The organism is Nocardia sp. CA-129566 (assembly GCF_050956075.1).
Lineage (GTDB): Bacteria > Actinomycetota > Actinomycetes > Mycobacteriales > Mycobacteriaceae > Nocardia.
In genome coordinates this window covers 6371279-6486621 of sequence record NZ_CP192085.1, presented here as the reverse complement: position 1 = coordinate 6486621, position 115343 = coordinate 6371279, and the positions used below count along the sequence as shown (strand labels likewise).

Annotated in this window: 104 protein-coding genes, 3 rRNA genes and 4 pseudogenes (2 of these 111 running past the window's edge); 66 read left to right on the top strand and 45 right to left on the bottom strand. The window is 65.7% G+C overall.

Features of this window, described 5'->3' with window-relative positions; translation table 11 throughout:
* From ACQP0C_RS28455 to ACQP0C_RS28435, 5 genes are all read left to right on the top strand, one after another.
* On the top strand, position 1 holds a 1-nt sliver of the coding sequence (locus ACQP0C_RS28455; protein WP_433724831.1) for a hypothetical protein. The gene continues 404 nt to the left of window position 1, outside the view; only 1 of the gene's 405 nt is visible here; its start codon lies beyond the left edge, outside the window; only part of the stop codon is in view: it crosses the left edge, with 1 base visible at position 1.
* Positions 2 to 159: 158 nt separating this feature from the next.
* Positions 160 to 1218, top strand: coding sequence for a phenylalanine--tRNA ligase subunit alpha (gene pheS, locus ACQP0C_RS28450; RefSeq protein WP_433724829.1), 1059 nt, complete (start codon positions 160 to 162; stop codon positions 1216 to 1218).
* A gap of 31 nt (positions 1219 to 1249) precedes the next feature.
* Positions 1250 to 3754: a phenylalanine--tRNA ligase subunit beta gene (gene pheT / locus ACQP0C_RS28445; RefSeq protein ID WP_433724827.1), complete on the top strand. Its 2505-nt coding sequence runs from the start codon at positions 1250 to 1252 to the stop codon at positions 3752 to 3754.
* A gap of 737 nt (positions 3755 to 4491) precedes the next feature.
* Positions 4492 to 5757, top strand: coding sequence for a hypothetical protein (locus tag ACQP0C_RS28440; RefSeq protein ID WP_433724825.1), 1266 nt, complete (start codon positions 4492 to 4494; stop codon positions 5755 to 5757).
* Positions 5758 to 5772: 15 nt separating this feature from the next.
* Positions 5773 to 6546 carry an ESX secretion-associated protein EspG gene (locus ACQP0C_RS28435; protein WP_433724823.1) on the top strand — a complete coding sequence of 258 codons (774 nt, stop codon included), beginning with the start codon at positions 5773 to 5775 and terminating at the stop codon, positions 6544 to 6546.
* Positions 6547 to 6584: 38 nt separating this feature from the next.
* Here the strand turns inward: ACQP0C_RS28435 and ACQP0C_RS28430 are convergent, their stop codons facing one another.
* From ACQP0C_RS28430 to ACQP0C_RS28390, 9 genes and pseudogenes are all read right to left on the bottom strand, one after another.
* Complete coding sequence (locus tag ACQP0C_RS28430) at positions 6585 to 7613, bottom strand: hypothetical protein (RefSeq protein ID WP_433724821.1); 1029 nt, start codon at positions 7611 to 7613, stop codon at positions 6585 to 6587.
* Positions 7614 to 7656: 43 nt separating this feature from the next.
* Positions 7657 to 8175, bottom strand: coding sequence for a hypothetical protein (locus ACQP0C_RS28425; RefSeq protein WP_433724819.1), 519 nt, complete (start codon positions 8173 to 8175; stop codon positions 7657 to 7659).
* Positions 8176 to 8200: 25 nt separating this feature from the next.
* Entirely contained in the window at positions 8201 to 8968 is a 768-nt protein-coding gene (locus ACQP0C_RS28420; protein WP_433724817.1) for an alpha/beta hydrolase, read from the bottom strand.
* A gap of 50 nt (positions 8969 to 9018) precedes the next feature.
* Positions 9019 to 9309: a DUF427 domain-containing protein gene (locus ACQP0C_RS28415; protein WP_433724815.1), complete on the bottom strand. Its 291-nt coding sequence runs from the start codon at positions 9307 to 9309 to the stop codon at positions 9019 to 9021.
* A gap of 95 nt (positions 9310 to 9404) precedes the next feature.
* Positions 9405 to 10187, bottom strand: a complete 783-nt coding sequence (locus ACQP0C_RS28410) for an SDR family NAD(P)-dependent oxidoreductase (protein WP_433724813.1) — start codon at positions 10185 to 10187, stop codon at positions 9405 to 9407.
* A 130-nt stretch (positions 10188 to 10317) separates the two neighbouring features.
* The gene (locus tag ACQP0C_RS28405) at positions 10318 to 11286 is read right to left on the bottom strand and encodes an alpha/beta hydrolase (RefSeq protein ID WP_433724811.1); all 969 of its coding nucleotides are present in this window, start codon (positions 11284 to 11286) and stop codon (positions 10318 to 10320) included.
* Between the two features lie 526 nt (positions 11287 to 11812).
* Positions 11813 to 13048 carry an erythromycin esterase family protein gene (locus ACQP0C_RS28400; RefSeq protein WP_433724809.1) on the bottom strand — a complete coding sequence of 412 codons (1236 nt, stop codon included), beginning with the start codon at positions 13046 to 13048 and terminating at the stop codon, positions 11813 to 11815.
* Between the two features lie 372 nt (positions 13049 to 13420).
* A pseudogene (locus ACQP0C_RS28395) lies at positions 13421 to 13624 on the bottom strand (DUF397 domain-containing protein); the annotation flags it as partial.
* Positions 13625 to 13731: 107 nt separating this feature from the next.
* On the bottom strand, positions 13732 to 14598 hold the full coding sequence (locus ACQP0C_RS28390; RefSeq protein WP_433724807.1) for an alpha/beta fold hydrolase: 867 nt from the start codon (positions 14596 to 14598) through the stop codon (positions 13732 to 13734).
* Between the two features lie 75 nt (positions 14599 to 14673).
* Here ACQP0C_RS28390 and ACQP0C_RS28385 point away from each other — a divergent pair, with 75 nt between their 5' ends.
* Both ACQP0C_RS28385 and ACQP0C_RS28380 read left to right on the top strand, forming a co-directional pair.
* Positions 14674 to 15039, top strand: a complete 366-nt coding sequence (locus ACQP0C_RS28385) for a winged helix-turn-helix transcriptional regulator (protein WP_433724805.1) — start codon at positions 14674 to 14676, stop codon at positions 15037 to 15039.
* A gap of 155 nt (positions 15040 to 15194) precedes the next feature.
* Complete coding sequence (locus ACQP0C_RS28380) at positions 15195 to 15404, top strand: hypothetical protein (protein ID WP_433724803.1); 210 nt, start codon at positions 15195 to 15197, stop codon at positions 15402 to 15404.
* A gap of 79 nt (positions 15405 to 15483) precedes the next feature.
* Here ACQP0C_RS28380 and ACQP0C_RS28375 read toward each other — a convergent pair whose 3' ends face one another.
* The 4 genes and pseudogenes from ACQP0C_RS28375 to ACQP0C_RS28360 form a co-directional block, all read right to left on the bottom strand.
* Positions 15484 to 15609 carry a DUF397 domain-containing protein gene (locus ACQP0C_RS28375; protein WP_433724801.1) on the bottom strand — a complete coding sequence of 42 codons (126 nt, stop codon included), beginning with the start codon at positions 15607 to 15609 and terminating at the stop codon, positions 15484 to 15486.
* A 31-nt stretch (positions 15610 to 15640) separates the two neighbouring features.
* Positions 15641 to 15817, bottom strand: a pseudogene (locus ACQP0C_RS28370) (DUF397 domain-containing protein); the annotation flags it as partial.
* A gap of 59 nt (positions 15818 to 15876) precedes the next feature.
* Positions 15877 to 16089: a DUF397 domain-containing protein gene (locus tag ACQP0C_RS28365; RefSeq protein ID WP_433724799.1), complete on the bottom strand. Its 213-nt coding sequence runs from the start codon at positions 16087 to 16089 to the stop codon at positions 15877 to 15879.
* Entirely contained in the window at positions 16086 to 17003 is a 918-nt protein-coding gene (locus ACQP0C_RS28360) for a helix-turn-helix domain-containing protein (RefSeq protein ID WP_433724797.1), read from the bottom strand. Before ACQP0C_RS28360 ends, ACQP0C_RS28365 begins: the two co-directional genes overlap by 4 nt.
* Positions 17004 to 17236: 233 nt before the next feature.
* Here ACQP0C_RS28360 and ACQP0C_RS28355 point away from each other — a divergent pair, with 233 nt between their 5' ends.
* From ACQP0C_RS28355 to ACQP0C_RS28345, 3 genes are read left to right on the top strand one after another with little or no spacing between them, the layout of a single operon-like run.
* Positions 17237 to 17671, top strand: a complete 435-nt coding sequence (locus ACQP0C_RS28355) for a hypothetical protein (protein ID WP_433724795.1) — start codon at positions 17237 to 17239, stop codon at positions 17669 to 17671.
* Complete coding sequence (locus ACQP0C_RS28350) at positions 17668 to 18009, top strand: hypothetical protein (protein WP_433724793.1); 342 nt, start codon at positions 17668 to 17670, stop codon at positions 18007 to 18009. The genes ACQP0C_RS28355 and ACQP0C_RS28350 overlap by 4 nt, the downstream gene beginning before the upstream one ends.
* 7 nt (positions 18010 to 18016) lie before the next feature.
* Complete coding sequence (locus tag ACQP0C_RS28345) at positions 18017 to 18274, top strand: hypothetical protein (protein WP_433724791.1); 258 nt, start codon at positions 18017 to 18019, stop codon at positions 18272 to 18274.
* Positions 18275 to 18298: 24 nt separating this feature from the next.
* Here ACQP0C_RS28345 and ACQP0C_RS28340 read toward each other — a convergent pair whose 3' ends face one another.
* Positions 18299 to 18682, bottom strand: a complete 384-nt coding sequence (locus ACQP0C_RS28340; protein ID WP_433724789.1) for a hypothetical protein — start codon at positions 18680 to 18682, stop codon at positions 18299 to 18301.
* Between the two features lie 21 nt (positions 18683 to 18703).
* Positions 18704 to 19234 (bottom strand): DUF3558 domain-containing protein, encoded by a 531-nt coding sequence (locus tag ACQP0C_RS28335; RefSeq protein WP_433724787.1) that lies wholly within the window; start codon positions 19232 to 19234, stop codon positions 18704 to 18706.
* A gap of 474 nt (positions 19235 to 19708) precedes the next feature.
* Here ACQP0C_RS28335 and ACQP0C_RS28330 point away from each other — a divergent pair, with 474 nt between their 5' ends.
* From ACQP0C_RS28330 to ppc, 8 genes and pseudogenes are all read left to right on the top strand, one after another.
* Positions 19709 to 22867: a nitrate- and nitrite sensing domain-containing protein gene (locus ACQP0C_RS28330; RefSeq protein ID WP_433724785.1), complete on the top strand. Its 3159-nt coding sequence runs from the start codon at positions 19709 to 19711 to the stop codon at positions 22865 to 22867.
* Complete coding sequence (locus tag ACQP0C_RS28325) at positions 22864 to 23292, top strand: roadblock/LC7 domain-containing protein (protein WP_433724783.1); 429 nt, start codon at positions 22864 to 22866, stop codon at positions 23290 to 23292. Before ACQP0C_RS28330 ends, ACQP0C_RS28325 begins: the two co-directional genes overlap by 4 nt.
* A gap of 35 nt (positions 23293 to 23327) precedes the next feature.
* Positions 23328 to 23726: a DUF742 domain-containing protein gene (locus ACQP0C_RS28320; protein ID WP_433734680.1), complete on the top strand. Its 399-nt coding sequence runs from the start codon at positions 23328 to 23330 to the stop codon at positions 23724 to 23726.
* A gap of 28 nt (positions 23727 to 23754) precedes the next feature.
* Positions 23755 to 24330: a GTP-binding protein gene (locus tag ACQP0C_RS28315; protein ID WP_433724781.1), complete on the top strand. Its 576-nt coding sequence runs from the start codon at positions 23755 to 23757 to the stop codon at positions 24328 to 24330.
* 37 nt (positions 24331 to 24367) lie between these two features.
* Positions 24368 to 24903, top strand: a pseudogene (locus ACQP0C_RS28310) (sugar O-acetyltransferase).
* 215 nt (positions 24904 to 25118) lie between these two features.
* On the top strand, positions 25119 to 25313 hold the full coding sequence (locus tag ACQP0C_RS28305) for a hypothetical protein (protein WP_433724779.1): 195 nt from the start codon (positions 25119 to 25121) through the stop codon (positions 25311 to 25313).
* A gap of 56 nt (positions 25314 to 25369) precedes the next feature.
* Positions 25370 to 25789, top strand: coding sequence for a VOC family protein (locus tag ACQP0C_RS28300; protein WP_433724777.1), 420 nt, complete (start codon positions 25370 to 25372; stop codon positions 25787 to 25789).
* 284 nt (positions 25790 to 26073) lie between these two features.
* Positions 26074 to 28905, top strand: a complete 2832-nt coding sequence (gene ppc, locus ACQP0C_RS28295) for a phosphoenolpyruvate carboxylase (RefSeq protein WP_433724775.1) — start codon at positions 26074 to 26076, stop codon at positions 28903 to 28905.
* A 167-nt stretch (positions 28906 to 29072) separates the two neighbouring features.
* On the opposite strand, the gene ACQP0C_RS28290 is transcribed toward ppc, so the two are convergent.
* Positions 29073 to 30230 carry an FAD-dependent monooxygenase gene (locus ACQP0C_RS28290; protein WP_433724773.1) on the bottom strand — a complete coding sequence of 386 codons (1158 nt, stop codon included), beginning with the start codon at positions 30228 to 30230 and terminating at the stop codon, positions 29073 to 29075.
* Positions 30231 to 30301: 71 nt separating this feature from the next.
* Between ACQP0C_RS28290 and ACQP0C_RS28285 the strand changes: the two genes are divergently transcribed.
* Complete coding sequence (locus ACQP0C_RS28285; RefSeq protein WP_433724771.1) at positions 30302 to 30859, top strand: TetR/AcrR family transcriptional regulator; 558 nt, start codon at positions 30302 to 30304, stop codon at positions 30857 to 30859.
* A gap of 89 nt (positions 30860 to 30948) precedes the next feature.
* Here ACQP0C_RS28285 and ACQP0C_RS28280 read toward each other — a convergent pair whose 3' ends face one another.
* The 3 genes from ACQP0C_RS28280 to ACQP0C_RS28270 form a co-directional block, all read right to left on the bottom strand.
* The gene (locus ACQP0C_RS28280; protein ID WP_433679305.1) at positions 30949 to 31356 is read right to left on the bottom strand and encodes a RidA family protein; all 408 of its coding nucleotides are present in this window, start codon (positions 31354 to 31356) and stop codon (positions 30949 to 30951) included.
* Positions 31353 to 32135, bottom strand: coding sequence for an IclR family transcriptional regulator (locus tag ACQP0C_RS28275; RefSeq protein WP_433724769.1), 783 nt, complete (start codon positions 32133 to 32135; stop codon positions 31353 to 31355). Before ACQP0C_RS28275 ends, ACQP0C_RS28280 begins: the two co-directional genes overlap by 4 nt.
* 147 nt (positions 32136 to 32282) lie before the next feature.
* A complete protein-coding gene (locus ACQP0C_RS28270; RefSeq protein WP_433724767.1) occupies positions 32283 to 33386 on the bottom strand; it encodes a sugar kinase in 1104 nt (367 codons plus the stop codon).
* Positions 33387 to 33474: 88 nt separating this feature from the next.
* Here ACQP0C_RS28270 and ACQP0C_RS28265 point away from each other — a divergent pair, with 88 nt between their 5' ends.
* The 4 genes from ACQP0C_RS28265 to ACQP0C_RS28250 are packed head-to-tail and all read left to right on the top strand — an operon-like array spanning position 33475 to position 38485.
* A complete protein-coding gene (locus ACQP0C_RS28265) occupies positions 33475 to 34767 on the top strand; it encodes an amino acid deaminase (protein ID WP_433724765.1) in 1293 nt (430 codons plus the stop codon).
* A gap of 9 nt (positions 34768 to 34776) precedes the next feature.
* On the top strand, positions 34777 to 36390 hold the full coding sequence (locus tag ACQP0C_RS28260; RefSeq protein ID WP_433724763.1) for an N-acyl-D-amino-acid deacylase family protein: 1614 nt from the start codon (positions 34777 to 34779) through the stop codon (positions 36388 to 36390).
* A 23-nt stretch (positions 36391 to 36413) separates the two neighbouring features.
* Positions 36414 to 37022 (top strand): bifunctional 4-hydroxy-2-oxoglutarate aldolase/2-dehydro-3-deoxy-phosphogluconate aldolase, encoded by a 609-nt coding sequence (locus tag ACQP0C_RS28255; RefSeq protein WP_433734679.1) that lies wholly within the window; start codon positions 36414 to 36416, stop codon positions 37020 to 37022.
* Between the two features lie 11 nt (positions 37023 to 37033).
* On the top strand, positions 37034 to 38485 hold the full coding sequence (locus ACQP0C_RS28250) for a GntP family permease (RefSeq protein ID WP_433724761.1): 1452 nt from the start codon (positions 37034 to 37036) through the stop codon (positions 38483 to 38485).
* Positions 38486 to 38879: 394 nt separating this feature from the next.
* Here ACQP0C_RS28250 and ACQP0C_RS28245 read toward each other — a convergent pair whose 3' ends face one another.
* Positions 38880 to 39842: a helix-turn-helix transcriptional regulator gene (locus ACQP0C_RS28245; RefSeq protein ID WP_433734678.1), complete on the bottom strand. Its 963-nt coding sequence runs from the start codon at positions 39840 to 39842 to the stop codon at positions 38880 to 38882.
* 63 nt (positions 39843 to 39905) lie between these two features.
* Between ACQP0C_RS28245 and ACQP0C_RS28240 the strand changes: the two genes are divergently transcribed.
* Positions 39906 to 41072, top strand: coding sequence for an epoxide hydrolase family protein (locus tag ACQP0C_RS28240; protein WP_433724759.1), 1167 nt, complete (start codon positions 39906 to 39908; stop codon positions 41070 to 41072).
* A 1-nt stretch (position 41073) separates the two neighbouring features.
* Here the strand turns inward: ACQP0C_RS28240 and ACQP0C_RS28235 are convergent, their stop codons facing one another.
* Complete coding sequence (locus ACQP0C_RS28235) at positions 41074 to 42057, bottom strand: helix-turn-helix transcriptional regulator (RefSeq protein ID WP_433724757.1); 984 nt, start codon at positions 42055 to 42057, stop codon at positions 41074 to 41076.
* Positions 42058 to 42120: 63 nt separating this feature from the next.
* On the opposite strand from ACQP0C_RS28235, the gene ACQP0C_RS28230 reads away from it, so the two are divergent.
* Both ACQP0C_RS28230 and ACQP0C_RS28225 read left to right on the top strand, forming a co-directional pair.
* Positions 42121 to 42612, top strand: coding sequence for a pyridoxamine 5'-phosphate oxidase family protein (locus ACQP0C_RS28230; protein ID WP_433724755.1), 492 nt, complete (start codon positions 42121 to 42123; stop codon positions 42610 to 42612).
* A gap of 410 nt (positions 42613 to 43022) precedes the next feature.
* Positions 43023 to 46421 carry a phosphotransferase family protein gene (locus tag ACQP0C_RS28225; RefSeq protein ID WP_433724753.1) on the top strand — a complete coding sequence of 1133 codons (3399 nt, stop codon included), beginning with the start codon at positions 43023 to 43025 and terminating at the stop codon, positions 46419 to 46421.
* 36 nt (positions 46422 to 46457) lie between these two features.
* Here ACQP0C_RS28225 and ACQP0C_RS28220 read toward each other — a convergent pair whose 3' ends face one another.
* From ACQP0C_RS28220 to ACQP0C_RS28200, 5 genes are all read right to left on the bottom strand, one after another.
* Positions 46458 to 47678: an RNA polymerase sigma factor gene (locus tag ACQP0C_RS28220; protein ID WP_433724751.1), complete on the bottom strand. Its 1221-nt coding sequence runs from the start codon at positions 47676 to 47678 to the stop codon at positions 46458 to 46460.
* 1 nt (position 47679) lies between these two features.
* Positions 47680 to 48021: a YciI family protein gene (locus tag ACQP0C_RS28215; RefSeq protein ID WP_433724749.1), complete on the bottom strand. Its 342-nt coding sequence runs from the start codon at positions 48019 to 48021 to the stop codon at positions 47680 to 47682.
* Positions 48022 to 48030: 9 nt separating this feature from the next.
* Positions 48031 to 48600, bottom strand: coding sequence for a dihydrofolate reductase family protein (locus tag ACQP0C_RS28210; RefSeq protein WP_433724747.1), 570 nt, complete (start codon positions 48598 to 48600; stop codon positions 48031 to 48033).
* A 98-nt stretch (positions 48601 to 48698) separates the two neighbouring features.
* Positions 48699 to 49478, bottom strand: a complete 780-nt coding sequence (locus ACQP0C_RS28205; protein WP_433724745.1) for an isocitrate lyase/PEP mutase family protein — start codon at positions 49476 to 49478, stop codon at positions 48699 to 48701.
* Positions 49478 to 50140, bottom strand: coding sequence for a hypothetical protein (locus ACQP0C_RS28200; protein WP_433724743.1), 663 nt, complete (start codon positions 50138 to 50140; stop codon positions 49478 to 49480). Before ACQP0C_RS28200 ends, ACQP0C_RS28205 begins: the two co-directional genes overlap by 1 nt.
* Positions 50141 to 50204: 64 nt before the next feature.
* Between ACQP0C_RS28200 and ACQP0C_RS28195 the strand changes: the two genes are divergently transcribed.
* The 7 genes from ACQP0C_RS28195 to ACQP0C_RS28165 all read left to right on the top strand — a co-directional run bounded on the left by ACQP0C_RS28195 (position 50205) and on the right by ACQP0C_RS28165 (position 57278).
* Positions 50205 to 50912: an ArsR/SmtB family transcription factor gene (locus tag ACQP0C_RS28195; RefSeq protein WP_433724742.1), complete on the top strand. Its 708-nt coding sequence runs from the start codon at positions 50205 to 50207 to the stop codon at positions 50910 to 50912.
* A gap of 318 nt (positions 50913 to 51230) precedes the next feature.
* Entirely contained in the window at positions 51231 to 52289 is a 1059-nt protein-coding gene (gene argC / locus ACQP0C_RS28190; RefSeq protein ID WP_433724740.1) for an N-acetyl-gamma-glutamyl-phosphate reductase, read from the top strand.
* Entirely contained in the window at positions 52286 to 53503 is a 1218-nt protein-coding gene (gene argJ / locus ACQP0C_RS28185; RefSeq protein ID WP_433724738.1) for a bifunctional glutamate N-acetyltransferase/amino-acid acetyltransferase ArgJ, read from the top strand. Before argC ends, argJ begins: the two co-directional genes overlap by 4 nt.
* Before the next feature lie 77 nt (positions 53504 to 53580).
* Positions 53581 to 54513: an acetylglutamate kinase gene (argB, locus tag ACQP0C_RS28180; protein WP_433724736.1), complete on the top strand. Its 933-nt coding sequence runs from the start codon at positions 53581 to 53583 to the stop codon at positions 54511 to 54513.
* Positions 54513 to 55727 carry an acetylornithine transaminase gene (locus ACQP0C_RS28175; RefSeq protein WP_433724734.1) on the top strand — a complete coding sequence of 405 codons (1215 nt, stop codon included), beginning with the start codon at positions 54513 to 54515 and terminating at the stop codon, positions 55725 to 55727. The genes argB and ACQP0C_RS28175 overlap by 1 nt, the downstream gene beginning before the upstream one ends.
* Positions 55724 to 56737, top strand: a complete 1014-nt coding sequence (gene argF, locus ACQP0C_RS28170; RefSeq protein WP_433724732.1) for an ornithine carbamoyltransferase — start codon at positions 55724 to 55726, stop codon at positions 56735 to 56737. The genes ACQP0C_RS28175 and argF overlap by 4 nt, the downstream gene beginning before the upstream one ends.
* A 28-nt stretch (positions 56738 to 56765) precedes the next feature.
* Positions 56766 to 57278, top strand: coding sequence for an arginine repressor (locus tag ACQP0C_RS28165; RefSeq protein ID WP_354953026.1), 513 nt, complete (start codon positions 56766 to 56768; stop codon positions 57276 to 57278).
* 385 nt (positions 57279 to 57663) lie between these two features.
* Here ACQP0C_RS28165 and ACQP0C_RS28160 read toward each other — a convergent pair whose 3' ends face one another.
* Positions 57664 to 58749, bottom strand: coding sequence for a hypothetical protein (locus ACQP0C_RS28160; RefSeq protein WP_433724730.1), 1086 nt, complete (start codon positions 58747 to 58749; stop codon positions 57664 to 57666).
* A gap of 637 nt (positions 58750 to 59386) precedes the next feature.
* Positions 59387 to 59539, bottom strand: coding sequence for a hypothetical protein (locus ACQP0C_RS28155; RefSeq protein ID WP_433724728.1), 153 nt, complete (start codon positions 59537 to 59539; stop codon positions 59387 to 59389).
* A gap of 515 nt (positions 59540 to 60054) precedes the next feature.
* Here ACQP0C_RS28155 and ACQP0C_RS28150 point away from each other — a divergent pair.
* From ACQP0C_RS28150 to argH, 3 genes are all read left to right on the top strand, one after another.
* Positions 60055 to 61257, top strand: coding sequence for an argininosuccinate synthase (locus ACQP0C_RS28150; RefSeq protein WP_433724727.1), 1203 nt, complete (start codon positions 60055 to 60057; stop codon positions 61255 to 61257).
* 88 nt (positions 61258 to 61345) lie between these two features.
* Positions 61346 to 62251, top strand: a complete 906-nt coding sequence (locus ACQP0C_RS28145) for a class I SAM-dependent methyltransferase (RefSeq protein WP_433724725.1) — start codon at positions 61346 to 61348, stop codon at positions 62249 to 62251.
* Positions 62248 to 63660, top strand: coding sequence for an argininosuccinate lyase (gene argH, locus ACQP0C_RS28140; RefSeq protein WP_433724723.1), 1413 nt, complete (start codon positions 62248 to 62250; stop codon positions 63658 to 63660). Before ACQP0C_RS28145 ends, argH begins: the two co-directional genes overlap by 4 nt.
* 559 nt (positions 63661 to 64219) lie before the next feature.
* Here argH and ACQP0C_RS28135 read toward each other — a convergent pair.
* Positions 64220 to 64669, bottom strand: a complete 450-nt coding sequence (locus tag ACQP0C_RS28135) for a hypothetical protein (RefSeq protein WP_433724721.1) — start codon at positions 64667 to 64669, stop codon at positions 64220 to 64222.
* 474 nt (positions 64670 to 65143) lie between these two features.
* On the opposite strand from ACQP0C_RS28135, the gene ACQP0C_RS28130 reads away from it, so the two are divergent.
* The 5 genes from ACQP0C_RS28130 (at position 65144) to ACQP0C_RS28110 (ending at position 68786) form a co-directional block, all read left to right on the top strand.
* A complete protein-coding gene (locus tag ACQP0C_RS28130) occupies positions 65144 to 65467 on the top strand; it encodes a DMT family transporter (RefSeq protein WP_433724719.1) in 324 nt (107 codons plus the stop codon).
* Positions 65468 to 65512: 45 nt separating this feature from the next.
* Positions 65513 to 65791, top strand: coding sequence for a hypothetical protein (locus ACQP0C_RS28125; protein WP_433724718.1), 279 nt, complete (start codon positions 65513 to 65515; stop codon positions 65789 to 65791).
* Between the two features lie 71 nt (positions 65792 to 65862).
* On the top strand, positions 65863 to 66639 hold the full coding sequence (locus ACQP0C_RS28120) for an ATP-binding cassette domain-containing protein (protein ID WP_433724716.1): 777 nt from the start codon (positions 65863 to 65865) through the stop codon (positions 66637 to 66639).
* A complete protein-coding gene (locus tag ACQP0C_RS28115) occupies positions 66636 to 67757 on the top strand; it encodes an ABC transporter permease (protein ID WP_433724714.1) in 1122 nt (373 codons plus the stop codon). The genes ACQP0C_RS28120 and ACQP0C_RS28115 overlap by 4 nt, the downstream gene beginning before the upstream one ends.
* 54 nt (positions 67758 to 67811) lie before the next feature.
* Positions 67812 to 68786, top strand: a complete 975-nt coding sequence (locus tag ACQP0C_RS28110; protein ID WP_433724712.1) for an ABC transporter substrate-binding protein — start codon at positions 67812 to 67814, stop codon at positions 68784 to 68786.
* 103 nt (positions 68787 to 68889) lie between these two features.
* Here ACQP0C_RS28110 and ilvA read toward each other — a convergent pair whose 3' ends face one another.
* A complete protein-coding gene (gene ilvA, locus ACQP0C_RS28105) occupies positions 68890 to 70110 on the bottom strand; it encodes a threonine ammonia-lyase (RefSeq protein ID WP_433724710.1) in 1221 nt (406 codons plus the stop codon).
* A gap of 79 nt (positions 70111 to 70189) precedes the next feature.
* Positions 70190 to 71359, bottom strand: coding sequence for a serine hydrolase domain-containing protein (locus ACQP0C_RS28100; RefSeq protein ID WP_433724708.1), 1170 nt, complete (start codon positions 71357 to 71359; stop codon positions 70190 to 70192).
* Positions 71360 to 71520: 161 nt separating this feature from the next.
* On the opposite strand from ACQP0C_RS28100, the gene ACQP0C_RS28095 reads away from it, so the two are divergent.
* From ACQP0C_RS28095 to ACQP0C_RS28085, 3 genes are all read left to right on the top strand, one after another.
* The gene (locus ACQP0C_RS28095) at positions 71521 to 72243 is read left to right on the top strand and encodes a GntR family transcriptional regulator (RefSeq protein ID WP_433724706.1); all 723 of its coding nucleotides are present in this window, start codon (positions 71521 to 71523) and stop codon (positions 72241 to 72243) included.
* A gap of 85 nt (positions 72244 to 72328) precedes the next feature.
* Positions 72329 to 73816 carry an NCS1 family nucleobase:cation symporter-1 gene (locus tag ACQP0C_RS28090; protein ID WP_433724704.1) on the top strand — a complete coding sequence of 496 codons (1488 nt, stop codon included), beginning with the start codon at positions 72329 to 72331 and terminating at the stop codon, positions 73814 to 73816.
* The gene (locus tag ACQP0C_RS28085; RefSeq protein ID WP_433724702.1) at positions 73816 to 74550 is read left to right on the top strand and encodes an aspartate/glutamate racemase family protein; all 735 of its coding nucleotides are present in this window, start codon (positions 73816 to 73818) and stop codon (positions 74548 to 74550) included. The genes ACQP0C_RS28090 and ACQP0C_RS28085 overlap by 1 nt, the downstream gene beginning before the upstream one ends.
* 18 nt (positions 74551 to 74568) lie before the next feature.
* Here ACQP0C_RS28085 and ACQP0C_RS28080 read toward each other — a convergent pair whose 3' ends face one another.
* From ACQP0C_RS28080 to ACQP0C_RS28060, 5 genes are all read right to left on the bottom strand, one after another.
* Entirely contained in the window at positions 74569 to 74919 is a 351-nt protein-coding gene (locus ACQP0C_RS28080) for a hypothetical protein (RefSeq protein WP_433724700.1), read from the bottom strand.
* Between the two features lie 552 nt (positions 74920 to 75471).
* Positions 75472 to 76050, bottom strand: a complete 579-nt coding sequence (gene idi, locus ACQP0C_RS28075) for an isopentenyl-diphosphate Delta-isomerase (protein WP_433724698.1) — start codon at positions 76048 to 76050, stop codon at positions 75472 to 75474.
* The gene (locus ACQP0C_RS28070) at positions 76047 to 76919 is read right to left on the bottom strand and encodes a geranyl diphosphate 2-C-methyltransferase (protein ID WP_433724696.1); all 873 of its coding nucleotides are present in this window, start codon (positions 76917 to 76919) and stop codon (positions 76047 to 76049) included. Before ACQP0C_RS28070 ends, idi begins: the two co-directional genes overlap by 4 nt.
* A gap of 27 nt (positions 76920 to 76946) precedes the next feature.
* The gene (locus ACQP0C_RS28065) at positions 76947 to 78527 is read right to left on the bottom strand and encodes a family 2 encapsulin nanocompartment cargo protein terpene cyclase (protein WP_433724694.1); all 1581 of its coding nucleotides are present in this window, start codon (positions 78525 to 78527) and stop codon (positions 76947 to 76949) included.
* A 15-nt stretch (positions 78528 to 78542) separates the two neighbouring features.
* Positions 78543 to 79949, bottom strand: a complete 1407-nt coding sequence (locus ACQP0C_RS28060) for a family 2B encapsulin nanocompartment shell protein (RefSeq protein WP_433724692.1) — start codon at positions 79947 to 79949, stop codon at positions 78543 to 78545.
* 562 nt (positions 79950 to 80511) lie between these two features.
* On the opposite strand from ACQP0C_RS28060, the gene ACQP0C_RS28055 reads away from it, so the two are divergent.
* Together ACQP0C_RS28055 and ACQP0C_RS28050 are read left to right on the top strand one after the other, a co-directional pair.
* Complete coding sequence (locus ACQP0C_RS28055; protein ID WP_433724690.1) at positions 80512 to 83505, top strand: acyl-CoA synthetase; 2994 nt, start codon at positions 80512 to 80514, stop codon at positions 83503 to 83505.
* Between the two features lie 146 nt (positions 83506 to 83651).
* Complete coding sequence (locus ACQP0C_RS28050; protein WP_433724689.1) at positions 83652 to 83942, top strand: hypothetical protein; 291 nt, start codon at positions 83652 to 83654, stop codon at positions 83940 to 83942.
* A 6-nt stretch (positions 83943 to 83948) separates the two neighbouring features.
* On the opposite strand, the gene rffA is transcribed toward ACQP0C_RS28050, so the two are convergent.
* Together rffA and ACQP0C_RS28040 are read right to left on the bottom strand one after the other, a co-directional pair.
* Positions 83949 to 85085, bottom strand: coding sequence for a dTDP-4-amino-4,6-dideoxygalactose transaminase (gene rffA / locus ACQP0C_RS28045; RefSeq protein ID WP_433724687.1), 1137 nt, complete (start codon positions 85083 to 85085; stop codon positions 83949 to 83951).
* Positions 85082 to 86206, bottom strand: coding sequence for a glycosyltransferase (locus ACQP0C_RS28040; protein ID WP_433724685.1), 1125 nt, complete (start codon positions 86204 to 86206; stop codon positions 85082 to 85084). The genes rffA and ACQP0C_RS28040 overlap by 4 nt, the downstream gene beginning before the upstream one ends.
* Positions 86207 to 86398: 192 nt before the next feature.
* On the opposite strand from ACQP0C_RS28040, the gene ACQP0C_RS28035 reads away from it, so the two are divergent.
* From ACQP0C_RS28035 to ACQP0C_RS28025, 3 genes are read left to right on the top strand one after another with little or no spacing between them, the layout of a single operon-like run.
* Complete coding sequence (locus tag ACQP0C_RS28035) at positions 86399 to 88654, top strand: hypothetical protein (RefSeq protein ID WP_433724683.1); 2256 nt, start codon at positions 86399 to 86401, stop codon at positions 88652 to 88654.
* Positions 88651 to 89196: a GtrA family protein gene (locus ACQP0C_RS28030; protein WP_433724681.1), complete on the top strand. Its 546-nt coding sequence runs from the start codon at positions 88651 to 88653 to the stop codon at positions 89194 to 89196. The genes ACQP0C_RS28035 and ACQP0C_RS28030 overlap by 4 nt, the downstream gene beginning before the upstream one ends.
* A 21-nt stretch (positions 89197 to 89217) precedes the next feature.
* Positions 89218 to 89451 carry a Trm112 family protein gene (locus ACQP0C_RS28025; protein WP_433679252.1) on the top strand — a complete coding sequence of 78 codons (234 nt, stop codon included), beginning with the start codon at positions 89218 to 89220 and terminating at the stop codon, positions 89449 to 89451.
* A gap of 134 nt (positions 89452 to 89585) precedes the next feature.
* Here the strand turns inward: ACQP0C_RS28025 and ACQP0C_RS28020 are convergent, their stop codons facing one another.
* The 5 genes from ACQP0C_RS28020 to ACQP0C_RS28000 form a co-directional block, all read right to left on the bottom strand.
* Entirely contained in the window at positions 89586 to 90212 is a 627-nt protein-coding gene (locus tag ACQP0C_RS28020) for a TetR family transcriptional regulator (protein ID WP_433724679.1), read from the bottom strand.
* Entirely contained in the window at positions 90209 to 91000 is a 792-nt protein-coding gene (locus tag ACQP0C_RS28015; RefSeq protein WP_433724677.1) for an ABC transporter permease, read from the bottom strand. The genes ACQP0C_RS28020 and ACQP0C_RS28015 overlap by 4 nt, the downstream gene beginning before the upstream one ends.
* Complete coding sequence (locus ACQP0C_RS28010; RefSeq protein WP_433724675.1) at positions 90997 to 91728, bottom strand: ABC transporter ATP-binding protein; 732 nt, start codon at positions 91726 to 91728, stop codon at positions 90997 to 90999. The genes ACQP0C_RS28015 and ACQP0C_RS28010 overlap by 4 nt, the downstream gene beginning before the upstream one ends.
* 68 nt (positions 91729 to 91796) lie before the next feature.
* On the bottom strand, positions 91797 to 93323 hold the full coding sequence (locus tag ACQP0C_RS28005; protein WP_433724673.1) for a multicopper oxidase family protein: 1527 nt from the start codon (positions 93321 to 93323) through the stop codon (positions 91797 to 91799).
* A 71-nt stretch (positions 93324 to 93394) separates the two neighbouring features.
* Positions 93395 to 93736, bottom strand: coding sequence for a MarR family transcriptional regulator (locus ACQP0C_RS28000; RefSeq protein WP_433724671.1), 342 nt, complete (start codon positions 93734 to 93736; stop codon positions 93395 to 93397).
* Positions 93737 to 93895: 159 nt separating this feature from the next.
* Here ACQP0C_RS28000 and ACQP0C_RS27995 point away from each other — a divergent pair, with 159 nt between their 5' ends.
* From ACQP0C_RS27995 to recN, 15 genes and pseudogenes are all read left to right on the top strand, one after another.
* Positions 93896 to 95125 (top strand): NAD(P)/FAD-dependent oxidoreductase, encoded by a 1230-nt coding sequence (locus ACQP0C_RS27995; RefSeq protein WP_433724669.1) that lies wholly within the window; start codon positions 93896 to 93898, stop codon positions 95123 to 95125.
* A 114-nt stretch (positions 95126 to 95239) separates the two neighbouring features.
* Positions 95240 to 96130, top strand: coding sequence for an RNA polymerase sigma-70 factor (locus tag ACQP0C_RS27990; RefSeq protein ID WP_433724667.1), 891 nt, complete (start codon positions 95240 to 95242; stop codon positions 96128 to 96130).
* A gap of 87 nt (positions 96131 to 96217) precedes the next feature.
* Positions 96218 to 97366, top strand: a complete 1149-nt coding sequence (locus tag ACQP0C_RS27985) for a low temperature requirement protein A (protein WP_433724665.1) — start codon at positions 96218 to 96220, stop codon at positions 97364 to 97366.
* A 21-nt stretch (positions 97367 to 97387) separates the two neighbouring features.
* Positions 97388 to 97999 carry a DNA-3-methyladenine glycosylase gene (locus ACQP0C_RS27980; RefSeq protein WP_433724663.1) on the top strand — a complete coding sequence of 204 codons (612 nt, stop codon included), beginning with the start codon at positions 97388 to 97390 and terminating at the stop codon, positions 97997 to 97999.
* A gap of 108 nt (positions 98000 to 98107) precedes the next feature.
* Positions 98108 to 98539, top strand: a complete 432-nt coding sequence (locus ACQP0C_RS27975) for a DoxX family protein (RefSeq protein WP_433724661.1) — start codon at positions 98108 to 98110, stop codon at positions 98537 to 98539.
* A gap of 362 nt (positions 98540 to 98901) precedes the next feature.
* Positions 98902 to 100191 (top strand): tyrosine--tRNA ligase, encoded by a 1290-nt coding sequence (tyrS, locus tag ACQP0C_RS27970; RefSeq protein ID WP_433724659.1) that lies wholly within the window; start codon positions 98902 to 98904, stop codon positions 100189 to 100191.
* 515 nt (positions 100192 to 100706) lie between these two features.
* Positions 100707 to 102223: ribosomal RNA gene (locus ACQP0C_RS27965) — 16S ribosomal RNA — on the top strand.
* Positions 102224 to 102550: 327 nt separating this feature from the next.
* Positions 102551 to 105682 (top strand): 23S ribosomal RNA (locus ACQP0C_RS27960).
* Positions 105683 to 105814: 132 nt separating this feature from the next.
* A 5S ribosomal RNA gene (gene rrf / locus ACQP0C_RS27955) occupies positions 105815 to 105931 on the top strand.
* The 16S, 23S and 5S rRNA genes sit together here, the layout of an rRNA operon.
* A gap of 772 nt (positions 105932 to 106703) precedes the next feature.
* Positions 106704 to 107810: pseudogene (locus tag ACQP0C_RS27950) on the top strand (tetratricopeptide repeat protein); the annotation flags it as partial.
* A gap of 669 nt (positions 107811 to 108479) precedes the next feature.
* On the top strand, positions 108480 to 109376 hold the full coding sequence (locus ACQP0C_RS27945; protein ID WP_433724657.1) for an HAD-IIA family hydrolase: 897 nt from the start codon (positions 108480 to 108482) through the stop codon (positions 109374 to 109376).
* Between the two features lie 13 nt (positions 109377 to 109389).
* Complete coding sequence (locus ACQP0C_RS27940; RefSeq protein WP_433724653.1) at positions 109390 to 109734, top strand: hypothetical protein; 345 nt, start codon at positions 109390 to 109392, stop codon at positions 109732 to 109734.
* A 1-nt stretch (position 109735) separates the two neighbouring features.
* The gene (locus ACQP0C_RS27935; protein WP_433724651.1) at positions 109736 to 110557 is read left to right on the top strand and encodes a TlyA family RNA methyltransferase; all 822 of its coding nucleotides are present in this window, start codon (positions 109736 to 109738) and stop codon (positions 110555 to 110557) included.
* A complete protein-coding gene (locus tag ACQP0C_RS27930; RefSeq protein ID WP_433724649.1) occupies positions 110554 to 111573 on the top strand; it encodes an NAD kinase in 1020 nt (339 codons plus the stop codon). The genes ACQP0C_RS27935 and ACQP0C_RS27930 overlap by 4 nt, the downstream gene beginning before the upstream one ends.
* Complete coding sequence (recN, locus tag ACQP0C_RS27925) at positions 111573 to 113342, top strand: DNA repair protein RecN (protein WP_433724647.1); 1770 nt, start codon at positions 111573 to 111575, stop codon at positions 113340 to 113342. Before ACQP0C_RS27930 ends, recN begins: the two co-directional genes overlap by 1 nt.
* A gap of 7 nt (positions 113343 to 113349) precedes the next feature.
* Here recN and ACQP0C_RS27920 read toward each other — a convergent pair whose 3' ends face one another.
* Positions 113350 to 113769 (bottom strand): SRPBCC family protein, encoded by a 420-nt coding sequence (locus ACQP0C_RS27920; RefSeq protein WP_433724645.1) that lies wholly within the window; start codon positions 113767 to 113769, stop codon positions 113350 to 113352.
* A 110-nt stretch (positions 113770 to 113879) separates the two neighbouring features.
* Positions 113880 to 114083 carry a hypothetical protein gene (locus ACQP0C_RS27915; protein ID WP_433724643.1) on the bottom strand — a complete coding sequence of 68 codons (204 nt, stop codon included), beginning with the start codon at positions 114081 to 114083 and terminating at the stop codon, positions 113880 to 113882.
* Positions 114084 to 114094: 11 nt separating this feature from the next.
* Between ACQP0C_RS27915 and steA the strand changes: the two genes are divergently transcribed.
* Together steA and ACQP0C_RS27905 are read left to right on the top strand one after the other, a co-directional pair.
* A complete protein-coding gene (steA, locus tag ACQP0C_RS27910) occupies positions 114095 to 115309 on the top strand; it encodes a putative cytokinetic ring protein SteA (protein WP_433724641.1) in 1215 nt (404 codons plus the stop codon).
* On the top strand, positions 115306 to 115343 hold the beginning of the coding sequence (locus ACQP0C_RS27905; protein WP_433724639.1) for a copper transporter. The gene runs 910 nt beyond the window's last position; 38 of the gene's 948 nt are visible here — the first part of the coding sequence; its start codon is at positions 115306 to 115308; its stop codon lies beyond the right edge, outside the window. The genes steA and ACQP0C_RS27905 overlap by 4 nt, the downstream gene beginning before the upstream one ends.

Here is a 115343-nt window from a genome sequence, read left to right as displayed (position 1 = left end):
AACTCTGCGCGGGCTCGTGGCGGTACCCGCTCGGCACGCGACGCGGCGGTAATCCGGATGAATTGCCTGCGGCGCATCGAATACGATTCGACCAGCAGCAATGTGGGTAGGCAATCACGCGGACCCGCGAACCGATCCCCAGGGGAGAGACGAACGATCGTGGCCGACGACAACGATGGAGTCGAGAACGCAGCGCTGACCGAGGAGGCTTTGGCCGCTGCCGCGGCGGAGGCCGAGAAGGCGTTTGCGGCGGCCGCCGATCTCGATGCGCTCGCGGTCGCGAAGACCGAGCATCTCGGCGGTAAGGCGCCGCTGGCCTTGGCACAGCGCGCACTGGGTGGCCTGCCGAAGTCGGAGAAGGCGGATGCGGGCAAGCGCGTGAATGTCGCGCGGGCCCGAGTGTCGGAGGCCTTCGAATCGCGCCGCACGGTGCTGCTCGCCGAGCGCGACGCCGCCGTCCTGGTCGCCGAGACGATCGATGTGACACTGCCCGCGGGCCGGGCCGCTGTCGGGGCCAGACATCCGATCACCGTTATCTCCGAGCAGATCGCCGATGTCTTCGTCGCGATGGGCTGGGAGGTCGCCGAGGGGCCCGAGGTCGAAACCGAGCACTTCAACTTCGACGCGCTGAATTTCCTGCCCGACCATCCGGCCCGGACCATGCAGGACACCTTCCACATCGCGCCGGAGGGTTCGCGCCAGGTGCTGCGCACGCACACCTCCCCGGTCCAGGTGCGTTCGCTGCTCGAGCGCGAACTGCCCATCTATGTGGTGTGCCCCGGCCGCACATTCCGCACCGATGAGCTCGACGCCACCCACACCCCGGTCTTCTCCCAGGTGGAGGGGCTCGCGGTGGACAAGGGCCTGACCATGGCGCATCTGCGCGGCACCCTGGACGCGTTCGCCCGCGCCCTGTTCGGGCCGGATACGCGGACTCGTATGCGCCCCAACTACTTTCCATTCACCGAGCCATCGGCGGAGGTCGATGTGTGGTTCCCGGACAAGAAGGGCGGCGCTGGCTGGGTCGAATGGGGCGGCTGCGGCATGGTGAACCCGAAAGTGCTGATCGCCAGCGGGATCGATCCCGAGGTGTACAGCGGGTTCGCGTTCGGCATGGGGCTGGAGCGGACGCTGCAGTTCCGCAATGGCATCTCGGACATGCGCGACATCGTCGAGGGCGACGTGCGGTTCACGCTGCCCTTCGGTATCCGGTCCTGACCCTCCATCCATCGAGAGAGCGAAACGTCAAGTGCGAGTAGCGCAGTCCTGGCTGACGGACATCATCCGCCGGACCACCCCCGAGTGGTCGGTGACGCCGGAGGAGCTCGACGCCGGGTTCGTCCGTGTCGGTTTGGAGGTCGAAGAGGTCGACAAGCTCCAACGGGTGACCGGTGATGTCGACAAGCCGCTGGTGGTCGGCCGCGTCGCCGAGATCACCGAGCTGACCGAGTTCAAGAAGCCGATCCGGTTCTGCAAGGTCGATGTCGGCAACCCGGACCTGCAGGAGATCGTCTGCGGCGCAACCAATTTCGCCGTCGGCGATCTGGTGGTCGTGGTTCTGCCCGGTGGCGTGCTGCCCGGTGGTTTCCAGATCTCCTCGCGTAAGACCTACGGGCATACCTCCAACGGCATGATCTGCTCGGTCGCCGAACTCGGTATCGGCAAGGATCATTCGGGCATCCTGGTGCTCGAGCCGGGTACCGCCGAACCCGGTACCGACGCCAACGAGCTGCTCGGGCTCGACGATACGGTCATCGAGCTGAACATCACGCCGGACCGCGGCTATTGCTTCTCGGCCCGCGGTCTGGCGCGCGAATTGGCGTGCGGATTCGATCTGGAATACGCCGATCCCGCGGTGCGGATCCTGCCCGATGACGAGCAGCAGGCGTGGTCGGTCCGGCTCGAACCGGAGTCCAAGTGCACCCGCTTCGCGGTCCGCCGGGTCACCGGCATCGATCCGAATGCGGTGAGCCCCTGGTGGTTGCAGCGCCGACTGCTGCTGTCGGGTGTGCGCCCGATCTCGCCCGCGGTCGACGTCACCAACTACGTGATGCTCGAGCTCGGCCAGCCGCTGCACGCCTTCGACGCGGACAAGGTCAAGGGCGGTCTGGTCGTGCGGACCGCCCACAAGGGTGAGACGCTGCGCACCCTCGACGAGGTCGAGCGGGTGCTCGACGCCGAGGACGTGGTGATCGCCGACGATTCCGGCGTCATTTCGCTTGCGGGTGTCATGGGTGGTGCGACAACGGAAGTCGGCGTCGGGTCGACCGATATTGTGCTCGAGGCGGCCACCTGGAACCCGCTGCTGGTCTACCGCACCGCGCGCAGGCACAAGCTGGTCTCCGAGGCCGGTAAGCGCTACGAGCGGGTCGTGGATCCGGAGATCAATGTCGCCGCACTCGATCGCGCCGCCCACCTGCTGGCCGAAATCGCCGGTGGCACTGTGGAATCCGCGCTTACCGACGTGCGGGTGCCGGTGCCGGCCGTACCGCCGATCCGGATCGATATCGATCTCGCCGATCGGGTGGCGGGCGTGGTCTACCCGACCGGTACCTCGGCGCGCCGCCTCGCGCAGATCGGGTGCACGGTCGAGGTGGGTGTCGACGAGGCCAGCGGACACGGGCAGTTGGTGGTCACGCCGCCGAGCTGGCGGCCCGACCTGGCGCAGCCCGCGGATCTCGTCGAAGAGGTGCTGCGCCTGGAAGGGCTCGAGCAGATCCCGTCGGTCATTCCGACCGCGCCGGCCGGACGTGGTCTGACCGCCGGGCAGCGGCGTCGTCGTGCGGTGAGCCGGGCGCTGGCCTTCGCCGGATGTGTCGAGGTGCCGCCGCCGGTGTTCCTCCCGGCCGGGGTGTTCGATACCTGGGGCCTGGATGCCGACGACTCGCGCCGCAACACCACGCGGGTGCTGAATCCACTCGATACCGAGCGCCCGGAACTGGCGACCACACTGCTGCCCGGTCTGCTGGAAGTGGCCTCGCGCAATATCTCTCGCGGTGCGCGTGATCTCGCGATCTTCGGCATCGCACAGGTGGTGCAGCCCGGCCCGAACGTGCGCGCGGTCGACGTGCTGCCGGTGGATCGCCGCCCCACCGACGAACAGATCACCGAACTGCTCGACTCGCTGCCCGCGCAGCCGGTGCATATCGGCGCTGTCCTCACCGGTCGCCGGGAACCGCGCGGGCCGTGGGGTGCGGGACGTCCGGCCGAGGCCGCCGATGCCTTCGCGCTCGCCGACACGATCGGTGATGCGGCGGGTGTGACGATCGAGCGGCGCACGGCTTCGTATCTGCCGTGGCATCCGGGACGGTGCGCCGAACTGGTGGTCGATGGCCAGATCATCGGGCACGCGGGCGAATTGCATCCGGCGGTCTTGGAACGTGCCGGACTGCCGCCGCGCACCTGCGCCCTCGAACTCGATCTCGATGCGCTGCCGCTGCGCGAATCTCGGCCTGTCCCAGTGGTTTCCCCGTTCCCGGCGGTGCTGCAGGACGTTTCGGTGAGTGTGGCCAAGACCGTTCCCGCCGCCTCGGTGGAATCGGCGCTGCGCACCGGCGGCGGTGCGCTGCTCGAGGATATTGCCCTGTTCGATGTGTACGAGGGCGCGCAGGCGGGCGAGGGACGCAAGTCGCTCACCTACGCCTTGCGCTTCCGCGCCTCCGACCGCACGCTCACCGAGGATGAGGCGAGTGCGGCCCGCGACTCGGCGGTCGCCGCGGCCGCCGACGCGGTCGGCGCGGTGCTGCGCGGGTAATCGGCTGATATCGGCCCCGGACGGTATGGCCGTCCGGGGCCGATTTGCGTTGTGGCTCAGGGCATTACCGTGCGGGCGGGGTCCGCTGGCCGCCTGAGTCGGACCTTGCGGGGTGTCCGGGACGAATGCCCACGTCAGGTCGGCCAGACGTGCGCGGAGTTCGGCGTCGGTCCACCACTCGGTCATCCGCGATCTCCTCGGGCTGGTCGCGAATGGGTCCGAGGGCAGATCCGGGCCGCGATCTTCGACGATGCGACGTTGTTCAGTGCCGTGGCGCCCTACGGTCGGCGCATGCGGCAGTCGCTCGGTCGACTCCTGGGCGGAAGAGAAGCAGCAGAGGCTGGACAACAACTCTAAGGACATTCTCGGCTAGGTGATGCGCAGGATCGACCGGGGGTCGGCTGTTCCAAATGGCAAGGCGACCACTGTTTATCGGCGGCTACCGGGGCGGCCTAGCGGTAGCCCTGCGGATGAACTGCCGGGCGTTGCTGCTCGGCATTGCGTTCACGTTCGGCGATGGGCATGGGGACACCGCCGCCGCGCACGGGAACCGAAACGCCAGGCGCAGACGGTGATCGACTGGGGCTCTAGCACCAGTGCTGAGAAGGATTCGGCGCGCGGCAGCTGGGGATACCGTTTGATACGGTAAGGACCTCCGGACGGTCGAGAGGGTGGGGATGGCGCACCGAGTGACGTTGATGCTGCGATCGATGGGCGGTTGATCCATGGGATTCGGCATGTTCAATTGGAGCGCAGGTGATCTCGGGTCCGCGATGTTGGAAAGTCTCACCGACTGGATCGCCGGTGAGCAACGTCAGCCGGGCGTCGATCCGGCGGGCGTGCAGAACAAATACAACCAGCAGCGCGACGGTGTTCGCAGCGCCGCCAATGGCATCGGCTTCCAGGGCGATTACCGACCGCGTTCGGTGAAGGGCCGCGACGACTTCGATCAGCCGTCGACCGCAGAGCTGCGCGAGAAGGTCGACAAGATCGATATCACCGCGGTCGACAATCTCGCGACCGCTTGGAATGAGATCGGCAAACGCGCCGAGACCTCGTTGGATACCTTCAAGAAGGCGATGGAACGCGCGACCGATGAAGGCATCTGGAAGGGTGCCTCGCGCAATGCCGTCGCCAAGGCCGTCGGGGATTACAGCACCCAGGCGGTGCAGCTCGCCAATGCCGCCAAACTGACCGGCAGCAAGGTCGCCGAACTAAAGACCGGTCTGGAACCGACCAAGGCCCTGGTGCCGCACGCTCCCGAACTGCGCTCGAATGTCGAGAATGCCAGGCACTGGATCGCGGGCCGGGGCTGGCGCGACAACGATGAGGCCGAGGGCACCGCACATGCCGAGGCGGTCCGGGTGCTGCGCACCGTCTACGCGCCGGTCATCGAGGAGACCGACACCAACGTCCCGGTCATCCCCAAACCCGACAACCCCACGACGAAGCCGGGTGGAACTCCCGGCGGCGGGCCGGGCAACAGCCCTGGTGGCAGCCCAGGTACGGACGTGGGCACTCAGCCGACGGACAAGCAGGAGCCCAAGCCCACCGACCAGAGTCCGTCCACCGATCCGTCGAGCACGCAGTCGACGGATAGTTCGACGACACCCTCCTCGACCACCAGCACCGAGCCGACTTCGACGAAGCCGGATACCACCGCGACCAACCCGTCGTCGACGACAACGCCGACCACCACGGGTTCGCCGATCCGCTCGGGCAGCCCGAGCGGCACCCCCGGCACGACCAGCCAGTCGCCGGGCCGAACCGTCACCGGCACACCCACCGGCACCGCCGCCACCACCGCGGCGGCCGCGACCACCGCCGCGACCACGGGCCGCAACGGTATGTCCGGTATGGGCTCACCCGGTAATCGCGGCGGCAAGGACGAGAACGAGTCCACCAAGGGCATCCCCGATTACTTGATCAACCAGCAGAACGGCGAAGAGCTCACCGGGCTCGCCAATGCGCCGAAGTCGGTCCCGCCGGTCATCGGCGAGTAGGAACAGGAAGACCGCATGACAACCGCGCGGCGGTGGCGATTCACCGCGCTCGAATTCCGGGTGCTCTGGGAGTCGACCGGACGGGACGTGCTCCCGTATCCGCTGCGACATCGCTCCACCGAGGTCTTTCAGGAGGATTCGGATCGGCTGCGCCGGGCCGCGGCCGAGGTGGTGATGCCGCAACTGGACGAGGATCTGGTGCGGGCCGTCGAGGTGCTGCTGGCACCGGAGGCTCGGGTGGAGGTGGCCGGATTCCACGGTCCGCGCAACGAGCGGAAGATCCGGGCGCACGGTGGTGTGCATTTCCAGCACGCCGCGCTGGCGATCCAGCAGCCCGGCCTCGATCACGAACATGGCGGGGCGGTGGACCTGCTGTTGCTGACGGTCGAGGATCTGGTCCCCGCCGTGGTCGATGTGTTGCCGGAATGCCGTGCGGGACAGGGTAAACCGATGCAGGTCCCGATCGAGGAGCTGGAGAAGCCGCCGCCGGTGGTGCGCGATGCGTGGCGTCCGACGGTGCGCGAGGAGTTCGAGAAGTTCTTCCGTCGGCCGACCTCGGCCACCGTGCACGTCGGGGTATACCCGTTCGGCAGTGTGGACAATCGGCATACCAAGGGCCGCAAGGACTTTCAGATCACCGATTTCGAAAATGACGGCCGCTATGTCAGTTTCGGCAGTCGGAATGTGATCGTGAAGCCGACGGATCGTCAGCGCATCACCGCCACGCTACGCGAAATGATCGGCCGTACTGTCGAAGAGGTCCGCAACGGCGATCATCTGGCCCCCTGAGGGTTCCCCGCGCCCACCGGACGCGGGGAATTTCGGCCTCAGCCCTTGGCCTCGGCCAGAATCCCGAGCACCACATCGGAGGTGTAGAACGGCTCCAGTCGCTCGCGAATCAGCTTGCCCAGCACGCCATTTCGCTTCGCACCCTCGATTACGGCGGGACCGTAGCGCAGGATCTCCTTGGCGATATCGTCGCCGGACAGGCCGAGTTCCGGCAGCATCGCGGCCAGCGTGTAATCGCCGTACTTGGTGAAGAAGACGTCCACGCATTCGTCGACGAGCAACCCGAAGTACTCCTTCTCCCTGGTGGTTACCGCGATCTCGTAGCAGAGCAGCACCAGTTCGTTCAGATCTTTCTGGGTCAGGTAGTCCCGCAGGCCGCTCACCGGCTCATCGGCGTGCAGGTCCCAGAACTCCATCGCGGCATCGTGCACCGGAGCGTCGCGCAACATCTCCCGGATGGCATTGTTGGTGCGCTTGAGTGCGAAGACCGCGCCCTTGCCCGCCATATCGCCGATGAAGGTGCTCTCGGTGGCCTTCTTGGCGGTTTTGGCCGCCGACTGGCCCATGGAGATCAGCGAGGAGACACCCGGAATCTTGCCCGCGATCTGCTTGTTCGCCTCCATGAAATCGGAGATGAGCTTGTCGACGAATTTCGAGGCGACGGTGGCGACCAGCGGGCTCTCGGTGAGCCGCTCCAAGATGCGCTCCTGCGCCTGGTGCATGCCGAAGATCTTCTCCAGCAGCGCCTCGACCGGTTCGCGCTCGACCACCTGGCCGAGGGTGTAGTCATTGTTCGCGGCGATATTGTCGTAGATCGAGTCGGCGAAGACGCCGACCATGTCCGCGATGACCGGGCTGCCGCCGATCAGGTCGATAACGGTGCGGACCGTCTCCTTGGCCTGGTCGATCTCCACGATGTCGCGGAAGATGAGGGTGTCGGCCACCCCGATCACCGATTCCACGTCACGGGCGACGACCTCGGTGAATCGGTCGCCGCTCACCTCGGCCAGCAGGAAATCCACCTGGGCATCGAGAAGCCGTTCGGCGATCTCACGCGGCTCGCTCATCGAATTCCACCATCACATTCATAGTCCGTCGCGCTCGGCCAGCTTACGGATCGTTCGATTCGACGTCGTTGCCGTGCAACGATTTCCGTATCTGTTCCAGACGCTCACGCGCGGCTTTCTCGCGCGCCTCCCATTGTTCGTCGGCACTGCGGCCCGCCGGGGTCTGCCGGTCGAGTTCGCCCATCCCCTGCGCGGTGCCGAAGCGCTGCTCGACCTTATCGCGAACTGACTCGAAGGTAGGGACTCCGCCGGAGGAATATCCGCCCACCTCGGGGCCGGACGGAATACCGGTCGGTGGTACCGGTACCGCCGGTACCGGAAAAACGCCTCCGACCTGGCCGGATGTCGCGGCATCGGATTCCTGATCATGTGTCTGCGGCGTTGAAGTGGCGGGACTCACAGTCGTATCGGATCCCATATGACCGAGGCCAGCGGCCTCGACGACCGCGGTGTGCACCCAGGCGAGCCGCGCTCGTCCGGCGGTGGCAGTGCCGAGCACCGAAAGCAGTTCGTCATCGGATAACGCCGCGAGCCGTGCGGTGATCTCACCCAATTCACTCATATCGCCAGGCTACGCACGACCGCGATCAGGTCGTGAGCAGTTCGCCGGTCCAGGCGCGGATGAGATCGATCCAGGAGACTTCGGTGGAGATGACCAGATCGTTGTGGCCTGCGCCAGGGAAGATCACCAGTTGTTTCGGTTCGGACGCGGCCTCGTACAGGCGCTCGGCATGGCGCAGCGGCAGGAGTTCGTCGTGGTCGCCGTGCATGATCAGCACGGGGGCGCGCAGTTTGCGGATGCGGCGCAGGCTCGGGTAGGCGTCCGGAACGAGCGGGCCGGGCAGGAATGGATATACCGAGCGAGCCGCGTCGCGCAGGCCGGTGAAGGTCGACATCAGCACCAGTCCGGCGGGCGGATGTTCGGTGGCCAGCTCGAGCAGTACGCCGCCGCCGAGCGATTTCCCCAGGTAGAGCACGCGTTCCGGGTCGACGCCGGGCTGATCGAGCAGCGCCCGCCGGGCCGCGTGGGCGTCGCGATAGGTGCCGTGCTCGGTGGGCCGCCCGGTGCTGCGGCCGAAGCCGCGATAGTCGAAAGTCAGTACGTCCAAACCGATTTGGGTGAGCAGCGCGTAGATCGGCACCCGGTCGCCGATATTGCCCGCATTGCCGTGCGCGAACAGGACATGCCCGACCGAGCGTTCGGCGGGCACCCACCAGCCGTGCAGCGTCTCGCCGTCGGTTGTCGGGATGGACAGCTCGGTGTAGTCCAGGTCGAGGATCGACGGCGTCTGCACGACCTGCCGATCGGGCATGAAGGTCAGCGCATTGAGGATCGGGCTTGCGGGGTGTCGCATGCCATCGTTCTTACTCGGTGCACGCCACCTGTGCGCGCCGACTGCCCGGACTACGCCTCGACGACGTCGACGCCCTTCCAGAAGGCGACTCGATCGCGCACCTGCTCGGCCTCCGGCTTCGGATCCGGGTAGTACCACGCGGCATCCGGATTCTTCGTGCCCTCGACCTCCACCGTGTAATAGGACGCGAGCCCCTTCCAGCCGCAGACGGTATGGGTATCGCTGTCCCGGAAATACTCGGTATTCAGCGACCCTGCCGGAAAGTAGTGATTGCCCTCAACTACCACCGTGTCATCGCTCTCGGCCAACACAATGCCGTTCCACACCGCTCGTATGCTCATCGAATCTCCCACTGTCGCACTCGATTCCGCCGCCCACACATCACGGCTAGGGGGTGTAACCCAAACCACACCCGCCGTATTCCCGCACGGTCTCTCTAGAGGGTGGTGACATATCCGCCGTCGATGCGGATATCGGAGCCGGTGATATTGGCGGAACGGTCACTGGCCAGGAAGACGGCCAGATCGGCGACCTCTCGAGGTGTGGTGAATCGCCCTGTCGCAGCCGCCGCGCCCACCGACTTCACGACATCCTCCGGACTGCTGCCGCTCGCCGCACCGACTTGGGCCGCCATGCCGCCGGTGCCGAGCCACAGATCGGTGGACACCGGCCCCGGGCTTATCGTGTTGGCACGAATCCCATTCGGCCCGAACTCCTTTGACAGGCCCTTGGTGAGATTGGCCAAGGCCGCTTTGGTCGCCGTGTAGTCGATGATGCTGGGATCGGGCAGCACCGAATTGACGGATCCGATCGTGATAATCGACCCGCCATGCTCCAGCATGTGTGGGATGGCTGCCCGGGTGGTGCGAACGGCCGACATCAGTCCCAGCGATAGCGCGGCGTTCCAGTCGTCGTCGGTGACGGTGACGAACCCGCCCATATGCGGCACCACCGTGCCCGCATTGTTGACCAGGATGTCCACGCGGCCCTGTTCGGCCGCCGTGGCCACCAGGGTCGTTGGGCCGTCCGCGGTGGCAAGGTCGACGGCGACGAAGGTCGCCCACCCATCTGCCTCGAGGTCTTGCAGTTCGGGGCTGTTGTGCCGGGCTCCGGCCACGACGTATGCGCCCGCGGCGGCGAACGCCTGGCAAATTGCCAGGCCGATGCCTTTGCTCGCGCCGGTGACGACAGCGATCTTGTCCCTGAGATGCATGTCCATGGCAATCAACGATTCCACAGGGTGGCCGTAGGGATGAGAGATATGGCCGACAGGGCGGGAACGTTGCTGAGCAGTGGTTCGGGCTAACGGTCAGCGGCCGAGCGCACCACCGGGGCGCTCGGATATTCGGCTATACGCCGAGACCTGCTTTCAGGGCTGGCCAGGATTTCGGGAGGGCGGCCTTCCAGTACGGCCACGAGTGGACGCCGATGGCGGCGTAGTCGAGGGAGAGGTCGGCGCCGAAGAGTTTCATGGCGGGTGCGAGGGCGAGAGTGCAGTCGTGCGAGACCTGTTCGATCTCGTTCGATCGGATCGGGTCGTTGGGCCACGACCAGCGATCGTCGAACGGGGCGTCATCCGGACCGGGTACGCCGGTGCCCACGTACAGGTGGACCGGTTTGCCGCGCAGCGTGTCGAGGTGTTTGCTCGGATCGTGTGCTGCCCACTCCGGGTTGCCTGCGGTGCCCCACATATTGTCCGGGTTGCCGCCCTTCGATTCGACGACGGGGCGCACCGACAACTGTCCGACACCGTCGGTGGAGTAGCAACCGCTGAAGGCGGCGAGGGCTCGGAACATATCGGGGTGCCGCACGGCGAGAATGGCGGCCGCTCCCGCTCCCATCGAAAGTCCGCCGATGGCGTAGACGCCATTGCCTTTCAGTTCACGATCGATCAGCGGTGGCAGCTCCGAGGTGAGAAAGGTTTCCCACTTCTGGTGTCCGATTTTGGGATCATCCTGCAACCAGTCGGTGTAGTAGGTGCCCCCGCCGCCGACCGGCATCACCACATTGACCGGCTTGTCGGCGAAGAATTCCTTGGCGCCGCCGCGCAGCGTCCACGTGCTCGCCGATTGGGATTCCGTTGCCCCGTTACCGTCCAGCAGCAGCAAGGTCGGGCGGGGTGCCGATTGGTTCGCGGGCACCAGCACATCGAGGTGGATGGTTCGCTTCATCGCGGGGGAGCGAACGTACATCTGCCATTGCTGTGCGGAGGTGCGCTCGATTCGCTCGACGACGGCGTCGGCGTTCGCGTTCGCCTGCGGAGCGACGACGAACAGCGGCGCGACCGCTACGACCACGGCCGCGGCGACAGATACCATCCGCCGGTAGCGTCGGCGTCCTCGCAGTACCGATATGCGCAAATCCATGCTGCAAACCCTCATCGCCGGTTGGCCCCCGTAGGAGGCCGTGACATTTCGCGTCGACAATGCCATGGAACCGGCAGCGTCGGATTCCCACCGCCGGTGAAGAAGTCGGGTTTCAGATTTCGGGATCAGTGGAGCACCCGCGCGCGCAATGTCGTATTCCGCAATCGGGCGGCAACGCAAACAGCCTGCGGTGCAATTGGATTCGTTCGTGTCCGTGACATCGGCCAACGGTGTAGCCCGGTTCGCGTGTGGCCGAGGCTGCTGAGCCGTATTTCTGTACAGTTCCAAAGTCGTGACCACTGCCCCGTCTCGACCTGCTGCGTTCGGGTTGTCTCACAGTGTGGCCATCGCCCCGCAGACTCAATTTTGTGGTGATTCCTCTGTGCCCCAGCAAGATATGGTGATCAGTTCATCGACCGCGTTCGAATTCCCGCTGATGGCGATGTGCGGATGCTTGCCGTGTGCGAGGAGATGGCGGTTAGTGCGCGGGGTCGAGTGGGTGCGTGGGGGTGATGGTGCGGATTCGGAGCAGGATGTCGAACCAGTCACCTAGTCCGGCTCCGGCGATGTAGTGGTCGGCATCGTGACGCGGGTTGTAGGTTCCGATGATGAGGCGGAATTTGCTCGGTTGGTGCAGCCATCGCCGCACCGCGCCCGCGGGCGGATTGCGCAGGTCGAGGAGATAGCTCTCGCGTTCGGGGAGGTCGAGCACGGTGTCGGCGAAATCCTCGGACGGTGCGGGGATTGCGAGATCAGCTCGAACCTCGCCGTGATCGAAACCAACGGCCAGTGAGAGGTACCCGGCACCGAAGCGTTTCCGGAGCAGCGAACCTGTCGTCGGAAACTCCTGCGACATCGCCGCCACCGTAAGTCGCTCCGCGACGGCCGTATTCGACACTCCTTCCCAATACACGATGTGGTGTCCGGTGCGGTCGTGCCAGTCGGCGATCCGGTCCGCGGCGTCCGCAGCCTCCGCGGCGAAATCGCGGCGCCCGGACGCGGTGCTGAATTCGTGATACCGGACGATCAGGCGCGCTGCGGCCAGGGCAGCGGGTTTGCGTTCGGTGGCATCCGGCAATGACTCGACAAGTGCCAGTGCATCTTTGGCGTGATCGACGAACGGGCGGCCGGGATGGGTGCCGTTGGCGCGCTGAATGTGCTCGCCCAACCGATGAGCGGTGACGATCGGATCGTAGTGCGAACTCAGCTCGCCGAGACGTTGTGGTGCAACGGCTTCGACGAAGGCCGACACCTGCGCGTAGTGCGATGGCTTCGCGGCCTCCGAGGTCAGTCCGAACAGCCGCAGTGGGTCGTCCCGGTGCGTGCGATTGAAGTCGCGCACCCACTCCAGCACGGCGAGCGTCTCGGCATTGCGCCACGGAATCCAGGCGTCTTGCAGGAGTTCCCGCGGATTCCCTGCGCCGGTGCGCGTGTACTCGTCCATGGCTGCCACGACGATCTCGTCATCGAGCAGTGCCAGAGCCCGAAAGCCTTTGCGCTCCACCAGTATTCGCAACACCCGGTGGACGGCTGTGGAGAGTTCGTGTCCGGCCCGGGTGGTCATGCCGACACCGGCGACGACCACGGCGTCGACCCGCTCGGCCAGCGGATTCAAATCCGAAAGCGGCGCGTCGGCCTCCACCACGCCCAACGGGTGGGCCGTTTCCCGGATCCATTGCGTGACCTCGACGGTGTCGGATGTCGGATGCGACATGATGCCCTCCTACAGTGAACGAACGTCCTTGTCGCGCAGGCACGCTTGCCGCGTTCGAACATCTTTGACTACAAAGCTGATTAGCTTTGAGGGCAAAAGTAATTGGCAGTGGTGCTGATGTCAAGCTGTTCATCGACACCCCTGCACGCCTACGAACGCGCCACTGGACTCAGCGACCCGACTACGCGCTGAGCACCGCCGTCGAACAGTCGGGGTTCGTTCGGCTCATTCGATCAGCAAGCTGCACGCCGAACACGCTCACATAGCCGCCTATCGAACGGTGGTGCCCGCAGAACCTCACAATCGTGGCCGAACATTCTGAGATTTAGCCACGACTTCTGAGACCCTCAATTTCAGAGAGTGGCCGCTTCTGGGCCGATCGAACTCGCCGTCTTGGACGCCAGCGGTGAAGGCATCCCACTCGTTGGGGGTGAAGACGAGCGCTGGGCCGGTTGGATTCTTGGAGTCGCGCACTCCGATCATGCCTCCGTCGAGGTGGGCGACCTCGACGCAATCCGAACCGGTCGTGCTGCGGCTGCTCTTGAACCACTTGGCTTCGGAGAAGTAGATGTTCACGGCTCTTACTCCTTGCTACGAGTGTAGGGTCTCAGAATTCGTGGCACCGGTCAGCTCAATGAGCGGGCTTTCGGATCCCTCAGTCCCGGACCGTAACTGGCACGGGATCACTGGGGTGCCAAGAAGTCGGTGAGCAGCGCGAGCAGTGCCGATAGCCCGTCTACCGGAACGATGTGGCCGCAGTTGGAGATCACCGCCTCGGCCAGATCGTCGGTGCAGGACCGCAACTGCCGGGCGAGGGCTTCGCCGACCGGATGCGCCCCGACGGCCAGCGTCGGCATCCGCAATCGGGTTGTGGTGGTGGCGTTCTCGATCTGACGGGCGCTCTCGGACAGTGCGCGGTAGTGCGCGAAGGCGGCGCGCAACGCGTCGGAGCCGGTGTAGGCGGCGACGAACGCGGCGCGCAGTTGCGCGGGCACACCGCGGCCGCGCGTGCCCGCGGTCAGAAACCAATCGATATAGGAGTCCTCATGCCCGGTGAGCACCGACTCGGCCAGGCCCGGGACGGCGTGGAAGCCGAACCACCAGGGCGGTCCGTCGCGCAGGAAATCCTCGGCCCCGGGTAACCGGCCCAGAATCGCCTCCATGAGCACCAGGCGCCGGACCCGATCCGGGTGATGCGTCGCGGTCAGGAACGCCGCAGCGGCGCCGAGATCGAACCCGACGACATCCGCGCGGGTTTCGCCCAGGGCATCCAGCACGGCAATCGCATCCATGGCCAGATTCCCGGCGTCGTAACCGTTGTCCGGCCGGGTGGTCGCACCCAGCCCGCGTAAATCGGGTGCGATCACCCGATGCGTCCCCGCGAGTCCGTCCAGCACACCTCGCCACACCTGCCAGGTGTGCGGAAACCCGTGCAGCAGCAGGACCGCAGGACCCGCTCCGGCGACCGCGACGTTCATGTCGATCCCGTTCGCCGCGACCCTGTGCAGTGCGATGTCGGCGCTCATCTCCACCTCGAAACTGGTAACCATCGGTGACCACATCACGGTAGGTAACCTGGTTGGATCGGCCAAGACGGCACTTTCGACTCAGGTGGTGAGCTCCAGGTGACTACCCAGCGCGGAGATCTGTTCGATCCTGCCTGTCCGACTCGGCAACTGCTGGACCGGATCGGCTCCAAATGGGTATCGATGGTGGTGAAACTCCTCGCGACGGCGGACCCGCCCGAGGTGCGCTTCGCCGAGCTGCGTCGCCGCGTCCCGGGCATCTCCCAGAAGATGCTGTCGGTCACCCTCGGGCAACTGGTGCGCGACGGCCTGGTCGCCCGCCGCGTCGAGCCCACGGTCCCGCCCCAGGTCCACTATCGGCTCACCGAACTCGGTATGTCCCTGGAGGTTCCGCTCGCAGCTCTACGGGAATGGGCCGAACAGCACATGTCGGCCATCAACGACCCGTCCCGAGCTGACCCGTGATCCGGTGGGGCCGTCACGACTGGATCCGAACTGGTGATCTGTCCGGTGTCAGCAGATCGTCCGGGAGGCAGGTGCCGTGGCCTGGAGCGAGGAATCCTGGGTGGCGAAACTGACAGCTCGCTTGTTGGGTCGCTGACTTGGATTAGGGTGGCAGCGTGGGGTCTACCGAATATGGTCCAGGTGATGTCATCTATTTCCCGGAAGGGCCGTTCAGCGGTGTCTGTGGAGTCGTGCGGGAGGTCGACGTCCGTAAGGCCAAGCTGCGCATCGACTTCAGCGACGGCCTTGTCCATCGCGAAGGAGGCGTGCTGTGGGGGCGGTGGCATAGCCTGACCGTCGGATTCGACGAGATCGAGTTGGTGTAGCAAGCGTCGGTGTCCGTTCCTCTCCGGTGGCCGGTCTTCAGGCGGAATGCACGCGACCCGGCATCGCTGGGCGTTCGAACTAACGGTTGATCAGCGGACTGTCGATGGCCAGCCATCGCACAAGGTGTGCAACCTCCACGCATGTGTCATTGCCCGAGCTGCGGCTGCTCTTGAACCACTTGCCTTCGGAGGAGTAGATGTTCACGTTTCTTACTCCTTGCTACGAGGGCTCGTCGCTACGCGGGCCGGTTGAACTCGCCGTTTTGGATGCCAGCGGTGAAGGCGGCCCACTCGGTGGGGGCGAAGACGAGCGCTGGGCCGGTCGGGCCCTTCGAGTCACGGACGCCGACCCTGCCCCCGTCGAGGTGGGCGACCTCGACGCAATCCGAACCGGTCGTGCTCCGGCTGCTCTTAAGCCATTTGGCTTAGGAGATGTCGATTTTCACGCTTACTCCTATGGTTCATAGGCCCGTCACAGTGCGGGCCGGTTGAACTCGCCGTCCTGAACGCCAGCGGTGAAGGCGGCCCACTCGGTGGGGTTGAAGACGAGCGCTGGGCCGGTCGGGTTCTTGGAGTCGCGGACTCCGACCATGCCTCCGTCGAGGTGGGCGACCTCGACGCAATCCGAACCGGTCGTGCTCCGGCTGCTCTTGAACCACTTGGCTTCGGAGAGGTCGATGTTCACTCTGAATGCTCCTTCGCGATCGCCTCGACGAGGTGTCGAGTATCGTGCTCGTTCAACGCTACGCGCTGGAGAGCGAAGCACGCTGCTCGATATCGCTCTGTCTCGCCGGGTTTGTCCAGGTACAGCATGCCAGTGAAGCCCTCAACGTAGACAACGGGTGGCTCGGTGAGGGCAGGATTTGAATGGTTGGGGAACTCCGCGTACACGAAATCCTTTGCGACCAGTCCCAAGTGATTGGGTGCGTTGAACCGGACGACCCGAATCGACACGTTCGGCAGCTTGCCGATCTCGATAAGTTGGCTCAGCTGAGCCGCCATGACCGCGCTGTCCCCGATGCATTGCCGCAACACGGACTCGCTCAGCAGCACTTCTAGTGTGAAATTTGCCGAATCATGAAGGCGTTCCTGACGCTTGGCGACCATATCGACGTCGCGTTCGATATCAACAGGTTGCCCCTCCGCCTCCCATATGGCGCGCCGATAGTCCGACGTCTGGAGCAGGCCGGGGACCAATGTCGACTGCCACGAGATGATTCGCTTGGCGGATTGCTCGAGCCCGACGAACATTGCGCGATCCGGGTGTATGGCGTCTGTGTAAGACTGCCACCAGCCATCTTTTCGGGACTCCTGGGCGAGCCATAACAGCACACGCCGGTCGTCGTCACTGGCTCGATAGACGTCGCACAGGGCATTGATCATCATCTTTTTGACTTCGCTGCTGCGCCCAGATTCTAAGCGCCACAGGGTTTGCGAGCCTATCTCGCACTGCTGGGCGGCGCGCGACCGGCTCAGGTTGCGCTTCTCGCGCAGCTCGCGCAGGCGTCGTCCGAGCACCCGGCGCGGCAGAGTCGTGTTGTTCGATTCGGTCGACAAAGTAATGCCACCCACCCTTTCGTTAGCGTTACTCACGGTCATGTCAAGCTAGATGGAACAGTCAGCCTGTTTGGAGCGAATTCGATTCTGGCCGAATCGAATTGGAGTGCTCCCACGGTACCTGTTCGGTGATTTACTGGCTAAGCGCCAGACGGTCGAGGTCGACTATTCGCCGCCGCTCGACCACCCCTCGCGGTGGCGAATTCTCGATGCCGCGCCCGACCGTCTGACGCTCCAAAATCACTACCGTCACAATATGTTTCGGAGGTATCCCCGTGTCCGTTCCGACAGCAATTGATCACAATATGGTGCCGCCCGATGCGAGGACGATCGCGATTCGGATCGCACGCGGCGAAGCGGGCGGGGCCGATGTCGAACGGGAGCGGCCGAAGGCGGTCGGATTGGTGCGCGGCGATGTGTCGGGACCGCAAGCACCTCGGCACGCGATCGCAGTGCAGCGGCACGCCCGCGCGCTCGGCTATCACTACGTGTACACCATCCGACCGCCGCAGGATATCGACGATGCGATCGGCTACGCGCTGGGCATCGCGGCGGGTTTGGATGTGGCCGCGATCGTGGTCTACGGCCTGGACCAGGTGGACGATCAGCCCGCGCGAGTATGTGAGGACTTCGATCTCGAAACCGTCTGTCCCGCAACGACATGGGCTCGTGTGGCGGGTTCGGCACCGGTCGAGACGGGGGCGGCGTGAGCGACGAGGCGATACTCACCCCGCCGCGGGTCTGCGGTCGTGCCGATGTGCGATCGGCGCACGAGTTGATGCGGCAGCACCGGGCCTGCCGGGTCGGTCTGTGTATCTGGAAGTCGGCGGCTTACTACACGCTGGTCGCCGCGGGCCATCTCGCGCCGCAGACGATGACGCCGCGCGAGCGGGCCGCGGCGCGCAATATCGCCTTCCCGCCGCTGGACACGCAACCGCCGGTGTGCGGCGGACTTCGGCTACGAACGCTGTGGGAGGTATTGGAGAGGTTGTCGGAGTTGGCGGTGCCGGTGCCCGACTCGAACGGCACTGCCGACCACAGGAATTGACTCCGATATGCGCGAGCGTCGCACCGAGGTCGATGGATGGGTGGTCATTTGGGCGATCGACCATTGGCGCATTCGAATTATGCTTGTGCGCAGCGTTATCGATAGTGCGCGGCCATTGCTCAATGCCGATGTCGCGGCGGTTGCTCCCGATCTGGCCGATATGCGTGAAAAATATCCGAACCTGTCCCGGTTGTGGGATGCGGTGCGGCACGAGTTCTGGGCGGAAGTGAATACGCCCCAGGAGCATTCAGAGGGGACTATTTAGATGACGACACGAGAGGGCTATCGGTTATCCCATCGCTGCGGTATTGGTGTTGAAGTTCACCGAGTTGGTGACATCTTGGCCGGTGATTCGTTTGATGGAGAGGGCCATGATATGGCCCATATCTTTGACCACCTCGATGTGTTCGCGGATGATCGTGTCTATTGAGTTGTTCTCCCCGGAGGCTTGGGTCTTGAACATCTTGACCAGATCGTCGGCCATGTGGAAATCGCCAAAGCCGGAGACGTTTTGGGCGCGCTGTGCGTAGACGAGCATGTCCTCTAGTGCGGTGATCCGCTCATCACATGCGGTCATGCAAGCTCGCGCTGCCTGCTCGTCTTCCAGGTACAGCTCGCCGCTGCGAGCCTGATCCGCGAACTTGCGCCACTGCGCGACGTCGTCGCCACTCATGTAGATGCCCCTCCCGGTCCTTCACTGCGGTAGCACTGGAACTATCTCGGCACCGAATCGGCTGAGTAACGCACACGGATTCTCAGGATTGTCCAGCGCGGCCCTGTTGCTGAGTTCTATCTGCAGAACACCCTGCTCAGCTGGGAAGACCACATCGCACAGGAGGTCCTTGGATCCGCCTTCTACCCGGAACTGTCTACCCTGACGGCCGCCGATCGTGACGTCACGGAACTCGACGTTTCCGGGCTTGGTCTCGAAGTCCGAGACGGGGCGGGCGGTGGAGTACACGGTGATGTAGTACTTCGGTCCCCGCCATCCGCAGATTTCCCAACCGGATTGGTGGACGCCCGCGACCCCGCTATCCTTCGTCGCCGGGTCCACGCCCGCAGCTGAGAGCGCACCATTCGGGATGCCGGTGCACGGATCGAACAGCTTGACCGTCGCCGCACTCGTCGCACTGCTCGCGCTCGGATTACCGCTCGTCGAACCCCCACATGCGACCAACCCCGGCAGGACAGCCGCGAGCAGCATCAACTTCCATCGGTGCGCCATCCCCGCCCTCTCTAGCTGCGACTATCTGGAGAGGTCGACCCTATCAAACGGCATCCCCGGTATTGGGGGTCGCGAGGGGAGGCGCGCGCCGAGGTTTCAGTGCAGAATCATGCGCGCTGAAACCCTCGGCGAGGCCGTGTGCGACGGCCGTCACGTCACACCTTCGAACGGCATGGTGTGAGCGGATCGATACCGCGGAAACGTTGGATTACCAGCGTGTATACAAATGCGCTCTGTGTCCGTTTTGCCCGATTTTCGCGTTGACAGTGTCATACCCCAGGAGCAGGCTGCTCCGTGACTTTCCGTGCGGTCGGTGTGGAGCCTTTACGGTCTGGCAATCGGAGGAGCAGGGTGGTGCGTTTACGTCAACGGTCGGAAAAATCCGGGGGGACACCGGATGTGACTGCCGATCCCGGAAGTGAACGCCAGGTTGCCGGGAACAGAATAGTGCGGCCGGGCACGATTCGGGGGCAATTGGCTCGAATCCTTGTCCTGTCATTGGTTTTGGTGCTGGCGCTGCTCGGGGTGACGGTCGCCCGGGAGGTCAAGGCGTTCCGTGAGAGCGGTGACACCGTGCACGCGGTCTCGCTCGCACTGGCCGTACAAGATCTGGTGCAGCAGGCGCAGCGCGAACGCGGACTCAGTAATGGTCTGCTCGGCGGCGATATCCGGCTGGTGCAGGCCGTATCCGACCAGCGGGTCGTTACGGATCGGGCGATGCGCGCACTCGCGGAGGCGGCGGGCGAAAATACGCCCGGTGCGGCCCAAGTGCGTTCGGCGATCGGACAGTTCGACGGGCTCGATGCGACCCGCACGCAGATCGACGCCCGCCGCACCAGCAGGCAGGCCGCCTTCCAGTTCTATACCGACGGTATTTCCGCGCTGAATCGTCTGACGCTCGGGCTCGATCAGGCGCGCGATGCCGAGGTTCGGCACGGCCTCGAGGCGCTGTACGCGCTCGGGGACGCCAAGGAGCAGACGGCCAAGGAGCGCGGCTTCCTCAATGGCGTTTTCGCCGCCGACGAATTCCGCAATGGTGAATATGTCGAGTTCCTCGATATTCGTGCCGCCAAGTTGGCCGGACTGACCGCCTTCGCGCGCGATGCGACCGCAGCACAGCAGGCCCGGCTCGATGCGGCGCTGCGCAGTGAGAATGCCGTCAAGGCGGGCGAATCGGAGCAGATCGCGATTGCGTCGAGCACTGGTCCGCTGGTGCGTTCGGTGGATCCGAGCACCTGGTGGGCGCAGATGACGGCGGTCATCGATGAGCAGCGCGCGGTACAGCAGGCGGTCGGGGACGATGTGCAGCGGCGCGCGGCGGCCCTGCGCAGGGATGCGTTCCTCACCCTCGGTGGCTATCTGCTCGCGGCGCTGATCGCCATTGCGGCCGAGGTGGCGCTGGTCGTTGCGAGTGTGCGCGCCATCGTGCGCCCGCTCGGCGCGCTCGCGGCGGAGGCCGACGATGTCGCCAATCATCGGCTGCCCGAGGTGATCGCGGCCTGGCAGGCATCCGGTGACACCCATCCGGATCCGCCGGCACGCGTGCGCACACCGCGCGGGGCGAGTGCCGAAATCGCCGCCGTGGCAGGGGCATTGGACGGCGTGCAGACCACCGCCTTCGAATTGGCCTCGCAGCAGGCGCTGGTCCGGCGCAATACCACCGAATCGATGGCGAATCTGGCGCGGCGCAATCAGAATCTGGTGCGCCGCCAACTCGGGCTGATCAGTGAATTCGAACGTGAGGAACTCGATCCCAAGGGGCTGTCGAATCTGTTCGAACTCGATCACCTGGCCACCCGCATGCGGCGCAATGCCGAAAGTCTGCTGGTGCTGGTGGGTGCGGCGAGCCCGCGGCGCTGGGCCGAACCGATCGCGCTCACCGATGTGATTCGCGCCGGACTGTCCGAGGTCGACGACTATCGCCGGGTGGTGCTGCGGCGGGTGGACGATATCGCGATCACCGGCGCGGTGGTCAGTGAACTCGCGCATATGCTCGCCGAGCTGATCGAGAACGGATTGGCCTTCTCCCCACCGGATATGGAGGTGGAGATCTACGGGCGCAAGCTGCCGAACGGATATCTGCTCGCCGTGGTGGACCACGGTGTCGGCATGCCGATAGAGCAGCTCGAGGAGGCGAATGCCCGGCTGAGCGGCGAAACCGATTTCGTTGTCGCGCCGATGCGGTATCTGGGGCATTACGTGGTCGGCCAGTTGGCGCGGCGGCTCGGGATCGATGTCGAGTTGAATGTGTCGCCGGTGAGCGGGATCGTCGCGCGGCTGCTGTTGCCCGTGGGAATCCTTGCGGGAGACAAGGATCGGCGCGCACCCGGGGAGCGGGGCGAGGCGGTGCCGGGTAATACCGAGTCGGCGGCGCTTGTCGATGCCGCTGGAGGATCCCTTGCGGCTGAGAAGGATCCGCGCGCAGCTGCGGCTGAGGAGACGGGCACGCTGCCCGCTGGTCCGGGTGCACAGAGCAGTGTCGAGTCGGCGGTTGGGTTTGTCGGTGCCTCGGAGGGATCCTTCGCGGGTGCGGCCGCTTCGGCCAGAGCGGTACTCGCCGCGCCGAGGCATGGTGCCCCGGTCGACAGCGCTGCGGTCAACGGCGCCCAGATCAATGGTGCTCAATTCGACGCCGCTCAGCCCTACGGGGCGCGAGTCGACGGTGCACTGATCGACGGTGCTCCGCTCAATAGCGCTTCGGTACCTGGCGCGCCGACACATGGTAAGCGGTTGACCGGTGGGTCCGAGGCCGACGGTGCCGCGCCTCGGCAGCAGCGGTCCGGTGGACCCGCGCATGCACGAGCGGGACATCCATCGCTGACACCGGCACCCGCGCCGTTCGCGCATTTCCATTCCGCGCCGGACGATTTCGGCGACGATGTCGTATTCATCGGAACCGGTGTCGACACAGCCGCAACAAAGGGTGATGGGGCTGCGTCCGATGTCATTCCGACGGGCGATCGGGCTGCGTCCGGGGGCATCCCGACTGATGACAGGTCTGCGTCCGGGAGCAACGGATCGCTGACGGCTCTGGCGAGGGTGAACGGCGCTGGGAGCGATGGCGCCAGCGGGACCGGCCTGCCCGCAGCCAACGGAGCCGGGACCGATCGCCGCTTCGACGTCGTACCCGCGACCGATCGCCGCTTCGACTTCGTACCTGCGACCGATCGGCGCTTCGACTTCGTACCTGCGACCGATCGGCGCTTCGACGTCGTACCCGCGACCGACCGCCCCACCGACGGTGTACCCGCGACGGGTGGTCCGCGACCGGTTGTCCCGTCTTCGGTGCGCAGTTCGCCGTGGCAGGTGCACGAAACGGCAACGGAGGCAGCGGAATCCGATTCCGCACCCGCTGGTGTGCAGCGGACCAAGAACGGGTTGGTCAAGCGCAACAAGCGAGTACGCGCGGGTGGTATCGGAAGCAATAGCGCACCAAGGGATCTCACCCCGGCCCCGCCGAGCGCCCCCGCCGTGGAACGTTCACCGGCCGAAATCCGCAGCATGCTCGCGTCGTTCCGTGCCGGACACGAGCGCGGTGCCCCGCCGCAACCGGAGGCATCCGAAAACATCCCGCGCGCCACGGATTTGGCGCAAACCCCGGCTTTGCCCCCTACCGCAGAGGAGATTCGGTGACCACCCATATTTCGACCGCGGACCCGCACACCTTCAACTGGATGCTGGCCAACTTCGTCCGCGATACCGACGGCGTCCGCGACACCGTCGCGGTGTCCTCGGACGGCCTGCTCATCGCCATGTCCGATGGGCTGGACCGCACCGGCGCGGATCGACTTGCCGCCATGGTCTCCGGTCTGGCGAGCCTGGCCCGAAGTGCTTCGCGCAGTTACGCATTCGACGGACTGAAGCTGATCATGATCGAGATGAAGCGCGGCTTCCTGCTGGTCTCCGCACTCGGTGACGGCAGCTGCCTCGGCGTCATCGCCGACGGCGGTTGCGATGTCGGTCTGGTCGGCTACGAGATGGCGGTGCTGGCCGAACGCGCCGGTGCGCTGCTCGACCCGGCGCTCATCTCGGAATTGCGAGAGTCGTTGCGCAGATGAGACATCCAGACCGGCCGCGGCTGCCGGACCCGCGGATGATCCCGGTGAACCAATCCCTCGGCTGGCTCGGACCGAACCGGCCGCCGCAGGACAGTCCGGATGTGCAGATCCCCGATGATCGATTCGTGCGCCCCTTCGTCGTCACGGCGGGACGCACCATCCCACTGATCGACGGGCTGCGCATCGAAACACTGGTGCGGGCAACGCCGGCCGCGCTGTCCGCGCCGCTGCACTTCGAACAGCGCACCGTCGTTCGGCTGTGCCAGCAGCCGCATTCCATTGCCGAAATCGGGACGGCGCTGCACGTTCCGGTGGGCGTCGCGAAGGTGATCGTCAGCGATCTCGCGGCCGCCGGGCATGTTTCGGTCCGGGACGCCCCCGAACTTTCCACCGCAGCCATCGAGAGGATCAGGGACCTTGTACGGGCACTCTGAATATCGGACCCCAGCGGCCGAGCGGCCCATGCCCGCCTCGGTCAAGATCGTGATCAGCGGCGGATTCGGTGTCGGCAAAACAACATTCATCGGCGCGATCTCCGAGATCGAACCGCTGGAGACCGAAGCGGCGATGACCGAAGTCGCCATCGGCGTCGACGACGCGGGTCGGCGCGAAGATAAGAACCAGACCACCGTCGCCCTCGATTTCGGCCGCATCACCCTCGACAGCTCGCTGATCCTGTACCTGTTCGGCACCCCCGGCCAGGACCGCTTCGTATTCCTCTGGGACGACCTGGTCGACGGTGCGCTCGGCGCGGTGATCGTGGTGGACACCGGCCGGGTCGAGGACTGCTATCCGGTGCTGGACTACTTCGAAGAGCACAACACGCCATTCGTGGTGGTGGTCAACCGTTTCGAACAGGGCGACCGCTTCGAGCTCGATGAGGTCCGCGAGGCACTCGAGCTCGACGAGTGGATCCCGATCATGGAATGCGATGCACGCGACCGGGAATCGGTAAAAGAGGTGCTTGTCGAACTGCTGGAACAGGTGCTCGTGCAGCGCCTGTCCGCACCGCGGACGCGCGCCCGGGAGGTCGGCTGACCGTAGCCTGGCGCTCGTGGGTGAGCAGAAGGAGCGGATGCTGCGCGGGGAGCTGTACCGCGACAGCGATCCGGAGTTGGTGGCCGAGCGGATCCGGGCACAGCGGTTGTGCGATGAGTTCAACCGCACCGGGCCCGAGCAGACCGAGCGGCGGGATGCGGTGCTGCGGCAGCTGCTCGGCAAGCTGGGCGACGGGTCATGGATCATGCCCCGATTCCAATGCGACTACGGCTATCTCATCGAAATCGGGGCCAACAGCTTCCTGAACTACGACGCGATCCTGCTGGACTGCGCACCCATCGTGATCGGCGACGACGTGTCTATCGGGCCGCGGTGCCAACTGCTGACGGCGCTGCATCCGATGGCCGATCACGAGGCGCGCAGGCAGCGCTGGGAGTCGGCCGCGCCGTTCGGATCGGGAACAATGTGTGGTTCGGCGGCGGGGTCATCGTGTGTCCCGGTGTCACGATCGGGGACGACACGGTGGTCGGTGCGGGCAGTGTCGTCACCCGGGAGCTGCCGTCGCGGGTGTTCGCGGCGGGCAATCCGGCGCGGGTGCTGCGCGAGTTGTGACCCCTGCGATGCGGGAGGTTCCGCCGAGCACAGTCGAATGGTGGTCGGCCACACCGCCACATCACTACGCTCGGCGAGTTCCGTGGAACAAGGCATGCCGGTGTTCAGCCGGACTCGGTATTCGAACTGGACCCGGAGATCCGGGGCCTAGTTCCCGGTACAGGAGCGGTGTGCTGCGGCCATCGACGCTTCCCGGACGCGCTTTCATCGCGTCGGTGTCCGAACAGGCCCTTGGCGCGGTGGTGACGCATTCACAGCCGCTGGTCGCCGCGCTGGCGGGAGCCACGGATCTGCGCACCATCGAGTTGGTCGAGGAATCCGGCGCGACCACCATCGCTGAGCAGGGATGTTGGAAGAACCGGGGTGGTGCTGGCCGAGGCGGTCGAGAATCTTCTCGGGATCACCGATGAATTCGGTATTCGCTCGACGTCATTCCTGTGTACCGCTCGAACCAAGGGAGATAGCAATGAGCAACGGCAAGGACTTCGCACTGACCCACGTGTCCATCCTGGTCGGTGACCAGGACAAGGCGCTGCAGTTCTACCGGGATGTCATCGGCTTCGAGGTCCGCCAGGATATGCCCTTTCCGGGCGGTCGCTGGCTGACCGTCGGACCGGCGTCGCAGCCCGGTGTCGAGTTCATCCTGGAGAACCCGGAGATGAATCCGAGCGAGGCCGCGCGCGAGGCCGCCAAGGGTCGGCTGGCCAGCGGTGCGCAGGGCACCCTGATCTTCACCACCGAGGCCGTCGACGACACCTTCGCCCGGCTGCGCGACGCGGGCGTCGACGTGGACCAGGAGCCGATCACCCAGCCGTACGGCGTGCGGGACTGCGGATTCCGCGATCCGTGGGGCAACCACCTGCGGTTCTCCCAGATCCTCGGCTGATCTCGCCGACTTCGCCGATGCCGATGCGGGGTCGGCATCGGCGAGAGCCCAGCACCTCGGCGCGTGGTGAGCGCTCGGCACATCGGGGCCGCTCCCGCGGAGCGTGCGCAAGGCGGCCTGCTTCGGCCGCCGTACATGCGGGCTGTGCACTGTGCGGAGGCCAATGTCACCGCGAACCTCGTGGCACCGCGCAGTAGGGTCGAATTCATGAGCGAGCGCAGCGAGCGAGTCAGGACATGGCGCGTATGGCGCGCGCTGGAAGCGAGCGCCAGCGAGGCACGGGCATGAACCAGGTGCGGATCGAAACCGAACAGGAAGCGACCCGGCCGCTGCGGGATGACATCCGATTCTTGGGCGGCGTCCTCGGCGACACCATCCGCGATCACGAGGGTCCGGAGGTGTTCGATCTCATCGAACGGGTGCGGATCGAGGCATTCCGGGTGCGGCGCGAGGAGGTGGGGCGCAGCGCGGTGGCGGAGATGTTGGACGGCGTCGATATCGCGGTGGCGCTGCCGCTGATCCGGGCGTTCAGCTATTTCGTGCTGCTGGCGAATCTGGCCGAGGATATCCAGCGCGATCGGCGGCGGGCGGCGCACGAGGCGGCGGGGGAGCCGCCGCAGGAATCCTCGCTCGCGGCGACCTATCGCAAACTCGACGCGGCGGCACTCGACGGGGCGGAGGTCGCGGATCTGCTGACCGATGCCCTGGTGTCGCCGGTGATCACCGCGCATCCGACCGAAACCCGGCGTCGGACCGTCTTCGATGTGCAGACGCGGATCACCGAAATGATGCGATTGCGTCAGCGCTTTTCCGAGACCGAGCGGGAGCGGGCCGATTTCGAGCTGCGGATCCGCCGTCAGGTGCTCGCGCTGTGGCGCACAGCACTGATCCGGTTGCAGCGCTTGCGGATTCAGGATGAGATCGCGGTCGGCCTGCGCTATTACGAGATCACCCTGTTCGATGTGATTCCCGCGATCAATGCCGAGGTGCGGGCGGCGCTGCGGTCGCGCTGGCCGGGTGTCGAGCTGCTGCCGCGGCCGATGCTGCGACCCGGATCGTGGATCGGCGGTGACCGGGACGGAAATCCTTATGTGACAGCCGATGTCGTGCGCACCGCCGCGCAGCAAGCCGCTGCGGTCGCCTTCGGCCGGTATCTGCACGAGCTGGTGGAGTTGGAGAAGTCGCTGGCACAGTCGGCGCGACTGGTACCCGTCACACCCGAGGTGGCGGCGCTCGCCGAGATCGGCTACTCGAACCCGGCCGCGCATGCCGATGAGCCGTATCGGCGTGCGCTGCACGGTATCTGGTCACGGCTGGCGGCCACGGCCGAGCGCGCGCTCGGCGCGGTACCGGGCCGACCGGGCGAGCAGGGTGCGCGATCACCGGCCGCAGACGGGGCGGTGCCGGAGACGGCGTTGCCGGATGGCATTGCGGCGCAACCATATTCGTCACCGCAGGCGGTGCTCGACGACCTCGATGCCATCGACGTTTCGATGCGGGCCAGCGGTGACGATCTGCTCGCCGATGACCGGCTGGCGGCACTGCGATATGCCATCGAAACCTTCGGATTCCATCTCCAGAGCCTGGATATGCGGCAGAACTCGGAGGTGCACGAGCAGGTCGTCGCCGAGCTATTGGCCTGGGCGGGTGTGCATTCGGACTATGCGAGCCTGTCCGAATCCGAACGGGTCGAACTGCTCGCCGCGGAGCTGCGGACCCGTCGGCCGTTGCTCGGTCCGCATGCGCGATTGAGCGAACTCGCCGCCAAGGAACTCGATATCGTGCGCGCCGCACGCGATGTCGTGGACACCTTCGGTACCGAGGCGGTGCCGAACTACATCATCAGCATGTGCACGTCGGTGAGCGACATGCTGGAGGCGGCGCTGCTGCTGAAGGAGGGCGGGCTGCTCGATCCGGGTGAGCCCGACGGGCCGCCGAGCTGTTCGGTGAATATCGTGCCGCTCTTCGAGACCATCGAGGATCTGGGCGCCGGGGCCGATACACTGGCCGCCGCGCTGGATGTTCCGGTGTATCGAGAGTTGGTGTCCGCCAAGGGAATGCGGCAGGAGGTCATGCTCGGATACTCCGATTCCAATAAGGACGGCGGGTATCTGGCGGCCAACTGGGCGTTGTATCGGGCGGAGTTGGATCTGATCGAGGTGGCGCGCAAGACCGGAATTCGGTTGCGACTCTTCCATGGTCGCGGCGGTACCGTCGGCCGTGGTGGCGGGCGCAGTTATGACGCCATCCTCGCCCAGCCCGCCGGTGCCGTGCAGGGTTCGTTGCGATTGACCGAGCAGGGTGAGGTCATCGCCGCCAAATACGCGGAATCTCGTGCGGCGCATCGCAATCTGGAGTCGTTGATCGCGGGCACGCTGGAATCGACGCTGCTCGATGTCGAGGGGCTCGGTCCTGACGCCGAACCGTCGTATGAACTCATGGACGATCTGGCGGCGCGGGCGCGGGCGGCGTATGCGCGTCTGGTGCACGAAACACCGGGATTCGTCGAATATTTCCGGCAGTCGACGCCGGTCGCCGAGGTCGGCGATCTCAATATCGGCAGTAGGCCCGCCTCCCGCAAACCGACGAATTCGGTCTACGATCTGCGGGCCATTCCCTGGGTGATGTCATGGAGCCAGGCCCGGGTCATGCTGCCCGGCTGGTACGGGACCGGTGCGGCACTCGAGGAATGGGTCGGCGGTGATCCGCAGCGCCTCGCCACGCTGTCCGACCTCTACCAGCGGTGGCCGTTCTTCCGCACCGTGCTGTCGAACCTGGCCCAGGTCATGGCCAAGAGCGATCTGGATATCGCCGCCCGCTACGCCGAACTCGTCGACGATGTGGCCCTGCGTGAGCACATCTTCGGCATGATTCGCGACGAGCACGCCCGCACCATCCGCATGCACGCCGCGATCACCGGCAACGATCACCTGCTCGCCGACAACCCGTCCCTGGCGGAGTCGATCCACAACCGCTTCCCCTACCTGGAGCCGTTGAACCAGATGCAGGTGGAATTGCTGCGACGGCTGCGCGCGGGCGACGATTCCGAACTCGTCAAGCGTGGCATTCTGCTGACGATGAACGGACTTGCCACCGCACTGCGAAATTCCGGCTAGGGCAACCCCGGTTGGGGTGCGACGCCCCGACGGAGACCACAGGTCGTCCGGAACGGGATCAGTGCACGTGCGGACACGGTGCCCATCGAGTGCTCCAGGGGCAAGACCCTCCCTCGGACGTTGTCTTGGGAGGTGTCCGGTCGTGAGTTGGTGGGGCACGAATCGGATCAGGCCAACCGTGGCGGGATCCAGGCGTGATGCCGAAGGATCATGCGCGTTGCGGCGCGGGCGGGAGTCATCCGCATCGCCGTATTTCGCAGTGTCACGGCCAGTGGGAGGGACAGTTGTTGGCCCATCCACCCGGCATGCCGGGCGGCCCGAGCGATTGCCTGGCTGCGCGGCCGGCGCTCGGCGTCATACCGGGCAAGCGCTGCTTCGACGTCGGGCCCTGCGGCGAGCGCAGCGGCCAGGGTGACCGCGTCCTCCAACGCCTGGCAGGCGCCCTGTCCGAGGTTGGGGGTCATCGCGTGCGCCGCGTCGCCGAGCAGCGCGATCCGGCCGACCACGTAGGAGGGCAGTGGTGTCCGGAGTTCGTTCACGTCATGGTGCAATACCGCCTCGCGGGCGGTCGCGTTGAGCAGGTCGGGGATCGGGTTGTGCCAGCTGCGGAATCGTCGGTGCAGTTCGGCCAATGGGTCGGCGAACCGCGTCCCGGCTGGCAGGTTGAGGACCGCGTGCCACTCGGCGCGCCCGTCGTTGAAGGCGATGTGTCCGAACTCGGCGCCGTGTCCCCAGGTCAGCTCGAAGTCGGTCCGCAGTTCGAGCGCCTGCTCGGTGATGGCGCGCAGCACCGTCGAGCCGCTGTAGACCGGGCCGGGGTGGGTCGGGAAGCAAAGGCTGCGGATCTTGCTGCCGATGCCGTCGGCCGCCACCACCAGATCGGCGTCCAGGACCGTGTCGCCGCAGCCGACTCGAACTGTCCCGGCGCCGAGCTGCTGGACCGGGCCGGCCTGCGAGCCGATCAGCAGCGCCTCGGCGGGTAGGGCCTCTCGAAGCAGCCGGTGCAAGGTGGAGCGGGGGATTCCCATGATCGGCGTACCCACCGCCCGCTCCAGCGCCGCGCCATCCATTCGGGCGAGCCAGCGGCCGCCCGGGGTGCGGGTGCCGCCGCTGTATTGGCCCCGTGCGGCCTCCCGCACCGCCGCGCCGACGCCGAGTTCGTCCAGTGCCCGCAGACCATTGGCGGCCAGCGAGATGCCCGCCCCCGTGTCGTCGAGCACGGACGCGCGCTCGACGACCGTCACCTCCCAGCCGATGCGGCGAAGACCGATGGCAGCGGCAAGCCCGCCGATGCCTCCGCCGACGACCACCGCTGTGTTGCCCATGCCTGAACCCAGCCTTTCTACATCTGTAGAAGATGAGGCTACCTGATGTACTACAGGTGTAGAAAGGAGTCATGGCCTCGGATCGACGCACTCTCCTCGCGGACGCGGCTCTCGACGTACTCGTCGACGAAGGGATCCGCGGTCTTACCCACCGCGCAGTCGACCGCAGAGCAGGTCTTCCTTCCGGCACCACATCGGCGTACTTCCGCACCCGGGCCGCGCTGCTCACTGGACTCGTCACCCGCTTGGTCCAACTCGACCAGGCCGAACTACAAACGACGGCCCAACAGCTGCTGCCCTTGCGCACCGTTGCGGAACTGGTCGACGGCATCGCGCTGCTCACCCGACAGCGACTCACCGGCGAGGGCCGCCGCCGCTCGCTGGCCCGCTACGCCTGCGCCGTCGAGAGCGTGCGCGATTCGGAGCTGCGCGAGATCCTCGTAGACCGCGAGAACGCCGGACGTGAGGCCGTCCGGCTGTTCCTCGCCGGGCACGGCGTGACGGACGTCGAGAACCGCACTCACACCTTGCTGACCTGCATCGACGGATTGGTCTTCGACCGATCGGTGAGCGGTGGCGAAGTGCCGCGCGAAGCCATCGAGGGCCTGGTCGCCGCCGCGCTACGTTAGGAGTTGGCCGCCAACCGTTCAGGCTGGATATCAGCGCCCTGCTCGAACCAGCCTGCGGTCCGTCAGCTACCCACCCTCAAAACGATCACTTACTCGGAGACGATCGCGAGCGCGTCGATTTCGACGAGCATTTCCGCGCGCGGCAGGCCGGTGAATACCGTTGTGCGGCTGGGTAGTACGTCGCCGGTGGTGTTGGCGGTGACGAATTCGCCGTAGGCGTCGTTCATGATGGCGAAGTCCTCGCGCTTGGTCAGGTAGACACGCAGCATCACCACATCGTCGAAGGTGGCGCCGCTGGCCTCGACGATGGCCTTGACATTCTGCAGGGTCCGAATCGTCTGGGCGGCAACGTCATCCGGGAACAGGTAGGCGTTGGTCGCCGGGTCGACCGGTCCCTGACCCGAGACCTGGACGAACGGCCCCTTGCGCACACCCTGGGAGAAGGTGTGGGCGGGTGCGGGGGCGTCGGTGGTGCGGACGGCGATCTTCTCGCTCATGGCTGACCTTTCGTTGCGCTCGGGTGTGCGGTGCGGACGGGAGTCCAGCCGAGTTCGCTGGAGATGGCATCGGCCGCCGCGCGCACCCGCGGCAGTTCGGCCAGCACCTGGTCGTGGTCGAGGAGCATGTCCGGCACGGACATGGAGACCGCGGCGACCACCGTCCCCGTGCCATTGCGCACCGGGACGCCGATGCAGTTGACGAAGCTTTCGTGCTCCTCGTGATCCTCGGCATAGCCCTGTGCGGCAACGAGTTCCAGCTCCGCGAGATAGTGCTCGGGGGTGCGGATGGTGCGGTCGGTGAATTCGCGGTAGTCGATGCGCTCCGCGATCGCCCGCCACTGTGCGCGCGGCTGCGCGGCGACCAGCACCTTGCCGACCGCAGTGCAGTGCAGTGGGGCGGGGCGACCGATCCGCGAGTACATGCGGACGCTCTGGATGGCGTCGAATTTATCGATGTAGATCGCCTCGCCGGATTCGTAGGTGGCGAGGTGAATCGTCTGGCCGGTAGCGGAATTCAGCGCACCGAGATGCGGGCGCGCGAGGGTGCGGACGTCACGCTGTTCGAGTGCACGGTTGGCGAGTTCGAAAAGGCGTGAGCCGAGTACGTATTGGTGCTGGCTGTCGTGGGTGACGAAGCGCTGTGACTCCATGGTCTGCAGCAGCCGCAGCACCGTCGACTTGTGCACGCCGAGTTCGGCCGCGAGCTGATCCAACGACCGGGCGTCCTCACCGAGTGCGAGCAGGATGGTCAACGCACGCAACAAACTCTGACTCATGACCGCGCCCCGCTCGTCACCGACGCTGTGTTCTCGCTTCGCTCGGCTGTGTTCATTGTTCGCTCGCTTCGCTCGCTCATGACTGCGCCTCGCTAGCGCCCGGCTCCGTCACGAGCGAGTGCTCGGCTGTGTTCATCGTTCGCTCGCTCATGACGTCACATTCTCGGCTAGCACGTCTCTGCGGTACTGCACACGCCCCCAAGCGGACTCGTCCAGGTCGGCCAGGACTTCCAAGGCCCTCGGTGAAGGCAGCTCGGCGACATCGCCGGTGCCGGTGAGTGCGGCGGCGGCGCACAGATGGCCGAAGCGCAGGCGCTGTGTCAGCGGACGTCCGTGCAGCAGGGCGGCGAGGTAGCCGCCCGCGAAGGCATCACCGGCACCGATCCGTTCGGTGACCTCCAGGTCGAGGGCGGGCACTTCGACGCGGTCGGCGCCGGAGAATCCGGTGACCGAATGCTCATTGTTCTTGACCACCAGATGTCGCGGCTGCGGGAACAGTGCGCGCAGTCGGTCGGCGTCGTCTTCGCCGAAGACCGCACCGGCCTCATCGGCGCCGAAAAAGACCACATCGCAGCCGCGCACATGGTGGGCAAGCACCTCGGCGGCCTGCGCGGCGCGTCCGGCCCACAACGCCGGACGATAATTCAGGTCGAAGCTGACCAGTCTGCCCCGGCGCGGCAGCGCGACCAGGGCCTCGGTGAGTGACGTCGCGGATTCCGAGAGCGCGGTAGTGATTCCGGTGAAGTGCACGACATCGCAGCGTTCGAGCAGTCCGGCGGCCGCGGTGGCCGCGAGATCGGCGGTGGACAGTGCGCTGGCGGCGGAACCGGTGCGGTAGTACAGCATGCGGCTGGCGCGTTCGGCCAGGTCGGTCGCCCTGCCCGAGCCGCTGCCGCGCTCTTTCACATAGACCGCGGTGGGGCGCGCGGGATCGGTGACGACCGCGGATACATCGACTCCGCGTGCCGCGAGATGTCCGGTCAGGTACCGGCCGAATCCGTCGTCGCCGACCCGCGAGATCCATGCGGCGTCCACATCGAGCTGGGTGAGCACGGTGGCCACATTCGCCTCGGCGCCGCCCGCGGTTCGCTCGAAGTTGTCCGAGTCCTCCAGCGGACCGGGGCGCGCCACCAGAACGGCGAGCCCTTCACCGACGGTCACCGCCCGTGGGCGGGGCGACGTAGTAGCCCACGTCACATCGATCTCCCTTCTGCCCTTGCGGCCACCGGCCATGCAGTGCAGAATAACCACACAAAACACGATATGCAACATGCGTTGCAAAATATGCAATGCATGATGGGTATGACTCGGCGGAGGCGATTCCGCGGGAAGGGGCGACATGGCGATCGATGAGAAAGCCGTTGCCGCACTGGCGGATCGGACGCTCGGTCCCGAGCACAAGGGGCTGCCGCCCGCGGCGTGGGGCCGTACGGTCCGGGAATTCCTGGACGCCGCGCCATACCTCGATGAGTTCGAGACCCCGGTGCTGACCGTCGATCGCGCCGCCGTCGCGGCGAATGTCGCGGTCATGGCGGATTGGGCGGCGACCGCGGGGGTGCGCCTGGCACCGCATGGGAAGACCACGATGGCGCCGCAGCTGTGGGCCCAGCAGTTGGCCGCCGGGAGCTGGGGCATCACCTTCGCCACCGTGTGGCAGGTGCAGGTGGCCCGTTCGTTCGGCGTCGGGCGGATCGTGCTGGCCAACGCGCTGGTCGATCCCGTCGGATTGCGCTGGGTCGCCGAGGAATTGGCGCGCGATCCGGAGTTCGAATTCCTCTGCTGGGTCGACAGCGTCGAGACGGTCGCGCTGATGGACGAGCACCTGTCGGGTGACGTGCGCGTTCGGGTGGTCGTCGAACTCGGTGGACCGCATGGGCGTACCGGTGCGCGGACCGTCGAGCAGGGGCATGCCATCGCCGAGGCGGTCGGCAGGTCCGAGCGGCTGGCGCTGGCCGGAGTCGGCGGTTATGAGGGCGCGCTCGCCCACGATCGCACCCCGGACGGTATCGCCGCCGTCCGGCATTACCTCGATGAGATCGCCCGCCTGCACCGCGAACTCGCCGCGGCCGGACGCTATCCGGATCGGGCGATCGTCACCGCGGGCGGCAGCGCCTACCCGGACCTGGTCGTCGAATGCCTATCCCGACTCGCCGATGAGCAAGGCGCACAGGGTGTTGCGACCACCGTGGTGTTGCGCTCGGGTGCCTACATCATCCACGACGACGGTTTCTACGCGGGCATCTCTCCGCTGGCCGCACCGCGCAGCGAACGGCCGCTGCGCTCGGCGATGCACGGGTGGGCGCGTACCGTCTCGCGACCCGAGGCGGAGCTCGCGCTCCTGGACGCGGGGAAGCGTGATCTTCCCTTCGATGAGGGGCTTCCGGTCCCGCAATTCGTTGCGGGACCGGAGGGTTCACTGAATCCCGACGCACATGTCAGCGCGCTCAACGACCAGCACACCTTCCTGCGGCTGCCGGGCGGTGCGCCCACCGACCTGCCCGTCGGCAGCGTGGTGCGGCTCGGTCTGTCGCATCCGTGCACCGCCTTCGACAAGTGGCGGCTGATCCCGGTCATCGATGATGCCGACGCCGAGCGGCCACGCATCGTCGACCTCGTCCACACCTTCTTCTGACGAGCGGCCATGACGGACCTAGTGTTTCGCGATATCGATGTCATCGACGGCACGGGCGCGCCGCGTTTCCGCGCCGATGTCGCCATCGACCGGGGACGCATCACGACGATCGCGGAACCGGGCACGATCACCGCGGCGGCGCGGTTCATCGATGCCGCGCCCGGTGCCGTGCTCGCTCCGGGCTTCATTGATATGCACGCACACTCCGATCTGCATCTGCTCACCGATCCCGGCCATTTCCCGAAGATCAGCCAAGGCGTCACCACGGAGGTCATCGGACAGGACGGGCTCTCCTATGCCCCGATCGATGACACCGCGCTATCGGTGCTGCGGCGTCAGATCGCCGGATGGAACGGCAATCCCACCGAGCTCGACTTCTCCTGGCGCACGGTCGCGGAGTATCTGGACCGGCTGGATCAGGGCATTACACCCAATGCCGCCTACCTCGTGCCGCAGGGCACGCTGCGGCTGCTGGTCGTCGGCAGTGAACAGCGTCCGGCCAGCCCCGATGAGATACGGCGCATGCGCGAACTGCTCGCTCAGGGACTGGGCGAGGGTGCGGTCGGGATGTCGAGCGGTCTCACGTATACGCCCGGAATGTATGCCGACACAGCGGAATTGGCGGCATTGTGCGAGGTCGTCGCCGAGTACGGCGGGTTCTATGCGCCGCACACCCGCTCCTATGGCAAGGGGGCGTTGCAGGCCTATGCCGAGATGATCGGCCTGGCTCGGAGTACCGAGTGCGCACTGCATCTCACACACGCGACCATGAACTTCGGCGTGAACCGCGGGCGGGCACCGGAATTCCTGGCATTGATCGATGCCGCCCGCGACGAGGGGTGCGATATCACCCTCGACACCTATCCGTATCTGCCCGGCTCGACGACACTGTCGGCACTGCTGCCGAGTTGGGCCATGTCCGGTGGTCCGGACGCGGCGCTGGCCCGCATCGATGATCCGGCGACGCGTGCGCGAATCGCCTTGGACGTCAACGTGAATGGTTCCGATGGCTGCCACGGTGTCACGGTCGAATGGGAGACCATTCAGATCAGTGGCGTCGCCGACCCGGAGTTGGGGGAGTGCGTCGGCCGGACGGTCGCGCAGATCGCGGCCGACCGTGATCGCGCACCGGTCGAGGTGTTCTTCGAACTGCTGCGCCGAGATCAGTTGGCCACCACCATTGTCCAGCACGTCGGGCACGAGGAGAACGTGCGCGCGATCATGGTGCATCCGGGGCATATGGGCGGCAGTGACGCACTGCTCGTCGGCGATCGGCCGCATCCGCGCGCGTGGGGCACCTTTCCGCGCTATCTGGGCCATTACGTGCGCGAACTCGGGGTGCTCGGGCTCGAGGACTGTGTGCACCACCTCACCGGGCGGCCCGCCGAGCGGCTGCGGCTGAGCGACCGTGGGCACGTGTTCACCGGATACGCCGCCGATCTCGTGCTGTTCGATCCGTCGACGATCACCGATACCGCGACCTTCGACAAGCCCGAGCAGCAGGCGCGCGGGATTGAGCATGTGCTGGTCAATGGGGAGTTCGCCATCGAAAACGGCGCGCCCACCGGCACACTCGCCGGGCGTGCGCTGCGAATGGATGCCTCGCGGAAGGAGACATATTGAACGCCGATGGCGGTCTCGGCGCCATGGAGGTCATCCGTGCCGACCGGGTGCTGAGTGTGGTTCGCGCGCCGACGATTCCGGATCCGGCGGCGCTGGCAGATGCCCTGGCGCGCTCCGGGATTCGGACAGTGGAGCTCACCTTCACCACCCCAGATGTGCTCGACTACCTGAGGGTGGCCGCGGCCGTCGACGGCGCGGTCGTCGGTGTCGGGACCGTGCTGCACGCCGAGCAGGCCAAGGCCGCGATCGACAACGGGGCGCGGTTCCTCGTCACCCCGGGCGTGCGTGCCGAGGTCGCGACCGTCGCGGCCGAGCGCGACATCCCGGTAGTCATGGGTGCTTTCACGCCCACCGAGGTGCTCGCCGCACTCGACCTCGGCGCAGCCGCGGTGAAGATATTCCCGGCCAGGGCTCTGGGCCCCGGCTACTTGAAAGACCTGCGCGGCCCCTTCCCCGATGTGGCGCTCATTCCCTCCGGGGGCGTCAATGCGGGCAATGCCGCCGAATTCCTCGCCAACGGAGCCGTGGCCGTGACCGCGGGTACCGATGTCGTGGCCCCATCCGACGTCGCCGCGGGCCGATGGTCCGAAATCGCTTCGCGCGCGTCGTCATTCGTTCGATCCATGAATTGAGAGGTACCCATATGGGCGCCACTGTCGACTGGCTGCGCACCACCACCCCGGGGTTGCTGGTACTGTGCGGTCTCGCGATTGCCGTACTGCTGTTCGCCATTATCAAGGTCAAGCTGGAGCCGTTCATCGCGCTGCTGCTCACCGGACTCGGTCTGGCACTGGCCGCCGGACTACCGGTATCGAAGATCGTGGGTACCGCGATCAAGCCCGGTGATTCGCTCTTGGAGACCGGGTTCGGCGGCATCCTCGGGCATATCGCGGTCATTATCGGCCTCGGCACGGTGCTCGGTGCGATCCTCGAACGCTCCGGTGGCGCGGATGTATTGACCGGCAAGCTGTTGGGCATCTTCGGCGTCAAGGGCGCGCCGGTGGCGATGGGTCTGCTCGGTCTCATCTTCGGTATCCCGGTCTTCTTCGATATCGGCATCTTTGTGCTCGCGCCGCTGATCTATGTGGCCGCCAAGCGCGGTGGGCGGTCGCTGGTGCTGTACACGATGCCGATGCTGGCCGGTCTGTCGATGACCCACGCCTTCCTCCCGCCGCATCCCGGACCGGTCGCACTCGGTGGCCTGCTCGGGGTGAGTCTGGGGTGGCTGATCATTATGGGATTCGTCTGCGGCATACCGGGTTTCATCGCGGCTGGCCTGGTGTGGGGCACCTATATCGGCAAGCGGGTGCAGGTCGAGGTGCCCGCCGAATTCCTGATCCGACCCGATCAACCGGTCGGGGCCAAGCGCGAAGGCCCCGGCACCGCAACGGATCCCGGTTCGACGCGGACCGAGACCCGTGCGCCGTCGGTCGTGCTCATCGGTGGAATTATCGCGATTCCGCTGGTGCTCATCCTCGGCGCCACCTTCGGCACCCAATGGCTGGCCAAGGATTCGCAACTGCTGCAGGTGCTCACCTTCCTCGGCACGCCCGCCGTCGCGCTGCTGATCGCGGTACTGGTCGCCTTCTATCTCCTCGGTGTGCGGCGTGGCTCGAGCGTGCAGGAACTCAGCACGCTCACCGCGGAATCGCTCAAGCCGGTCGGCATGTTGCTGCTGGTGGTGGGCGCGGGCGCCTTCTTCGGAAAGGTCATTTCCGCCACCGGAATCGGGACCGCGCTCGCGGATACCATGTCGGCCGCCGGATTGCCGGTAATCGTGCTCGCCTACATCATCAGCTGTGGTCTGCGCATCGCGCAGGGCTCGGCGACCGTGGCCATCGTGACCACCGGCGGCATCGTCGCTCCGCTGGTCGCTGGGCACGGGTACTCGCAGATGGCGATCGCGCTGATCGCCATGGCCATCGCGGCGGGCTCGATCATTCTCAGCCACGTGAACGACGGTGGCTTCTGGATCATCTCGAAGTATTTCAACCTGACAGTGAAGCAAACCCTGCAGACCTGGACCGTGCTCGAAACCGTACTTTCCGTAGTCAGTTTCGCGGTCGCGGCAGTGCTGTTCGCGATCGTCGGTTGAGCAACGCTCGGACAACTGGCGCCTATCCTCGAGTTCCGCGACCCGGACAATTTCGCGCTTGACCTGATCGTCCGCAGATAGGCCAGGTGGCGTTGGCGGCCTTCTGTACCGCGGCGACGAAGAACTGCTCGAAGGCCGCCTGATCGAGCGAATCCTGGAGTGCGGCAGCCCGGCGCGTGGATCGAATCCCGTTGCCGGGCTGGTCGATTCGTGCAACATGACGCCGTATCCATAGTCGGCGAGTAGCCTTGCCGCCTCGAGATCGCGGCGGTCGGTGCTGTCACAGGACGGGTTTCGGTGGTCGCGGTGCGCAACGCGGTCATGCGACTCGTGCCGAGATCGGCGCAGATCAAGGCGCTCGCGTCGGTGCTCGGCTGGAGTTGCCGAGTGCGGATCATTCGAAGTCGCGCAGCGAGGTTGTGCAGCGGTCGGCTTGGGCGCGGATCGCGGCGACGAGTTCGGGTGGACCGCTGAGCAATGTGAAGTCGATATCGGTCGAGGTGATCATCCAGACCAGTGCCTCGGGCGTATCGGCACCGACGTGGAGTTGGCAGCTGTGGTCGTCCACGGCCTGGATGACACCCATACCGGGCCAGACATTCGACGCGGCATCTTCGGCGGACTTGTGCAGCATGGCGATTGCTTGATACGGCCAGGCGCGGGAGGACAGTCGCAGTGAAAGGTGCGCCGCGACATCGCCTTCCGGAAGTTCACGCGGGGTGAAACGCGGGCCGGTCGGGGTGCGCGGCGTAATGCGATCCGCCCGGAAGGTGCGCCAATCGCCGCGGTCGACATCCCAGGCCACGAGGTACCAGCGCCTGCTGAAGTGCACCAGACTGTGCGGCTCCACCGAGCGGTGGGTGGTGGCGCCGCCGTGCGCGCGATAGTCGAAGCGCAGCCGTTCGTGCCGTTGACAGGCCTCGGCAATGGCCATCAAGGTATCCGGTTCGACCGTTGCATCCGCTGCCCCGACCCGGACCGTCGCGCCACGCAGGGTACGGACCCGATGGCGCAGGCGCGGCGGCAGTACCTGCTCCAGTTTGGTCAGCGCGCGCAGTGACGCCTCCTCGATGCCCGCGACGGTGCCGTCGGACGCGCTGCGCAAGCCGACCGCCACCGCGACGGCCTCCTCGTCATCGAGCAGTAGCGGCGGCAGCGCGGCCCCGGCGCCGAGCCGATAGCCCGCGCTGCCCTGGGTGGCGTGCACGGGATAGCCGAGTTCACGCAAGCGATCCACATCGCGGCGGACCGTGCGGCCGGTGACGCCGAGCCGTTCGGCGAGTTCGGTGCCGGTCCAGTCGCGGCGGGTCTGCAGCAGGGCGAGCAGTTTGAGCAGGCGCGCCGAGGTCTCCAACACGGAATCCAGCATGCCGGAAGCTTAGGAACGATCCTGTCCTAAGCGGGTCATACCGTCGTTTTCATGACTACCGAACACGACATCCGCCCATTCCGCATCGATATCCCGCAGGCACAGATCGATGATCTGCACGCCCGGTTGGCGAATACCCTGTGGCCGGACGAAATTCCCGGCGCCGGTTGGGATCGGGGCGCGTCGATTTCGTATATGCGCGAGCTCGCCGAGTACTGGCGCGGTGAATACGACTGGCGGGCAGTCGAAGCGCGGTTGAACGAGTTGCCGCAGTTCGTCACCGATATCGACGGGCAGCAGGTGCATTTCCTGCATATCCGCTCGCCCGAACCTGACGCCATGCCGCTGGTATTGAGCCACGGCTGGCCCGGCTCGTTCATCGAATTCCTCGATGTGATCGGACCTTTGAGCGATCCGCGAGCGCACGGTGGTGATCCGGCCGATGCGTTCCATCTGGTCATTCCGTCGCTGCCCGGATTCGCATTCTCGGCGGCCGGGTCGAAGGTCGGGGACGGCTCGACCGAGCGGTTCGCGCAGGTGGTCGCGAAGCTGATGGCGCGGCTCGGCTACGACCGGTATGGCGCGCAGGGCGGCGACGCGGGGTTTTTCGTCTCGACCGAGCTGGGACGGATCGCCGCCGACCAGGTACTCGGCATCCATGTGAACGGCCCGATCACGCTGCCGTCCTGGGACGACGGTAATGCCGGTGAACAGGTTCGGGAGTACAGCCCGCAGGATCAGGCCAAGCTGGACACACTCACCGGCAGCGCGAGCCACACCCGCTACGGCTATGCGATGGTGCAGGCCGGACGCCCGCAAACTTTGGCGATCGGCATGCACGATTCGCCCGCAGGGCTGCTGTCCTGGATCGTCGATATCTTCCAGCGCTGGACCGATCCCTCGCTCGAACTGCCCGATGCGGCGGTGGATCGCGATGCGCTGCTGACCAATGTCAGCCTGTATTGGTTCACCCGGACCTTCGTCTCCTCGATCAGGCTCTACGGGGAGGGGGACTCGTGGGGGATGGCCTTGCGCAATTCCGGTGTACCGACCGCGGCGGCGGTATTCGCCGGGGACAACTCCATTCGCGTGATCGCCGAGCAGCAGCACAATATCGTGCGCTGGACCGAATTCGATCGGGGCGGTCACTTCGCGGCAATGGAAGCGCCGGATCTACTGATCGACGATATGCGCGCGTTCTTCCGCTCGCTGCACTGACTCATTCGGCGGCGGTCGTGCGCCGGTAGCGCTCGGCCATGGCGAAAGCCGTTGCGGCGAGCCGGTTGCGCAGTTCGGGCGGGTCGAGGACCTCGCAGAATTCGCCGAGCGGGAGCAGGGCGCCCGCCAGGACCTCGTAGGACTCCGATGGGATCGTCACTTCGATCCACCCCTCGGCATCGGGCGCGGTCGCGGAGGCCATTGCCTCGGCGACCGCGGCGGGCTCGTTCGTCGATCGCAGTAGCCGCACATGCGATGGCGCGATCCGGCAGCGCGCCCGCACCCGCAGCATGGATCGGGCGAAATCGTCGGCCGACGCCGACCAATGCGCGGCGAGGTCGAAACCTTCCGGGCGCGTGAATGATTCGCCGGTCTGCTCGGCGCAGGTGATCCGGCCGACGCGATAGGAACGCACTGCCGACCGGTCGCGGGCGATGAGATACCAGGTCCCGGCCTTCAAGACCAGGCCCAGCGGATCCAGGCGGCGTTCGACGGCGCGGTCCTTGCGCTGGTAGCGGATGTCCAGCCGCCGGTCGTGCCACAGCGCATCGGCAACCTTTGCCAGCGTTGGTGTTTCGTCGGGGCGATGGAACCAGCCTGCCGCGTCCACATGGACGCGCTCCGCGATTCGCGTTGCCCGGCCTCGCAATTCGGGTGGCAGGGCGGCGAGCACCTTGAGCTGTGCGGTGGCCAGCACCGTGCCGAGTCCGAGATCGGCCGCGGCGGCGGGCTGTCCCGCCAGCAATACCGCATCGGCCTCCTCGGTGGTCAGACCGGTCAACCGGGTCCGGTAGCCGTCGACCAGCTGCACGCCGCCCGCGCGTCCCGGTTCGCTGTAGATCGGCACGCCGGCGGCCGAGAGCGCTTCGATATCGCGATAGACCGTGCGCACCGATACCTCGAGTTCGCGCGCCAGCTCCGGCCCTGTGGTCCGGCCGCGGGTCTGTAGCAGCAGCAATAGCTGCACCAGTCGACTCGCTCGCATGACTCGAGATTAGCCGTAAAACCTGACAGAAGATGTCAGGTTTGGGTCGTACTGTCTTGTCGCATGACCACATGGAGCCAGTTCACCGAAGAAGCCCCACGCATCGCGACCGTGTTCACCCGTCGGCACAAGGCCACCGGCAATCTCTGCATGCTCGGGACCCTGCGCTCGGACGGCTTCCCCCGCATCAGCCCGGTCGAACCGCGGATCTTCGAGGGGATGCTGGTGATCGCGGGCATGCCGAATACGACCAAGTTCAACGACCTCGCCCGCGACCCACGGTTCTGCCTGCACACCGCCACGGTGGACACCCAGGTCAGCGACGGTGATGCGAAGTTGTTCGGCACCGTCGTGGACCTTCCGGACAAGCAGGTGCACGCGCGGTTCGCACAGCAACTGTTCGATGAGACCGGGTTCGATATTCGCGACCAGGAGTTCGACCACTTCTATATCGCGGATCTGACCAGCGCCGCCACCGTCGAGATCATCGACGCTCATTTGGACATCACCATTTGGAAGCCGGGGCAGGGCGAGCGAGTGGTGCGCAAGCACTGAGCGGTCGGCGGCGCCAGCCGTCGCCGCACTGCGCGCCGCAGCCGATCGCGAGCGCTGTGGTGATGTCGGCGAGGTCCTGTGCGAATCTGTCTGTGCCAAGTTGGTTTCCGGACTCGATGGCGGCTGCCGCGACGATGTCGTTGGGGTTGCGGAGGCCGCATCACCTGAGTCAAGGCGCCGATCCCTTTCGATCCATTGGCATTTCGTTGCCGAGCGGCGCGACACTCGCCATCGCCCCTCTCGTCTCAGCGGCCTGCGACCGCATAACGCGGCACGTGGTGACGCGCCTACCGGTCACGCCACGAGCCCTGCCACGGTCTGACAGAATCGAGGCAGTGCTCAATGCGAGGGGGAACGCAAACATGGTGTTGGCCGCGCGATTTCAGCCGGGGGCCACTCGGCGTCCGTTCGTGGATCGGGAAACTGTTCTAACGACTTTCGACGAATTGCTCGTCGGATCCGCGGATCAGCCCCGGGTCCTGCTGCTCAGCGGCGTCGGAGGCATCGGCAAATCGCGGCTGGTCGCGGAGCTGCGTTCGCGGGTCGCAAAGCAGTATCCGGCGGCGGTACTGGATCTGCAGGTGCCGAGTCAGCGCCAGGCGGCAGATGGATTGGCGGTGCTGCGGACGCAGTTCGGCGCCCAGAAGGTCAAGTTCCATCGGTTCGATATCGCCTGCGCGGTGCTGTGGCAGCGCCTACATCCCCATCTGCGGCTGACGTCGGAGCTGGCACTGGCCGAACACAGTGAGGTTCTGACCGAAATCCTCAACGACGCCACCGGAATTCCGGTTTTCGGCACGGCGTCTCGGCTATTGGAATTGGGTGCTCGGCGCGCGGTTCGCACCCATCGAATCCGCCACGACCCGATCCTGCGGGAGCTCGATCAACTGAGCCTCGGCAATCTGGAAGCCGCGGTGTCGTATCTCTTCGCGGAGGATCTGAAGGCCGCAACGGCGGGTAAGAAACCGTATGTCGTCTTCCTCGACGCGTATGAAGCGCTGATGGGCGGTGTCGATCGCGAGGGCCGGGTGGCGGCCTCGGATGCCTGGCTGCGAGATGTCGTGGCACAGTTGGACACCGGGCTCGTCGTCATCGCGAGTCGGGAGCCGCTCGGGTGGGAGCGATACGATCCCGAATGGGCCACACGAGTGCATTCGGTACGGGTCGACGACCTCCCGATGGTTGCCCGATACGAACTGTTGGACTCCTCCGGTGTCGATGACGCTGAGGAGCGCGAGGCGATCGCGGTGTCGAGCGCAGGGGTCCCGTTCTATCTGCATCTGGCGATCGATGCGCGGAGTCGGATCGAGGGTGCGTCGGTAGCCGCACTGGTCTCACCCGAAGCGATCTTGGAACGGTTTCTGCAGCATGTGCGGCCGGAGGAAGTTCGGACGCTGGAACTGCTGAGCCTGCCGCGCACATTCGATCTCGAGATATTCACCGACATCGCGGGCCGATTCGGGCTTCCTGGCCATCTCACCGAGTGGAAGTCGTTGATCGCGTACTCCTTTGTATACGCGGCGGACGAGGGCGGTGACGGCGAGCGGTATCAACTACACCAGCTGATGGTCACAGCATTGCGGCACCGGTTGGATGCCGATGTGCGGTCGGTGTTGCACGCGACGCTGCACGATCTGTGGCGGACACGCGCGGACAGGCCGGGTGGTCGGGGGTCGGCACTGCGCGAGGCGGGCTACCACGGTGTTCGAGCGGGGATTCTCGATGCCGCCGCTCTGCTGGAGTATGTCGACCGGATCGAAGCCGCGGGCGGAAATCAGGGGATCGAGGGTGTGCTCAGCGATTTGCACAGCTTCCTACGGCAGCCGCATGACACCCTGGCAGATATGGCGGAGCTTTCCGAACTCAGCCGCTGCCTCGAGGCCGAGGCAGCGGTTCTGTTGGGCGATGCGAAGCAGGCCGACCGCTTGACGCGCCACGTCGACCTGGCCCGAACCGGTCCGGTCGCGGAACGTCTTGCGCTCGCGGCGGCGAATGCGCGCCGCATACTCGGTGCGACGGACGACGCATTGTCGATCTATTCGACCGTGTGGGCTCACGGCTCGGGGCGAACGCGATTGCATGCCGGGCAGTGGGCGGCGGATCTACATATGTGCCAGGGACGTTTTGCTCGAGCGCTGGAACTGTGCGACGAACTGGTCGCATCGGCCGACGATGATGATCGCGACTTTCTGGGAGATGTGGCCCGGTTGCGGCATCTCACCTATCGCTTGTCATTCGATACCGAAACGGCCGCAAGGTATTTGGCCGAGGCGGATGCGCACTATCGAGCGGCCGGGAGCGTTGTCGGACAGGCCAATGTCGCGACCAACCTGGCTGAGCTATTGGCTTTGACCGATCCTGCGCGGGCCATTGCCGCCGCGGGTACGGCGATTTCCGAGCAGCGCGAGCTCGGCGCGCTGCACGAACTCGGAAAGGCTTACACCGCACTCGGTTTGGCCGAACTTTCACTCGGCGATCCGGACGCGGCCGACCGCGCACTGACCGATGCCTGTGAGATCTTGGAGCGGGCTGGTTACCGCTCCGGTCGGGCGCGGGCGGAGCTGTTCCGCGCCGGTGTGTTCGCGCGGCGCGGTCTGCGTGCCGAGGCCGTCGAGAGCGTCCGATGGGCAGTGGCCGAACTGGAAGCGGCGAATGTATACCCGGGATTGGTTCTGGTCGCACGGGCGGTGCTCGCCCTGTTCGGTTGGATCGAGCGCGATGTCGCCCTGGCGGCTGCGCAGGCCCGCCTGCGGACGCGGCCGCCGATACCGGGTCGGAATCTGGACTTGGGTGCACAGCAGTTGATCGCGCGGATACTGGGCATCGATGCCGACGTCTACTACCGCGAAGCGAGAATGCGAACTGATTCTTCGGCGGGGTACTACAACCACAATGTTCGCGTCGATGGCGCCATGGGCGTGGTGAATGTCCGGATCCCCGTCGATGGGGCCGATATGATGGATCTGCGGGTATGGCCCGAGGCGGCGGTATTGCGCACCATCGAGCCGTTCGTGACCGCCGCGCCACGCCTGCGCTGGGAGTCCGCGGAACCCGCGTACCAGATCCACGAGTATGTCGAGGGCGAGGTGCTGGACCGGATCGCGCCACGCGGTACGGCCGTTCCCGTACATGTGCCCGGCGATGTCGCGACCCTGTTCGCGGATCTGCGCCGGATCCCGCCCGAACTGCTGCCGTCGAATTCGACAGGGCGAGTAGAGGATCCGGTTGTGTTCGCGCGTCAACTGTCCGATATCACCGACCGTGTGCACCGTGAGAACAGTGCGGCGTTCGGTGCACTGTATGCCCGTCTCGGCGTGCCCGCGAGACCGCTCGACGATGTCGTCGATGCGTGGAACACACTCGAGCCGAGGACATTTCGGCTATTGCATGCCGATGTGCATCGGAAGAACATGATCATTCGCGACCATTCGGTCGTATTCATCGATTGGGAGCTCGCGCTGTTCGGTGACCCGTTGTACGACGTGGCCACCCATCTGCACAAGATGACATACCTGCCGGACGAACTCGATGCGTTCCTGAGTGCATGGGCCGCCGCCGAGCCGGTGGCCGCGCAGGGTTCGTGGCGGCGTGACCTGCAAACCTACCTGAATCACGAGCGGGTGAAATCCGTCATTGTCGACTCGGTTCGCTATGCCAAGGTGTTGGCCGAAGGACAGGTGACGGTGGCGGCGGCGGAGGCGCTGATTGCCAGTCTGGTCGGAAAACTGGAAGCGGCGCGGGTGATCTGGAGGCAAGACGAAGCGGTCGAACCCGGGATGGTCGAGATGGCGCTGACGTCTTGGCGATGAGGTGTTTGTTCGTATCGTAATCCGTTGTCCGCCAGGTTAGTTCGCGGAGGTGAGGGCGTTGCGTTGCCGTTGGAGGAAGGTCTTTTCGGTGGTGTTGGTGGTGTGGGTGATGGCGGTGTCGTAGGCGTGGATGGCTTCGGGGGTGCGGCCGAGGCGGCGGAGGAGGTCGGCGCGGATCGCGTGGTAGAGGTGGTGGGTCGGTAGGTCGATCTCGTCGAGTAGGGCGAGTGCGGTGGCTGGGCCTGCGGTCTCGGCGACGGCTACCGCTCGGTTCAGTGCCACAATCGGGCTCGGCGCTACGGCGGCCAATTGGTCGTAGAGGCGTAGGATCTGTTGCCAGTCGGTGGATTTCGTGTCGGGGGCGTCCGCGTGTACCGCGTTGATGGCCGCTTGGATCTGGTAGGGGCCGGGTTGGTTGCGGCGCAGGCACTCTCGGACGAGTGCGTGGCCCTCCGCGATGAGGGCGCGATCCCAGCGGTGGCGATCCTGTTCCGGCAGTGGCACCAGCGAGCCGTCGGGTGCGGTGCGGGCGGGGCGACGTGATTCGGTGAGCACCATCAGTGCGAGCAGTCCGCGCGCCTCCGGCTCATCGGGCATGAGCTCGATGAGTAAGCGCCCCAGGCGGATTGCCTCGGTGCACAGGTCGGTGCGCACGAGCCGATCGCCGGAGCTGGCCGTGTGGCCCTCGGTGAAAATAAGGTAGATGACGGCGAGTACCCCGTGCAGCCGGGCGGGCAGGTCCGCATCGCGGGGGACGCGGTAGGGAATTCGGGCGTCGCGGATCTTGCCCTTGGCTCGGACGAGTCGCTGGGCCATTGTCGACTCGGAAGTGAGGAAGGCGTGGGCGATTTCGGGGGTGGTCAGCCCGCCGAGCAGTCGCAGCGTGAGCGCGACCTGTGCGTTGAGCGATAGGGCGGGGTGGCAGCAGGTGAAGATGAGGCGGAGCCGATCATCCTGCACCGCACCGGAATCGGGCGGTTCGTCATCGGCGTGCAGGAGTGCGGCCTCGGCGTGCCGGTCATCGCGAGATGCCTCGCGCCGCAAGCGATCGATGGCTCGGTTGCGTGCGGTGGTGATGATCCAACCGGGTGGGCTTGGCGGAAGTCCGTCGGTCGGCCAGCGCTGTACGGCGGCGGTGAACGCGTCCTGTACCGCGTCTTCGGCGATGGCGATATCGCCGAAGACGCGGATCAGGCTGGCGACCGCGCGGCCGTAGTGTTCGGTGAACACGGCCTCGATCGTGGCGGAGGTGACCATCTCAGTAATCGGCCACCGGCCGGACCTCGACCGGCAGCGTGAGCACGGCGGCCATCTTCTTACCCCAGTACAGTGCCTCGTCCAGATCTCCAGCCTGGATGACGGTGAATCCGCCGATGTGCTCCTTACTTTCGATGTAAGGGCCATCGGTGACAAGAACATCGCCGCCCTCGGCGCGGAGCACGGTGGCGGTGCTCGGCGCATGCAGGCCCGCGGCGAAAACCCAGGCGCCCGCGGCCCGCATCTCGTCGTTCAGCGCCTGTAGATCGCGCATGATCTCGTCGAGATTGTCCGGCGGCGTCCCTTCGTCGGGCTGATAGATGGTGAGCAGGTACTGCTTCATGGCTCCTCCTCATCCCCGCTGATAGGTGGCGATCACCACGCCGGTGGTGGTCGTGACGCTGTCGACGAGCCGCAGTTCGCCGAGGTCGACCCCGTCGAACAGGCGCCGCCCGCCGCCGACCACGATCGGGTGGATCAGCAACAGATACTCGTCGACCAGATCGTGACGCATCAGTGTTTGCATCAGATTGCCACTGCCGAGCACCACGAGATCCTGCTCCACCGCGGACACCGCGGCCACGACATCCTCGCCGAGCAGGGTGGAGTTCTGCCAGGGCAGCGGCTCGGTCTGCGTCCGGGATGCGACGAACTTCTCGGTCTTGTTCAGCACCTCGGTGAACGGATTGTCGGTCTGATGCGGCCAGAAGCCGTAGAAGTCCTCGTAGGTCCGCCGCCCGAGCAGCAGCGCACCGTGATGGGTCGCCATATGTTCGGCCATCGCCCTGGCCTGCACGGAATCGTGGTAGCGATGCGCCCAGCCGCCGTAGCGGAACCCGTCCCGGGTGTCCTCGTCGGCCCCGCCGGGGGCCTGCATGACACCGTCCAGAGTGATGTTCTCGACCGCGGTGATCTTGCTCATGGGAGTCCTTTCGGCTGGCCGGTCCGTTACCGGCTGCACCTCCTACACGAACGCCTCCCCGGCGAATCGACATCGCCGACAAAATTTCTTCGAACGAATTACTCCGCGCCGGTGATGGCCTGGATTTCGCGGTAGGTGGGGATGCCGGACGGGACGGCCCCGCCGTCGCGCACCGCACGCGCGATATCGACGATCCCGGCCAGCGCCGCCCGATACAGCAGCGATCCCGTGCTGATCCGCCGCACACCCAATGCCGCGAGCTCCGCGATCGACGGTCCGGCCGCCGAGTAGAGCACGTTGATCGGCAACGGCACCGCCGCGACGATCCGGCCGATGTCCGCCGGATCCGTCACACCGGGCACGAAGACCCCATCGGCACCGGCCTGCACATACGCCTCGGCACGAGCCAGGGTCGAATCCCGTTCCAGCTGTAGCCAATACGTATCAACCCGGGCATTGACGAACAACTCGGGCACACGGGACTTGATAGCGGCGATCAACTCCGCTTGGTGCCCGGCATCGGCCAGCGCCGTATCCGCCCGCCCGTCCTCGAGATTCACCCCGGCAATGCCCAAAGCGCCGAGTTGCGCGACGTATTCGGCGACAGTCGCGGGATCCTCGCTGAACCCACCCTCGATATCAACGGTGACCGGCACCGGCAAACGCGCGAGTCTCGTTGCCAGCGCCAGTGTTTCATCACGGGTGACACCGGCGCCGTCGGCGAGACCCGCCGCCACTGCGACACCGAGACTGGTGGTGCCGACGGCCGCGAACCCCTCGGCGGCCAGCACCGCCGCCGAGCCGAAGTCCCAGGCATTGGGCAGCACCAGCGGCTCGGCGCGGTGGTGCAGGTCGTGAAAAGCCTTCGTCTTGTTCATCAGGACCTCTCGATGATTCCGGCGGCAATGGCAACGGCATGGTCGCGACCGGGGCACATATGCGGCCCCGCCCCGAATCCCAGACCCGTGAGATCGACTTCGACCAACTCCTCGTCGACAACCCGCCGGGTCCGGCGCACCGGCGGATGCTCGACCATGGTGCGCGCGATGACCTCGTCCGCCGTGCCTTCGAACCGGCGCGCATTGTCCACGAGCGCGCCCGTCGCCGGACATGCCTGGATCAGCAGACCGATCCGAGCGGCCGCGCGCTCGTCGGCCACTGCGCCGCAGGCGGCCACCAACTCGGCGACGGCCCGATCGGCCTCGGCGCTGTCGGGCTCATGGGGCTGGTAGTGCGCGGCGGCAATGGCGACCGCCGCTACCGAGATGTCCGGAATCCCGAGAGCTTCCGCCAGCACCCGGACGTGGGGAAGCTCACCCTCGACCATGCGGGCCCGTTCGCGCAGCACAGTGGGTGACAATCGAGCCAATTCCGCGACGATGAGCGCGCGCCGCCGAGCATGGTCGACCCCATCGCAAAAACGAGCGACATTCGCGCGTAGCCAGCCGATGCCGACAGCCTGCGCGGTGCGCGGTACCGCGGGCATCGGCGCACTGGCCAAAACCTCCCGCACCCGATCGGGGTCGGTGATCAGATTCATGCCGCGACCGTATCCCGCTGACATTTCGGTGGCCGCCGAAATAACCCGGCGCGATCATGGTGTAGTGCAGACCCGAGGAGCCGAACTGGCCGGCCTGGCCACCCTGCTGGCCGATCGCACCCGTGCCGATATGTGCCTGGCCCTGGTCGACGGCCGTGCCTGGACGGCCGGGGAACTGGCGCGACATGCCGGAGTCGCGCCGTCCACCGCGACCGAGCATCTGAACCGGCTGCTCGACGGGGGTCTGCTCGTCGAGCGCCGCCAGGGCCGGCACCGGTACGTGCAGTTGGCGAGTCCACAGGTCGCCGAGCTGTTGGAGACCATGGTCACCCACCTGGAGCCGTCGCGCCCCGAGCCGACCACGCTGCGCGCGTCCACTGCCGCCGCGGCCCTGGCCCGCGGCCGAACCTGCTACGACCACCTCGCGGGCCGACTCGGGGTCGCGATCACCGACGCGATGATCGAACGCGACCTGCTCGACGATGAAGGCGGCTTCGCCCTCACCGAGGCCGGGTCGGCGTGGCTCACCGGCCCGATGGGCATCGAAGCGACGACATTGCGCGCGACGCGTCGCCCCATCGCGCGCCCCTGTCTCGACTGGACCGAACGTCGCACCCACCTCGGCGGGGCGGCCGGAGCGCAGCTGTGCCGCCGGTTGCAGGCCATGGATTGGGTACGGCGCGTCGGGTCCGGTCGCGCTGTGCGCCTCACAGCAAAGGGTGAAACCGGCCTGTTCGAGGCGCTCGGCATCGATCCCGCAACGATTGCCTGACGGCGGCTGAGCGAAGGCTTTGTCCCCCTGCGCGCACCTCGGGAGCGCGCCGAACACAGCACTACCGATCATCGTGGCCGTCACCCGGGTTGCGAAGGACACCATTGGAGCCGGCCTCGACTCGGGTCGCCACCACGATGCTGGTCTTGCGCTCATTGCCCGCTCGGAGCGCGTGCTGAATCTCATCAATACGATTGAGGCGGGTTCTTCCCGGGTATCACTGCCGAGCGGTAACAGAACTGCCTGGTGAACGGGGCCAGCGGGATGATGCTGCACCCCGTCCATGAATGGGCTTGCATAATCGTGCATAATCATCACATGGTTGATTCGTCGGGCAACCCGGTCTTGCGGGTTGCGGTGGCCGGTGCGAGTGGATACGCCGGTGGTGAGGTGCTGCGTCTGTTGCTGGGCCATCCGGCCTACCGCGACGGGCGCCTCGTCATCGGGGCGCTGACCGCCGGCTCGAATGCGGGCAGCACGCTGGGGGAGCTCCAGCCACACCTGCTGCCGCTGGCCGATCGGGTGCTCGCGCCGACCACGGTCGATGAGCTGGCCGGTCACGACATCGTCTTTCTTGGCCTGCCCCATGGGCAGTCCGCCGCCATCGCGCAGCAGCTACCGGCATCGACGGTGATCATCGACTGCGGCGCCGACTTCCGGCTGACCGATGCGTCCGCATGGGAGAAGTACTACGGCAGCGCCCACGCGGGCAGTTGGCCGTACGGGCTGCCGGAACTGCCGGGCGGACGCGACCGGCTCCGTGGCGCGACCCGGATCGCCGTTCCCGGTTGCTATCCCACGGTCGCCAGCCTCGCGCTGGCACCGGCGATCGCGGCCGGAATCATCGAGCCGACGGTGAATGTGGTTGCGGTGAGCGGTACTTCGGGCGCGGGCCGCAAACTCGACGTCGGCCTGCTCGGCTCGGAGGTGATGGGTTCGGTGCGAGCCTACGGCATCGCGGGCGCGCACCGGCACACCCCGGAGATCGCGCAGAATCTGAAGGCCGCCGGCGGCACCGACGTCGCCGTATCGTTCACCCCGGTGCTGGCCCCGATGCCGCGGGGCATTCTCGCGACGTGCACCGCCCCGATCAAGGTCGATGCCGAGCAGGCGCGCGCGGTCTATGAAAAGGCTTATGCCGATGAACCATTCGTGCACCTGCTGCCGGAAGGCACACTGCCGCAAACCGGTTCGGTGCTCGGCTCCAATGCCGTCACCCTGCAGGTCGCGGTGGATGCCGACGCCGGGCTGCTGGTGGTGATCGGCGCGATCGACAACCTGACCAAGGGCACCGCGGGCGCAGCGGTCCAATCCATGAATCTCGCGGTCGGATTCGACGAGACCGCAGGACTTTCCACCATAGGAGTGGCACCGTGACGACGTTCGACACCGAGGCTGGCAAGCTGGTCCGGACCCAGGGCGTTACCGCGCCGCTCGGTTTCCGGGCGGCGGGCATCGCCGCGGGCATCAAGGCCAGCGGAAAACCCGATCTGGCACTGGTATTCAACGAGGGCCCGGAGTACGCGGCCGCTGGCGTCTTCACCCGCAACCAGGTGAAGGCCGCACCGGTGCTGTGGTCGCAGCAGGTGCTCACCAGCGGCCGGTTGCGCGCGGTGATCCTGAATTCCGGTGGGGCCAATGCCTGTACCGGTCCGGGCGGCTTCCAGGACACCCACCAGACCGCCGAGGAATTGGCCAAGGCGCTGAGCAATTGGGGCACCGAGACCGGCGCGGGCGAAATCGCGGTCTGCTCAACCGGTTTGATCGGCGACCGACTGCCGATGGACAAGGTGATCCCGGCCGTCACCGAAATCGTGCACGAGATGGGCGGCGGCATGTCCGGCGGCCTCGATGCGGCACACGCCATCATGACCACCGACACCGTGCCCAAGGAAGCGGCGTTCCACCACCGCGACAAATGGAATGTCGGCGGTATGGCCAAGGGCGCTGGCATGCTCGCGCCCTCGCTGGCGACCATGCTGGTGGTGCTCACCACCGACGCCGCCGCGAGCGCCGAACAGCTGGATCGCGCGCTGCGCAACGCGACTCGGCTCACCTTCGACCGGCTCGACGTCGACGGCTCCTGCTCCACCAATGACACCGTGCTGTTGCTGGCCAATGGCGCCAGCGAGGTCGCACCCGCGCAGGAGGAACTGGACGCGGCGGTGCTCGCGGTGTGCGACGATCTGGCCGCGCAGCTGATGGCCGATGCCGAGGGCGTGACCAAGCGGGTGCTGATCACCGTCGCCGGTGCGGTCTCCGAGGACGAGGCGCTGATCGCGGCGCGCGCCGTCGCCCGCGACAGTCTGGTCAAGACCGCGCTCTTCGGTTCCGACCCGAACTGGGGCCGGGTGCTCGCCGCCGTCGGCATCGCCCCGATCACCCTGGATCCGAACCGGATCTCGGTGTCGTTCAACGGAAATCCGGTCTGTGTCGACAGTGTCGGCGCGCCCGGTGCGCGCGAGGTCGATCTATCCGGCCCCGATATCGAGGTGCGGATCGAACTGAATGTCGGCGACGGCACCGCGACCGTGCGGACCACCGACCTGTCGCACGGCTATGTCGAAGAGAATTCGGCCTACAGCTCATGAGCGAGCGCAGCGAGCGAACAATCAACACAGCCGGCCTCGCTGGGCATGGCGGAGCTGAGCGCCAGCGAGGCGGAGCCATGACCAGCGAGGCGGTGCAGGAACTTTCGGCAGTGGACAAGGCGCACGTCCTCGCCGATGCGCTGCCGTGGCTACAGAAGTTCCGCGACAAGATCGTCGTCGTCAAATACGGCGGCAATGCGATGGTCGACGCGGACCTCAAACGGGCCTTCGCCGCCGATATGGCGTTCCTGCGCACCGTCGGGGTGCATCCGGTGGTGGTGCACGGCGGCGGACCGCAGATCAGCGCGATGCTGAAAAAGCTGGGCCTGCAAGGCGAATTCCGCGGTGGCTTCCGCGTCACCACACCCGAGGTGATGGATGTGGTGCGGATGGTGCTGTTCGGTCAGGTCGGCCGGGAGCTGGTCGGGCTGATCAACGCGCACGGTCCGTACGCGGTCGGCATCTCCGGTGAGGACGCGCGGCTGTTCACCGCGACCCGGCGCACCGTCGATGTCGACGGCGAGGCGACCGATATCGGTCTGGTCGGCGATGTCACCGAGGTGAATGCCGATGCGGTGCTCGACCTCATCGGCGCGGGGCGCATTCCGGTGGTCTCGACCATCGCCCCGGACGCCGACGGCGTGGTGCACAACATCAATGCCGACACCGCCGCCGCCGCACTCGCCGAGGGCATCGGCGCGGAGAAGCTGGTGATATTGACCGATGTCGAGGGCCTGTACACGAACTGGCCGGACCGTTCGTCGCTCACCTCGTGCATCGATACGGCCGAATTGGCCGAGTTGCTCCCGCGTCTGGATGCGGGCATGGTGCCCAAGATGGAGGCCTGCCTGCGCGCCGTGCAGGGCGGGGTGCCGACCGCGCATGTCATCGACGGTCGGGTCCCGCATTCGGTGCTGTTGGAACTGTTCACCGGAGAAGGAATCGGAACGATGGTGACGCCCGCCCCGCTCGCCACGAGCGCGGCGGACACACTGAACGGAACGAAATGATGAGCGATACAGCAGAACTGCAACAGCGGTGGTCCGCCGCGTTGATGAAGAACTATGCGACGCCCAAGGTCGCGCTGGTGCGCGGCGCGGGCGCGGTGGTCTACGACGCGGACGGCAAGCGCTACATCGACTTCCTCGGTGGCATCGCGGTCAATAGCCTCGGCCATGCCCATCCGGCGATTCTGGAAGCGGTGACCCAGCAGCTCGGCACGCTGGGGCACACCTCGAATATCTACGCCAACGAACCGGTCATCGAACTGGCCGAGCGCCTGCTCGCGCACTTCGGCGACGGCGAATTCGGCGACGGCCACGGCCGCGCGTTCTTCTGCAATTCCGGCACCGAGGCCAATGAGGCGGCATTCAAGATGGCGCGGCTGACCGGGCGGCGCAAGATCGTCGCGACCGATGAGGCCTTCCACGGCCGGACCATGGGCGCGCTCGCGCTCACCGGGCAGCCCGCCAAGCGCACGCCGTTCGAGCCGATGCCGCCCGGTGTCGTCCATGTGCCCTACGGTGATGCCGCGGCCCTGGAGGCGGTCGTGGACGAGGACACCGCGGCGGTGTTCCTCGAGCCGATCATGGGGGAGAGCGGCGTTGTCGTGCCGCCCATCGACTATTTGGTGAAGGCACGCGAGATCACCGCGCGCCACGGTGCGCTGCTGGTGCTCGACGAGGTGCAGACCGGTATCGGGCGGTGCGGAAAGTTCTACGCGCACCAGGCATTCGGCATCGTGCCGGATGTGATCACCCTGGCCAAGGGGCTGGGTGGCGGGCTGCCGATCGGTGCGGTGCTGGCCACCGGACCGGCCGCCGACCTGCTGACCCCGGGCCTGCACGGCACCACCTTCGGCGGCAATGCGGTCTGTGCCGCGGCGGCTTTGGCCGTCTTGCGGACCATCGATGAGACCGATCTGCTCGCGCACGTCGAATCGGTCGGCAAGCGGCTCAGCGATGGCATCGAACTGCTCGAACATCCGCTGATCGATCATGTGCGCGGCGCCGGTCTGCTGCTCGGCATCGTGCTGACCGACGACATTTCGGCCGAGGTGGAGAATCGGGCGCGGGAGGCGGGCTATCTGGTGAATGCGCCCAAGCCCAATATCATTCGGCTCGCGCCGCCATTGGTGCTCACCGAGACCCAGTCCGATAACTTCGTCGCCGATCTGCCCGATATCCTCGACGGGGCGCACGCCAACGCCAAGGGGGCCAAATGAATACCGCATCGCAGCGCGATTCCGTGAGGGGTGGCGGTCGGGCGACGGGTGGGCATACCGCATCGCAAACCGGGCTAATCCGCCACTTCCTGCGCGATGACGATGTGACGCCCGCCGAGCAGGCCGAAATCCTGGCTCTCGCAGCGGAACTGAAGAAGGATCCGTTCGCCCACCAGCCGCTGGCCGGGCCGCGCGGAGTCGGCGTGATCTTCGAGAAGAACTCCACCCGCACGCGCTTCTCCTTCGAAATGGGCATTGCTCAGCTCGGCGGACACGCGGTGGTGGTCGACGGCCGCGACACCCAGCTCGGCCGTGAGGAGACCCTCGGCGATACCGGCAAGGTGCTCTCGCGCTATGTCGACGCGATCGTGTGGCGGACCTTCGAACAGGTGCGTCTGGACGAAATGGCCGTCACCGCAACGGTTCCGGTGGTGAACGCGCTGTCCAACGAATTCCACCCGTGTCAGGTGCTCGCCGATCTGCAGACCCTCGTCGAGCGCAAGGGCAGTCTGACCGGCCGCAACCTCACCTATTTCGGTGACGGTGCGAACAATATGGCGCATTCGCTGCTGCTCGGCGGCGTGACCGCGGGTTTGAACATAACCATCGCCGCCCCAGCGGGTTTCGAGCCGCTGCCGTGGATTGTGGAGGCCGCGCGCAAGCGTGCCGCCGAGACCGGTGCCACCATCACGTTCACCGGCGATCCGGTCGCGGCTGCGGACGGCGCGGATGCCCTCGTAACCGACACCTGGACCTCCATGGGACAGGAAAACGACGGCCTCGATCGTGTCGGTCCCTTCCGTCCCTTCCAGCTCAATGCCGACCTGCTGGCCAAGGCCCAGCCGGATGCCGTTGTGCTGCACTGTCTTCCGGCGCACCGCGGCGAGGAGATCACCGACGACGTGATCGACGGAGCGCACAGTGTGGTGTGGGACGAGGCGGAGAATCGGCTGCACGCGCAGAAGGCGCTGCTGGTGTGGTTGCTGGCCAAGCGAGGTGAGGCGCAGTGAGCGCGAGACGCATCGGCGGGGCGTGGTCATGACCGTCCAACCCGACGCCGGTAAGTCCGCCCCCGCCATTGCTCGCACCCGAGCCGGTCGGCAGTCCCGAATCATCGAACTGCTGACCGCGCACGCGGTCCGCAGCCAAACCGAACTGGCCGCCCTGCTCGCCGCCGAAGGCATCGAAACCACCCAGGCCACCCTCTCCCGCGACCTCGATGAACTGGGCGCGGTGAAGTTGCGCGCCGCCGACGGCGGTGCGGGCGTCTACGTGGTTCCTGAAGACGGCAGCCCCGTCCGCGGCGTCACCGGCGGCACCGACCGCCTCTCCAAACTTCTCGGCGATCTCTTGGTGTCCACCGATGCCAGCGGAAACATCGCAGTGCTGCGCACTCCACCCGGCGCCGCCCACTACTTGGCCAGCGCCCTCGACCGAGCGGCCCTGCCGTTCATCGTCGGCACCATCGCAGGCGATGACACCATCGCAGTCATCGCCCGCGAACCCCTCACCGGCGCCGAACTAGCCGCAAAAATCGAGGCCCTGGCCTGAGCCATCGGCGTGGTGGTTACCGGCTTCTCGGACTTGTTGTGGCACAGAACCTTAGACAGCGTGCGCTCGAGCTCATCGCGCGGTCGAGGGCCACCGATGGCATGCGACGCTGGCGACGCGGCTGACTCCCCACGCGGCCACCGGATGGGGCTCAGCTGAGTTCGACGTAACCGCCGACGCACGATGACCAGCAGCACAATGCGCAGGGCCACCAGCACGACGCTGACGGTCGAGTAGCCCAGACCCAGTCCGTCGGGTGAACCGAACCCATGTCGCGCCGACAACGCCACCAAGACCGGATGCAGGGCGAGGTACAACACGACCAGGATCACTGGCATGCGGACCAGCCGCCACCCGGCGAGCAGCCGCGCCGTGCCGGGAAGTCTCATCGCGCCAGCTCCGGTCCGGAGGTGAGGAATGCGAGCAATAGCGCGTTGCCGACCACCCCGCCGGTCGCGAAACGCAAGCGGGTGCCGCTCCGCAGTGACAGACCGAAGAGGTCTGCGGTCCGAAACAGGCGGGTGAACATGTCGCGGTGACCGAAGGAATGGGCCGGGGCGAGCGCGAAGCCGGTGGCCGATACCGATATACCGAGTATCAGGGGACCGCTGTCCATATCCCCGACGCCGGCATAGCCGTCGCCGTACTCATGGATCGTGCTGAAGCCCAGGAAACTCCGCTCCTGGCGAAACAACCCGGTCGCCAACTCCTCGGCGAGCGCGCGGTTCGCGAAGCCGGCGAAGCAGGCCGCCAGTCCGGTTCCCGAAGCGCGTGGGGCGTCGTGCGCCTGCCCGTCGACACCCATGCGTTGCAGCACCAGCCCTGTGCCCCGATCGATCTGCACCGCGCGTACCTGCTGCGCCCAGTGCGAGAGGACCGCCGTGTGGTCGACGCCGGTCACCCGACCGTGCACCGCGATCCCAGCAGCTACGGCTGCCACATCGGTTGGGTAGGCCTCACCAGGAAAGGTATCCAGCAGCCCGGTCGGCGAGTCGAGCAGCCGCCGCTCGTAGGAGGCGATCAGCGCGTCGTGTTGGACCGCGAGTTCGGGCGGGAACGCCGGATCGACCAGGCGCGCCATTCCGAGTGCGAGAGCGGGATAAGAGAGGTAGGCGTGGCCGTTCGGACTGTCGAGATCCGCCAACCCGTCCTTGCCGTGCCAGGCCGCGGTGAATTCGGCGCGCATCTCGGGCAACAGACTCCGGGCTGCCGCGCGAGTCACGATCGGGGCGTAGCGTTCCCGCCATTCGGGGTGCTCCAGACACACTTGCGCCAGTCCAAGCGCCGTCATCTGGTGCGCGAGCAGCCCCCACATGCCGGCGAGACCCGCTCCCGCGGCTGTGGCACGCCGATGATCGTCATCGGCTTCGAAGGCCACCAATTCCTCGGCGAGCCCATGCACCCGTGCCGGATCCCCTCGGTACCACTCGTCGGCGTCACGACCACACCACCATCTCGGCAGCAAGCCCACGACCGAAACCGCCACCACCATGCCGATCGCAATCGCGAGCGGACGGCGAAACCTATGTAATCGACGCACCGGTCGAACTCCCCATGACCCGAACGTACATCCACCCCGCATCGCGCACAGCATAAGAACCGCCCTCGACGCGATCGGCGCCGAGTTCGACCAGTGACGCGAGCACCCCCCGCCCGCCAGCAGTGGTCGATGCCCGACTCCCCTGCACGCCGGCAACATTCACGTGCAACTGGCCCGACGCAACCCGCTCGAGCATCGTCAACATTCGCACACCAGTGCCGTCAGGTTTCACGGACAAGTCAGGCGGCACGCAGGCAACCGCGCGACTGCGGCTTCAGTCGATATCGCTGATCGCATATCGGGAGTGGTGGCCTGATCTCGATCGTCTCGCTGGTCGCGGACGGGTCAAGTGCTTGGCGACAGCCGCCTCGGCTTGCGGCCTGAACTGCGACGGGTCAACTGCTCTGTCGGCCCTAATTGTCCTGTCTGCGAACGATGTCCGGTGCACCGCCGGGGGCGCGTTCCGCCACGGTTGTCCCTCGCTGAGCGTCGGTCGGGTCAGCCGTTGTCAGCACACCTGGGCGTTGCCTGGGTGAGTTGCGGCACAGTGATGTTGGCGGGCTGGGGCTCAGCCAAAGGGGTACTGTCCGCCGCTGTGGGGGGTGTTATTGCCTGGGGTGCCGACGTTGATGATGTCTTGGATGAGGTCGACCAAGGCGCGGCCTACATCGAGGACGGCGTTGCCGAGGGTGCTGAATTCTCCTGCTATGAAGTGCAGCATTGCGTCCGTCCTTTGCCCGCGCCGATAGTTCCCGGCTCAAGCGTGACATAGGTGCAAGTGCCAAGGGTCGGAATTCGCCTGGTGAGCAACAGGTCCCAGCCATTCGGAGACGGGCCGACCCGATCGGTGCCGCGGCTGAACCGTCGGGACGGGTGCGTCGGGCATGCGCCGCAAGCCGCCATCTGAGTGGCGAGGCGGGACAGGCGGCTGGTGCCGACAGCAGTGGGCTGGCCTGCGACCACTGTTTCGAATCGCTCGCAGACGGGCAGACCTTGGTTTGAGCGTTGCGACGCGCTGCCGCGGTTGGATCCAGGAACGGATCGGACACATCCGGGATCCGGCAGCAGCGGAACCCGGACCCGGGTGTGAATGGGCTTGCATCGTCATGCATAATCATTTGTATGACGGTGTGGGCCGCCTGACGTGCGATGGGCGCGTTCGGTGCGCGCCGCGCCCACCGCCCGCGGCTGCGGGCACGACCTGCAGACAAGCACGAAACCGAGGAGCACATAGACATGTCCGAGCGCGTCGTACTCGCCTACTCCGGTGGGCTCGATACCTCCGTTGCGATCAGCTGGATCGGCAAGGAGACCGGCGCCGAGGTCGTGGCGGTCGCCATCGATCTGGGCCAGGGCGGCGAGGATATGAACGTGGTGCGCCAGCGTGCGCTGGACTGCGGCGCGGTCGAGGCGATCGTGGTCGACGCGCGCGACGAGTTCGCCAACGAGTACTGCCTGCCGGCCATCCAGGCAAACGCGATGTACATGGGCCAGTACCCGCTGGTGTCGGCGATCAGCCGCCCGCTCATCGTCAAGCATCTGGTGGAGGCCGCCAAGTTCCACGGCGCGAGCACGGTCGCGCACGGCTGCACCGGTAAAGGCAACGACCAGGTGCGTTTCGAGGTCGGCATCGGTGCGCTCGCCCCCGATCTGAATGTGATCGCGCCGGTCCGCGACTACGCCTGGACCCGGGAGAAGGCCATCGCCTTCGCCGAGGAGAACCAGCTCCCGATCAATGTCACCAAGAAGTCGCCGTTCTCGATCGACCAGAACGTGTGGGGTCGCGCGGTGGAGACCGGCTTCCTGGAGGACCTCTGGAACGCGCCGACCAAGGACGTCTACGACTACACCTCGGACCCGACGGTCAACTTCGAAGCGCCGGATGAACTCATCGTCACCTTCGACAAGGGTGTGCCGGTCGCCATCGACGGCCGCCCGGTCAGCGTGCTCGAGGCCATTGTCGAACTGAACCACCGCGCCGGACGTCAGGGCGTCGGCCGCCTCGACATGGTCGAGGACCGCCTCGTCGGCATCAAGAGCCGCGAGATCTACGAGGCCCCCGGCGCCATCGCGCTGATCACCGCGCACCAGGCGCTCGAGAATGTCACCATCGAGCGCGAGCTGGGCCGCTACAAGCGCCAGGTCGAGCAGCGCTGGGGCGAGCTGGCCTACGACGGCCTGTGGTTCTCCCCGCTCAAGCGCGCGCTGGACGCGTTCGTCGCCGAAACCCAGCAGCACGTCACCGGTGAGATCCGGATGGTGCTGCACGGCGGTTCCGTCGTGGTCAACGGCCGCCGCTCCGAGCAGTCGCTCTACGACTTCAACCTGGCCACCTACGACGAGGGCGACACCTTCGACCAGTCGCTGGCGAAGGGCTTCGTGCAGATCCACGGCCTGTCCTCGAAGGTAGCGGCGCGTCGCGACCTGAACCAGAAGTAGCAGCTCGCACTGAGGACGCACTGCGTCCGCCGGTGACCATTAGGCTCGAACGGGTCGGCGCAGCGGTTGCCGACCCGAAGGGAGCACTATGCGGACCGACGACGACAGCTGGGATATCGAATCGAGCGTGGGGGCCACGGCCCTCGGCGTCGCGGCAATGCGAGCCGCCGAGAGCCGCGGCCCGGACGCACTGTTCCATGACCCATATGCCGAAGTGCTGGTGACCGCCGTCGGTTCGGAATCCTGGACGCGCATCGTGCGCGGCGAGATCCCGGATCTCGAGGAGGCCGCGATAGCGTCGATGGGGCCCCTTATCTCGGCCCTGATCGCACGCACCTGCTACCTCGACGACTACTGCAAGGCGGCGGCCGCCGACGGCATCCGGCAGATCGTCATTCCCGCCGCAGGACTCGATGCCAGGGCCTATCGGCTCGAATGGCCGGTCGGCACAACGGTTTTCGAGCTGGATCTGCCGAAGGTGCTGGAGTTCAAGGAGAGCGCGCTGGCGGATTTCCCACCCGCGGCGCAGCGCTGCGCGATCGCGGTGGATCTGCGCCAGGATTGGCCAGCGGCGTTGCGGAACAATTGCTTCGATCCGGCCGTGCCGACGGCATGGCTGATCGAAGGACTGTTGCGTTACCTCCCGGCGGACGCCCAGGACCGGCTGTTCGACAACATCGCAGCGTTGAGCGCGCCGGGCAGTCGGGTCGCGATCTATCGCTCGACCGGTTCCGCGCCGAACGACAAGGCGTTGCAGGAGGCGCGATCCGCCGGGGTCGACGTCACGGTCGACGTCGGCGAACTGTGGTACTCCGACGAGGGCCGCAGTGATCCGATCGACTGGTTCACCGAACACGGCTGGGCGGTGTCGCGCGCTGACCCGGCCGAGGTGCTGCGCAGCCGGGGCCGGAAGGTATCCGACGTGGCCGCGGCCGGCCTGAAGACCCACATTTTGTTCAACGCCCGACGACCCGGAGGAGACAGCACACGATGACGCAGAGCGGCAGCACCAACGAAGGGGCGCTCTGGGGCGGACGTTTCGCGTCCGGACCGGCCGCGGCGATGGCCGCGCTGAGCAAGTCGACCCAGTTCGACTGGGCGCTGGCTCCCTACGATATTCGCGCGTCGAAGGCGCACGCGCGGGTGCTGCACAAGGCCGGGCTGCTGTCGGAGAGCGACCTCGCCGCCATGCTGGCCGGACTGGATCAGCTTGCGGCGGATGTGGATTCGGGCTCTTTCGTCCCGGCGGAGGCGGATGAGGATGTGCACGGTGCACTGGAGCGTGGGCTGATCGATCGGGTCGGCGCCGAGCTCGGCGGGCGACTGCGGGCCGGGCGTTCGCGTAATGACCAGGTGGCCACGCTGTTTCGGATGTGGCTGCGCGATGCGGCCCGCCGGGTCGCCGCCGGACTGCTCGATATCGTCGACGCACTGGTCGCCCAGGCCGCCGCGCATCCGGACGCGGTGATGCCGGGTAAGACGCATCTGCAGGCCGCACAGCCGGTGCTGCTCGCGCACCATCTGCTCGCGCACGCGCATCCGCTGCTGCGCAATATCGATCGGTTGCGCGACTTCGACAAGCGCGCGGCGGTCTCGCCCTACGGATCCGGCGCGTTGGCCGGCTCCTCACTGGGACTGGATCCGGAAGCCATCGCGGCCGAACTGGATTTCCATGCCGCGGCGGCGAATTCGATCGATGCCACGTCCTCGCGCGATTTCGCGGCCGAAGCGGCGTTCGTGCTCGCCATGATCGGTGTCGATCTCAGCCGGATGGCTGAAGAGGTGATCATCTGGAGCACACCGGAATTCGGCTACGTCACCCTCGCCGACGCTTGGTCCACCGGCTCGTCGATCATGCCGCAGAAGAAGAATCCGGATGTCTCCGAGCTCACTCGTGGTAAGGCCGGTCGCCTGATCGGCAACCTGACCGGACTGTTGGCGACCCTGAAAGCCCAACCGCTGGCCTATAACCGGGACCTCCAAGAGGATAAGGAGCCCCTGTTCGATTCGGTCGCCCAGTTGGAGCTGCTGCTCCCGGCGATCGCGGGCCTGGTCTCGACCCTGACCTTCCACACCGACCGGATGGCCGAACTCGCACCCGCCGGGTTCACCCTCGCCACCGATATCGCCGAATGGCTGGTCCGGCAGGGTGTTCCGTTCCGCGTCGCACACGAGGCCGCCGGTGCGTGCGTGCGTGCCGCCGAGGCGCGCGGCGTCGGCCTGGACGAGCTGACCGATGCGGAGTTCGCCGCCATCGATCCGGCGCTGACGCCGCAGGTCCGGGAAGTGCTCACCGTGCAGGGCTCGATCGCCTCCCGCAATGCCCGTGGCGGCACCGCGGGTGTGCAGGTGGCGGCCCAGCTCGACGAGATCCGGCACACGGTCTCGCAATTGCGCGGGTAATCGATCGCCCAACCCGGACGTCCAGGGGAAAGTGCCGTCCGGACCGCCGAGGGTGGTGCCGTCCGGACCGCCGAGGGTGGTGCAGTCCGGACCGCACCACCGGGAGCGTGCGGCTAGTGCCGCGCCCAGCCAGCTTCCGCTATTTCGAGCCTTGGCGCCGGAAAGCTCCGTTGCACGCAGTCGAATGGTTTCGCCCACGCCGCATTCGACCGCCATATCACCACGTTCGGCGAGCACCTGGAGCGGACAGCGGAGCAGTGGATCTGGACGTGCACTAGAAGTTGCTGTCGCCACGCTCGGTCGGGCCGCGAGATCAAGGGTGTCGCGGGGTGCCCGTCGCGAATCCGGAACATCTTGTGGCACATAGAGGTCAGTGCCGTGCGGTATGTGCCCCGAGAATGTCAGTGGTGCGGCCCGGACCGCCAAGGGTTGGTGTTGTCCGGACCGCCAAGGGGGCTGCAGCGGGACTGCACCGCACCAGGAACGGCGGCTAGGAATTGCCCGCGCCACACTTGGCCGGGCCGCGAGCGCAGGCGCCGGGGGATGCGCTGGGTAGTCACTATCGAGTGTCCACGTTGATAGACACTGGGCCGAAGTCGCGGCCGAGCAGATCCGCCACGTGCAGCAATGGTCCGGCAAGCGCCGGGATCGCGTCCAGGTGACGCAACTGGCCCGGGCGATAGCTCAGCAATTCCTGACCGGCGAGGCTCCAGTCGGGGACGGCTCCGGCGAGATGTGCCTCTCGTAGCGGCCTGCCCACCAGCCAGCGCGCATAGTCGGGATCGGCCGAGGCGATCCGGAATCGCGAGTCGAACCGCTCGTCACCCGTCGCAGTCGGTTTATCGCCGAACAGCGACCGACCGAGCTTGGACATGGCACCTCGGCTGTGGACCGAGGCCGAGGGCAGCGGGCGATCCAGCAGTACGACAACCACGATGAAGCGGTGCGTATGGGTCTTCGTATGAGTTGTGGTGGAACCCTCGCCCAACGCGGACGACGATGTCGACATGGATGACGACGTTTTCGACGTCGATGTCGTCTCGTACGAATAATCAGCCACAGTCGCCCAGCGGCCTCCGATCTGCCCGGTCAGGGTCACACCGACGCGCTGTCGACGGTGGCCGGGCAGACGCGATATCCACTTTGGCCGCGACCTGTCCACGAATGTCCACCCGTGCTGAGTCGCCCACTGCCGCAGGCGCGCCCGGCGGGCGCGCTCGGCGGGAATCGACAATGGAATCGCAACCGCCAAAAGCGCGACAACCAGCACAATCGGCACGACGATCAATGCGATCACAACCGCCGTTGCGTCTATAGCTCCTCCTCGTCCGACTACCGTAGCGGTAGGCGATACCTGTGCCGGACCTGTCACCAGGCAACCCGCGACTGGAGTCTGCGCTATCGACCTTGTGATCGAGACATCCAAAACCTTGCGACCACAACCACATGTCAGCACCAGACCCGTCCCGGTTACGCTGCGCCGATGACCCTGCTGTTGCTTGCCCTGGCCATTGCCTCCGAGATCACCGCGACCGTATCCCTCAAGGTCTCAGAGGGTTTCACCAAACTGGTGCCCTCGATCATCGTGGTCATCGGCTACGGTTCGGCCTTCTTCTTCCTCTCCCAGGCCCTGAAACGTGGCATGCCGGTCGGCGTGGCCTACGGCATCTGGTCAGCGGTCGGCGTCGCGGCCATCGCGGTCATCGGTGTGCTGTTCCTCGATGAGCGGCTCTCGCTGATCCAGGTCGGCGGCATCGCACTGGTGATTGTCGGCGTCTTGGCGCTGGAACTCGGTGGTGCGCAATGACATCCGCCCGGAACTTGTCGGGAGGTGGCTGTTGAATGCCGAGTCATGAGAAGACATTTCGGGGCAGGGACCTTCACACCGGATCGGCAGGCACAGCCCCCGGCGGTACCGTTCGCGGGCAATGATCCGGTGGCGGCGTTGTCGGCGTACGGTATCGAGCTTCCGGCGGCGTCGGTGGTCGAGCGAACGGTGTCCGGGGCTCCGGTGTGGGTGGTGGCGACCGAGCCGGGATATGCGGCGACCGGGCTGTGGAAGCAGGTGCGGGAGGTGCATCCGAAGACCGGGCTGTTGCGCCCTGCGCATTTTGCCGAATTCGTCCCATGAGAGGTGGCGGCGAACGTAGCATCGGCCGATGGATTGGACGCTTGCTCACCTGAGTCGATGTTGGTGACGGTATGGCATCGGATGCGGGCGATGTGGTCCTCGAGGCCCAGGACCTGGTGAAACGCTACGGTAGCGTCGAGGCGTTGCGGGGAGCGAACTTTCAGGTGCGCGCCGGTGAGGTCGTCGCTTTGATCGGTGACAATGGCGCGGGCAAATCCACGCTGGTGAAATGCCTTTCCGGGGCCGAACAACCGGATTCGGGGGCAATCCTGCTCGATGGCGCGGAAACCGTGCTCAGCACACCGACCGCCGCGCGCAAACTCGGCGTCGAAACGGTGTACCAGGACCTCGCCGTCGCGCCCGATCTGGACCCGGCCGCGAATCTGTTTCTCGGCCGGGAACTGGTCCGCCGCGGATTGGCGGGCAGACTCGGCATGCTCGACAAGAGCGCGATGCGGAGCCAGGCCGTCGAACATTTCCGGCGACTCGGCGTCAGCTTGCAGCGCACCGATGTGCCGATCGGCGCGCTCTCGGGCGGCCAGCGCCAGAGCGTGGCGGTGGCGCGCGCGGTGATGTGGGCCAGCAAGGTCGTCTTCATGGACGAGCCGACCGCGGCCCTCGGCGTGGTGCAGCGCGAGCGGGTGCTCGACGTGATCCGCAAGGTGCGCGATCAGGGCATTGCCGTCGTGCTGATCAGCCACAATATGCCGGAGGTGCTGGCTGTGGCCGACCGGATCGAAGTGCTGCGCCTCGGTAAGCGGGTCGCTCGGTTCGTCGCCGCCGACGCCACGCTCGAGCAGTTGGTCGGGGCGATGACCGGAGCGCTGTCACATGAGGACGCCGAATGAAGGAATCATCGCGCAGGGGTGGTGGTCGGGTGACGGGTGGGCAGGAAGCATCGCGAAGCGATTCGACAAGTGGTGGGCCCAAAGCCACGACCGCCGAGGCCAATGGCGGCCCCGACCTGCCGGAACGCACCGTCCTGCAACGACTGCTCGGCGCCAGCACGTTATGGATCGGTGTGGTGCTCGTGGCCCTGTGCGTGGTCTTCAGCGTCATCCGTCCCGATGCCTTTCCGACCCGCTTCACCCTGCAGACGCTGCTGATCGAAACCTCTGTGCTGCTGGTTCTTTCGGTCGGGATGACCTTTGTGATCATCACCTCCGGAATCGACTTGTCCGTCGGCATGGTGCTGATCTTCGCCGGGGTGCTCGGCGCGAAGACGATGGAATGGCTGAGCCCCGATGAGAACGCCACCGCGGCGGGCTGGGGGATCATCGGTCTCGGCTTCCTCATGTCCGTTGTCGGCGGCGGCATTTGGGGTCTGCTCAATGGAATTCTGGTGGCCAAGGCCAAGATTCCGCCGCTGATCGTCACGCTCGGTTCATTCGGCGCGGCACTCGGTGCGGCACAACTGATCACCGGCGGCGTCGACACCAGAACCGTCCCCGACAAACTCCGCAATTCCCTGGGTTTCGGGACATCGCTGGGTGGGGTGCCGAATCTGGTGCTGGTCGCCACCGCGGTGACGCTGCTGGCCGCCTGGCTGCTGCACACCACTCGGTTCGGCCGCTACACCTACGCGATCGGTTCCAATGAGGAGGCCGCGCGGCGTTCGGGTATCGCGGTCACTCGCCACCTCGTGCTGGTCTATCTGATGACCGGATTTCTGGCCGGGCTGGCCGGATTCATGAATCTGGCCTACTTCGGCACCACCACCATTGGTGGGCACGGCACCGACAATCTCGATGCCATCGCCGGTGTCGTCATCGGCGGCACCAGTCTTTTCGGTGGTATCGGCACGATTGTCGGCACGGTCATCGGTGTCTTCATTCCGTCGGTGCTGCGTAAGGGTTTCGTTATCGCGGGGGTGCCGGTGTTCTGGCAGCCGATCGCGGTGAGCGCGGTTCTGGTCGGGGCGGTGTGGTTCGACCAGCTGCGCCGCCGGGCCCGGGACCGCAAGTAGAGAGGTAAGCAGTTACAACACTGCGCGATAAGAAAATAAGGCGGAGGTAGCCAGATGAGGGTGGCGAAGCGGACCGCGGTGGTGATCGGCGCGATGGCGGCGGTCGGCACGCTGGTGGTGGGATGTAGTGGGTCGGTGAGCAATTCCGGCGGAACGGATGCCAAGAAATTGGTGTTGATTCCCGGCGTCGCCGACGAACCCTTCTACATCTCCATGCAGTGCGGCGCACAGGACGAGGCGAATAAACTCGGCTACAAACTGGAGACGCAGGCGCCGACGAAATTCGACGCTGGCGCGCAGACTCCGGTGCTGACCGGTGTGGTGGCCAATAAGCCCGGCGGCATTCTGATCGCCCCGACCCATGCGACGGCGATGGCGAATCCGATCAAACAGGCCAAAGACGCGGGGATCAAAATCATCGAGGTGGATACCGCCTTGGACGACACCTCGATCGCATTGTCGTCGATCGCCTCCGATAACAAAAAGGGCGGCGAACTCGCGGCGCAGACCTTGGCCAAGCTGATCGGCGACAAGGGGCCGGTGCTGGTGATCAACACCAAGGCCGGAACCTCTACCACCGACGCGCGTGCGCAGGGGTTCGAAGATGCGGTGAAGGCTTACCCGGGCATTACCTCGCTCGGGGTGCAGTACAACAATAACGAAGCGGCACAAGCTGCTTCGATCGTCACCGCGACCCTGGCCGCCCATCCCGACCTGGCTGGCATCTTCGCCACCAACCTGAGTTCGGCCGAGGGCGCGGCCACCGGTCTGCGCAATGCGAATAAGCTCGGCCAGGTCAAACTGGTCGGCTTCGACGCGAGCCCGAAACAGGTCGAGGATCTGAAGGCCGGTACGGTGCAGGCGCTCATCGCCCAGGATCCGGGTGGGATCGGCGCCAAAGGCGTCGACCAGGCCGCCGCCGCGCTGGAAGGTAAGCCGGTCACCCGCAATATTCAAACCGATATGGTGGCGATCACCCAGGCCGATATGGATGCGAACTCGAAGTACTTCTACAAGCGGAAGTGCTGACGGTCCGACCCGGAACTGTACTGAGTGTGCACTTTTCGGCGAATCCGGCAGGCTCGTCGGGTTCGCGAAAAGTGCACGTTCAGCGCGGTCGGTCGCCCTGCGCTCAGTCCTCCACGCGCACGGTGTAGCCCGAATTCTCCAGTGCGGTGAGCACATCGTCACGATGGGTCGGGCCGCGCGTCTCCAAGGTCAGCGATACCTCGACTTCATCGACGGCGAGCCATCCGCCGGTCCGTGAATGCACCACGTCGACGACGCTCGCGCCGGTCTTGCCGACCACTGCGAGCAGCCCGCTCAGCGCACCCGGACGATCCGAAATCGTCACGCGCACAGCGAGATAGCGGCCCGCGGCACCAAGGCCGTGTCCGATGATCCTGGTCAGCATCATCGGGTCGATATTGCCGCCGGACAGAACCGCGCACACTGGCCCATGCAGTCCGAGTTCGTCGGGTGCACAACTCATCAGGGCCGCCACCGCCGCGGCGCCCGCTGGCTCGACGATCAGCTTCGCCCGTTCCAGACACAGCAGCAGCGCCTTGGACAACGCATCCTCTTCCACTGTCACCACCGCGGGCACGTGCGCTGCGACATGCGCGAACGGCACCTGCCCCGGCAACCCGACCGCGATACCGTCGGCCATGGTCGACATGCGCGCCACCCGCACCGGCTTACCCGCCGCCAGCGAATCCGGCCACGCCGCCGCCTCCGCCGCCTGCACCCCCACCACTCGCACCTGCGGCGCGACATGGTGCAGTGCGATGGCGACCCCGGCCAGTAGCCCGCCACCGCCGGTCGGCACGAGCACCGTCCCGACATCGCGCATCTGCTCGATGATCTCCAGGGCCACCGTCGCCTGTCCGGCCACGATATCGGGGTGGTCGAACGGATGGATCAGCGTCGCACCGGTCCGCTCGGCGAAATCCAATGCGGCGTCCAGTGAGTCGTCGACGGTCTCACCCACCTGTCGCACCTGGGCCCCATACGCCTTGGTAGCCACCAACTTCGGTAGCGACGCACCAACCGGCATGAATACCGTCGAGTGAATCCCCAGCGTAGCGGCGGCCCACGCCACCCCCTGCGCATGATTTCCGGCGCTGGCCGCCACCACGCCCCGCGCCCGATCCGCCGCCGGAAGATTCGCGATCCGGAAGTACGCACCCCGCGGCTTGAACGATCCGGTCCGCTGCAAGTTCTCGCACTTCAGCCGCACCTCGGTCCCGGCGCATTCGGATAACACCCGTGACGCAACCACCGGCGTCCGCCGAATCACCGGCGCCAATGCCGCCGCGGCCGCCTCGATCCGCTCCAGTCCCAGCAACTCCATGCGCCCATGCTGCCAGCCCCCACACCGAATGCGAGGCGACATGTCGAAATCATCCGATGATTGTGTGCAGCCTCGCCGGTCACCCCGCCTTCGCGAGGTTGTGCGCGATCGTGCCGAGACGGGCGAGCCGAGCATCGCCCAGCGGTGTGAGCTTCCCACCGAGACGGTTGGTGACGAAGGCCAGCGACATCCCGGTCGCCGGATCGGCGAACGCGCCGGAGCCGCCGAGCCCGAAATGGCCGAAGGCCGAGACGGGTTCGGCCTTCGAGGGTTTCATCGGAACGCCGTGGTAGCCCAATGCCCACGGAATGCGGAAGGCGAGAACGTAATCGGGGGTGAAGACCTGACGCCGGGTGATCTGCTCGATGGTTTCCGGGCGCAACAGCTGGAAGTCCCCGAGTCGGCCATCGGTCGCGAGCGCGCTGTACATCCTGGCCAGCGCACGCGCGGAGAACACGCCATTGACGCCCGGCATGACCGAATCGTGCAGGCGCGGATCGGAAACCAAATCGGCGAACCCGCGCGGCGTGGTCTCCGCGGCCGCCGCGAAACGGGTCCGACCCATGAGTCGCGCACTGTTTTCCCAACTCATTCCGGCGACGGTGAGCCGGGGAAAGTTGGTGGCGATCCGGCCGCGCTCGGTTTCCGGTACGCGGAACCAGAGTTCTTCCGCGGCAAGCGGTTCCGCGATTTCGGTGCGCAGAATCTCGGTGAAGTCCGCGTCGGTGACCCGGCGGATGAGCTCGGCGACCAGATGCCCGAAGGAAATTCCGTGATAGCCGCTGGTGTAGGTGTGGCGCGGATCGGGGGAGCAGGCCGCGAGGGCGGCGGTGACCTCGGCGTCGTCGAAGAACCGCTCCACTGGTCCCGGCAGCAGTTCACGCAACCGGTGCAGACCCGCCCGGTGCGTCAGCATTTCCCGGACCGTGATGCGCTGCTTGCCCGCTGCCGCGAATTCGGGCCAGTAGGTGGCGACCGGCTCGTCGTAATCGAACAGTCCGCGCTCGGCCAGTCGGTGGGCCAGCGTCGAGACCACACCCTTTCCGGTGGAGTAGGCCATGGCCACGGTATCGGCGGACCATGGCACGCCGGGATGCGCGAACCCGGCCCACACATCCACCACCGGTTCGCCGTGCTGGTAGACCACGAGTGCGCCGCCGCCATCGCTGGGGCGTCGGAACAGCGTGTCGAATTCGGCGACCAGGCGCACATAGCGACGATCCACCGACTGCGTTGTCGTACGTGTCATCGGAATACCTCTGTCGTTAGACCAACTAACAGCATGGCACGGTGGTGACGGAGCATCCTATGGTGCGGGTATCCAACCACGCGACCGGTCGGTTCGGTGATCGTTTCCTGACCGTCACATCCGAGACCGCGATCGCAACACGGCTCGCATAGCGTGTCCGCATGCCACCGAGACGACGATCGGCGCTGCTCGCGAGGCTAGTTGTCGATGAACCGGGCCGTCCGCAAGTGATCCTCGGCGAACTCCGCCGGGTGATTCTCGATGGGGCCGTGCCGCCGTGCACTGTCATCCCGCTGCGCGAGGTTGCCGAATTGTTCGGCGTCAGCCACATCCCGGTGCGGGAGGCGCTCAAGACGCTGATCGGGGAGGGGTTGGTCACGCATCGGCCGCACGGCGGGTACGCGGTTGCCCAGCTGACCCCCAATGAGCTGCGCGAAATGTACATCGTGCGAGAGACCCTGGAAACCGCCTCACTGGCGGCGGCCGCGCGCAATGCCACCGCTGCCGACCGCGCGCACCTGCTCGAGGTGAATTCGCTACTGGAACAGGCGATTCGGGACGACGACCCGGTCGCCTATCATCGCCGATCGCGCGATTTCCACGTGGCAATGACCAAACCGTCGCGCATGTTCCGGCTCCTGCACATGCTCGAGTCGGCCTGGAATGTCACCGAGCCGGTGCAGTCGATGGTGCATATCGGCCGTGCCGACCGGGTGCGCCTGCATACCGATCACGCCTTGATGCTCGACGCGTTCATGGCACGCGACGTGGATCGCCTGCTGCTGGCGGCCGAACGGCATCACAGCAGGTTGGAGACGGTCATTACGACGCTGCCCACCGATACCGGTCTGCTCGCACCGGAAGATATATCTGTCGCGCAATAGCCGGGCAATAACTGCGCAATGGCCGGGCAATGCGTGGTTTCTACCGTCGTTTCGATCACAGCTTCGCCCTCGGATGGGACACACCATGACCGAAACGCTCACCACACCGGTCGCGCCCGCGGCACCGCCGGCACCCACCTACGACCCACGACTGACCAATGCGGACCTGGCACCGCTGCGCAAGCAGACCTGGGGTTCCTACAACATCTTCGCCTTCTGGATGTCGGACGTGCACAGCGTCGGCGGCTACGTCACCGCGGGCAGCCTGTTCGCGCTCGGACTGGCCAGTTGGCAGGTGCTCGCGGCGCTGCTGATCGGTATCACGATCGTTTATTTCTTCTGCAATCTGGTCGCCAAGCCGAGCCAGGTCACCGGCGTGCCGTATCCGGTCATGTGCCGCAGTGCGTTCGGGGTACTCGGCGCGAATATCCCGGCCATTATCCGCGGTTCGATCGCTGTCGCCTGGTACGGAATTCAGACCTTCCTCGCCTCGGCGGCGCTGGATGTCGTACTGGTGAAGCTATTTCCGGGATCGGCACCGTATGCGGTCGTGGATGACTATGGATTCCTGGGACTTTCGCTGCTCGGGTGGGGCAGCTATCTGCTGCTGTGGGTGGTGCAGGCCGGTGTGTTCTGGCGCGGCATGGAATCGATCCGCAAGTTCATCGACTTCTGCGGCCCCGCTGTATACGTCGTGATGTTCCTGCTCTGCGGATATTTGATCGCCAAGGCGGGCTGGAGCGCCATCGATCTGAAACTGGGCGAGGTGAAGTACACGGGTTGGGCTTCGGTACCGGTCATGCTCGGCGCGATCGCGCTGGTGGTCTCCTACTTCTCCGGCCCGATGCTGAACTTCGGCGACTTCTCCCGCTACGGAAAGAGTTTCGCCGCCGTGCGGCGCGGCAATCTGCTCGGGCTGCCGGTCAACTTCCTGCTGTTCTCGCTGCTGGTCGTGATCACCGCATCGCTGACCGTCCCGGTCTACGGTGAGCTGATCACCGATCCCGTCGCGACGGTGGCACGTATCGACAGCACCTTCGCGATCGTGCTGGGCGCGTTGACCTTCACCATCGCCACCATCGGCATCAATATCGTCGCCAACTTCATCTCCCCGGCCTTCGACTTCTCCCATGTCAGCCCGCAGCGGATCAGCTGGCGCGCGGGCGGCATGATCGCCGCGGTCGGCTCGATCCTGATCACGCCGTGGAACCTCTACAGCAATCCGGAGGTCATCCACTACACCCTCGAGGTGCTCGGAGCGTTCATCGGCCCGCTGTTCGGCGTGCTCATCGCCGACTACTACCTGGTGCGCAAGCAGCGGGTGGTAATCGACGACCTGTTCACCCGGTCGGCGACCGGAACCTATTGGTACAGCAAGGGTTACAACCCCGCCGCGATCGTCGCCACGGCCATCGGCGCGATCGTCGCGGTGATCCCGGTGCTCGCCAAGGATGTCACCGGCATGTACACCGCCGCGCAGTACAGCTGGTTCATCGGCTGCGGGCTCGGCTTCGTCACGTACTACCTGCTGGCTGCGCGAACCCGATCGGCGGTCGAGGGGGTCGCCGCCTGATGCGCATCCGGGTCGTCAACCCGAACACCACGCGGGCGATGACCGACACGATCGAGCGGTGTGCCGTGGCCGTAGCGGGCCGGGGCACACTGCTCGACGCGGTCACCGCCGAGATGGGGCCCGCCTCGATCGAGAGTCACTACGACGAAGCCCTCAGCGTCCCTGGCGTGCTGGCCGCCATTCGGCGCGGTGAGCAGGAGGGTGTCGACGGCTATGTGATCGCCTGCTTCGGCGATCCGGGCCTGGACGCGGCCCGTGAACTGGCCAGCGGCCCGGTAATCGGCATCGCGGAGGCGGCCATGCATACGGCCAGCCATCTCGGCCGCGGCTTCAGCATCGTCACCACACTGAGCCGTACCATCGGCCGCGCCACCGATCTGGTGGACCGCTATGGCATGCGGCGCCACTGCCGCGGCGTCCACGCCTGCGAAATTCCGGTGCTCGCGCTACAGACCGATCCGGATGCCCGCAAAATCGTCACCGAGGCCTGCCGCGATGCCGTGGACGCCGACGGCTCCGATGCGATCGTGCTCGGCTGCGCGGGAATGGCCGACCTGTGCCACCACATTCGCGACGAGATCGGCGTTCCGGTGATCGACGGCGTCGCCGCCGCCACCCTTACTGTGCAGTCGCTGATCACCCTCGGCCTGCGCAAATCGGGTAGAGGAGAGTACGCCACTCCGCCACCCAAGCCGTACGCCGGGCCGCTGCGGCCCTTCGGCTCGAATTCCTAGTGGGGGAGCGGACTTCGGTCAGGCGGCGACGGCCGCGCTGAGCGAGCGCATGGCGGCGTCGGGATCGCCGACGTCGACCACGAGGCGGGTGAAGCCGGGACCGGCGAGGTCGATGAGAATGGCTTGGCCGCCGAATGTGGTGTCCCAGAACTCTTTTCGGCCCTTACCCCGGTAGGTGCCCGCCGCGATCACACCGGGGAAGAAGGTGCCGGGCGCGCGGACCCACGGTGGGCGCAGGTCGACCGGTGCGGTGGTGATCTCGGTGATATCGGCCAGATCGAAGGTCACGTGCTCGCGTAGCGCCAGCAGACGGTGCCCGCCGAGTACACGAACCGTCACCTTATCGTCCGCGACTTCGAGTTCGACCATCGTGCACCTCACTAATTCCACAAGCTCGTACCCGATCGAGGATCCAAGTCGGACCTGGCCGCACGCTGTGCCGTTCCTGTGAGTTCTCGAAGGTTTTGTGCAGTGTGACAACCGCCGCATCGGTGTTACGAGCATTGAATACTTGCTGAAACGTAGATATGCGCATCAAAACATGAGAATCCACCGGGCAGCAGCTGCGGGCAGACCGGCGTGTGTCGATCCGTAGAAGCAGCAAAGAGGCGAGGGGTCTCGCTCTACCGCCAGAGGAGGTGACGAAGCTCGGATTGTGACCTTGGTCCGTGCTCGCACGGCCACACCACGACGCGGCCGTCGCGCCGGGGCGTGCGCCGGATCGAGTTCCGTCCTCGCCCCCCACACGGCATCGGTCCAGCATGCACACTGCCACCCGTCGGCAACCGCGCGGGCGGCAAGCTGGACCGGGCAGCCACGAGCGGATCAACACCGACTACGAGATGACGCCGGAGATGATCGATGGCTGCCTCGGCCGCGGTCCCGCGTACCGGCATCGGCCGGGTCAGCGGGACTGATTCCTCAGATAACCCGTACCGCCTCGTCCGCGATCTCGAGCACACCCAGCAGCCACGGCGTGTAGCTCTCGGGATGGTCGGCGATCGCGTCGCGCAGTGCATCCGGCTGGATCCACGCGTAATCGGCGACTTCGGCCGGATCGGGTCGCGGCGCGGCGGTCCGCAAGAACTCCGCACTCAACCGGCCGATGAGCACGTGATCCCATTCGTGTTCCACGCGACCGGTCGCGGAATCCGCGGCGTGATACCGGAAGATGCCGACCTCGGTGAGTGTGGTGGCCAACCCCAACTCCTCGGCCAGCCGGACCGCGGCGGCCGCCGCCACCGGCTCATCCGGCGCCGGATGCCCACAGCAGGTATTGGCCCACAGCAGCGGAAACCGCGTCTTCACCGCGGCACGCTGCTGCAAGAGCACCCGCCCCGCGTCGTCGTAGAGCAGCACCGAGAACGCGCGGTGCAGCAGTCCCGGCGCGGTATGAGCCTGCGCCACCGGGCACGCACCGACCGCGCACCCGGCGTCGTCGACGAGCTCGACAGGCAGGGCCTCGCGGTCGGTGATCGGCTTGGTCAGCGTTTCCGTCACCGGCCCACCTTATCGGCGGCAATGAGCAGGTACTGGAAGCTGCCCTCCTTGTAGGCGGTCAGGAATGGCTTCTCCACACCGGTCGCGAGCTCGGATTCGGTGCGCAGCTCCCAGTAGGGGATGGTGGCCGCGGTCAGATCGATCACAGTGATCGGCACCAGATTGTGCTCGGCCATGGCCCGGAAGTACTCGCTGCGCGGATGGATCATGCAGCCGTAGTGGGCGTCGATCCAGCTGACCGAGGACGAGCGCCCGCCATTGACATCGTTGGAGCAGCCCGTGATGCAGACGTAGCGACCACCCGATTCGAGCAGCCGGGAGAATTCGCCGAACAGTTCGGCGAGATCGACGTACATGGTGGTTTCGTTGGTCCAGATGCCGCGCATCGCTCCGGTGTCGAAGCCGGTGTCCAGCATGTTCCGGAAGTGGAAACGCACTTTGTCCGCCACACCGCGATGCGCGGCCTGATCATTGGCGAAGCCGACCTGATATTCGGAGATGGTGACGCCGTCGACCTGACAGCCGAACCGCTGATTGGCCATGAAACTGGTACCGCCGCGGCCGGATCCGCCGTCCAGCAGTCGATCGCCCGGCCGGATATCGCCGAGGTGGTCCAGCAGCAGCGTGGCCTGCGCGGTCTCCAGACGGTGTAGTTCCTTGACGAGCCGCTCCTCGCGGGTGTCCTCGGGCCCGGCCAGCGCCGCCTGATCGGGGTCGCCGATGCCGTAGTGGTGGTGGAAGAGTCCGTCGACCTCACCGAGTTTGACATTGACCCGGTCGTCGTTCGGGTTGTTGTTCCAATACTCGGCAACGGCCTTCTGGTAGCTGGTGCGCAGGACGGACCCCGTGTCCGGATTGAGCATGGTCATGCCTGATCATCCTCTCGTGTTGCGTTACTACTGATTTCGTTGCGGTACTGGCTGATTCGACTCGGTGTAGCGCTTGCTCGCGGCGTGCCAGGCGCGGTTTCCGCCCATCCAGGCCCACAGTCCGCCGAGGAATCGGCGCAGTTCGGCCGATCCGGCGGCGGCCAGCGGCCCCGCCTCCTGTTCGAACCGGTGCACCAGCTCGTCGTGGATGGCGGCCGTGCGTACCACCGCCTCGCGCCGAGAGCACCGCTCCTCCGCCGCCAAGACCGTCGGCAGGTTGAATTCCCGACCTTCCGAACGGTCTTCGCGCGCCATCGAGTACAGGTCGTTCACCATCTGACTGGCGAGTGCGGCCGTGGTGACCACGCGCCGCACCCGCGGATCGGTGTACTCGGCGGCCTGGAGTTCATATCCGCCGACCACATCGATCGGTGCCATACACGGCAGGAAACTGTGCGGTTGCCGGTTGGTGAGGTACTCCCACACCGGTGGCATGCGGTGTGCGGCCCGCCAACCGGCCTCCGCGCCGAGCGCGATGAACCATCCGCCGATCTCCGTGCGCAATCGGGCGAGCTGAGCCGGGGTCGCATACCGGGACAGATGCTCGAAGGAGGTACGGAACGCGCGCAGGATCGGATCGGCCTGCATGGCCCGTTCCAGCTGTGGCGCGTAGCGCGCTGGCAGATGAACGGGATCTATGGCGGCGGCAGCCAATTCGAGCCGTGGACCGAGTTCGGCCTCGGCACTGGAGGGCGTGCCGTCGGGTGCGGTGTCATCAGCCCCCTCATCACAGTAGTAATCGTCGACCGCCCATTCCGAGACCGCGCATTTGGCGGCGGCGAGCAGCCGGTCGGGATCGTTGCTGTCCGGATGAGCGAGCATGATCAGGCGGCCGAAGTCGGCATCGCGCAGTTCACCCAGTCGTCCGGCGTAGAGGCCGATATCCCGGGCCCAGGCGATGAGTCCGTCATTGACCAGTTCGGCCAATGCCGGATCATCGCGCACCGGCGGTGGACAGTACAGCGGTGGAATCGGTGCCGCGGTGCCGTGCAGGTAGGCCGAGGCGGTACCCAATCCCGTGGGGCCGAGGGGAATTCGACCCCGCACGGATTTCTGCTCGATGGGGGCCGATCCTGTCGGCGCGGCCCCCTGCGCCGCGCCGACAGCGATCGATATGGCATCGAGCGTCACCGGCGGCGGCTGGACACCAGCCGCCTGGATAGTAGGTGTGCATGCGGGGTCGGGTACCTCAGTAGTAGGTAATCCCGCTTTCGCAGACGTGGACGAGGGGAGTAGGAGCGCAGCCGCGCCGAGTCCGCTGGGTCCGAGGAGGCGGCGCGGAGCAGGTGTCGTAGGTTCGGTGGACCGGTCCGGTTCGGGCGAATCAGCTGCCACCACCTTGGCTTCGGCTGATTCGTTCGATACGGGTTCTGCTGTGCATTCGGGTGTATCCGTGCTTTCAGATGTAACAGCGGCCTCCGGTAGTCCCGGAGCCGCTAGCGGTAGCGTCGGCGGAGCGGTGGCATCGAGATTCGACAACAGCGCGGCAACCGCGGCGGCCACATCACTGGTGGCCGCCGGTGCCGAGACACGCGAGAGCACCGACATCGGTCACCACCCCGGTCATTCCGCCTGCCGGGCGACCAGGACGTTGTCGAGCACGCCCAGCGCGTCCGGCACCAGCACTGCCGCGGAGTAGTAGCAGCTGACCAGGTAGGAGATGATCGACTGATCGTCGATGCCTTTGAAACGGACGTTCAGGCTGGGCTCGTATTCGTCCGGAATGCCGGTCTGATGCAGTCCGATGACGCCTTGATCCTTCTCGCCGGTGCGCATGGCCAGGATCGAGGTGGTCTGGGTATCGCTGACCGGAATCTTGCTGCACGGGTAGATCGGGACCCCGCGCCAAGCGAAGACCCGATGTCCGTCCACCTCGACCGGATCGGGATAGAGCCCGCGCCTACTACATTCACGGCCGAAGGCGGAGATCGCTTTCGGATGTGCCAGAAAGAGTTTCGTGCTGCGCCGCATGCTGAGCAGTTCATCCATATCGTCCGGTGTCGGCGCACCGGATTCGCTGTAGATGCGTTGCTTGAGATCGCAATTGTGCAGCAGTCCGAAATCGGGGTTATTGACCAGGTCGCTCTCGCGCCGCTCGTAGAGCGCCTCGATGGTGAGCCGCAGTTGCTGCTCGACCTGGTTCATCGGGTCGTTGAACAGGTCGGCGACCCGGGTGTGCACGCGCAAGACGCTCTGCGCCAGGCTGAGTTCGTATTCGCGCGGGTCGGCGTCGAGGTCGACGAAGGTGCCCTGCAGCAGCGGTTCGCCCGAGTGACCCGAGGAGATCTCGATATTCGCCTCGCCCTTGGTGTTTTGCGGCCGGTCCGGTGCGGCCGCCACCCGGGATAATTGCTCGCGGAGTGCCGGGGTGGTTTCCAGGATTTCGTCGAGCGTTTGCCTGGGGAGTACCAGCATGGTGGTCTGGGTGACGGTCTTGACGGTCACCGGCCAAATAGCCGACTCGTCGACAAGCGTTTCGTCACCGAAGAAATCCCCTCCGGCCAGCATCCCCAACTTGGTTTGCTCGCCGTATTCTCCGGTGCCGATTTTGCTGAGCTTGCCGTGCACGATCAGCATGACCTGATTCATCGGATTGCCGAATTCGGCGACCACGGTCCCGGGCCCGAGGTCGCGCTGTTCGAATCGCTGGGCGAGTGCGCGCAGTATCTCCTCGTCGTCGAAGTCTCGCAATTGCGGAAGTTCGGTGAGTTCCATCGGAATCACCCTGGCCTGCGAGCCGTCGATGACGAACTCGACCTCGCCGTTGCCCACGGTATGGGTCAGCCGGCGGTTGACTCGGTAGATACCGCCGTTGACCTGGGTCCATGGCAGCGTGCGGGTGAGCCAGCGCGAGGTGATGCCCTGCATCTGCGGCTCGGACTTGGTGGTGTGCGCGAGCTGGTGGGCGGCACCGGTGCTGAGGCTCTTGCGAACGTTATTTTCTGTTTGGACTGGCATTTCGATGGTCATGCGTTGTCCTCACCTGAGATGGTCACCGAGACGGGCGATTGTGGTGCACTGGTAGTCGACGGCACTTCAGATTCGGTTGCTGTTCACAACAATTCGACAGGTGGCATGCCTGTCGGGGCTGGGACGACGTGGTTGCCGAGAGATAGGACGGACCGAGACATGAAAAAGGGAACCGACTCTCTCGTGCGAATTGGCTTACGCGACATTGCGTTCCGAACGGCATCGATCCTAGACCGCGAAAGATGCTGTGCGCAGGGAAATTTCGAAGAACAAGCCACGAGTATGCCGGTCTGTTTTCTGGATGGTTACGACATGAACTCGATGCGGACAACCGCAGATAACGTCCTGGGATGAATCGGGACTTCTCGGACCTGTCTGAACGGTCGGTATTTTTTCTGTACTACGTCCCCATACCCATCCGGCGGACATCCGGAAGATCGGCCCCACCTGGCATGGAACCGGTCACAGCGGACACATAATGGATACACGGTGTGGGAAGCTCGTCTGAGCACATCGGGGTGTGTGATGCGGGTCACTTTGCAGGGTAGGGCCAGGAGCGATCGTGAAGTTCAATGTGGAAAGTGTGGTTGGGTCGGTGCAGCGGCTGATGGCGACGGCCCAGAACGGGCTCGAGGTCATCCGCTTCGGCGGGTTGACCACCGATGTCGAGTCGTCGCCGTTCGAGATCGTCGAACGGCGCAGAATGTATCGGCTGCGCCATTACTTCCCCGACGATACGACGCCGGGGCGCCCGGTCGCGGTCTTGGTGCCGCCGCTGATGGTCAACGCCGACATCTGGGATGTGAACGCCGAGGACGGTGCGGTCGGCATCTTGCACCGCGGCGGAATCGACTGCTGGGTGGTCGATTTCGGTTCGCCCGCTAGTGAGGAGGGCGGTTGGGAACGGGATCTGGCCGATCACGTCCTCGCGGTCAACAGCGCCATCGATACGGTCTGCGATGCGACCGGCAGCAGCGTGCATCTGATGGGCTACTCCCAGGGCGGCATGTTCGCCTATCAGACCACCGCATACCGGTTCGGCAAGGGCGTCGAGAGCATCGTGACCTTCGGCAGCCCGGTCGATGTCGTCGCCGGGATGCCGTTCGGACTGCCGTACGGCATGGTCTCCGATGTCGCGGAGTTCCTGGCCGACCATGTGGTCACCCGGCTGCCGATCACCGATTCCATGGTCCGGGTCGGCTTCCAGATGCTCGATCCGGTGAAGACCGCCAAATCGCGCATCGACTTCCTGCGCCAGTTGCACGACCGGGAGGCGTTGCTGCCCAAGGAACGTCAGCGCCGATTCCTCAATAGTGACGGCTGGGTCGGCTACGCGGGTCCGGCGGCGGCCGATCTGCTCAAGCAGTTCGTGGCGCACAACCGAATGATGCTGGGTGGCTTCGTGATCCGGGATCAGCCGATTTCGCTGGCCGAACTGAAGTGCCCGATCCTCGCCTTCGTCGGCGAGGTCGACGATATCGGCCAGCCCGCCGCGGTGCGCGGCATCGTGCGGGCCGCGCCCCATGCCGAGGTCTACGAAGCCAGTTTGGTGGCAGGACATTTCGGCCTCGTCGCGGGCAGCATGGCCACCCGGCACACCTGGCCGCTGGTGCGTCAGTGGATCGATTGGATGGACGGCGATCAGCCGCTGCCGCCGGAAATCGCGCCGATGACCGAACATGTCGCGACCAACCGGCCGAATTCGGCGGCCACCCGCGTCGTCCACACCGCGGCCACCATGGTCGAGGCGGGCGCCGGTGTCGGCAAGGCGCTGGAAGGGATCGCCAACAATACCGTGCGCGGTTCCATCGAGCTGGCCGGTGAGGCCGCACGGGCACTGCCGCGGCTGGCCCGGCTCGGCCTGATCCAGCCGCACACCCGAATCTCGTTGGGCCGCTTGGTCGCCGAGCAGGCGCGCCGCGCACCGCTGCGCGATCTGTTCCTCTTCGACGATCGCGTGCATACCAATGCGGCCGTCAACGCGCGTATCGATAATGTGGTGCGCGGGCTCATTTCCGTCGGCATCCGCCCGGCCATTCGCGTCGGTGTGGTGATGGAGACCCGGCCGAGCGCGCTGGCCACCGTCGCCGCGCTCTCGCGCCTCGGCGCGGTTGCCGTACTGCTCGCCCCCGGTAGCGAACTGGAGCGGGCCATCGAGCTCACCGGTATCAAAACCCTGGTCTCGGATCCGGAGAACCTGCGGTCCGCGGCGGCCACCGGAACCCGGGTGCTCGTCCTCGGCGGCGGCGATGCGCGCACCCTCGATGTCCCGCTCAGCGAAAACGTAGTCGACCTCGAGCAGATCGATCCCACCCAGGTGGAACTGCCCGCCTGGTACCGCCCGGATCCGGGTCTGGCGCGCGAATTGGCGTTCGTGCTCGTCACCGGCACCGGCGACCGACTGGAGGCCAAATACATCACCAACCACCGCTGGGCGCTATCCGCCTTCGGCACCGCTACCTCGGCCGATCTGGATCGCAAGGACACCGTCTACTGCCTTGCGCCGCTACATCATTCGTCCGGTCTGCTGGTGAGCCTCGGGGGTGCGATCGCGGGCGGCAGCCGGATCGCGCTGGCCAGATCGCTGGATCCGACCCGGTTCGGCGAGGAGGTGCATCGCTACGGCGTCACGGTGGTCACCTACACCTGGACCATGCTGCGCGACATTCTCGACGCCGAGGTCTTCTCGGCCGTGCTGCGCTCACCCACCCCGTCTGTTCCGCCGACTGCCACCCCCATGTGGCATCCGATCCGGCTGTTCATCGGCTCGGGCATGCCCGCCGGGCTGTGGCGGCGCACCACCGAACAGTTCGCCCCCGCCCGGGTGCTGGAGTTCTACGCATCCATCGAGGGCGATGTGGTGCTGGCCAATGTGACCGGTGTGAAGGCGGGCTGCAAGGGCCGCCCGGTACCGGGCACCGCCAGGGTGGAACTGGTCGCCTACGACCCGGTGACCGGCCAGATCCGGACCGACGCGTCCGGCTTCGCGCGCCGCTGCGCCGATAACGAGGTCGGTCTGCTGCTCGGCAAGGCGACCGAGGGCATCGATCTCTCCGACGGCGGACTGCGCGGTGTGTTCACGGCGGGCGATGCGTGGATGCCGACGGAGAACCTGTTCCGCCGCGATGGCGATGGCGACTACTGGCTGGTCGATCGCCGGGATACGGTGATCCACAGCGCCCGCGGACCGGTATTCACCCAGCCCATCGTCGATACCCTCAACGACATCACCGCCGTCGATATGGAGGTCGCCTATGGCCTGCCCGTCGGTGAGCACGCGCTGGCGGTGGCAGCGGTCAGCATCCGCAAGGGCTTGCGGCTGGAACCCAAGGATGTGACCGAGGCGGTGCAGGCCCTCGATCCGGACCAGCGCCCCGACATCGTGTACGTCGTCGGCGAGATCCCGCGCAGCTCGTCCTACCGCCCGTCCACCCGCGCGGTGCAGGCCCAGGGTCGCCCGCGGCCCGGCCCCGAGACCTGGTGGTACAACCGGGAATCGGACGCCTACGAGGTGCTCACCGAGGCCGAAGCGACCGCGCTTCTCGGCACCGACTGACCGTTGCCCGGGTCCCGGCGAAAGCCGGGACCCGGCTGATCGATTCGGCGTTCACCGCGGCGATGTACCCGCGCCGGATGCCGCCATCGAGGCCCGCAAGTGCGTAGCGTGGATACCAAGTCCTCGACGACGACGGAGGTTTCGAGATGTCGTGGAAGGTTCAGCTCGGCATCGGCATCCTGGCGCTGCTGGGCGTGCTGATGCTTGTCGGCTTCGTCAAGAGCGTGATCTACTCGCTGCTGCCCGTGGTGATCCTGCTGCTGCTCGGCTACGGCGCGTTCCGGCTCTACGTCGCCACCCGAGGCAAGGCCGAAACGCCGCCGCAGCTGCCGCAAGCTACACCACCCGCGGTATCGGCCCGGCCGACGAAGGATGCGGCGACCAGACTTCGCGAGATCCGCGAGGAGGCCGCCCGTCAGCAGCGTCAGCAGCAGTAAGAGCGGCTACGAGCTGTAAGCGGTGACGGCCTCGACCACGCGACCGAGCTGAGCCTCGGTCAGCATCGGCCACAGCGGCAGTCGCAGGATCGTCGAGGAGAACCGCGCGCTGCGCGTGCACGGCACCGGCGTCCGCCCGTACTTCAGCCCGGCCGGACTGGAATCCAGCGGGATGTAATGGAACGGGGCGACGATGCTCTGCGCCGCGAGATGCCGGATGAGCCCGTCACGTGACTCTTCGCTCGGCATCTGCAGGAAGAACATGTGCGCGGTGTGTTCCCGATCCTCGGGCACCGTCATCAGCCGGGCGCCGGTGCGTTCGGCCCAGTCCGGCAGTTGTGCGGCGTAGGTGTCCCACACCCGGTGGCGCTGTGCCTGGATCGCGTCGAATTCATCGAGTTGCGCGTCGAGTACGGCCGCGTTCAGCTCGCTGGGCAGATAGCTGGAGCCGATGTCCTGCCAGGAGTATTTGTCGACCTGACCGCGCAGGAAGCGGGCCCGGTTGGTGCCCTTCTCCCGCATGATCTCCGCGCGACCCATCAGGATCTCGTCGGAGAGCAGCAGCGCGCCACCCTCGCCGCAGTGCACATTCTTGGTGTCGTGGAAGCTCTGGGTGCCCAGCGTGCCGATGGTGCCGAGTTGGCGACCGCGCCAGGTGCCGCCGAGGCCGTGCGCATTGTCCTCGATGAGCGCGATGCCGTGCTGCTCGGTGAGCGCGAGCAGGCGCGCCATATCGGCGGCGACACCGCCGTAGTGCATGACCACGACCGCCTTGGTCCGGGCGGTGATCGCCTCGGCGACCGAATCCGGATCGATATTGCCGCTCGCCTCATCGATATCGACGAAGACGCAGGTCGCACCGCGCAGTGCCATCGAGGTGGCCGCCGAGGTGAATGCGAAGCTCGGCACGATCACTTCGTCATCGGGTCCGAGTTCGAGCAGCAGCGCCGCCAATTCCAGGGCATGCGTGCAGGAGGTGGTCAGCAGCGCGTGCGGTGCGCCGGTGATGTCCTTCAGCTTGGCCGTCGCGGACGCGGTGAACTTGCCGTCGCCATGGCTGTGGTCCGAGCCGAGTACGGCCTCGATGTTCGCCAGCTCCCGGCTCGCGCGGAATGGCCTGCTGAAGATGATGCGCTCGTTCACTCCCCTGTGCCCTTCTCACCCGCGGCTGCCGGTACCGCGTCGGTGACTCGATGGGTCGTGTCCGGCGCCTCGATGGTAGCCGGGCGCGGAGTGGGGGAGTCCACGGTGAGATAGAGCGGCTTGCCGACCAGAATGTGCAGTGCCACACCGAGATATTCGGCGATGAGCCCGAGCGAGAACAGGATCGCGCCCGAACACAGCAGGGTGACCACGATCATCGAGGCCCAACCCTCGGGATCATTGTTATGGCCCGCCAGCTTCTGGACGATGATCACCGCCGCCATGATCCCGCCCGCGAGCGCCAGCGTGCCGCCGAGCAGGCTGACCAGCCGCAGGCCGCGAGTGCCGCTGCACAGCACCATCTTCCAGAACAGTGAGAACAGCCGCCGATAGTTGTATCCGGACTCCTCGCGGCCCTCGGCGCGCAGCAGCACCGGCACCGAGACGGCATTGCCGACCACCCAGGTCAGGGCCACATCGAGATAGGCGCCGTTGGCGGCGACCTCGGCGAGCTGACGACCGATATCGCCGCGGATCAGCCGGAAGCTCTCGAACCGCGTCGAATCCGGGAAGGCGAAGATGGTGGCGAGCACGATCTTCGCGCCGCGCGAGGTGAGGTTGCGCAGGAAGCCGTGCGGGCGGGTATTGGTCGGCTTGGAGTAGACCAGGTCGGCGCGTTCGGCCAGCGCCGCGTCCAGGAAGGCCGCGATGAAGGCAGGATCGTGCTGGCCGTCCTCGTCCATCGTGACGATCCACTCGCCGCGCGCGGCCGCCATACCGGCGATGGTCGCGGCGTCCTGGCCGAAGTTGCGGCTCAGCCACACCGCCCTGACCTGCTCGTAGGTCTGCTCGAGCTGCTGCATGACGACATCGGAGCGGTCCGGGCCGTTGTCGTGGACCAGGATGATCTCGTCGACGACGAAGGTGGTGCCATCGGGTGTCGTGGTCGACTCGGCGAACTTGTCGAGTTCGGCGACGAGCGCGGAGATGGTGTCCTCGCCCCGGTATACGGGCACGACGACAGAAACCGAGTGCCGGTGGCCGCTCTGGGACCGGACAAACGGACGCTCGCTCGATGTCCCCGGAATCGGCCGGGGCGTACGTGCGGTGGGAATCGGCATTGGCGAGATCGACTTTCGATGACGGTGCGTGCCGGTACTCGTCGCTGGTGCTGAGCCCGAGCCGTCGTGAACTCTAACACGGTGCGACCACGCCCCGTCGACCCGCTGATCATGTTCGGAACCGATCGGATTCGGGCCACGGGACAGCGGGCGATGCGAGCGAACGGTGTTGCACTGTAGGGTCTGGAACTCGTGGTGGAAAGTAGCGTCCCTGCCCCGCGGGACGTGTACAAATGGGGCATCATTACCGCGCTCGGGGTGATCGCGGGATATGTTGCGGTACTGCTGGCCAACGTCCGGCATTTCTACACCGACGACACGGAATCGCAGTACGCCCCGCTGTGGGTGATGCTCGGGCGGCAGCTGCGCGACGGGCAGCTGCCCGCGCTGGTCCCCGAGCATTGGATGGCGGGCAACTACACGATCGAAGAGGCAGGTCTGCTCAATCCGCCGCAGCTGCTGATCGATCTGATCGCGCCTTCGGTCGACAACCTCGCGTTGTACGCCACCGTGGTCAAGCTGATCTTCGCGGTCATCTTCGGCCTCGGCGTGTACCGGATCTGCCTCGTCTACGGCGCGAAGCCGGCGTGGGCGGCGGTCGCGGGCGTCTCGATTCCGTTCACCGGGTGGCTGCTGTTCTTCGACGAGGCGAGTTGGTTCACCGCGTTCACCGGCACCGCCTGGATGGTGCACGCCTGGGCCTCCGGTGTCAGATACGCGCGTGGCCGCAGCGGTCCGATTCCGACATTCGTCTTTCTGTATCTGGCGATTTCGGTGCAGTACATCTTCCCGGCCGTCGAGGCCGGGCTGATGATCGGCGCGGTGGCGGTCGGCGAACTGGTTTATCAGAAGAAGTGGCAGCCCTCGATGCGGCTGCTGACGGTGGCCGGTTTCGCGGCGCTGGCCGGGCTCGCGACCTATCTGCCGAGCATGCTCTCGGCAAAGGTGACCTGGCGCGGCACCTCCCAGATCAATAACGACCAGTTCCTGACCGTGCCCTGGTCGGAGTCGCTGAACGCCAGCCTGCCGACCACCATGCCCGCCTACAGTTCCTGGTGGGGCTATATCCAACCACTGCCGGTGGTGTACATCGCGTGGTTCCTGATTCCGGCGCTGGCGTTCGTCGATTGGGGCAAGGCGCGCGAGGGAGCGCGCGAGCTGACCGCGCCCGCGCTGGTCGCGATCATGGCGCTGATGTGGACCGCCGGACCCGGCACCATCGGCCCGCTGCGCTGGCCCGCCCGGGTGCTGCCGATGCTGGCGCTCGGACTGCTGGTACTGGTGTGTGTGCTGCTCGGGCGCTATGCCACCGTCGCGGACTGGCGTCGGCGCGGCATCGCCGGTGCGCTGCTGCTCGGACTGCTGCTCGCGCGGACCTTCTCCGCGGATCCGCACCGCATCGGTTGGCATCTGGTCTCGGTGGCCGCCGTCGCGGCGCTCGGAGCGGCTGTGGTGTGGCTCGGCCGCAACCGGGGCACGGCCGCGGCCTGCGCGCTGGCCATCGTCGCGGTGTTCCCGATCGCCTTCCTCCAGGTGAATATGGTGCAGCCGACACCGATGAGCTGGAACCTGCCGGAGAACCGCGCCGAGATGAAGCGCGCCTTCCCCACATTCCCCGGCACCACACTGCAACTGGCCGATCGCGGGCTGATCCAGCCCAATGAGCGCACACTGCAGGGCGCGTACGGATCGCTGGTATTCGGTAACTACGCCAAGGATCTCGAGCTGACCTACGTCAGCGGCTACACCCCGAACGGGCACTTTTGGTTCGGCGACATGCTCTGCATGCGCTGGGATACCAGTGTCTGCCCGGATGCCTATCGTCGGGCGTTCGCGACCGAACCGACCACCGGCCGGACCATCGTCGATCTGATGAAGGTGGATCGGGTGGTACTGCAGCGCGCACTGTACCCCGACGCGCGCAACCAACCCGCGCCGCCCGGCTGGAAGTGGGTCGACTACCCGGGCCACGAGCGCTACATCGCGGTGCTCGAGCGCGAGAACGGGCTGCTCTCAACCCAGAACGGCCGGGTCGCCGATGCGACGGGCGTGACCGCCACCTCGGTCTCGGAATCGGATATGACCAGCCGGGTGCGGGTGAATTCGGAGAACGGCGGGCAGATCGTCTTCGCGCGACTCGGCTGGCCGGGCTACCGGGTGACGTTGGACGGCAAGGACCTTCCGATCAGGGTGGTCGCGAAGATCTTTGTAGCCGTGGATGTTCCGGCCGGGACCAAGAACGGCGACCTGGTAGTGAGCTGGCGTCCGCCGGGCTGGAAGATCGGCGGCGCGACCGCGGTACTCGGCCTGGCCGGCCTGAGTGTGCTGCAGTGGCTGTATCTGCGGAGTCGGCGGCCCGATGACGAGCCCGTCGACGTGGCGACCGCGGATACGGCGACGGCGGAACCGCCGACGGCCCAACCCGATCTGGCAGACGCGATCCGGTGACCACGGGTGCGGCGAATTCGTTGAATGCGGGCGCGGGAGATCCGGGGGGCTCGGAGGCCGCGAAGGCAGTGGTCCCGCGGCCCACGGAGTGCGAGGACCCGGGACCGCTGCTGCGCATCGTCAAGCGGCAGGAGATCGCGTTCGCGGCTGTCGGCGTCGTGAATACCGCGCTGGGTATGGGGCTGACCGTCATGTGGTTGGCGGTCCTCGGCGCGAGCGTGCCGCCCGCCGTCGCGGTGGTCCTGGCCTATGCCATCAGCATCGTTATCGCATTCGTCTTGCATCGGACGTTGGTTTTTCGGGTGCGGGGCCACATGATCCGCGATTTCCTTCGGTTCGTCGGCGTGAATTCCGGTGGCCTGCTGATGAATATGGTGTTGCTGTCGCTGGCCGTCTCGGTGCTGCACCTGCCGAGTAAGCCGTCGGCGGTGGTGGTCATGGGACTTGTCGCGATCGCCAGCTACTTCGGTCATCGCTACATTTCGTTCCGGCGAGAACCGGTGCCGCCGCCATCGGCCGGTTCCGGTGCGGAGCAGTTCTAGGCGCCGGGTAGGTTATCGAACATGCCGGAGGAAACCGCCTTGGACGCCACGCTGTTGAGCCTGCTCGCCTGCCCGCAGGACAAGGGTCCGCTGCTGTTGGTCCGCGATGACAAGGGCGCCACCGCGCTCTACAACCCGCGCTTGCGCCGCGCCTACCCGATCGAGAACGGCATCCCGGTGCTGCTGATCGATGAGGCCCGCGATGTCACCGACGCGGAGCACACCGCCTTCACCGGTCAGCACGCCGACGCCTGATCGGGCATGCGCCCCGGTGGCACACCATCCCAGGTGCCACCGGGCATTCGCCGCACCCGGTGTCGATGGCGGCGATCCGCCGCGTGGGCTCGAACTTCGCCGGATCCACCTGTCCGGATTCGGCTGAACGTCGATCACGTTGCGGTGGTATCGATTTCACCGGTGAGATAGCGCTGGAGCGTAGGCCCCACCGCGGCGACGAGATCTGCCGCCGGCATGGACGCCAGCGGCTCGATTTCGAGAATCTTGCGCGCGACCAGCACCCCGATCATCTGGGTGCCGACCAGGGCGACCCGGGCTCGGCCGTCATCGTCGGGCGTCGAGATACGCGCCCGCACCCGTTCGAGTACGACGTCCAGGACAAACGTCCTGGCCAGCGCAGTGTCACCACCCGCGAGGATGCTGCGCACCGCTGCGACGACGCCGGGACCGGCGGGGGAGTCCCATACCGCGACCACCGAGCCGATAATGGTCTCCCCGAGCCGATCCAGTGGTGCTGCCTCGATCCGGCGCAGCGTGGTCTCCGGATCGACTGGCAGCTCGACCACCGCGGCGAACAACTGCTGTTTCGTCCCGAAGTAGTGGTGGACCAATGCCGGATCGACCCCGGCGTCGGCGGCGACGGCACGGATCGAGGTCTTATCGAAGCCGCCCTCGGCGAAGCGGGCGCGGGCCGCGGACAGGATCGCCTCGCGGGCGCCGGATTGTCCTGGCCGACGCCCGGAGCGGGTGCCGCGATCGCCGTTGGTCGCTTCGGTCACGCGGTTCGCCGCCGTAGGGTGGCCGCGCCGAGGCACAGTGCGACAACGGCGAATCCGGCGACGACCAGCAGATCCCAGAGCATCTGCCCGGTGACATCCGGATGTTTCGCAACCTGTTGCAGCGCGTCGACCGCATAACTCAACGGCATCACATTGCTGATCGCCTCCAGCCAGCCCGGCAACTGTGCGCGCGGAACGAGCAGGCCGCACAGGAAGATCTGCGGCGCGACCACCACCGGCATGAACTGCACGGCCTGGAATTCGGTGCGCGCGAAGGCACTTGCCAATAGGCCGAGTGCCACACCGCAGATCGCGTCGACCATCGCGATCACCACCACCCAGGCCGGACTGCCCGCCGAATTCAGGCCGAGCAGACCGAAGGAGACCAGACACGCCACCGCCGCCTGCGCGGCCGCGGCCAGGGAGAAAGCGGTGCCGTACCCGGCGAGGAGATCGAGCTTGGACAGTGGCGTCGTCAGCAGCCGCTCCAATGTGCCCGAGGTGCGTTCGCGCTGCATGGCGATCGCGGTGATCAGGAACATCACGATGAACGGCAGGATGCCGAGCATGCTCATGCCGACGCGGTCGAAGATCGGCACCGGGTTGAGCGGATTGGGCGGGGTGTCCTTGTAGATGAAGTACAGCAGCGTCATCAGCACGGCCGGAACCACGAGAATCATTGCGACAGTGCGGTGGTCGTTGCGCAGCTGGCGCAGGATGCGTCCGGTCGTCGCGACGTAGGGGCGCAGCGTCAGCGTCCGGCGCGGGGGTACGAGGGTGGTAGTCATGCCGCACGTCCCATCGTGATCAGGGTGAGGAAGGCTTGTTCGAGGTTCTGTTCACCGGTTTCGGTGCGCAGTTCGTCGGGGCTGAGTTGGGCCAGGAGCTCGCCCTCGCGCAGCAGCAGCAGTTTGTCGCAGTGCTCGGCCTCGTCCATCACATGGCTGGACACCAGTAGCGTCGTCCCGTTCGCGGCCAATTCGTGGAACTGCTTCCACAGGTCGACGCGCAGCACGGGATCCAGGCCCACCGTCGGCTCGTCCAGGATCAGCACATCGGGCTGTGCGACCAGTGCGCAGGCCAGTGAGGCGCGGGTCTGCTGGCCGCCAGAGAGTTCGTCACCACGCTGACGCGCCTGTTCGAGCAGGCCGACCGCGGCGATGGCTTCGTCGGTGTCGTCGCGGTCGCGGCCGTAGAGCGCCGCGTAATAGGCGACGTTCTCACGGACGCTGATATCGGGGTAGATGCTCGGCGCCTGGGTCACGTAGCCGATCCGGCGCCGCAACTCCGCCGCGCCCGCCGGAATCCCGAGCGCCGAGATCTCACCGGACTCCACGATCTGGGTGCCGACAATGCTGCGCATGAGGGTGGTCTTGCCGCATCCGGACGGTCCGAGCAGCCCGGTGATGGAGCCGCGCGGAATGGTGAGCGAAATATCGTGCAGAACTTCGCGGCCGCCGCGGCGCACGCAGAGGTTGCGCACCTCTACAGCGGGAGATGAGTGCAGGTCCGTCATGAGACGCCTCAATTCATCGGGTGTTGAATTCACTGTGTGATGAATTTAGCGCGCCGCGGGCTTCGCGTCTAGTGGTGGCCTTCGTGATGCGCCGGATTTCCGGCCGACTGTCCCGGCTCGACCACGGCAAACTGGCCCATCATGCCCTGGTCCTCATGCCAGAGCAGATGGCAGTGATACATGTACACCGAGTTCGGATCGGCGGGTCCGTCGAACCGCATGGCAATCTTCGCCCTCGCGTTCGGTGGCAGGAAGATGGTGTCCTTCGGTCCGGTCAGCGCGTCCGGCGGTGGCGCGCCGTTCAGTTCGAGGACTCGGAACTGCACATCGTGGATGTGGAAGTTGTGCGGCATCCCGTCGCTGTTGTGCACCATCCAGGTTTCGGCCGCACCCCTGATGACGGTGAAATCGATTCGATCCATTGCCATCGGCGTGCCGTTGATTCCGCTCAACTGCAACTCGAAGTCGCGCTCGGTCACCGAGTCGGAACCGTCGGGAGTCGACGGATGTGCCAGTGCCACAGGCAATTCGGGCGAGGGCCGCAGTGTCGGTGCCGCGCGCAATTCGAGGACGTCGAAGCTGTCGTCGCCGCCGGCGAAACGCTGCGCCCAGAAGTCCAGCCCCGCATCGAGTTTCGTGCTGCGCAGCACCGTCCGCTCACCAGGTCGCACCCGGACCACGATCTCGGCGCGCTCGCCCGGCGACAACCGCACCCGATCCAATGCGACCGGGCGTTCCAGCAGGCCGCCGTCGGTGGCGATCAGGGAGAAACGGCGATCGTCGGCGAACCCGAAGGTGTAGATCCGTGCGGTCGAGGCATTGAGCAGCCGCAACCGCACGAGTTCGTCGCCGACATTCCGGTACGGCGTCAGGGTGCCGTTCACCATCGTCCGGTCGCCGAGGAAGCCGATATCGCGAAACATGCCATGGGACGAATCGAGCTGGTTTCCACGGAATTTCACGTCTTGGACAATGACGGGCAGATCGTCGACACCATAGTTGTTCGGCAGCGAAAGTCCTTCGGACACCTCGTCGTCGAGCAGGAACATGCCCGCGAGCCCACGCCGGACGTGCTGTTCGGTCGCGCCGTGCGGATGTGGGTGGTACCAGAGCGTCGCCGCCGGCTGATCCACGGTCCATCGCGGTGTCCACGTGCCACCGGCCTGCACCATCTGATGCGGTCCGCCATCCATCGCCGCCGGAAGATGCATGCCGTGCCAGTGCACGGTCGACGGCTCCGAAAGTTTGTTCCGGACTTCGACTTCCACCCGTTCACCGCGGCGGGCCCGCAGCGTCGGCCCGAGATAGTCGCCGTTGAACCCCCATGTTTCGGTGGTGTGTCCCGGGCGGAATTCCCGTCGCCCCGAGCGCATATCGAGTTCGAAGACGCGGGTGCCATCGTCTCGGATCCGGGACTGGGCCAGCGGCGGAATCGCGAGCTCATTGCTGAAATCGGTACTGCCGACCGTGGATACGGCCGCGCCGCGATACACCCACGTGACGCAGCCGCCGACCGAAAGCAGCAATACCGTCGCGAACGCCGCGACAATCAGGAGCAACCGCCGCAGCCAGCGCGGCCGAGAAACCGAAGACATGCGACGACGGTAGGGATCGGCACTACCGCCCACATCCGGGAGCGTCCCGATTTCGTCCCTGATTTCGGGGGTCAGTCCTCGGCGAGTTCGGCGGCCGAATCGCGCCCGGCCGCGGCGGTGCGGCGCAGGAAATCCGCGATCAGATCCAGTTCGGCCTCGGAGTAGCGATCGCACAGATCGTCCATGCGGCTGTTCATGCCCGAGAGCATGCGGTAGAGCTCCGGGTTGCGGTCCCGGGTGGCCCGCACGGTGACGGCGCGGCGGTCGCTGGCTTCGGGATCGCGTTCCCGGATGATGAAGCCCCCGCGCTGCAGGCGGTCGAGCACGCCGGTCATGGTCGCCGGATGCATTCCGGCCAGCCGGGCCAGGGCGCCCGGGCTGAGCAGGCCGTGCCGGTTGATCCGAGAAAGCATTGATCCCGGTGTTTTCGCTGGTAGAGGTCAAAACAGACGGCTGCTACGCGCCGTGACGCGCGTCACATCATGCGACTGTCACGTCCAGCGGAGGTGGTTTGTCCCATGGTCGTCACCAACCGAGAAACCTGTCCGGTGACACCGACCATGGGAGCAACTATGAATACAGCATCGCGTAACGATTCGATGAGGGGTAGCGGCCGGGTGATGGGTGGGCCAACCACGCATCGGATCGTCGTACTCGGCGCGGGCTACACCGGCATGCTGGCCGCCATCCGGCTGGCCCGGCGGACCCGCAAACTCGATGTGCAGATCACCCTCGTCAACCCGTCGTCGCGCTTCACCGAGCGGCTGCGCATGCACCAGGTCGCCGCAGGCCATGAGTTGGCCGACTATCAGATCCCGGAGATCCTGGCGGGCTCGGGCGTCGAATTCGTCCAGGGCTGGGCGAGTTCCATCGACCCCGAAGCCCAGCGGGTCTACCTCGACGGCACCGCCACTCTGCACTACGACGAGCTGATCTACGCCCTCGGCAGCAGCACCGACACCAGCATCGTGCCCGGCGCCGCCGATCACGCCTGGACCCTGAACGATCCGCGCACCGCGCACCGTTTCTCCGAACACCTCGCGCTGGTCGCGGCCAATGGCGGCACCGTCGCGGTCTGCGGCGCCGGTCTGACCGGTATCGAGGCGGCGGCCGAAATCGCCGAAAGCTTCCCCGGTGCGAAGGTCACGCTGATCAGCAGCACCGAACCGGGCGCGATGATGGGTGATAAGGCCCGCGCCTACCTGAACAAGGCACTCGACCGGCTCGGCGTCGCCCGCGAGATCGGCCAGGCGGTCACCAAGGTGCTGCCCGATGCGGTCGAACTCGCCGATGGCGAACTGGTCTCGGCCGATCTGACCCTGTGGACCACCGGCGTCCGGGTTTCGCCGCTGGCCACGCAGGCGGGCATCGAAACCGACGCGCGCGGGCAGATCGTGGTCGACCCGACCCTGCGGTCGGTCTCGCACCCCACCATCCACGCCATCGGCGACGCCGCCGCGGTGCGCCAGGCCTGGGGCCAGATCCACGGCACCTGCCAGTCCGGCCTGCCGACCGCCGCCTACACCGCCGATGCCATCGCACGGCGGTTGAAAGGTAAGTCGGTCGAGCCCTTCCGGTTCGGCTACTTCCACCAGCCGGTCAGCCTGGGCCGCAAGGACGCGGTCATCCAGTTCACCAAGGCCGACGACACTCCGGGACGGTTCTACCTGACCGGACGCGCCGCGGTGCTGTACAAGGAAGGTGTGAGCAGCAGCCCGGTACCCAGCTTCAAGCTCAGCAAGAAGATGACGGTCTCGGTCCAACTGTCCAAGGGTGGCAAGGCGACTCGCCAGACTGCATGAGGAACCGGCCCGGATCGACCGCCCGCCACCCGAGGCGGGCGGCAGGGTCGGCTGTCGTGTTCGTCCGGACATCCCGATTGCGGAATTCGGACCTGGACCAGGAGCATGAGCCCAATGGTTGACGCTACGCCCGCGCCGGATCCGTTCATCGAACACCGGCGGCTGCTCTTCGCCACCGCCTACCGGATGCTGGGCACCGTCACCGATGCCGAGGACATCCTCCAGGACGCCTGGCTGAAGTGGAACGAGACCGATCAGTCGACGGTCCAGCACCCCAAGTCCTACCTGGTTCGCACAGTCACCAACCTCTCGTTGAACCGGCTCACCTCCGCCAAGGCCAAACGCGAAACCTACGTCGGCCCATGGCTTCCCGAACCCCTGCTGACATCACCGAATATCGCCGAGGAGACCGAATTGGCCGACACCGTCTCCACCGCGATGCTGGTGGTGCTGGAAACGCTGAATCCCGTGGAGCGTGCGGTATTCCTGCTGCGCGAGGTCTTCGGCTACAGCCACGCCGAAATCGCCGACACCCTCGACAAGCCCGAGGCCACCGTCCGCCAGATCGCGCACCGGGCCCGCTCACATGTGCAATCGCGCCGCCCGCGTTTCGATACCGATAAGGCCGAGCGCGCGCACATCACCGAACAGTTCATGTCCGCCTGCAACGGTGGCGATCTCAACGCCCTGATGGATCTGCTCGCCCCCGATGTGACCTCCTGGTCCGATGGCGGCGGTGTGGTCACCGCGGCCCGGCGTCCGCTCTACGGTCCGGACCATGTGGCCCGCTGGGTCCTCGGCGTACTCGCCAAGCCGACGGTCGCTGGCGTCGTGCTCGAACCGGCGCATATCAATGGCGAACTCGGTGCGCTCGCGCTCATCGACGGAAATCCGGTGGCGGCGTTCACCTACGACATCATCGACGGTCACATCCACGACCTGCGCTTCCAGGTCAACCCGAACAAGCTCAAGGGGCTGTACATGGGTACGGATGTGCTCGGCTGAGACCGCCTGAACGGTTGACCGTTCGCCTGCGGCAAAAGCCCAGGCATCCGACGCGCCGTACCCGGCTTACCGTTCTACGCTCGTGCCGTGAACAGCCAGACCATGCAAGCCGACGTGGACGGGGGACAGGTCCGGGTTTCCACCCTGGAGCTCTTCTTCGACCTCGTCTTCGTCTTCACCATCACCCAGTTGACCCACGTTTTCACCCACCATCCGGGGTGGGCGTCGTTGGCGCAGGTGGTGGTTCTGTTCGGGGTCATCTGGTGGATGTACAGCGGATATGTCTGGCTCACCAACGAAGTGGCGCCGAATAGTCCGCAGCGCCGCACCCTGCTGCTGATCGGCATGTTCGGATTCTTCGTGCTGGCACTGGCCATCCCCGACGCATTCCACGGCACCGGCCTCGCATTCGGGCTCGGCTACGTCCTGGTCAATACCGTGCACACCGTGCTGTTCTGGGTCAGCGGCGGCTTATCGGCGTCGCAGGCGATCAAGCGCATCGCGCCGTTGAACGCGCTTGCCGCGGCGCTCGTGCTCGCGGGTGGTTTCGTGCACGGATGGTCGCAGTACCTGTGCTGGGGCGCGGCATTCGCGGTGCAGGTGCTCAGCCCCTATCTGGTCGACACCCGCGATTTCGTGGTGCGGGCCAGCCATTTCTGCGAGCGGAACGGGTTGGTGATCATCGTCGCCATCGGCGAGTCGGTGGTCGCGATCGGCGTCGGTCTGGCTGGGGAGAAGCTCACCGTGCCATTGGTCGCCACGGTCGCGCTCGGCCTCTGCCTGGCCTACGTGCTGTGGTGGGCGTACTTCGGTATCGATGACGACCGCGGTGAACTCGCGCTGGCCGCGGTCCCGGACCGGGAACGCTCACGTCCCGCGGTACTCGCCTACGGCTACGCGCTCTATCCGCTGCTCGTCGGCATCACCGTCACCGCCGCCGGCATCAATATGACCATCGCGCACGGCAACGAACCCGCCTCCATCGCCGCGGCGTCGGCGCTGTCCGGCGGTGTCGCCCTGTATTTTTTCGGTCAATTCTGCTTCCGGCTCGCCCTGGGCCTACCGCGCCCGTGGTCGCGGCTCATCGCCGCCGCCGCGGTGGCCGCGACCATCCCGATCGGAGTCGCGTCGGTGGCATGGGCGCAGCTCGCGGTGCTGGTCGCGGTCGGCTATGCGGCGGTGATCATCGACGACCTGATCACCCTGCGCTCCGGCCAGCACAGCCGCTACGTTTGATGTCGGGAACAATGGTGAGTCGTGCGTAGTGAGGAACTCGCGGTCGAACCGCCCGCCGCGGCCCAGCGATTGCTCGGCTCGACGCTGTGGGCCGGACCGGTGGGCGTGCGGATCGTCGAGGCCGAGGCCTACGGCGGCGATCCGGCCGGACCATGGCCGGATCCGGCATCGCATTCCGGTCGCGGGCGGACCAAGCGCAATGCGGTGATGTTCGGGCCCGCCGGGGTGCTGTACGTCTACCTCAGCTATGGAATGCACACGTGCGTGAACGTGACCAGTGGGCCGGACGGCACGGCGAGCGCGGTGCTCATCCGATCCGGCGAGGTGGTCGCGGGCTTGGAGACGGCACGGGCGCGCCGTCCCGCAGCCCGCACCGATGCCGATTTGGCAAGGGGCCCAGGCAATCTCGGCAGCGCCCTGGGAATCACGCTGAGCGGCTACGGAATTCCGCTGTTCGATCCGGCGTCGCCGATCCGGCTGGAACTCAACGGCGCGATCGACCCCGCCGAGATCGCCAGCGGCCCGCGCGTCGGCGTCAGCAGCGCGGCGGATGTGCCGTGGCGATTCTGGCTCGTATCGCCTGCCGTCTCGGTCTACCGACGTAGCCCGCGCGCACCGATCGAGGCGATATAACACCAGGTGGCAGCATTTTTCGGAGCGAGCGATGAGTTTTCGCCGCGGTGTCCGTCCTATCTGTTGAACGCGCTCCACCCGGCGCGACCGACCCGAAGGAAAGACACCATGACCGCCATCGCCTCCGCCGCCCCGATCACCGCCGCCGCCCACCGCCCCGGCAAGAAGACGAATGTCGCGCTGTGGACCGTGCAGATCCTGCTCGGGCTGTTTCTCATCATCGCCTCCGCTGCCCCGAAGCTGTTGGGCGCACACGCGGCGGTCGAATCCTTCGACACGATCGGCTGGGGACAGTGGTTCCGCTACTTCACCGGCGTGGTCGAGCTTGCCGGCGGCATCGGCCTGCTGGTGCCCCGCCTGAACGGCCCGGCGGCCGTCGGCCTGACCATCACCATGGTGTGCGCAGCGCTGACCCAGGTGTTCCTGCTCGGCGCGCCCGCCCTGGCCCCCTTCCCGCTGGTGCTCGGCGTGGTATTCGTCTGGATCGCCTGGCAGCGGCGCGACAGCATCACCGCGGTGCGCGACCTGCTGGCTCGCTGACCATCCGAACAACCAACACGATCGGCAGACCTCGGTCTGCCGATCGTTGTCGTGTTCCGAGCCGCTTTCCGAAATGGGCGGGACTGATCGTCTTCCGCAGCCACCTGGTACCCGGCGTTGCGGGTCGGCGCGCCGACCAGGTGCCTGCTGCGTTCATAGCGCCGCTCCGCGATCGAATGCGGCGCTTCATCCGCCCCGGATATCGGCCGCCGGGCTCGATTTCGATGCCCGCTGCACCCACGCGGTGTAGATCATGTTCCGCACTGGGTAGCCCCCGGAAAATCGTTCGACCTGCGCTGCGGTGCGCGGTGAGATCGAGGGGCATGCCGGTCGCGGGGACCGGTGCGGAAAGATGGGACAGCGTGAGCGGCGACATCATCGACGAACTGACCTGGCGCGGACTGATCGCGCAGTCCACCGACTTGGACGCCCTGCGCGCAGCGGCGACTGCGGGCCCGCTGACCCTCTATGCCGGTTTCGACCCAACCGCGGCCAGTTTGCACGCCGGACACCTGGTCCCCTTGCTCGCGCTGCGGCGCTTCCAGCGCGCGGGCCATCGCCCGATCGTGCTGGCCGGGGGCGCCACCGGCCTGATCGGCGATCCGCGCGACGTCGGCGAGCGCACCATGAACTCGACCGACACCGTCGCGGAGTGGGCCGACCGGATCCGCTCGCAGCTAGAGCGCTTCGTCGACCTCGACGATTCACCCACCGGCGCGATCATCGCCAACAACATGGACTGGACCGGCCAGCTGTCGGCCGTCGAATTCCTGCGCGATATCGGCAAGCACTTCTCGGTCAATGTCATGCTGGCCCGCGACACCATCAAGCGCCGCCTCGACGGCGAGGGCATCTCCTACACCGAATTCAGCTACATGCTGCTGCAGGCCAACGACTACCTGCAGCTGCGCCGCAAGTACGGCTGCGAGCTGCAGGTCGGCGGCTCGGATCAGTGGGGCAACATCATCGCGGGCGTCGAACTGAACCGCCGGGTCGACGGCGCATCGGTGCATGCGCTGACCGTGCCGCTGGTCACTTCGGCCGACGGCAAGAAGTTCGGCAAGTCGACCGGTGGCGGCAGTCTGTGGCTGGACCCAGAGATGACCAGCCCCTACGCCTGGTACCAGTACTTCGTGAATACCGCCGACGCCGATGTCGTGCGCTACCTGCGCTGGTTCACCTTCCTCTCCCGCGAAGAGCTGGCCGAGCTGGAGGTGGCTACCGCCGAACGCCCGCACGCGCGGGAAGCGCAGCGCAAGTTGGCCGAGGAAATGACCAACCTGGTGCACGGCGAGGCGAATACCCGCGCCGTGCAGTTGGCGAGTCAGGCGTTGTTCGGTCGCGCCGATCTGCGTGACCTGGATGAGGCGACACTGGGCGCAGCGCTGCGCGAAGCCGCCGTCGAGGGCACGGTCGCCGAGGTCGAACCCGCAGCGCAGCACACCATCGTCGATCTGCTGGTGGCCACCGGTCTGTCGGAAAGCCGTGGTGCGGCCCGTCGCGCGGTGAACGAAGGCGGGGCGTCGGTGAACAACGAGCGGATCTCCGACCTCGAATGGACCCCCGCCGATACCGACTACCTGCACGGACGATGGTTGGTGCTGCGCCGCGGCAAGCGGAACTTCGCCGGCGTACTGCGGGCGGGCGCATAAAGATCACGTGGCTCGGGTCACATTTGGCTGGCCCGAGCCCGCTTTTCGGACGGTCGAATGGCCTCTGACCTGCGAAATAACATGCGTGTAGTGCGGATTTGACTCGGCGTTCCCCGCCGCGTAACTTTGTCCAAGTCAGAGCGACACGGACACCGACCCGGAGCCGAAAGGCCTGGGAAACGAGGTAGGACGAGGAGCGCCTGACGGCCAGCAAGACCGGATCGGACGAGTGGCTTGACTCTGCTCGGGTGATTGGCTAGGCTGGAAAAGTTGCTCAGGAAGCCCCCAGTGAGAATCTAGGGTCAACCTGCGTGCGCCTGTTCTTTGAGAACTCAATAGTGTGTCGATGAATGTCAGTGCCAAATATTATTTTGGTTCCGGCTCCTCATACCCCCGTGTGGTGGGGCTGGACATTTAAGTCAGCAAATACTTTTGTTGGCGTTTGATTTTGCCATGGTTTTCGGACTCTGGTTAATTCTTCTGATTCGCCCCTTTCGGGGTTGTTTCAAGAGTCTTCAACGGAGAGTTTGATCCTGGCTCAGGACGAACGCTGGCGGCGTGCTTAACACATGCAAGTCGAGCGGTAAGGCCCTTCGGGGTACACGAGCGGCGAACGGGTGAGTAACACGTGGGTGATCTGCCCTGTACTTCGGGATAAGCCTGGGAAACTGGGTCTAATACCGGATATGACCATGGGATGCATGTCTTGTGGTGGAAAGATTTATCGGTGCAGGATGGGCCCGCGGCCTATCAGCTTGTTGGTGGGGTAATGGCCTACCAAGGCGACGACGGGTAGCCGACCTGAGAGGGTGACCGGCCACACTGGGACTGAGACACGGCCCAGACTCCTACGGGAGGCAGCAGTGGGGAATATTGCACAATGGGCGGAAGCCTGATGCAGCGACGCCGCGTGAGGGATGACGGCCTTCGGGTTGTAAACCTCTTTCGACAGGGACGAAGCGTGAGTGACGGTACCTGTAGAAGAAGCACCGGCCAACTACGTGCCAGCAGCCGCGGTAATACGTAGGGTGCGAGCGTTGTCCGGAATTACTGGGCGTAAAGAGCTTGTAGGCGGTTCGTCGCGTCGATCGTGAAAACCTACCGCTCAACGGTGGGCTTGCGGTCGATACGGGCGGACTAGAGTACTTCAGGGGAGACTGGAATTCCTGGTGTAGCGGTGAAATGCGCAGATATCAGGAGGAACACCGGTGGCGAAGGCGGGTCTCTGGGAAGTAACTGACGCTGAGAAGCGAAAGCGTGGGTAGCGAACAGGATTAGATACCCTGGTAGTCCACGCCGTAAACGGTGGGTACTAGGTGTGGGTTTCCTTCCACGGGATCCGTGCCGTAGCTAACGCATTAAGTACCCCGCCTGGGGAGTACGGCCGCAAGGCTAAAACTCAAAGGAATTGACGGGGGCCCGCACAAGCGGCGGAGCATGTGGATTAATTCGATGCAACGCGAAGAACCTTACCTGGGTTTGACATACACCGGAAACCTGCAGAGATGTAGGCCCCCTTGTGGTCGGTGTACAGGTGGTGCATGGCTGTCGTCAGCTCGTGTCGTGAGATGTTGGGTTAAGTCCCGCAACGAGCGCAACCCTTATCTTATGTTGCCAGCGCGTTATGGCGGGGACTCGTGAGAGACTGCCGGGGTCAACTCGGAGGAAGGTGGGGACGACGTCAAGTCATCATGCCCCTTATGTCCAGGGCTTCACACATGCTACAATGGCCGGTACAGAGGGCTGCGATACCGTGAGGTGGAGCGAATCCCTTAAAGCCGGTCTCAGTTCGGATCGGGGTCTGCAACTCGACCCCGTGAAGTTGGAGTCGCTAGTAATCGCAGATCAGCAACGCTGCGGTGAATACGTTCCCGGGCCTTGTACACACCGCCCGTCACGTCATGAAAGTCGGTAACACCCGAAGCCGGTGGCCTAACCCTTGTGGAGGGAGCCGTCGAAGGTGGGATTGGCGATTGGGACGAAGTCGTAACAAGGTAGCCGTACCGGAAGGTGCGGCTGGATCACCTCCTTTCTAAGGAGCACTTCTACATGGTCGGCTCGAAGAGTCGAGAACGACTGTGTCAGAGACCGTTTCGGGCTCGTCTGTAGTCCGGCGGAAGCTCATGGGTGGAACGCTGACAAGCTTCATCGCATCGAGTTTTCGGCTGTGTCCGGAAGCTGTGGTGGATATATCGACACACTGTTGGGTCCTGAAAGAACAGGCGTTCTTTCCAGGCAAGATAACGACGAGGCTGGTTCTTCAGTCATACCGCTGGATGTTTGGTCCGGGCTGGTGCTGAGTTGGGAATCGGTTTTGTGTGTTGTTTGAGAACTGCACAGTGGACGCGAGCATCTTTGTTAGTAAGTGTTTAAGAGCGTACGGTGGATGCCTTGGCACCAGGAGCCGATGAAGGACGTAGGAGGCTGCGATAAGCCTCGGGGAGCTGTCAACCGAGCTGAGATCCGAGGATTTCCGAATGGGGAAACCCAGCACGAGTGATGTCGTGTTACCCGCATCTGAATATATAGGGTGTGTGGAGGGAACGTGGGGAAGTGAAACATCTCAGTACCCACAGGAAGAGAAAACAATTGTGATTCCGTGAGTAGTGGCGAGCGAAAGCGGATGAGGCTAAACCAGTTAGATGTGATAGACGGCAGTCGTTGTCTGGCTGGGGTAGTGGGGCTCACTTTCTTGATTCTGCCGAGTCGAGCAACAGTCAGAAAAGTTCGTGTTAGTCGAAGTGGTCTGGAACGGCCCGCCGTAGACGGTGATAGCCCGGTAGGTGAAAACATGTGCTCTGTTGTAGTGGGTGCCCGAGTAGCAGCGGGCCCGTGAAATCTGCTGTGAATCTGCCGGGACCACCCGGTAAGCCTGAATACTCCCTGGTGACCGATAGCGGACTAGTACCGTGAGGGAAAGGTGAAAAGTACCCCGGGAGGGGAGTGAAATAGTACCTGAAACCGTGCGCTTACAATCCGTCAGGGCCTGCGCCACCTTCGGGTGGGTGGGTGATGGCGTGCCTTTTGAAGAATGAGCCTGCGAGTTAGTGGCATGTGGCGAGGTTAACCCGTGTGGGGTAGCCGTAGCGAAAGCGAGTCCGAATAGGGCGTTTGTAGTCGCGTGTTCTAGACCCGAAGCGGAGTGATCTACCCATGGCCAGGGTGAAGCGACGGTAAGACGTCGTGGAGGCCCGAACCCACTTAGGTTGAAAACTGAGGGGATGAGCTGTGGGTAGGGGTGAAAGGCCAATCAAACTCCGTGATAGCTGGTTCTCCCCGAAATGCATTTAGGTGCAGCGTCACATGTTTCACGCCGGAGGTAGAGCTACTGGATGGTCTAGGGGGCCTACAAGCTTACCGAAATCAGCCAAACTCCGAATGCCGGTGTGTGAGAGCGTGGCAGTGAGACTGCGGGGGATAAGCTTCGTAGTCGAGAGGGAAACAGCCCAGATCGCCGGCTAAGGCCCCTAAGCGTGTACTAAGTGGAAAAGGATGTGGAGTCGCGAAGACAACCAGGAGGTTGGCTTAGAAGCAGCCATCCTTGAAAGAGTGCGTAATAGCTCACTGGTCAAGTGATTCTGCGCCGACAATGTAGCGGGGCTCAAGTACACCGCCGAAGCCGCGGCATTCACACAATACATCCGCCGTTTCCTACGGGTTTCGGTGCAGTGGTGTGGATGGGTAGGGGAGCGTCCTACAGCCTTGGAAGCAGCGGCGTGAGCTAGTTGTGGAGGCTGTGGGAGTGAGAATGCAGGCATGAGTAGCGAAAGACGAGTGAGAAACTCGTCCGCCGAATGACCAAGGGTTCCTGGGCCAGGTTAATCCGCCCAGGGTGAGTCGGGACCTAAGGCGAGGCCGACAGGCGTAGTCGATGGACAACGGGTTGATATTCCCGTACCCGTGTATCCGCGCCCAATGGCGAATCAGTGGTGCTAAGTATCCTGAACCGGACCTATCACCTTCGGGTGAAGAGATGGGGATGCATACGACCCCTGCTGTAGTAGTCAAGCGATGGGGTGACGCAGGAAGGTAGCTGGGCCAGTCAGTGGTTGTACTGGTGTAAGCCTGTAGGGCGTTGTGTAGGCAAATCCGCACAACATTCAGCCTGAGAGGTGATGCGTAGCCGATTGAGGTGAATTCAGTGATCCTATGCTGCCGAGAAAAGCCTCTAGTGAGTTGGTACACGGCCCGTACCCCAAACCGACACAGGTGGTCAGGTAGAGAATACTGAGGCGATCGAGAGAACTGTGGTTAAGGAACTCGGCAAAATGCCCCCGTAACTTCGGGAGAAGGGGGACCCGGTCTGGTGATGAGATTTACTCTCGGAGCTGGGTTGGGTCGCAGAGACCAGAGAGAAGCGACTGTTTACTAAAAACACAGGTCCGTGCGAAGTCGTAAGACGATGTATACGGACTGACGCCTGCCCGGTGCCGGAAGGTTAAGAGGACCGGTTAGCGTTTCGGCGCGAAGCTGAGAATTTAAGCCCCGGTAAACGGCGGTGGTAACTATAACCATCCTAAGGTAGCGAAATTCCTTGTCGGGTAAGTTCCGACCTGCACGAATGGCGTAACGACTTCTCTGCTGTCTCAACCACAGACTCGGCGAAATTGCATTACGAGTAAAGATGCTCGTTACGCGCGGCAGGACGAAAAGACCCCGGGACCTTCACTATAGCTTGGTATTGGTGTTCGGTACGGTTTGTGTAGGATAGGTGGGAGACTGTGAAGCATGCACGCCAGTGTGTGTGGAGTCGTCGTTGAAATACCACTCTGGTCGTATTGGACTTCTAACCTCGGACCATGATCTGGTTCAGGGACAGTGCCTGGTGGGTAGTTTAACTGGGGCGGTTGCCTCCTAAAATGTAACGGAGGCGCCCAAAGGTTCCCTCAGCCTGGTTGGCAATCAGGTGTCGAGTGCAAGTGCACAAGGGAGCTTGACTGTGAGAGTGACAGCTCGAGCAGGGACGAAAGTCGGGACTAGTGATCCGGCACCGGCAAGTGGAAGCGGTGTCGCTCAACGGATAAAAGGTACCCCGGGGATAACAGGCTGATCTTCCCCAAGAGTCCATATCGACGGGATGGTTTGGCACCTCGATGTCGGCTCGTCGCATCCTGGGGCTGGAGTAGGTCCCAAGGGTTGGGCTGTTCGCCCATTAAAGCGGCACGCGAGCTGGGTTTAGAACGTCGTGAGACAGTTCGGTCTCTATCCGCCGCGCGCGTCAGAAACTTGAGGAAGGCTGTCCCTAGTACGAGAGGACCGGGACGGACGAACCTCTGGTGTGCCAGTTGTCCTGCCAAGGGCACTGCTGGTTAGCTACGTTCGGAAGGGATAACCGCTGAAAGCATCTAAGCGGGAAGCCTGTTCCAAGATGAGGTTTCTCACCACTTCGAGTGGTTAAGGCCCCCCACAGACCATGGGGTTGATAGGCCAGAACTGGAAGCCCGGTAACGGGTGTAGGTGACTGGTACTAATCGGCCGAGGACTTACCAACAAAGAAGCTACGCGTCCACTGTGCGGTATCTGAAACAACACACAGATACAGGTAGACAGGAAACACTACCGACCCCCCGACTCGGGGGTTGTGGGGGTTTTCTGGGGCTGTCTGTGGATAGTTTCATAGAGTTACGGCGGCTATAGCGGTGGGGAAACGCCCGGTCCCATTCCGAACCCGGAAGCTAAGGCCACCAGCGCCGATGGTACTGCACTCGACAGGGTGTGGGAGAGTAGGACACCGCCGGAACATCCTTCACGATAGGGGACCCAAACTTGGGTCCCCTATCGTCGTTTATGCACCTAGATCTAAGCCGTGCTCGGGGTCCGACCGCCGACACATGATTGAATTCAGGGGTTCGACAACCTCTGGCGGAACCTAGAAAGGGGCCACCGTGTCGGAACAGAACGACGGCCGGAAGTCCTTCCGGCGGAGCGGTCCCGAGCGCGGCTCCGGCCAGCGCAACGAGGGTCCCGACCGCGATCGAGGCAGTGCCCCCCGCGACGACTCCACCGACCGAGGTAGCTCCGGCGAACGCGCTGGATTCAAACGCAGTGGCGACTCGAGTTCTCGAAGCAGTTCGGGTGACCGTGGCAGTTTCAACCGCAGCGGTTCGGGCGAGCGCGCTGGCTTCAATCGTGGCGACTCCGGTGAGCGCGGCGGTTTCAACCGTGGTGGTGATTCCAGTGACCGCGGCGGCTTCAAACGTGGCAGCACCGGCGGCTTCAAACGCGGTGACTCCGACCAACGCGGCGATTCTTCCAGTGACCGGGGCGGCTTTGCTCGTGGTGGTTCCGGTGAGCGCGGAGGATTCAAACGTTCGGGCGACTCTGGTGATCGCGGTGGCTTCAAGCGAAGTGGCGATTCTGGTGAGCGGGGCGGGTTCAGCCGTAGCGATGCGGGTGCTCGCGGTGGATCCCAGGACCGCGGCGGCTTCGATCGTCGGGAAGATTCGGGTCAGCGTGGCGGTGGTTCCGGTGAGCGCGGAGGCTCCAAGCGCGGTGGTGATGCCGGTCAGCGAAGCGACTCCGGTGACCGTGGCTACCGTGGCGGATCGGGGGACCGAGGTGGTTCTGCCCGTGGTGGCTCCGGTGATCGCGGCGGTTTCAGCCGTGGTGATTCGGGTGATCGTGGTGGCTATGGCCGCAGTGGCTCGGGCGAGCGCGGTGGCTTCAAGCGCGGTGACTCCGGTGATCGCGGTGGCTTCACCCGAGGTGGTTCCGGTGAGCGTGGTGGCTTCAAGCGCGGCGGAGACTCGGGGCAGCGGGGTGACACCGGTGAACGCGGCGGGTTCAAGCGGCGTGAGGATGCTCAGCGTGGCGGTTTCAGCCGTGGTGGTGACTCCGGTGGCCGGGGCGGCTGGACTCAGCGTGGCGATGACTCGCAGGACCGCCGTCGGGGCGGCGAAGGCGCACGAGCCGGCGGATCGGCGGATCGGCGTGCACCGCGGCCGGAAGAGCCGGATCTACCCGATGACGTTCAGGCGACCGATCTCGAAGTCGAGGTGCGCCGCGATCTGCTGAGCCTGGATAAGGGCAATGCCGAAACGGTCGCCCGCCACCTCGTGATGGCGGCCCGACTGATCGACGACGACCCGCGTCTTGCTCTGGCCCACGCACGAGCTGCCCGCCAGCGTGCCGGTCGCATTGCCGTGGTCCGCGAAACCGCTGGCGTCACCGCTTACCACGCGGGTGAATGGGCCGAGGCGCTTTCCGAACTACGCACGGCCCGCCGGATGTCGGGCGGTTCCGGTCTGCTCGCGGTGATGGCCGACTGTGAGCGCGGCCTCGGTCGCCCCGAACGCGCCATCGAATTGGGCCGAAGCGATGAGGCCCGTGCCCTGAGCGGTGATGAGGCCACCGAACTCCGCATCGTGGTCGCGGGCGCTCGTATGGACCTCGGCCAGTACGACCAGGCCGTGGTCACCTTGCAAACCTCGGAACTGGACCCGTCCCGCACGGGCTCGGCCGCCGCCCGCCTTTTCTACGCTTACGCCGACGCACTGGTCGCCGCAGGCCGCACCGCCGAGGGCCTTACCTGGTTCCTCAATGCCGCCTCCGCCGACCTCGACGGCGAAACCGACGCCGAGGAACGCGCCGAAGAACTAACCGGCGACACCGACCAGTAGCTGCACCGCGAGGCCATGCCAAGCGTGACGACCAAGCTGGGCTCGTCGGCCCGCCCAGGCGGCCCATGGTCCTCAATTGGGGTATGTGACTGCGTTGGCGGGCACGTGGAGTTCGTTGGGCGACTGGTGTCAGGGCCGTCGGTGAAGTGTTCGTCTATGTGGGTGACGGCGTAGGCGCTGTCGGCCCAGTAGGCCAATGTGTCGAGGCTCGGGCAGGTGGAGATTCGCAGGTGGGCCGCTTCGGGGAGTGTCAGTTCGCGGTAGGACGGGTGGACAGCCGGACCACTTCGGAAAGGGCGGCCGAGGGCGCGGGTGACTGTCTCTGAGTCATGCTGGAAGAGGCGGTGCGTTGCCTCGTGGTGGGAGCCGACCATGGCAGCCAACGCACGCTGGGAAGTCGAAAATTTGTTCGATGTCGATCGGCGGGCAAGGTCGCGGCGGCGAGTTGTTCCGACGCGGTTGACGATGTCGCGCAACGCGCTGGCGATCTGGGCGAGTGTTCGGAAAGTGCTTGGGGTGCACTGGCGGTCGGTGCCCTCATTCTTCCTGTCGGCGGGCTGGCGTAGGGTTCGAATGTCTCGGTCACTGCCGAGGAACTGTGGGCCGAGCGGTCGAGCGTGCCCGGGAACAACGGCAAGGTGCCGGTCGGTGACATGAAGTGAGAGTGGTGTGAAGCGGCTACGAGATCGGTATGAGGCCCTGCTGCTGGATCTGGATGGCACGCTGTATCGCGGGCCCGAAGTGATCGAGGGCGCGCCGGAGGCATTGGCGGATTCCGTTGTGCCGCAGCGACTTGTGTATGTCACGAATAACGCGAGTCGCGGTCCGGACGTGGTGGCTCGGCATTTGGTCGAATTGGGATTCGTTGCGAATACCGATGACGTCGTGACGAGTGCGCAGGCGGCGGCGCGGTTGTTGGCGGAACGGCTCGATCCCGGCGCGACCGTGTTGATCGTCGGCACCGATGACCTGGCCAAGGAAGTGGACGCGGTCGGGCTGCGCTCGATCCGGCGCTTCAATGGCGCCGCGCCCGACGCTGTCGTACAAGGACATTCGCCCGAAACCGCCTGGCCGGATCTGGCCGAAGCGGCCTACGCACTCAGCGCGGACGCACTGTGGGTCGCCGCCAATACCGATAAGACGCTGCCGAACGAGCGCGGACTCGCGCCGGGCAACGGTGCCATGGTCGCGGCATTGCGCGCCGCTTCCGGCCGTGAGCCGCTGGTGGCGGGCAAACCCTATGCGCCACTGCTCGAGGATGCCCTGGTGCGTGCCGGAACGCGCAGCGCGCTGGTGGTGGGCGACCGCCTGGATACCGATATCGAGGGCGCCAACCGCGTCGGCCTCGAATCCCTGCTGGTCCTGACCGGCGTGAGCACCCTCGACGAACTGCGCGACGCCCCTGCGGACAGGATCCCGACCTACATCTCGGACTCATTGGACGCACTGAATCACCCGCCGGTCGACACCGACCCGAGTAACGGCGTCGCCGACTTGGCGGAACGCTTACGGCGTAACCCGGGAAGAGCCGTGACGGTGCGCGCGTCGGGTTCGGAAATCCGATAGCGTTGACCCCACGATGACTACTCCGATGCCACGCCCGAACGGACCCGGTACGCCCCAGCCCCATGGCCCCGGTACCTACGGCCCCGGCTCGAACGGACCCCGCCCCGGGCCGCCGCTGCCCGGCCAGCATCTGCCGGGCGCTCAGGGACGCCAGGAGCCCGCCGATCCCGCGAAGATTCGCGCCGAGATCGACGGGCTGCTTGCCGAACTCGACGCGCGTCCGACCTGGACCGCAGTGGCGGCGACGCCACCGACGACCGACTCGGATTCCGGCGCCGATATCACGCGGCGCGCCCGCATCCTGGAGCAGGCACATGAGGTGCTCGTCCAGGCTCTGGCCACGGTGGACAAGATCTGAGGTGGCCAGGCGCGCGCGGGTGGACGCCGAATTGGTTCGCCGCGGGTTGGCACGATCGCGAGAGCACGCGGTCGAGCTGATCGGTGCGGGCCGCGTCCTGATTGCTGGAACGGTCGCCGTGAAACCGGCGACCGCTGTCGAGGCGGGCACGCCGTTGATCGTGCGCGAGGAGCCCGACGAAGTGTCGTGGGCATCGCGGGGTGCGCACAAACTGCTGGGAGCGCTGGCGGCGTTCGAACCGCAGGGATTGACCGTCGCGGGTAAGCGCTGTCTGGATGCCGGCGCGTCGACCGGGGGTTTCACCGATGTGCTGCTCTCGAAGCAGGCGCGGGAGGTCGTGGCCGTCGATGTCGGCTATGGCCAACTGATCTGGCGCCTGCAGAACGATGACCGGGTGCGGGTCTTCGACCGCACCAATGTCCGTGCCATCACCCCTGAATCCATCGGCGGCACCGTCGAACTGGTGGTCGGTGACCTGTCGTTCATCTCGCTGGCTCTGGTGCTGCCGGCGCTCGCGGCCTGCAGCGCGCCGGGCGCGGACCTGCTGCCCATGGTGAAGCCGCAGTTCGAGGTGGGTAAGGAGCGGGTAGGCTCCGGCGGTGTGGTGCGCGATCCCGCATTGCGCGTGGAAGTGGTGCGCGATGTCGCGGCGGCCGCCGCGGAGTTGGGGTTGCACACCGCCGGGGTGGTGGCCAGCCCGCTGCCCGGCCCTTCGGGCAATGTCGAATACTTTCTGTGGCTGCGTAAGGACGGGCAGTTCGAGTACGACGGCGAGCAGGTCGCGGCTCTGGTCGAGCGTGCAGTTGAGGAGGGTCCACAGTGAACGCGCTGACACCGGTCGAATCCAGGGAGATTCTGCTGGTTTCGCATCCGGGCCGGGCGGAGATCATCGAGACCGCTCATCGCGTCGCGAAGATCTTCGCCGACGCGGGCATCGGATTGCGCGTGCTCGCTGACGAGGCGGACAGCACCCGGTTCGATATCGACTGCGCGCCCAGCGCACCGGTTGCGACGGCGGTGGCGGAACCGGGCGGATATCCCGCGCGCGTGGTCGAGCACTGCCCGGACGCGGCGGTCGGTTGTGAGATGGTGCTGTCGCTCGGCGGCGACGGTACTTTCCTCCGCGCGGCCGAATTGGCCAGGCCCGCCGGGGTGCCGGTGCTGGGAATCAATTTGGGCCGCATCGGATTTCTCACCGAGGCCGAGGCCGAACATCTCGATGAGGCGTTGGCGAGTGTGGTTCGCGGCGACTATCGCCTCGAACACCGGATGACCATCGATGTCACCGTCCGGGTGGACGACGAGATCGTCGAAACCGGGTGGGCGCTCAACGAAGCCAGCATCGAGAACGCCGCACGGATGGGTGTGCTCGAGGTTGTTCTCGAGGTCGACGGGCGTCCGGTCTCGCAATTCGGCTGCGACGGCATCCTCATCTCCACACCGACCGGCTCGACCGCCTACGCGTTCTCCGCGGGCGGCCCGGTGGTGTGGCCGGAACTCGAAGCGCTGCTGGTGATTCCGAGCAATGCGCACGCCCTGTTCGCGCGGCCGCTGGTGACCAGTCCGGAGTCCAGGATCGCCGTCGAATCCGTTGCGGCGGGCCATGATGCGATAGTTTTCCTGGACGGCAGGCGGACCCTCGCATTGCCGAAGGGCGGGCGGCTCGAGGCGGTCCGCGGCGCCGAACCGGTGCGCTGGGTGCGGTTGGATTCCGCCCCGTTCGCCGACCGGATGGTGCGCAAGTTCCAATTGCCCGTGACAGGCTGGCGTGGCCGACGGCGAACGGCGAGCAGCCGGGGGACGGCAGCCGGCGGAGCCGGCGGGTTGGGTGAGGACTAGTGCTGACAGAGATCAGGATTGACGGCCTTGGCGTCATATCGACGGCCACCGCGCAATTCCATGCGGGTCTGACGGTTCTGACCGGTGAGACCGGCGCCGGTAAGACCATGGTGGTGACCAGCCTGCACCTGCTCAGCGGGGCGCGAGCCGATGCGGGCCGGGTCCGGTTGGGTGCGGCGCGCGCCGTGGTCGAGGGACGGTTCACCGTCGACGCGGTGAATACGACCGCGCAGAAGCAAGTGCAGGAAGTACTGGAATCGGCTGCGGCCGAACGAGATGACGACGGCAGCATCATCGCGATCCGCACCGTCGGCAGCGACGGACGTTCGCGCGCGCATCTGGGCGGACGCGGCGTACCCGCCTCGGTGCTGGCCGATTTCACCGCTCCGCTGCTGACCGTGCACGGCCAGAACGACCAACTGCGGCTGCAGCGTCCGGATCAGCAGTTGTCCGCGCTGGACCAGTTCGCGGGCGATGCGGTCGGCCCGCTGTTGCGCAAGTATCAGGTGCAGCGGCGATCCTGGCTCGCTGCCCGCACCGAATTGCTCGAACGCACCGCGCACAGTAGGGAACTCGCGCTGGAGGCCGACCGGCTCAAGCATTCGCTGTCCGAAATCGACGCCATCGCACCGGAACCCGGTGAGGATGTGCGCATTGTCGATGAGGTGCGCAGGCTCAGCGATCTGGATTCGCTGCGCGAGGCCGCTGCGGTCGCGCACGATGCATTGGCGGGTCCCGCCGATTCGCCCGAGGCTGGTTCGGGCGCACTGGAATTGCTGGGCGCCGCGCGGGCCCGCATCGAATCGGCCGATGATCCGGCGCTGACCGGACTCGGTCCGCGACTCGGTGAGGCGATCGCGGTGATCATCGATCTGACCACCGACCTCAGCGGCTATCTCGCGGATCTGCCTTCGGACCCCGGCGCCTTGGATTCGCTGCTCACCCGGCAGGCCGAATTGAAATCGCTGACCCGCAAGTACGCACCGGATATCGATGGGGTGATCGCGTGGGCCGATGAGGCGCGCACGCGTCTGGGCTCGCTCGATGTCTCCGAAGAGGCCTTGGCGGCCTTGGCGGCGGAGGTGGATATCGCCGCGGAGCGGGTTCGCGAGGCGGCCCGTAAATTGACTGCCGCGCGTACGAAGTCGGCGGGCAAGCTCGCCTCGGCGGTGAGCGCCGAACTCGGCGGCCTGGCGATGGGCAAGGCGAAACTCGAGGTCGTGGTGCGGCCGATGCCCGCGAGTCCGCAGGACTCGGCGCCGCTGACGGTGGACGATACGGAACTGCACGCTGGGTCGACCGGTGTCGACGAAGTGGAGTTCCGGCTCTCGGCGCATTCCGGCGCGCAGTCATTGCCATTGAGCAAGAGCGCATCCGGCGGTGAGCTATCGCGCGTGATGCTGGCACTCGAAGTGGTGCTCGCGAGTTCGGATCACGGCGCGACCATGGTTTTCGACGAGGTCGACGCCGGTGTCGGCGGCCGGGCCGCGGTCGAGATCGGCCGCCGGCTGGCCCGGCTGGCCCGCACCCATCAGGTGATCGTGGTGACCCACCTACCGCAGGTTGCCGCCTTCGCCGATACCCATCTGGTGGTGGACAAATCCGATGACGGCAAGGGCAAGGTCAACAGCGGTGTCCGTGCCCTGACCAAGGACGAGCGCGTCATCGAACTCGCCCGCATGCTGGCCGGTCTCGACGACACCGAAACCGGCCGAGCCCATGCCGAGGAACTTCTGGAAACGGCCCGCGCCGAGCGCACTCTCACCTGACCGCTGTTCAGCGCAGGGCTTTTTGCGCGCCCCTGATGAACTGGTTGATGAGGTTCTCGAGGCCCAATTCGACGACCTTGGCGGGGACGGGGAGGCTGGGCTCGGACTCCATCGTGTAGGAGACCAGGGTGCCGCCATCGGCGTCGGCGAAGGTGATGGTGCCGACGTGGCGCTTCACCGGCGCGCCCTTGACGATCTTGTACTCCATCAGCTCGCCCGGGACCAGCTTGGTGGTCTCCTCGACGATGCCGATTCCGCCCTTGCCGATCAGGTACTGCGCGCCCACGCCGTTCGGCGCCGGGGTGCCGGGCGTCTTCAATGTGAAGTCCACCGGAATGTAGGGGTTGATGCCGTCCCGCTCGGTGAAGAACTTGTAGACGACATCGCGCGGTGCCGCGATGACGACGTCAACGGTGCTGCTGGCCATAGTGTCTCCTCTTCGAGATATCTGTGACCGGCAGCATACGGGTACTGTCCGAGTTAGTCGTGAGCCCTGTCACACGGATCACATTGGGTCGGGCTGCGGTCGACTTCGAATCACGGTGCCGGCTGATCTTGGTGCGCGTCCGGTTTCAGCTCGGCGATGCCGTCTTCGCCGTCATGGATCGCCGACTGGTTGCCAGCTGCTTGTGGGGAAGATACGAGTTGATAGCCAAAGGTGTGCCGCTTTGTTATCACAGTGACGAATGTGGTAGATGGTTTTCGGCGCGCCTCCATCGATGATTGCGAGTTTGCGGCCATGATCAGGGCTCATGAGGATGTTGGCGTTGTTGTCGAAGAACACCGAAGCGCTACCCGGGCTAACTGGGATAGCTCGGGTTGACCGCAACACCAGGCGTTTGCTGAAGCGCGTCGGGCCCGGTGATGTCGTCATACTCGATGAGCTGGATCTGGATCGGCTCACCGCCGATCGGCTGGTCGAGGCGGGCGTGATCGCGGTGGTGAATACCTCGCCATCGATCTCGGGCCGCTACCCCAATCTGGGGCCGGAAGTGTTGGTCGCGAACGGGATTCTGCTGCTGGACACGGTGAGTTCGGATGCGTTCAAGATCAAGGACGGCACCAAGGTCCGCATCGATGAGGGCGTCGTCTACGCCGACAAATTGGTCAAGAAGGAGCCCGAGGTTCTGGTCACGGGCATCGAGCTGACCGAATCCGATATCGCCGAGCGGATGATCGAGGCGCGCAACGGCCTGGCCGATCATCTGGAGGCCTTCGCGGGCAATACGATCGAGTTCATCCGCACCGAGAGCGCGCTGCTCATCGACGGCATCGGGGTGCCGGAACTCGAGCTCGAGATGAAGCATCGCCATGTGGTCGTGGTGGCCGACGGCCCGGACCACGCGGACGATCTCAAGCGACTAAAGCCGTTCATCAAGGAGTACGTGCCGATCATGGTGGGGGTCGGTCGTGGCGCGGATACCTTGATGAGGCAGGGATACCGCCCCGATCTGATCGTCGGCGACCCGGACGAAATCACCAGCGCCACCTTGAAATGCGGCGCCGAGATGATCCTGCCCGCTGATACCGACGGCCACGCCAAGGGGCTGGAACGCATCCAGGATCTCGGCATCGGCGCGACGACATTCCCTTCGTCCGGCGCACCCTCCGATCTGGCCCTGCTGCTGGCCCACCACCATGGTGCGGCGCTGATCGTGACCGCGGGCGCCGCCGCATCGCTGGACGACTTCTTCGACCGCGGCCGCCGCGACAGCAATCCGGCGACCTTCCTGACGCGACTAAGAATCGGCACCAAACTCGTGGATGCCAAGGCGGTCGCAACGCTCTACCGAAACCGGGTATTCGGAACCGCCATCGCGATGGTCGTGCTCGCCGCCCTCCTAGCGGTGATCGTGGTCATGCTCGCCTCTAATACCGGTGCCGAGGCATTGGACTGGGCCACCGACACCTGGAATCGGTTCGCGCTATGGGCCCAGGGCCAGATCGGCGCGGGAGGCAGCCGATGATTTCGTTTCGGCAGCACGCGGTTTCGATCGTCGC

Bases quoted from the DNA above. Each gene is read 5' to 3' on its own strand.
- ACQP0C_RS28440 (WP_433724825.1), top strand. From the start codon at position 4,492: ATGTTCAATTGGAGCGCAGGTGATCTCGGGTCCGCGATGTTGGAAAGT.
- ACQP0C_RS28435 (WP_433724823.1), top strand. From the start codon at position 5,773: ATGACAACCGCGCGGCGGTGGCGATTCACCGCGCTCGAATTCCGGGTG.
- ACQP0C_RS28430 (WP_433724821.1), bottom strand. From the start codon at position 7,613: ATGAGCGAGCCGCGTGAGATCGCCGAACGGCTTCTCGATGCCCAGGTG.
- ACQP0C_RS28425 (WP_433724819.1), bottom strand. From the start codon at position 8,175: ATGAGTGAATTGGGTGAGATCACCGCACGGCTCGCGGCGTTATCCGAT.
- ACQP0C_RS28420 (WP_433724817.1), bottom strand. From the start codon at position 8,968: ATGCGACACCCCGCAAGCCCGATCCTCAATGCGCTGACCTTCATGCCC.
- ACQP0C_RS28415 (WP_433724815.1), bottom strand. From the start codon at position 9,309: ATGAGCATACGAGCGGTGTGGAACGGCATTGTGTTGGCCGAGAGCGAT.
- ACQP0C_RS28410 (WP_433724813.1), bottom strand. From the start codon at position 10,187: ATGGACATGCATCTCAGGGACAAGATCGCTGTCGTCACCGGCGCGAGC.
- ACQP0C_RS28405 (WP_433724811.1), bottom strand. From the start codon at position 11,286: ATGGTATCTGTCGCCGCGGCCGTGGTCGTAGCGGTCGCGCCGCTGTTC.
- ACQP0C_RS28400 (WP_433724809.1), bottom strand. From the start codon at position 13,048: ATGTCGCATCCGACATCCGACACCGTCGAGGTCACGCAATGGATCCGG.
- ACQP0C_RS28390 (WP_433724807.1), bottom strand. From the start codon at position 14,598: ATGGTTACCAGTTTCGAGGTGGAGATGAGCGCCGACATCGCACTGCAC.
- ACQP0C_RS28360 (WP_433724797.1), bottom strand. From the start codon at position 17,003: ATGACCGTGAGTAACGCTAACGAAAGGGTGGGTGGCATTACTTTGTCG.
- ACQP0C_RS28345 (WP_433724791.1), top strand. From the start codon at position 18,017: ATGCGCGAGCGTCGCACCGAGGTCGATGGATGGGTGGTCATTTGGGCG.
- ACQP0C_RS28340 (WP_433724789.1), bottom strand. From the start codon at position 18,682: ATGAGTGGCGACGACGTCGCGCAGTGGCGCAAGTTCGCGGATCAGGCT.
- ACQP0C_RS28335 (WP_433724787.1), bottom strand. From the start codon at position 19,234: ATGGCGCACCGATGGAAGTTGATGCTGCTCGCGGCTGTCCTGCCGGGG.
- ACQP0C_RS28320 (WP_433734680.1), top strand. From the start codon at position 23,328: ATGATCCCGGTGAACCAATCCCTCGGCTGGCTCGGACCGAACCGGCCG.
- ACQP0C_RS28315 (WP_433724781.1), top strand. From the start codon at position 23,755: ATGCCCGCCTCGGTCAAGATCGTGATCAGCGGCGGATTCGGTGTCGGC.
- ACQP0C_RS28300 (WP_433724777.1), top strand. From the start codon at position 25,370: ATGAGCAACGGCAAGGACTTCGCACTGACCCACGTGTCCATCCTGGTC.
- ppc (WP_433724775.1), top strand. From the start codon at position 26,074: ATGAACCAGGTGCGGATCGAAACCGAACAGGAAGCGACCCGGCCGCTG.
- ACQP0C_RS28290 (WP_433724773.1), bottom strand. From the start codon at position 30,230: ATGGGCAACACAGCGGTGGTCGTCGGCGGAGGCATCGGCGGGCTTGCC.
- ACQP0C_RS28285 (WP_433724771.1), top strand. From the start codon at position 30,302: ATGGCCTCGGATCGACGCACTCTCCTCGCGGACGCGGCTCTCGACGTA.
- ACQP0C_RS28280 (WP_433679305.1), bottom strand. From the start codon at position 31,356: ATGAGCGAGAAGATCGCCGTCCGCACCACCGACGCCCCCGCACCCGCC.
- ACQP0C_RS28275 (WP_433724769.1), bottom strand. From the start codon at position 32,135: ATGAGTCAGAGTTTGTTGCGTGCGTTGACCATCCTGCTCGCACTCGGT.
- ACQP0C_RS28265 (WP_433724765.1), top strand. From the start codon at position 33,475: ATGGCGATCGATGAGAAAGCCGTTGCCGCACTGGCGGATCGGACGCTC.
- ACQP0C_RS28260 (WP_433724763.1), top strand. From the start codon at position 34,777: ATGACGGACCTAGTGTTTCGCGATATCGATGTCATCGACGGCACGGGC.
- ACQP0C_RS28255 (WP_433734679.1), top strand. From the start codon at position 36,414: ATGGAGGTCATCCGTGCCGACCGGGTGCTGAGTGTGGTTCGCGCGCCG.
- ACQP0C_RS28250 (WP_433724761.1), top strand. From the start codon at position 37,034: ATGGGCGCCACTGTCGACTGGCTGCGCACCACCACCCCGGGGTTGCTG.
- ACQP0C_RS28240 (WP_433724759.1), top strand. From the start codon at position 39,906: ATGACTACCGAACACGACATCCGCCCATTCCGCATCGATATCCCGCAG.
- ACQP0C_RS28235 (WP_433724757.1), bottom strand. From the start codon at position 42,057: ATGCGAGCGAGTCGACTGGTGCAGCTATTGCTGCTGCTACAGACCCGC.
- ACQP0C_RS28230 (WP_433724755.1), top strand. From the start codon at position 42,121: ATGACCACATGGAGCCAGTTCACCGAAGAAGCCCCACGCATCGCGACC.
- ACQP0C_RS28220 (WP_433724751.1), bottom strand. From the start codon at position 47,678: ATGGTCACCTCCGCCACGATCGAGGCCGTGTTCACCGAACACTACGGC.
- ACQP0C_RS28215 (WP_433724749.1), bottom strand. From the start codon at position 48,021: ATGAAGCAGTACCTGCTCACCATCTATCAGCCCGACGAAGGGACGCCG.
- ACQP0C_RS28210 (WP_433724747.1), bottom strand. From the start codon at position 48,600: ATGAGCAAGATCACCGCGGTCGAGAACATCACTCTGGACGGTGTCATG.
- ACQP0C_RS28205 (WP_433724745.1), bottom strand. From the start codon at position 49,478: ATGAACAAGACGAAGGCTTTTCACGACCTGCACCACCGCGCCGAGCCG.
- ACQP0C_RS28200 (WP_433724743.1), bottom strand. From the start codon at position 50,140: ATGAATCTGATCACCGACCCCGATCGGGTGCGGGAGGTTTTGGCCAGT.
- argC (WP_433724740.1), top strand. From the start codon at position 51,231: ATGGTTGATTCGTCGGGCAACCCGGTCTTGCGGGTTGCGGTGGCCGGT.
- argB (WP_433724736.1), top strand. From the start codon at position 53,581: ATGACCAGCGAGGCGGTGCAGGAACTTTCGGCAGTGGACAAGGCGCAC.
- ACQP0C_RS28175 (WP_433724734.1), top strand. From the start codon at position 54,513: ATGAGCGATACAGCAGAACTGCAACAGCGGTGGTCCGCCGCGTTGATG.
- argF (WP_433724732.1), top strand. From the start codon at position 55,724: ATGAATACCGCATCGCAGCGCGATTCCGTGAGGGGTGGCGGTCGGGCG.
- ACQP0C_RS28165 (WP_354953026.1), top strand. From the start codon at position 56,766: ATGACCGTCCAACCCGACGCCGGTAAGTCCGCCCCCGCCATTGCTCGC.
- ACQP0C_RS28155 (WP_433724728.1), bottom strand. From the start codon at position 59,539: ATGCTGCACTTCATAGCAGGAGAATTCAGCACCCTCGGCAACGCCGTC.
- ACQP0C_RS28150 (WP_433724727.1), top strand. From the start codon at position 60,055: ATGTCCGAGCGCGTCGTACTCGCCTACTCCGGTGGGCTCGATACCTCC.
- ACQP0C_RS28145 (WP_433724725.1), top strand. From the start codon at position 61,346: ATGCGGACCGACGACGACAGCTGGGATATCGAATCGAGCGTGGGGGCC.
- argH (WP_433724723.1), top strand. From the start codon at position 62,248: ATGACGCAGAGCGGCAGCACCAACGAAGGGGCGCTCTGGGGCGGACGT.
- ACQP0C_RS28135 (WP_433724721.1), bottom strand. From the start codon at position 64,669: ATGTCGACATCGTCGTCCGCGTTGGGCGAGGGTTCCACCACAACTCAT.
- ACQP0C_RS28130 (WP_433724719.1), top strand. From the start codon at position 65,144: ATGACCCTGCTGTTGCTTGCCCTGGCCATTGCCTCCGAGATCACCGCG.
- ACQP0C_RS28125 (WP_433724718.1), top strand. From the start codon at position 65,513: ATGAGAAGACATTTCGGGGCAGGGACCTTCACACCGGATCGGCAGGCA.
- ACQP0C_RS28120 (WP_433724716.1), top strand. From the start codon at position 65,863: ATGGCATCGGATGCGGGCGATGTGGTCCTCGAGGCCCAGGACCTGGTG.
- ACQP0C_RS28115 (WP_433724714.1), top strand. From the start codon at position 66,636: ATGAAGGAATCATCGCGCAGGGGTGGTGGTCGGGTGACGGGTGGGCAG.
- ACQP0C_RS28110 (WP_433724712.1), top strand. From the start codon at position 67,812: ATGAGGGTGGCGAAGCGGACCGCGGTGGTGATCGGCGCGATGGCGGCG.
- ilvA (WP_433724710.1), bottom strand. From the start codon at position 70,110: ATGGAGTTGCTGGGACTGGAGCGGATCGAGGCGGCCGCGGCGGCATTG.
- ACQP0C_RS28100 (WP_433724708.1), bottom strand. From the start codon at position 71,359: ATGACACGTACGACAACGCAGTCGGTGGATCGTCGCTATGTGCGCCTG.
- ACQP0C_RS28095 (WP_433724706.1), top strand. From the start codon at position 71,521: ATGCCACCGAGACGACGATCGGCGCTGCTCGCGAGGCTAGTTGTCGAT.
- ACQP0C_RS28090 (WP_433724704.1), top strand. From the start codon at position 72,329: ATGACCGAAACGCTCACCACACCGGTCGCGCCCGCGGCACCGCCGGCA.
- ACQP0C_RS28085 (WP_433724702.1), top strand. From the start codon at position 73,816: ATGCGCATCCGGGTCGTCAACCCGAACACCACGCGGGCGATGACCGAC.
- ACQP0C_RS28080 (WP_433724700.1), bottom strand. From the start codon at position 74,919: ATGGTCGAACTCGAAGTCGCGGACGATAAGGTGACGGTTCGTGTACTC.
- ACQP0C_RS28070 (WP_433724696.1), bottom strand. From the start codon at position 76,919: ATGACCATGCTCAATCCGGACACGGGGTCCGTCCTGCGCACCAGCTAC.
- ACQP0C_RS28065 (WP_433724694.1), bottom strand. From the start codon at position 78,527: ATGTCGGTGCTCTCGCGTGTCTCGGCACCGGCGGCCACCAGTGATGTG.
- ACQP0C_RS28060 (WP_433724692.1), bottom strand. From the start codon at position 79,949: ATGACCATCGAAATGCCAGTCCAAACAGAAAATAACGTTCGCAAGAGC.
- ACQP0C_RS28050 (WP_433724689.1), top strand. From the start codon at position 83,652: ATGTCGTGGAAGGTTCAGCTCGGCATCGGCATCCTGGCGCTGCTGGGC.
- ACQP0C_RS28040 (WP_433724685.1), bottom strand. From the start codon at position 86,206: ATGCCGATTCCCACCGCACGTACGCCCCGGCCGATTCCGGGGACATCG.
- ACQP0C_RS28025 (WP_433679252.1), top strand. From the start codon at position 89,218: ATGCCGGAGGAAACCGCCTTGGACGCCACGCTGTTGAGCCTGCTCGCC.
- ACQP0C_RS28015 (WP_433724677.1), bottom strand. From the start codon at position 91,000: ATGACTACCACCCTCGTACCCCCGCGCCGGACGCTGACGCTGCGCCCC.
- ACQP0C_RS28010 (WP_433724675.1), bottom strand. From the start codon at position 91,728: ATGACGGACCTGCACTCATCTCCCGCTGTAGAGGTGCGCAACCTCTGC.
- ACQP0C_RS28005 (WP_433724673.1), bottom strand. From the start codon at position 93,323: ATGTCTTCGGTTTCTCGGCCGCGCTGGCTGCGGCGGTTGCTCCTGATT.
- ACQP0C_RS28000 (WP_433724671.1), bottom strand. From the start codon at position 93,736: ATGCTTTCTCGGATCAACCGGCACGGCCTGCTCAGCCCGGGCGCCCTG.
- ACQP0C_RS27995 (WP_433724669.1), top strand. From the start codon at position 93,896: ATGAATACAGCATCGCGTAACGATTCGATGAGGGGTAGCGGCCGGGTG.
- ACQP0C_RS27990 (WP_433724667.1), top strand. From the start codon at position 95,240: ATGGTTGACGCTACGCCCGCGCCGGATCCGTTCATCGAACACCGGCGG.
- ACQP0C_RS27975 (WP_433724661.1), top strand. From the start codon at position 98,108: ATGACCGCCATCGCCTCCGCCGCCCCGATCACCGCCGCCGCCCACCGC.
- ACQP0C_RS27940 (WP_433724653.1), top strand. From the start codon at position 109,390: ATGACTACTCCGATGCCACGCCCGAACGGACCCGGTACGCCCCAGCCC.
- ACQP0C_RS27920 (WP_433724645.1), bottom strand. From the start codon at position 113,769: ATGGCCAGCAGCACCGTTGACGTCGTCATCGCGGCACCGCGCGATGTC.
- ACQP0C_RS27915 (WP_433724643.1), bottom strand. From the start codon at position 114,083: ATGGCCGCAAACTCGCAATCATCGATGGAGGCGCGCCGAAAACCATCT.
- steA (WP_433724641.1), top strand. From the start codon at position 114,095: ATGAGGATGTTGGCGTTGTTGTCGAAGAACACCGAAGCGCTACCCGGG.